Here is a 115,343-nt window from a genome sequence, read left to right on the forward strand (position 1 = left end):
TACTTCATTCCCGACGCCGGCATCCTCCACTCCCTCACCTCCGCCGCCAGGCGCGGGGTGGACGTGCGGGTGCTCGTCCCCGAGTACTCTAACCACATCGTTGCCGACTGGGTGGGCCGACCCTACTACAAGGATCTGCTGGCCTCCGGGGTGCGGATCTTCCTCTACCGCGAGGCGATGATCCACGCCAAGACCATGACGGTGGACGGCATCTGGTCCACGGTCGGCACCACGAACATTGACCGGATCTCCATGGACGGTAACTTCGAGATCAACGTGGAGGTGTTCAACAGCCCGTTCGCGACGATCATGGAGGAGATCTTCGAACTGGACCTGTCCAACTCCCGCGAGCTCACGGCCTCACAGTGGGAGCAACGCAGCACGCTGGCGCGGGTGGCCGAAAGGATTTTGCGCCCGCTGGCCCCGTTGCTCTAGCCTCCGGCCCGCGCCCTAGGCCCGCCCGAGCCGGTCTAGGAACTCCTGCGCCGTCCATGTTTCGATGCCGAGAGCCGCGGCCTTCGTGGTCTTGGAGGCGCCGGGGTTGTCCCCGATGACCACCACGTTCGTCTTCTTCGACACCGATCCGGTGGCCTTGCCACCCGCCTTCGTGATCGCCTCAGCCACCCCGTCGCGGGTATAGCCCTCCACCGAGCCGGTCACCACGATCGTCATGCCCTCGAACGGGCGTGGCCCGGCGGCCTCGTCAGCCGCGCTGTCGCCACCGGCCGGGCGCTGGTCTTCGAAGACCACCCCGGCCTTGCGCCACTCTTCCACGATCTCGGCGTGCCACGGCTCGTCAAACCACTCCAGTAGCGAGCGCCCGATGATCTCTCCCACCCCGTCGATTTCGGAGAAGGGAACCTCTCCCGCCTCTACCTGAGCGCGCCCGGCGGCCAGCATCGCGTCGAGCGATCCGAAGTGCGCGGCGAGTGCGCGCGAGGCCACCGGCCCCACGTGGCGGATGTTGAGCGCCACGAGCTTGCGCCACAGCTCTTTTGACTTGGCCCTATCGATCTCGGTGAGGACCTTCTCCAGCGTCTTCGACGGCGCCGACGCCGCCTTGACCTGGTAGCCCGCACGGATGGTTTCAGCCACAGCCCCGGACCGCGACCACGTCGGCTTCGTCCAGCCCGCTCGCGCGTAGCGCCAGTCCCCGGTGGCCTCGCCGGCCACCCGCACCGGCTGCCAGGTCCGCACGGCCTGCAGATCCCCGGCCGAGAGCGCAAACAGCTGCGCCTCGGTGTCGAGGAACGGGGTCTGTGCGGCGGGGATCCCAAGCGTGTCCTGCAGATCCTGCCCGATGATGTTCTCCGGATCGAGTAGTGCCCCGTCCTCGTTCGTGATTCCCAACTCCACTCGACGCTCGAGCGGCAGCACCATCCGCACCCGCGGATCCGCGGAATCCTCCAGCGGCCAGCCTGCCGCGTGTGCACTGAGCGCCTCCTCGTCCGTCAGTTCCAGCGCGTGCCCGGTGGCGAGCGCGATGAGTGCCTCGGCCCGGTGGCGGTCCGGATCGGCGAGCCACTGGGCGGACTCCTCCCCCAGCGATTCGATGTCGAGCGCCCCGCGCGAGCCGATGTGGATAACGCGCTGGTGAAGCTGTGCGGGGCAGGAACGCGTGTTGGTGCATCGCAGGTCCTTGTCCCCCTCCTTGGCGGGCGCGATCGGCCCCCCGCAGGCCGGGCAGTGCGCGGGCATGACGAAGACCCGTTCCGAGCCGTCCCGCTCCGCCAGCACCGGGCCCACTACCTCGGGGATGATGTCACCCGCCTTGCGCAAAATGACCATGTCCCCGATCATCACGCCCTTGCGTTCCACCTCGAACGGGTTGTGCAGCGTGGCCTGCGCCACCGTGGATCCATCCACCCACACCGGCTCCATCACGGCAAACGGGGTGACGCGACCGGTGCGTCCCACCTGCACCCGGATGTCGAGCAGCCGGGTCTGGACCTCGGTGGGCGGGAACTTGTAGGCAACGGCCCAGCGCGGCACGCGCGCGGTGTAGCCGAGCTTGGCCTGCATACGGCGATCCTCCAGCTTGATCACCACGCCGTCGAATTCGTGATCGAGTGACATGCGCGCACCCTGATACGCGTTAAGGTACGCCTCGATCTCCTCCATCGTGGAGACCATCCGTGTCTGCGCCGATACGGGCAGCCCCCATGACTTAAAGACCTCGTAGATGCCCTCCTGGGTGGCCATCTTCTCTACCAGCGCCTCCGAGGCTCCCTCCAGCGCGCCGATGCCGTGCGCGATGAAGCTCAGTGACTTGATCGCAAAGCCCGTGTTGTCCTCCTGACGCATCGTGCCGGCGGCTGCGTTGCGCGGGTTGACGAACGTCTTGAGCACCGCTTCGCGCTGCAGGCGCGGGAGCGGGGCCAGCCCCTCCTTGGCCCGGCTCGCGTTCTTCGCGCGCAGTGTCTTGTTGTAGGCATCGATCTCCTGGTTACGGCGGGTGATCTCCTCATTGCGCACCTCCACCGAATCGTTGAACTCGGTAAACTTCGCAATCGGGAAGTAGACCTCCCCGCGCACCTCCACCAGCTCCGGCCAGTCCTGCCCCGTGAGCTTCGCCGGAATCGCCTCGATCGCGAGCGCGTTGCGCGTCACGTCCTCGCCCGTCACCCCGTCACCGCGCGTGGCCGCCGTGTGAAGCGCGCCGCCCCGATACGTGAGGTTGAGCGCCAACCCGTCGATCTTGACCTCGGCCGTGAACCGGCTCCCTGCCGGCACTTCCCCGGTGATCCCGGTCAACCACGTGGCCAGCTCCTCACGGCTGAACACGTCCTGTAGCGAATACATGCGCTCGGCATGGCGCAACTCCGCGGCCGCCCCGCGCGCCACCTTGGCCCCCACCTTCATGGTGGGCGACTGCGGGCTCCACAGCTGCGGGAAGCGATCTTCGAGCGCGCGCATTTGCGCGATGAGCGCGTCATACGTGGCGTCGACCATGATCGGTTCGCCCGTCGAATGATAGGCCTCCTGCGCGCGGCGCAGCTTCGGGGCGAGTTCGTTCCAGCGTGTGGTTGCTTCTTCGATGTTCACCCTCTCATTGTCTCCCATCCATCCGACATTTTTCTTCCACTAGGCTGGGGGCATGTGTGGACGATACGCAACCATGGGCCGCAGGGACATTCAGCTCGAGTTCCGCCTCGACGTCGTCGCCGATTCCTACGCCCCCTCCCCCAGCTGGAACGTCGCCCCCACCCAGGACGTCCCGATCATTGTCGAGCGCAGGCCTCTTCCCGGCGATGAGTGGCTCGACGACGCCGTCGCCCAGCCCACGCCCACGCCTCCCGGCACGCCCGCCGGGCCCGCGCCCGACGTCGTGCGCGCCCTGACCCCGGCCTTCTGGGGTCTCATCCCGCCGTGGGCGAAGAACGCCTCCCGCCCGATGATCAACGCGCGCATGGAGACCCTGGCCGAGAAGCCCTCCTTCGCCCCGGCGCTGCGAAAGAGGCGCTGCATCTTCCCGGCCGCGGGCTACTTCGAGTGGCGCAAGCCGGACAGGACCCCGTTCTACATCTACCGCGATAACGCCCCTCTTGCCCTGGCCGGACTGTATGGCTGGTTCAAGGACGGCGAGGACTGGCTACTGACGGCCACGATCGTCACGCGCGCGGCGCGCGGCGAGTTGGCGCAGATTCACGATCGCACTCCCCTCATCCTGAACCCTGACGAGTATGACATGTGGCTCGACCCCACCCTCCAGGATCCGACGCTCCTCGAGGCCCTGAGTCGCCCCGGCCCGCGGCTGTCTTTCCACGAGGTCGGCCGGGCGGTGGGCAACGTGTCCAACAACTCCCCGGACAACATCGCAGCCGTCTCAGGCACGCCCCAAGTATGAAGGCCGGAACGCGATCACGCCGTACCCTAGTGCTATGAACGAATTTGCCACCGTCAGAGGATCCTTCCCCGGCGACTTACTGTTGGCGCTCCTGGTCGCCTTCATCACGCTGCTGGTTCCCGCTGACGTGCTCGGCATCGACCTCCTCCACGACGCGCTGCTCTACACCTCCGCGGTGGCCACCGTCTTGGGGACCTTCTTCCGCCGCACGCACCCGATCCCGGCGGCGATCACGGTCTACCTCGCAGCGCTGTTGCGCTACGTTGCCTTCCCCACCGAGTTCTTCCCGCAGGATGTGGCGGTTCTCCTGGCGCTGTACGCGGTGCTCGCCTTCGGCTCGTCCACGGTGAAGATACCGGCGATCCTGGGGGCCTGTTTCGGCGCCTTCCTCCTGGTGTTGCCGTACGTGGGCGGCGGGACCTCCCACCTCCTTGTCGTCTTCATCTTTTTCGCCGGCCAGGCCATCGTCATCGCGACGGCGGCGGTCGCTCTCCTGCGCCGCGCCCAGTATGACCAGCTCGAGCACGTCATCGCCGAATCCCAGATCGCCCAGGTCAACGCCGAGCGCGACGCCGAACTCGCCGTCGTCTCCGAGCGCACCCGCATCGCCCGCGAAATGCACGACATCGTCGCCCACACCCTTTCCGTCGTCATCGCCCAGGCCGACGGCGGGCGCTACGCCGCCAAGAACAACCCCGAGGCTGCCGTGCGAGCGCTGGACGTCATCGCGGACATGTCGCGCGCAGCCCTCGCCGATATCCGTTCGATCATCGGCGTCCTGCGCGACCCGGAGGAGATCGACGCGCCGCTCGCGCCCGAGCCCGTCGACGCCGACCTGCTCCAGCTCGTCGAACAGGTGCGCTCCGCCCGCCACGAGGTGGCCTACGTGACCACGGGCTCCCAACGCCCGCTGCCCGTCGGCGTGGGCAAGGCCCTGTACCGCATCTGCCAGGAGGCGTTGACGAACTCCCTCAAGCACGCCGGCCCGGACGCCGCGATCACGGTCTCTTTACACTGGCGCCCGTCCGAGGTGGTCCTAGACGTGAGCGACAACGGCCGCGGCGCGGCGACCTTCAACGATGGCAAGGGACACGGCATTATAGGAATGACCGAGCGTGCCGCCGTTTTCGGCGGTACTGTGGTCAGCGGACCACGCTCGAGCGGAGGATTTAGAGTGACAGCCACAATTCCGACTCCCGGCGAAAGGAAGAGTCATGTCTGACAAGATTCGGGTTGGCCTGATCGACGACCAGGACCTCGTGCGTAGCGGGTTTTCGATGGTCATCGATTCCCAGGACGACATGGTGACCGTCTTGGAGGCCTCGCACGGCAAGCAGGCCCTCGATCGGCTGGCGCTGGTGCCGGTCGACGTCGTCCTCATGGACGTGCGCATGCCCGGCATGGACGGCCTGGAGACCACCGAGCGCATCAACTCCACCGACTTCCCGCACGGAGTGCGCCCCAAGGTCATCATTCTCACCACCTTCGACCTGGACGAATACGTCATGCGCGCGATCCGCGGCGGCGCCTCCGGGTTCCTGCTCAAGGACGCCCCGCCGGACCAGATGCTCTCCTCCATCCGCACGGTCTACCGCGGCGACGCCGTCATCGCTCCGTCCTCGACCAAACGCCTGGTGTCCTACATCGCCCAGAAGGCGGTCGAGGACCGCGCGCTGCGCCCCGAGATCGTGGATGTGCTCACCGAGCGCGAGCGCCAGGTGCTCTATCACATGGCGCGCGGCCTGTCGAATACCGAGATCGGGGAGGAGCTCGACGTGGCGCAGGCGACCATCAAGACGCACGTGGGGCGCATCTTCGCCAAGCTCGGCGCGCGCGACCGCGTCCAGGCGGTCGTCCTCGCCTACGAGGCCGGGCTCGTGCGCCCGGGTGATCTCGGGTGATCGAGGTTGACTATGTTCGCCTCGTCAGCGGCGTAGGCCGCCGGCGGCGCACCCTCCTCGACGACGTCTCGCTCACCGTCCCCGACGCCTCGATTACCACCGTGCTCGGTGGGCTCGACTCCGACATGTCCGCCCTCATGGCCGCCATCGGCGGGCTGGAGCGCGTGACGTCGGGCAGCATCGTCGTCGGCGAGCTCGACCTCGCCACCGCCTCGGACGCCGAGCGCGAGCGCCTGCTCGCCCACACCTTCGGCCTTCTCTTCCCAAAGGACAACCTGCTTCCCGCGCTCACCCTCAAAGAGAACCTCGACCTTCCGGCGCGCCTCAACGGCACGAGGGTCGGATCCGAGGAGCGCACAAAACTCATCGACCTGTTCGGCCTAGCCCAGGTGTTGGACCAGTATCCCGACGCGGTGCCCCTGCTGGATCAGCTCAAGTGCGCGCTGGCCGGTCTCATCATGTCCGGGCGTACCGTCATCCTGTGCGAAGAGCCGACCGAGGGCCTCACGCGCGCCGACCGTAAGACCCTGTACGCCCTTCTTCGGCTGTGCGCCCGCGAGCGCGCCATGACCGTGATGACCTTCACCTCCAACCCGATGTCGGCCATCTCCGCTGACCGTGTCTACCTCATGACGGACTCGCGCATCGCGGCCGAGCTCGATTCGCCCTCGCTGGATTCCATCCTCGACACGCTGCGGGTCATCTTCAGCGAGGAGCCGTGATGCTACGCCAGCAGCTCGAGCATCACTGGCCCTCCCACGTGCTCGCCGGCGTGGCTCTCACCTACGCCGCGGCCATGGTCTTTTTCATGACGACGATGCTCGGTTTCGCCGACGACACGCTCTCCCTGTCGGTGAAGAAGTCGATCCCACATTCGGACGTGGTGGTCTATTCGGAGACCGTCACCGCGCTCGAGGTGGCCGATCAGATTAGGCAGCTGGACGAGGTCGGGTCCGTCTTCGTCGATTCCTCCCTTCCGGCTGAGGTCGTGACCGAGACCGATCACGCCCCCACCTCTATTCGTTCCCTCGCCCCGCCGGCGCTTCGAACGCAGAAGATCACCACGGGCGCCTTTCCATCCTCCCCACGCGAGATCGCGGTGGCCAAGAAGCTAGCCCACACGCTCGAGCTCGAGGTGGGAGACGAGCTGACCGTGGTCGGCGGCGACGTCGCCAAGCGCTACACCGTCTCCGGAATCTACGCCTGCTCCCCGCTACGGGATCTGAACGGCTTCGAGGCCATCACCACCGACCCCAACCCCAACTTCGTGGCTGCGCAGGGCAACGGGCAAGGCGGCATCGAGGTGCGCGCCACACCCACCGCCACCACCGAAGAGCTACAGGAGGCCATCCTCAAGATCCCTGGTACCGTCGTCGTCAACGCGCGGGACCGCTACGACGACGAATACGCCCGTCAAAAGGCCAGCCTCGACACGCTGACCGAGGCAACCCCCTGGCTTCTGGCCACCGCCTTCCTCACCAGCACCACTGTGGTCTACATGACGGCGGTGGGCGTTGCCCGCCGGCGCACCGCCGAAAGCCACACGCTTCGCGCCCTCGCGCTGTCGGCCGTGCGTCGCCAACGAATGCTCGCCGCCGAGATCGGCGCGGTTGCAGGACTGGCCTACCTTGTCGGGATCACGGTGGGCTACGCGGGCGCCATGGGCGCCTCATCCATCGCGCACTCCGAAAGCGGCGCCCCCTTCCTTCCCTCGGGCATCGGATTCCCCTTCGTCGCGGCGCTCTGGGCACTGATCGCGGTCGCCCTCGCCACCATCATCGGCACCTGCGCGGGGGTTCTTTCCGTTTACCTGCGCACCACCAACACGTGGAAGTCCGCGATCCGCATCGTCGGCCCGGCGGTCGTCATCTTCGCCGCCACCTTCCTCTACACCACCGTCGCGATGCCAGGCGAATTGAGGCCGCATGCGGGGGCGCGCGCCGTCGTCGGCTCGCTGCTTGCACTCGCCGGCGCCACGCTGGTCACCTACCTGGTGGTCGTCGTCGTGACAAAGCGCCTCGCCAAATCCTTCCAGGTCGGCTCGTACTTTTCGCTCCTGCCGCGCTCGCTGACGGCAACGATGACAACGGTGTCCCTGTTCATCGTCCTCATGTCCTCGGCCGCGCTCGGCGCCCTCCACACCACCTACTCCACCCTCGACAATAACGATGACCACCTGTCCAAGCTCTACGACCTGTCCATGACTGCGGGTGTCACCTCCTCCTTCCTCACGCAAGAGAACCTCGACGCCGTGCGCGCGTGGGGCGGCGCCGAAGCGACGCTCACCATGTACCTGCTCAACACGGAAACCTGGCAGCCGGAGGAATTCCAGCCCGGAGCGATCTACGCCGTCGACCCGAAGGAGGCCCAGGACTACTTCGGCCGCAGGCTCGACTTGGACAAACTGCTCGTGCCCCAATGGGCCACCGACGTTCCTTCGTCCGTGCGACTGAACTACGTCGACGCCGAGGGCTTTAACCGCACCGCCGAGGTGGAAGTGACCACGGCGGATGTGCCGTTCGCGCTCATCTCCATCGAAGGCCTGGGCGATCTGGAGCCCGCCGCCATGTGGATCCGTTTTGCCGACCACCACCACATCTCCCAGGACTACAGCCGACTCGAGGCCGCCCTCAACTCCGGAACTGACCGGCCCTTCCTCACCCTCGCGATCACGCCGTCGCGTGTCCACCACGTCAACGTCAGCAAGATTCAAGCCGTGATCCAGACCAGCGTCATCGCCATGCTCGCCTTCGCCGCCTATATGCGCGTCCCGCGATACCTCGACGAGCAGGGTCTCGAGACGCGCTATCTGCGCACGAAAGGCGTTCCGGGCAGGAGGATCCGGGGCCGCAGGCTCGCCCAGGCGCTGGCGTGCATGCTCGTCACGGTGTTGGCCGGCCTCGCACTCGGAGTGGGCGCCACCCTCATCCTCATGTATGCCCACGGTTGGGCCACGCCGCACGAGCCGAGCGTGCCGGTGATGATGCTCGCCCTGAACGCGGGCTCGATCATGCTCGGTTGCCTCGCGCTTGCCATCCTCGGGTATCGCTTCGACGTGTCTAAGCGCACAAAAGCGCGAGATTACGCGTAAATCGGGTGTTAATCACACTTTTTTTCCTTTACCAGATCCCCAAAACCTGCAAAGGTTGAATGCGTATCAGCCAGTGTTAAACGAAGCGTTATCAAAGGAGTCAAAGTCATGGATTGGCGCCACCGCGCAGAATGCCTCAATGAGGACCCGGAGCTCTTCTTCCCGATCGGTTCCTCGGGTCCCGCCATGGCTCAGGTCGAGCGTGCGAAGGCCGTGTGCCTGCGCTGTGACGTTCAGGAGATCTGCCTGAAGTGGGCTCTCGACAACAATCAGGACGCCGGCGTGTGGGGCGGCATGTCGGAAGACGAGCGCCGCACGCTCAAGCGCCGCACGGCACGGGTGCGCCGCTAGCCGTTCTTCGAGACTTTCGCGGGCCGCGTCATCGCGGCCCGCGCTCTTTTGTCGGGCGCGCGCCGGGCGCCTGCAGTCGGGCACCAGTGGCGCCGAGGCCAGCCCATTCCGCCCCTACGACGGCAGCTGAACCTGCCCGCGGATGTTGAGGTCGAGCACCACCACGGTCCCACCGCCCTCGCGGGGGCACCACTCGATCTTCCCCCTCAGCTCGGAGACAACCATGGTCCGCACGATCTGCGTACCTAGGCCGGAGGGGTGGTGATCGCCCATCCCCTCTCCGTCGTCGGCCACCTCGATGTGAAGGTGGTTGCCATCGCGGTTGGCGCGGATATCGAGCCGGCCGCCCTTGGGCAGCCCGTGTTCGATGGCGTTGGAGATGATCTCGTTCATGACCACGCCCAGCGCGGTGGCCTCCTCGGCCCGCACCCGCCCAAACGTGCCCTCGAAGGTGGTGACCACCGGCTCCTCGGTGACGCTAACGTCGCGCACCATCCGCATGACCGGCACGAAAACCTGGTCGAAGTCGACCACCTCGTCGATGGTCTGGGACAGCTTTTCGTGGACCACCGCAATCGTCGCCACCCGCCGCTGCGCCGTCTCGAGCGCAGCCCGCGTCATCCCCTCCCCCGCACGGCGCGACTGCATCCGCAGTAGCGCCGATACCGTCTGCAGGTTGTTCTTCACACGATGGTTGATTTCGCGGATCGTGGAGTCCTTACTCATCAGCACCCGCTCCTGGCGGCGCAGCTCTGTGATGTCGCGGCACAGCACGAGCGCACCGTGGCGCTCGCCGTGTTCGAGCAGCGGCACGGCGCGGAAGGAGATCACGACGTCGTTGCGCTCGATCTCCGTCATCCACGCGGCCCGCCCCATGAGGACGAGCGGGAGGGCCTCGTCCACCGGTGTCACGCCGTCGAGCTCGATCACTTCCTGGGCGAGCAACGCCCCCTGGAGGGGCTTTTCCACTCCAAGCCGGCGCAGGTTGGAGTTGGCGTTGGGCGAGGCGTAGATGACCACGCCCTCGGTGTCGACGTGAATAAGCCCGTCCGTCACGCGCGGGGTGCCGTGCCGGTAGCCCGAGGGCGACCCGTCGAAGGGGAACTCCCCGGTCATGACCATGTTGACCAGCGCCTCCGCGATCGTCTCGTAGTTGGCAAGGAGCACCATGGGCACCCGGTCGACGAACTTGGCGGTGATCACCCCGAGCACCGCGATGACATCGCCCTCGAAGCGCACGGGCACGAGGCGGACGTCGACGTCGTCGTCGTGAGCGTAAAGGAGCTGGCCGCTTCGAGCCGCCTGCCTGATGAGCGCGCCCTCCTCGGCGCTCATGAGCTCGCCCACGAAGTCGAACTGGTGGACGGTGGCGGCGGTGGCGGGTCGAGCCTGCGCGGCCGTCATGGCGCCGGATTCGGTGCGAATGTAGAGGGCGAGGTCGGAGAAGGTGACGTCAGCGATGATCTGCCACTCGCCGATGAGGTGGTGGAGCCATTCACGCTGACGGGCGTTCAGATGCGAATCACGGCTGAGGATGCGGGAGAGTGTTGACACACTCCCCACTGTAGTGATTAATCGTGTTGAATAGTAGCTATGAAGTTCGTTTCAGAAACAAGCTACGCCGGCCCCCTCGGCCTGGTGCTGGAGGCGCTGACGTCGCGCGAATTACTCCTCGCGCGGGAGAAAGCGGCGGGCACGGAACAGATGGTTGAGTTTGCTGAGGATGGCGCCACGCACTCCTTCCGCATCCAGCTAGCCCCGGAGCAGATCCCGGCGGCGGCGCGCTCCTTCTTCCCCCACGGCGCGAAGGTTTTCGCAACGGCGACGCCGGTGGTTCAGGCCGAGGCCGGGCGGGTTCATGGGGCGAAGATCCCCTACATCATCGACGTTTCGGGCGCCCCCGTTGCGGGCACCCTCACGTTCCTTCTCGCCGACACCGGGGCGACAACCGCGGCGAAGATCAGCGGCGAGGTCAAAGTCTCCGTGCCCTTTATCGGTGGTCTGATCGAGAAGAAGGTGGTAGACCATCTGGGTAAGGTGATCGCCGAGGACACGAAACTGGTCAACGCGGAGGTCCTGCGGCGGCGCACGGAGGAGAGTCAATGATCAACCGTCAATACGAGGACCTGCTGGCCGACGTCCTGGAGAACGGGGAGCGCAAGGGCGACCGCACCGGCACCGGTACGCTGTCCGTGTTCGGTCGCCAGCTTCGCTACAACCTGGCCGAAGGCTTCCCCCGCATCACCACGAAGTTCGTGGCGATGAAAGCCGTCAAGGGCGAGCTTTTGTGGTTCCTGCGCGGGGAGACGAACGTGCGCTGGCTCCAGGAACGCGGGATCACGATCTGGGACGAGTGGGCCGACGACGACGGCGAACTCGGGCCCGTCTACGGCTACCAGTGGCGCTCATGGCCGGCACCGTCCGGCGAGCATATCGACCAGATCGCGAACGTGATCGAGACGCTGAAGACGAACCCGGATTCGCGGCGGATAATCGTCTCGGCGTGGAACGTGGCCGACCTAGACGACATGGCCCTCCAGCCGTGCCACGCGCTCTTCCAGTTCTACGTGGCCGGCGGCAAGCTCTCCTGCCAGCTCTACCAGCGCTCGGCCGACCTTTTCCTCGGGGTGCCCTTCAACATCGCCTCCTATTCGCTGCTAACCCACATGGTGGCCCAACAGGTGGGGTTCGAGGTGGGCGATTTCGTGTGGACGGGCGGGGACTGCCACATTTACCTCAACCACGTCGATCAGGTACGCGAGCAGATCTCGCGCGAGCCCTACCCCTTCCCCACGCTCGAGCTACGCAAGGCCGACTCCATCTTCGACTACGACATGGATGACATCCTTGCCTCCAAGGGCTATCAGCATCATCCGGCGATCCATGCCCCGGTGGCCGTGTGATGCTCGGGATGATTTGGGCCCAGGGCCACGACAGGGCGATCGGCCGCGCCGGGGCGATGGCGTGGCACCTGCCTGAAGACATACGTTTTTTCAAGCGCATGACCACCGGCCACCCCGTCATTATGGGCCGTAAGACGTGGGATTCGCTCGAGGAGCGTTATCGGCCACTTCCCGGCCGCACGAATATCGTCCTCACCCGCGACACCGGTTTTTCCGCCGACGGCGCGCTTGTCGCCGCATCGCTCGACGAGGCGATCCGGGTGGGCGAGGAAGCCGCCGGGGAGTCGGGCCTGGTGTGGATCGTGGGCGGCGCGCAACTGTACGAGGCGGCGATGAAGAAGGCGGGCGGCGTCGTGGTCACGGACATCGACATCGACGTGCCGGGCGCCGACGCCTTCGCCCCGGCCGTCCCCTTCAACTGGGAGCCGGTGGGCACGGAGCCCATGCGCGGCTGGCATGTGGCCCAGAACGGCATGCGTTTCCGGATCACCGCCTACCGACGCCGCCGCTCCGGTTTCGACCCCGGCGATCTGGCCGCCATGCTCGGCGACCTACCGCGCTAGCCTCGCCCGGCGCCTCTAGTCGCTCAGGAGGTCGGACATGGGGGTGAAGTCGGCGAAGAGCGCTTTGGCCTCGTCGACGTCCGAGCGCGCGGCGTCACCTTCTGCACCCGAGCCGCGCCTGGCGCCCGTGCCCGCGGTGCCGGCCGTCCGGCCAGGCGTGGGTTGCCCGGTCTGGGCCCGGTAGATCATCGCCAGCTCCTCCATCTCGCGCATGATCCGTCGATTCAGACCCGCGCCCCCGGAGCCGTCAGAGTCGGCGGCATGCGCGCCGAAATCCTCGGTGGCAGCGTAGACCGCCGTCGGCGCCACGTGGGCGTGAAGGTAGGTCATCATCGGCCGGATGGCGTGCTCGGTGACGAGCGAGTGGCGCGGCGTACCGCCCGTCGCACCGATCGCCACCGGCTTACCGCGCAGATAGTCCTCGGGGAGCACGTCAAAAAAGGACTTGAACAGGCCCGAGTAGGATGCGTTGTAGGCCGGTGTAACCGCGATGAGGGCATCAGAGGCCTTGACCTGCTCGAAGGCATCCTCGAGCCGAGGCGAGGGAAAGCCGGTGAGCATGTTGTCGGTGATGTCGTGGGCGAGCTCGCGCAGAGAGATCATCTGGACCTCGCCGCCGAATGCTCCCACGTAGGCATCCGCCATCGCCCGCCCAAGCTGCTGGGTGGTCGAGCTCTCCGACAGGGAAGCCGAGACAACCGCGATCTTCATCGTCCTCCCTCCGCGTCCCGCAGGAGCTTGTCGGCAAGGTCAACCGACGCCGTTTGGCTCTCCTGCTGCTGGTAGAAGGAGGCGCCGGTGACGTCGTCGACCCGTGCTTTTCCAGCCTTCTCCGGCTCGACGCCGGACTCCCGGCGGGCGGCGAGAAGGGAGGCGTGGGTCGGGGCGTCGGGCACACCCGGCTTACGCATGGCATCGAACTCCTTGCGCATGACGGGCACGATCTGTCCGAGGTAGTCGAGCTGCTCGAGCACCGTCTTCAAGGGCAAGCCCGCGTGATCGATGAGGAAGAGCTGGCGCTGGTAGTCCCCCACCTGCTCGCGGAAACCGAGGGTTCGGTCAATGACCTCCTGCGGGGAGCCAACCGTGAGCGGGGTTTGGGTGGAGAAGTCCTCAAGCGAGGGACCGTGCCCGTATACAGGCGCATGATCGAAGTAGGGACGGAACTCTCGCTTGGCGGTCTGGGAGTCCTTGGCCATGTAGAACTGCCCACCCAGGCCAACGATCGCCTGCTCTGGGGTACCGTGGCCATAGTGCGCGAAGCGCTGGCGGTACAGGGCGATCATCTGGCGGGTGTGGCTCATGGGCCAGAAGATGTTGTTGTGGAAGAAGCCGTCGCCGTAATAGGCGGCCTGCTCGGCGATCTCAGGGGAGCGGATCGAGCCGTGCCAGACGAAGGGCGCCACGCCGTCGAGCGGGCGCGGGGTGGAGGTGAATCCGCGCAGGGGCGTGCGGAACTTGCCTTCCCAGTCGATCTCCTCTTCGCGCCACAGGCGGCGAAGCAGCGCGTAGTTTTCGATGGCGAGCGGGATGCCTTGGCGGATGTCCTGGCCGAACCACGGGTAGACCGGGCCGGTGTTGCCGCGCCCCATCATGAGGTCCATGCGCCCATCCGTCAGGTGTTGGAGCATCGCGTAATCCTCAGCGATCTTGACCGGATCGTTGGTGGTGATGAGCGTGGTCGACGTCGACAGGAGGATCTTCTTCGTCTCCGCTCCGATGTAACCGAGCAGGGTGGTGGGCGAGGAGGAGAAGAACGGCGGATTGTGGTGCTCGCCGATGGCGTAGACGTCGAGCCCGACGTCCTCGGCGTGCTTAGCGATCGTCACCGCAGCCTTGATGCGCTCGGCCTCGGTGGGCGTGCGGCCGGTGGTGGGATCGGTAGTGATATCCGAAACGGAAAAGATTCCGAATTGCATGGGGTGCTCCTTGTCGCTGAGGTTCTCAGTGGATCTTGCGCCAAGCATAGCACCACCTAATTGAATCTTCAACTACCGGTGGCCGCTCGCCCCTCCTCACCCTATTTGTCGAGCCGGCGCAGGAAGGAGGCCCGGAGGCGCTCCTTGTTGACAGCGGCGACGGCGGACAGCGGCACATTCGCCGGGCACACCGCCGCGCACTCCCCGTAGTTCGAGCACGGCCCAAAGTTCTTGTCCGCAACCGCGATCATCGACCTGGCGCGGCGCGCCCGTTCCTTCGAGGGCAACGGAAGCATGGCCAGGTGGGTCAGCTTGGCGCCAAGGAAAAGGTGGGCCGAGCCGTTGGGGCAGGCCGCCACGCACGCCCCGCACCCGATGCAGGCGGCATAGTCGAGGGCGTCCTCCACGGTCACGTGGTCGACAGGCACCGAGTCGGCGTCGGGAGCTGTACCAGCGTTGATAGCGACGTGGGCGCCGGCCTCGAGAACTTCGTCGAGCTTGTGGCGATTGACCATGAGGTCGCGCAACACGGGGTAGCTCGCCGAGCGCAACGGCTCGATCCGCACCAGCTGCCCGTCCCTAAAGGAGCGCAAGCGTTGGTGACAGGCCGGCGTGTTACGTTCGGGCCCGTGCGGCGTTCCGCTCACCTGGATGCCGCACGCCCCGCAAATCCCCTCGCGGCAGTCGGATTCAAAGGTGAAGGGCTCCTTGCCGGAGTTGACCAGCGTTTCATTGAGTCGGTCGAGCAGTTCGAGTATGCTCATCGAGCCGTCCAGGCCCTCCATCGTGTGGTACTCGAAGTGGCCGGCCGCCTGCGGCCCGGCCTGGCGCCAGATCTCCAGTGTCAATTTCATGAGTAGCTCCTCGTTGCCAGCGGGACGGCCGTGAACGTCAGCGGCTCCATGTGCCGCACGAAGCCGTCCGGCGTGCTCTCCCACGCCGAGGCGAACGCCCAGTGCGCATCGTCGCGCTTGGCCTCACCATTATCCTGATATTCGAAGCGGAAATGCGCGCCCGCCGATTCCTCGCGATCGAGCGCGTCCACACACATGAGCTCGGCGAGCTCGAGGAAGTCAGCCACGCGGCCGGCCTTCTCCAGCGTCTGGTTGACCTGCGCGTCGCCACCCGGGACCGACAAGTCCTCCCAAAACTCCCCGCGCAGCCGGCGCACCTCGCCAATTGCCTTCGTCAGGGAGGCTTTCGTGCGCCCCACGCCGCACCCCTCGTACATGATGGCACCCAGTTCGCGATGGAACTGGACGGGTCCGCGGCTACCGCCGATCGCGAGGAAAGAATCCGTGCGCGCCTGCACCCGCTCCAAAGCCTCCCGCACCGGCGCCGAGTCCGGCCCGGGCAACGCCTCCCCCAGGTGCTTCGACAGATAGTTCGGCACTGAGAACGGCAGGGTGAACCACCCATCCACGCACGCCGACAGCAGCGAGTTCGCCCCCAGCCGGTTCGCGCCATGGTACGACCAGCCGGCCTCGCCGCCCACGAACAGCCCGGGGATCGAGCTCATCTGATCGAAGTCGGTCCACAGCCCACCCATCGTAAAGTGGGCGCCGGGTGCGATCCGCATCGGGGTCTCGTATGGATTCTCGCCCGTGGCATGCTCGTACATGTGGAAGAGGTTGCCGTAGCGCTCGGCGATCACGTCCTTGCCCACCGCCCTGAGAGCGTCGGAGAAATCGAGGTAGACCGAGTTCCTCAGCGGCCCGACCCCGTGCCCCGAGTTGATCTGCTCGGTGGCCGCGCGCGAGGCGATGTCACGCGGGGTGAGGTTGCCGAAGGCGGGGTACTTGCGTTCGAGGTAGTAGTCTCGCTCGGCCTCGGGAATTTGCTCGGGCGGGCGGTCGTCGCCGGCGCGCTTGGGCACCCAGATCCGCCCGTCGTTGCGAAGCGACTCCGACATGAGGATCGTCTTCGACTGGAACGGCGAACTCACCGGCAACGCCGTGGGGTGGAACTGCACGAAGGAGGCGTGGGCGAGGTAGGCTCCGTGCTTGTGGGCCCGCCAGGCCGCCGACGCGTTCGAGTTCAGCGCCAGCGTGGATTGGAAGTACACCGATCCGTATCCGCCGGTAGCCAGCACCACGGCGTGTGCCGGGATCGCCTTGACCTCGCCGGTCACGAGGTCACGGATGACGACGCCGCGGGCCACGCCGTCGTCGACAATAAGGTCGAGCATCTCTGAGCGGATGTGCATCGTGACGGTACCGCGCCGGATCTGGCGCTGCAGCGCCTGGGACGAGGCGAGCTGCAGCTGCTGGCCCGTCTGGCCGCGCGTGTAGTACGTGCGCGAGACCTGCACGCCGCCGAAGGAGCGGGTGGCCAGCGTGCCGCCATACTCGCGGGCGAAGGGCGCGCCGATGGCGTTCATGTGATCGATCACCCGGATCGACTCTTCGCCTAGCCGGAAGGCCTCCGCCTCGCGGGAGCGAAAATCCCCGCCCTTGACCGTGTCCGTGACGAAGCGCTTGAGCGAATCGCCATCCACTTTGCGCGCGCGAGCCGCGTTAATGCCACCCTGCGCAGCCACCGAGTGGGCGCGACGCGGGGCGTCGTGGTAGGTGACCGAGTGGACGTTGTAGCCCAGCTCCCCCAACGCGGCCGCGCACCCGGAACCCGCCAGTCCCGTTCCCACGACGACGACCGTGAACTTTTTCGTGTTCAGCGGGCTGACGAGTTTGTAGGAGTCACGACGTCGCTGCCACGCGGTAGCAGGATCGCCGTCCGGGATGTTGCCATCCAGGATCGTGCCTAGCCGGGCGCCGGGAACCTTGACCGGGGGCGGCGTGAATCCCGCCGTACCGGACGCGGTTCGGGCATCGGCGTCGTTGGCGGAACCGACCGTGTTGCGGAGGAAGTGTAAGAAACTCATGATAGCCACCCCATCTGTACGGCGAGCGGAATTGAGGCATTGCCCAGGAGGATCGCGATCGCGGCGAGCGCGCCGATCCAGATGAAGATCGAGCGAAGGCGGGCCCCCATCGAGCCGAAATCGACCGCGACGTTGAAGGCGCCATGCGCCACGTGAATCGCGAGCAACACCATGATGAGCACGTAGAAGATGGCCATCGCCGGGCGCTCGAAGGAAGCAACCAGGTTGGAGTAGGCGGCCGAGGCCTGCGCCGTCTGCCCGCGGAAGGAGTCGGAGGCGACCGGCTTCAGACCCACCGTGAGGTCGAGGAGGTGAATGATGAGGAAGCCCAGAATCGCCACGCCCGTGACCGGCATGAGCCGCGCCGAGAGCGCCTGGATCCCGTGAAGCTTGCGCGCCCGGTACTTGCCGCGGAATTTGCGCCCGCGGATGTAGATCACCGACGCCGCCCACACGTGCAGGATGAGACACAACCCCAGCACCACACGCATGATCCACAGCACGGTCAGCTTGGGAAAGAGCGGGTAGAACGCCTCGCGCAACCAGTGGGCGTAGCCGTCGAAACTGGACGGGCCCATGTAGACCTTGAGGTTTCCGTACAGGTGGATGAGGACGAAGATCGCCCAGATAGCGCCCGTGACAGCCATGATGACCTTTAGCGCCCACGAGGGCGGAGCTTTCAGTTGCATCGTTGCCTCCTTCCTGTCATTGTCCCAGCTAGAACATGTGAGTCTTCACACCTTTGTCCCGAATCGGGTACACTTGAGCACGTTGCCGGGACGGCCCGGCGCAGCGCGGCACGACGTCCGGCGGGTACCTTCCCGCCAGCGCAACGGCTCGCACTGAGCACGCCTTGAATGTTCTGCGCGTGTTGTACGGACGAGGGACGGCCCTCACGAAAGGGCACATGTCTGGCGTTGTTGCATGGTTAGCTGTCGCGCTGACCTTTTTCCTTCCGCTCTCCGGGCCAGTGGCCATGGCGGGGATCCTCGCCATCATCATCTACGCCTCCTTTGGCGTCAAGCGCCGAGCCGACGCGCTCTCCCGCCGGCTTGGCGAACCGTTCGGCACGATCGTGCTCACGCTGTCGATCATGGTGATCGAGGTGGCGATGGTGGCCAGCGTCCTGCTCGGTCCTGGCGATCACGCCTCCATCGCGCGCGACGCCGCGTTCTCCGCCACAATGCTCGTCATTAACCTCATCCTAGCGGGCGCCATCCTCGCCCACGTCTCCCGCCATGGCCCTATGCCGGTGCGGCGGCGGGCGCTCTCTTGGTACCTGGGCGCGCTGGGGATACTCGGCGCCGTCGTGTTTGTGCTCTCGCGTGCGGTGGGCGAGTACCGCGGGCTCTGGGCGGTTCTCGCCGGGCTGGTGCTATTCACCGCCTACGCGGCGTTCATGTGGCGTCAGCTCGGGCCGGGCGCTGCCGACTTCGCGGAAGCAGCCCCTGCCCCGCCTAGCTCCGAGCCCGCAGCACAAAACTTCGTCTGGCTGGTGGCCACACTCGTGGCAATCGTCGTCCTTTCCCACTCGCTCGGCCCCCTCCTCAATGAGGCAGTGGGCAACACAGCGCTCGTCGGCCTCATCCTTGCCGCCGTTGTACTCCTGCCCGAGACTGTCACCACCCTGGCGGCCGGCCGGAACGGCCAGAGTCAGCGGGTGTCGAACTTGACCCACGGCGCGCTCGTCTCTGTGCTGGGCGGCTCGGTGCCGTCCATCCTGCTCATCAGCGCGGCCACGGGCCAGCAGATCGTGCTCGGGGTGAGCAACTGGGAGCTGGCACTACTCGCAGCGACGCTCGGGCTACAGGCCACCGCGCTCGTGCGGCAGCGGTTCTCCGCTGCACACGGGCTGGGGCACTTGGCGTTACTCGGGGTCTACGTGGCAACCCTCTTCTAGCTTTCGAACACCGCTTCGTCACTATTTCACGGAGCTGTCCCGACCTGGAGTTGACCGTCATGCGGCCCGAGGAATGCCTAGATGCTAGGAACATAACTCGGCAAAACGGCACTACGCGACCGCACTATTGCCGTTCCGGCCACCCTGATTTCCCAAAGCAACAGGGCGGTCTACTCCATGTTCAGATCAGCCACAAGAGGTCTCCGTACGTTAGAGTGTATGCAAACGGACAGTTTGCGGGCGAACAGTGCCATAGCATTCACTAGATACAGATCGGAATACAGCCATGGTGAAGCTAAAGAGGTTCCTTTTCTTTGTAGGCGTTGTTCTGGTCTTGATTAGTATTCTGTTGACTATCGCATCTATGAATAGCTCATACGTCCTCAATGTCTTTGTCAATGGTAGACATTCTGAAAGCATCGTAACCTTTTCAGATCTTGGTATCGTGGCGCTCGAAAAGACGGCATCGTTTACCAAGTATCTGTCGTACGGTGTCTTCTCTGGAATTATCGGGTCAATAGACAAAAAATGTGTTTTATGATCGAGTTTTTCGTTGGTGTAATAAGGGAAAGTCAGGGTTCTTAAGGTTGAGACGCTGAAAGTGGTTGCTTCGTTGACATCTGCACGGTTACGTGCATGGGGTGAGAAGACCAAACCCGCACGCCCGCCGCTGCCCGATTTGTCAGACCGCCACGAAGAAGAACGGCTCAACGAGTGCTGGCCGGCAGCGCTGGAGATGCCCGGCTTGTGGCCACAGCTTCACCAGCACTCATCGGCGCCAGCAACGCGAAAAACAGTTCCGCGAATTCGTTGAATTCATTACCGACACTGAACCCAAACGTCGCCTAACCGGCTCTACTCGGACGTGGGATCGCGATCACGCTTGGTGTTGGGATACCCGCCCGATCTGGGACATCACCGGAGAGGTTCATGACCAGATCTTCATCGACGGGACCTACATCGCTCACGGCTGGTGCGTCTTGGTGGCGGCTACCACTGACGGTGTTATCGCCTACCAGCTATGCGCCAAAGAATCCAAAGCCGCCTACACGGCCTTACTGTCGCGTATCCCTGCTCCGGCCGTGGTCACCACCGACGGGGACCGCGGGGCCCTGGCCGCGATCAAGGCCTGCTGGCCTACCAGCCGCCTGCAACGGTGCCTAGTCCACATCCAGCGCAACATCCGCACCCTGACCACCACCCGCCCCAAGACCGACCAGCACAAGGCCCTATACAAACTGGCCTTGGACCTGACCAAGATCACCACCGCCGACCAAGCCATCGCCTGGCAAAAAGGCCTCGCAGCCTTCCACACCCTCTACGACACCTAGCTGGCCGAACGCACCTACAAGGCCACTGTCGCCCCCTCACAGATCCCGCGCTTTGCCCAGAACAACAAGTCCTGGTGGTATACCCACCACGCCACCAGGCGCCTGGTCAGAGCCTTAGACGGCTACGTCAAGGCCGGGGTGCTCTTTACCTACCTCGACCCCACCACAGGCGCGACAAGCCCCCTGGCCTCAACCACGAACTCCTTAGAAGGCGGGACGAACGCCGTGCTGAAGACCTACCTACGAGCCCACCGCGGCCTATCCGAAGAGCACATGAAGACCGCCCTGGACTACTTCCTCTACACCCGCTCCATCGACCCCCAACCCCTGGCCACGTTCATCAACAACACCCCCGCCACCACCAAGCCCAAACCCGAACCTGAGCCCGACGGGCCAGCCTACATCGACAACGCCATCAACACCCAAGCCCCCTGGGACGACGGCCTGACCATCCACCAAGGCTGGGCAGGACACTAACGACACGCCCGGATAAGACACATTTTTTGTCTATTAACCCGAATTATCGGAACTCTTTCGATAATTGCCAGCAAGAGCCTCGAATCTCATAAAACAAAAAGAGATGATACAGAAGTGGGCACGGAGGAATAGGGGCTTATAGGCCAAAATGTGTTGGTTTCGGTTTAGTAGGTTTCGTGCCAGGTTCCGTTGTGGTGGAAGTCGGTCCAGTTAACTGCGGTTCCCCATCTGTCGATCTCGGCTTGTGCTTGGGCGCGGTGGCTGGCCTTGTCGAATTGGTCAATGATCTGCTGGTCGGTGATCGTGGTCTTGAGGATGTGTGCTGGGGTCGCAGGGAACTCGGTGTGCAGGTAGCACCACCACAACACGGTCTTGACCTGGTGATCAAGACTCATGCCCCGGTGGGCTCGTAGCACGCAGCGTAGTTGGGTATTAATCCCGCCCTCGATCAGGTTCGACGTCCTGGGAATGGGGTCACCTTCAAGGTCAAGGGCGGGATCAAGGAAGGTGAACAGCGTGCCTTGTTTGACCAGCGTGTTGAGGGAGTTCTTGGCCTGGATCAGCCGGGCATGGGTGGGAACGAGGCGTCCGTCTGGTAGCCGGGTGCGCTGGGCGAGGAACTGTTTGTAGGTGGTGTTCCAGGCGGCGAGTTTGCTCATCCATGCCACTGCCTGCTCATAGGTGGCGACCTCGAGCAGGGCTTGAGCAAGACCGTAGAGATCAACACCTGCCTGAGTGCGTGGCCGGGTGGTGGTCTTACGCTTGACCGCGCTATAGGCGTGAAAGACGCAGCGTTGGATCCGGGTTCCAGGCCAGGTAGTCTTCACCGCGCTGGCGATGCCTTGCCCACCATCACACACGACAACATCTGGGGGCGCGATCCTCGACATCAGCGCTTGCCAGGCGCGGGTGGTCTCGCCCTTGGCCACGTACCAGCCAAGCACGTGAGTCTTGGTACACGCGATCAGGACGACCAGCTTGTGGGACAGGTAGATCCCGTCAACAAAGACCACGTGGCTGACTTCGTCGACCAGTGGGGAAACTGGCCATAGATGCCAAAATGGTTCGTTACGCCGTCGTATGGTGCGTGCCTTGGGCCCGTAATCGGCCAGGGTGTGTTTGCCGGTGACGAAGTCTAAAAACGCACTGAAATGCCGGGCGCGGGTATCGTTACGCCGAGACTGGCTTGCCCCACATGTTGGACAGCGCAACCTTGGCCTACCTGCTCGAGTTGAGCCCCATTTTTGCGTCGTGCCACCACAGATTTTGCATCGAGGATTTCCCATCCCCACATTCAAGCCGATTCAAACCCCGACCTTGCCACGGAATATCAATCAAAAACCGGGATAAAACCAACACGACCTGGCCAACCAAGAACTCAAGTCACAACCAGTCCAACCCCCACCTTTCGGCTTTATAGCAACGAAAGACAGCCCAAAAACCAACACAACCTGACCTATAAGCCGGAATAGGGGGCTATAGGGCAAAACGAAGCCCGGTATCTCAGCGACTTTTCGCCTGGATACCGGGCTTTTCTCGTGGCGGGGGCAGGATTTGAACCTACGACCTCCGGGTTATGAGCCCGGCGAGCTACCGAACTGCTCCACCCCGCGTCGGCATCAACCACTCTATTCAGCACGCGCGCCAGATTCAAGGTGGGGCGTGGTGCCCTTTCTCACCATATCCCCAGATCGGCCGCCCCCGGGTCGCGCGCCGCAGATAGACGCGGCGGGCCCGCATGAACAGCTTTCCGGGACGCGAGAGCCGACGCAAGAGGGTCGGCCACAGACGCGGGGTGGGGCCCGCTGAATGCGAGCCCCACCCCGGTTAGCCGTCCGTCTTAGCCGATCAACGAGATGTTATGCCATCCGTGACCGCCCTCGATCGGGGTCATCCAGTAACTCTTACCCCTATTGAAGTAGGTAAAGAGCTTACCGTCGTTGCGAATACCAACCAGGTCGGATCGACCGTCACCGTTGACATCCCCCGGAATGACCGCTTGGGTGAATTCCGTCCAGCCGTGACCAATCTGGCCGACCGATGTGATCGTACCGTCACGGTTGCCCTCGTAGAGGAACATGGTGCCGTCGGCGCTGATGGCGACGATGTCGCCATACCGGTCGCCGGTCATGTCACCGGGGCCGAGGATGCGACTCATCGAGCTCCAGCCATGGCCGATCTTCGTGCCCGAGTACATCCCCGTATTCGTCAGGACGTAGCGGTACAGCTGCCCGGTCGGCACGTGACGAGCCACCACGTACTCAGTCTGAGAGGAGCCGAGCTTGCCGACATAGACGATGTTGTCCATGTCGTTCCAACCGTGGCCAACCTCCGGGCCCTGCTTCAGGAAGCCGTCGCCCTCCGAGTAGTAGTAGAACATCCGTCCATCCGGGTGTCCGACGAGCGCGTCCGCACGACCATCGCCGTTCATGTCCGGGATAGACACGATCGACGTGAAGTGCTTCGCGTTGCAGTCGACGATCTCGCCACCTGTGAAGGTGCCGTCAGCGTGACCCGCGTACCGGCGGAGGCTTCCCTCGCCGTCCACGGCCCACAGGTCAGCGAAGCGGTCGCCGGTGAACTCGCCCAGCTTGCCCGTGCCGCGAGCCGGGATCGACGGACGATCCACGGCCTGGCAGGTCGGCTGATCGGGATCGGGCTGATCGGGATCGGGCTGATCGGGATCCGGCTGATCCGGGGTGCCGCAGGTGCCGCCGAGGCGGATCTCGCCGGCGCCGCCGAAGGCCTGGCCGTTGATCGCGTCGAGGCCAATCAGCTTGACGAACTTGCCCTCGACGGCCGGGAACTCGACGACCTGAGGCGCGGTGTCGTCCGTGAAGTTGCCCGTCGCCACGGGCTCACCCCAGTCCTCACCATCCATCGAGACGTAAACCTCGTAGCCCTTGATGCGGCCGTTCGCCGCATTCTGGCGAGTGGTGTACTCCAAGCCGGTGAACGTACAGGTTTGGTCGTTACCCTTGACCGCCGCCGGTTCGAGGGTGATGTGGTGGGGGTAGCGCAGGGCGGTCGGGCTCCACTGGGTGTGCCAGTAGGTGTTGGCGTCTCCGTCAATTGCCGCCGCGGCGAAACCGTTCGGGGCCGGCTCACCGGAGGTCTGCTCGGAGCTGAAGTCCGCGATCGTCAGATCGGACCCGCCGATCGGGTTGGTCAGCTCGCTCTTGCTCGGGTCGAGGGTCGCGGTCTGCGTCCCCTCGCCGGCCTCCTCGCCGATCTTCCAGGTGCCCGTGAACACGAGGTCACCCGGCTCGGCAGTCTTCGGAGCCTCAACCTTCCAGGTCGCCACCGAGGCGGCATCCTTCGTGGCCTCGGTCGCGCCTGCCTTGACCGGCGTGACGGTCCAGCCCTCGGGTGCCACGAGCTTGTGGGCCACCTCGGTCAGATCGCCTCCGTAGGTGTCCACCCTGGTGGTCACGTCGTAGGTGCGCATGCCCTCGCTCGAGGAGGCGGACTGCGTGACCTTCATGTCGGTGCTCGGGATGAACAGTTCCTCGACGCGGAAGTTGTCGATCGTCAGATCGCCCTGGTAGAGGTTGCCCGCCTTGAGGATGCCGATGAAGGTCGGCTGCTCGCTTGCGCGGAACTGCAGCTCGAACTTCGCGGTGCCCGCGCCGGGGTTGCCGCTGGCGTCCTTCCACCCGGTGCCGCGGCTCTGCGCGATCGGGGTCCGGCTGTCGGTGACTTCCCTCCAGTTGCCTGAGGTCGCCTCGTCGTGGCCGATGACCACCTGGTAATCGCCGGTGTGTGCGGCCTGGTAGTCGAAGCTCACCTTGTAGGTGTGGTTCGGCTCAAGCGGCACCGACGCGGACGTGGTGCGCAGGATGAGCCCACCGTTTTCCTGGTGTGCCAGGAGCGACCAGTCGCCGTCGAGGACGTTGTCGATCAGCTTCTGACCTTTCTGGGTGCTCTTCCCGTTGAGGGTGCCCCACCAGCCGGCCTGCGAGTACGGCTCGTTGCGCAGCGCGAGCTGCGTGCGGGCGTCGCCGCCCTGCGTTGAGCCGGTCACGAACGGCCAGTAGCCGGTGTCCGTATCCTCGAAGTTGGTAAACGCGATGGTCGCGTCGGTCGGGTTCGGGTCCGTCTCCTTGAAGGCGACGACGCGCAGGTCGTCAACCGCCACGGTCGCCTCGCCCTCGCCCACGGTGATCGCGAAGGTCATCGCCTTGCCGTCGGTGTGGAAACGAACCGGTACGCGCTGGAAGTGCGTGCGGAACTTCTCGTCCGAGGCGGTGGCGTTGATGGCACCCGAGTCAGAGATCGTGGTCGTGGCGACCCCGTCTACCGCCTTCTGGTGCTGGGCCGGGGTCACGACGCCGTCCTTGGCCTTCGCTGACACGCTCACCTCGCGCGTCTTGCCAGGCTGGATCTCGATCCATGCCCAGGCGGAGTAATCACCTTCGGGCAGAGTGATCTCTTGGGAGATCGAGCCAGCGCCCTTGCCGAACTCGGCCTGGAAGTTTTGACGGTCGGTGGTGACGACCGAGGCGTTACCCGTCACGTCGTAAGCGTCGAGGGTGCCGGAGAAGAAGCCCGGATCCTTGATGCTGGAGCCTTCGCCCCAGTCGGGGGTGGCGGGGGCGGGCACGTCGGTGGCCGGGTAGAGCACGTAGGCCGTGCCGTTGCCGCCGTCCGTAGCCGGGATGGTGATCGAACCGTCGGCCACGGTGAGGTTTGCGACCTCGGTACGGCCGGTATCTGTCAGCTTGTACAGCTTCAGGCTCGGCTGGCTCGCCCAGGACTTGGTGAGCTTCCAGGTGGTGGACTGCCCGCTCGGGTTGTAGTAGTACAGGCGATCCTGCCCGCCGTTCTTCCACGGCAACAGGTAGGTGGCGCCCTTGAGGACCGTCGCGCCATCGTAGGTGACGACGCGGTCGGCTGCGACGTCGTAGCCGCCCACCGAGGCCTGCGCGGAGGTGACCTCCGTGCCGTTCTTGAAGACGATGCGGCCAGCTTGGCCGTTCGCCGGCTTCTTCCAGGAGACGATGTCGGACTGCTGGAGGAACTTCGCCGGGAGGTTCTTCTGCCAGACTGCCTGGATGAAGTTGGTGTAGTCGACGTTGCCCGTCCAGCCCTCAAACTCGCGGACGTTGGTGTTGCCGAGCATCGGATCCGGGTTGAAGGTATCACGGTAGGAGTTTTCCACGAAGCGGATGAGCGTCGAGCTCAGGCCCTTGTTTCCGGTGCCGCCGTAGGCCTCGTCATTAGCCCAGTGGGACCACGTGGACAGCGTGGGCAACGAGTACGCCCACTCCGAGGCAAGCCGGAAGCCGAGGCGGTTCTGCTGGTTCCACGCGAAGGACTCGGCCTGCCAGCCGCTGTTGTAGTACACGTCCCAGTAGAGCCAGTTGAGGTTGGAATCCGCCGGGAAGTCCTTGCGCAGCTGCTCTAGGCGCTTGAGCAGGTTTCCGGTGGCCAAATCCTTCTGGTCGTTCATCTTGTAGGACTGGTTCATCCAGCCCCACGCGAGCCGCGGCGGCATCTGGAGCTCGCACGGCGCGGCGACGCCGTTCGCATCCTGCGCAACATCGACGAAGCCGTTGGCCCCGTCCGAGAAGCACTTGGCTTCGGAGTAGCTTTCGGTGGCGTTGACGTGGACGCCGAAGGTGGCGTTCCAGTCCTTGCCGGCCTCGACCAGAGTCTTGAGGTCGGCAAGGCCGCCGGCGCGTTCGTTGTAGTTGTTACCGTAGTCGCCCTGGGCCGAGTCGTGGCCCTCAGCCTGGTAGCCCTTGAGGAGCACCTGCTGGCCGAGGTTGTCCGTGGCAAGCGAGATCCTCTTCGTGTCGTCGAGGGTACGCAGGAACGGGTGGGTGGCCTGAGAGACGATGTTGAACGGGATGCGGGTGATGACGATGTTCTTCGTCTCATCCATGCCGACGAACGGGCGCAGGACGTCGCGGGTAGCGATGGCGGCGTCTTGCCAGTCGACGGCGTTGTCTCCGTTCGCGTCGGCCGTGATCTTGACCTTGATGAAGGGATCTGGATCAGGGCCGATACCCTTGCCGCCGGCATGCTTCAGCACGGCGCCGCCGCGGTGAACCCACTCGTACGGGGAAACGGTGCCGATGCGGTTGCCACCCTGCTCGCGCACCTGGACCGTGTAGCGATCGTTGCCCGAGGTGCCCTGCTTGGCGGTTTGGTCATCGATCGCGTTGGTCTCGAAGCCGGCCGCGAGGCCGTTGCCTGCGGCCACGGCCATCCACACGTTCGTCGTCGTGTCGTTCGTGTCGGCGATTGTGTAGAAGCTATCGGGATTTGTGGCGCGATTGGTGCTGATCTTCGCGCCGCCGACCATGGCCGCGGCGTCAGCTGCCGAATCAAGCGAAACCAGGTCGAGGCCGGGAATCTCGATGCGGTTGATCTTCAGGTTCGGATCGACGATGTCCGTGATCTTGTACTCGAGCACCTGGTCCTTCACCGAGATGACGACGTTGAAGGACGCGCCGGCGATGGACGGGAAGGTCACCGGGTAGGTCACCGAGGTCTTGTCGGCGCTGACGGTTGGGGCAGCGACGGTGACCGGGGTGGACGTGCCGTCGATGTTGATCGCGTTCAGCGCGTCGCCGAACTTGCCAGGCAGGCGCTTGTCGCCCAGCTGGTAGTCAACCACCTGCGGGAAGCCGGGGTGTGTGTGGACGGTCAGCTGGCCGTCCGTGATCTCCGGGGCGCCCTCCGGGATGGTGATCTCAAGGGGCTTTGGCACGTCAGGCGTGGGATCGCTGCCCGCTTCGCCCGACTCGGCTGCCGTGAAGGCCTTGAATTCTGCCAGGCTCGCCGGAACCCTCGAGGTGTCGTCCCCACCCCAGGCGCTAGTAACCGCCACCATCACGCAACGCGCGGCGGTCGGGGTGAAGTCGACGGTGACGTCGGCGAGCTTGCCGGCCGGCGGCAACGCGGGGATAGAATCCTCGGCAACCTTGGCCAATTGGATGGGAACCTCCGCATCCCCATAGGCCTGCGGATCCGAGCAGTTCTTGTCGCTCGTCGTGAACACCTGGAAGTCACCGAAGCGGCCTGAGCCGTTGGAGGATTGACGCGGCGTCAGCACGATACGACCGAGGTCCTCGACCTGCTTGCCGAGGTCGACGATGAACGTGTGGGGTAGAGGGGCTTCCCCGTCATTCCACTTGGTGTGCCAATAGGTGTCGCGGTTGCCGTCCAGGATGAGCGCAAGCCGGCCGTTGGCGCCTTCGCCGCTGGTCTCTTCCGAGCTCGCGAAGACCGCGGACATCTCGCCCTGCGGTATCTCTGTGTAGTTATATGTTGTGCCGAAAGCGGGTGAGGCCAACCCGCTCAGGGCGAGCGCCGCGCCCGTGGCGAGCGCCGCGCCTCGTCTAGAAACTCGCATGTTTGATTCCTATCGCTGGATTCGTGGTGTGTGGAGCCCGCCCGAACGTCGATGTTCACGGGGTCACCCTTCCATACTAAAGGATTCGGCCAAATTATCCAGCGGTTTTGGAAGAATTGACTGCTCCAAAACAAAAACTTTGGCCATATTGGCCTAAGTGTGGTCGTGGGCGACGCGCAAGCACACGGGTGCTGGCGACGCCCACGCACAAGGGGAGGAAGCCCGGGCGGGCTTCCTCCCCTTCTTCGCCGAAGGCTAGTTACTTGCCGTCGATCTCGTTCTGCGCCGCGACCGCCTCATCAATCGCCTTCGACAGCGCATCCTGGGCCTTGCCATAGTCTGCCCAGTTGCCTGCGTCCAGCGCGGCACGGGAATCCTCGATGGCCTTCTTCGCCGACCCCAGCGCCGTGCTCAGCCGCTCCTGCGCGCTGCCCGCCGACGGCGTCGTACTCGGCTCGGCACTCGGCTCGGCACTCGGAGCCGTACTCGGCTCGGCATTCGGAGCCGGGCTCGACTCACCCGCCGGCTGGTCGGCAGCCCCGGCTTCGAGCGGAGCCTCCTTCTTCCCCACGACGCCGGCGTCGCCCGCGCTCACACCGGAATCTCCGCCGAAGACCTGGTCGAGGGACTCATCCAACGTGGGCGCAAATCCGACGTTGTCGCCGAACAGGGTCAGCACGTACTGCAAAGTCGGATACTGCGTACCCGAGGATGCCTGGACGTAGACGGGCTGGACATAGAGCAGGCCGTCACCCACCGGCAACGACAGGAGATTGCCGCGCATGATCTCCGTCCCGCCCTGCTGAAGCAGGTTCAGGTCTGTTGAGACCTTCGGGTTGGCCAGCATCGTGTTTTGTGCCTGGCCCGGGCCGGGCACCGTGAGGTCACGCGGTAGCTCGAGGAGGCTGAGCTTGCCGTAGTCCTCGCCCTTGACGCCGGTCTTGTTTCCGGCGTCGCCGGAGGCGGCGAGGAAGCCGGTCATGACGTTTCGGTTCGTCTGACCGCCCGGGATGTAGGAGGTGGTCAGCGAGAACGCCGTCTGGTCCTCGCCCGGCATCTTCAGCGTCAGGTAATACGGGGGCTGCTTCGGCGTGGTAGCGCTGGCGGCCTCAGTCGGCTCCAGCGGAACGTTCCAGAAGTCGCCGCCCGAGTAGAAGGACTTCGCGTCAGTGACGTGGTAGCGAGCCAGCAGGGTGCGCTGAATCTTGAACAGGTCCTCCGGGTAGCGCACGTGGGCGATGAGGTCGCCCGGCATCTCCGACAGCTCGGTGATCTGGCCGGGGAAGATGGACTTCCAAGCGTTGATGATCGGATCGTCGTTATCCCACTGGTAGAGCGTGACCGAGCCGTCGTAGGCGTTGACCACGGCCTTGACCGAGTTGCGGATGTAGTTGATCTCCTCCGGGCGCGGCTGGCCCAGGCCCCTCGTCGTCGCGTCCGCGGTGGCATCCGTCAGTGTCTCGCGCGCCGAGTAGGGGTAGTTGTTCGACGTCGTGTAGCCGTCAATGATCCACACCAGATCCTTGCGGGTGGACGGATCGTTGTCCATGTCCACCACGGCTGGCACGGCCTTCGTGTCCAGCGTCAGGTACGGGGCCACCTTGCGCACACGCTCGTGCGGGTCGCGGGTGAAAAGGATCTGCGAGTCGGGGGTAACACGGTCGGAGAAGAACAGCTCTGTCGAGCCCATCCGAATCGCGTACATAAGGCGCTCGAAGGCGTTACCCACGCTCGGCCCACCCTGGCCCGTGTAGGTATTCATCACCTGACCGTTGGGGGCCGTGTCATCCGGGTAATCGAGCTCCCACGGATCCGAGCCCTCCGGAGCGCCGACGATCGAGTACGACGGCGACTGCTGGCCGAAGTACACGCGCGGTTCATAGTCGCCAAGCTGGCCCGTGGAGGGGATGCCGGCCTCCCAGAAGGCCGGGTCGCCGCGCGAGGTGATCGTGTTACCGTAGGCGGCCGCGACCCCGAAGCCGTGGGTGTAGACGGTGTGGTCGTTGACCCAGGAGCGACGCTCGGCGTCCAGGCCCTCGAGGTTGAGCTCGCGTACGGCGATCACCGTGTCGCGGGTTTGCCCGTCGATCTCGTAACGGTCAACCGTGAGCGGGTCTTTGAACTGGTAGTACTGCCTGTTCTGCTGGAGCTGGTTGAACGAGGGATCGACGATGTTCGGGTCGAGGAGGCGGATCTGCGCGGCCGTCTCCGAATCCTTACGCAACTGCCCGGGCTCAACGTCGGTACGCGCGTCATACTGCTGTGTCTGAACGTGGGCCATGTCGTATGCCTTGCGCGTGGCGTCAATGTTGCGCTGGATGTAGGTCGACTCCAGCTCTGCCGCGTTCGGGCGCACCTTGAAGTTCTCCACGAGCGCCGGGTAGAGCATTGTCACCACCAGGGCAGTTGCCACGGTGGAGGCGATGCCGATCACGGCTGGCTTCCATCTGCGCTGCACGGCGGCGAGGACGAAGAGCGCCGCCACCAGCGCCACCACGACCGCCAGGATGGTCAGGCCCGGCTTGGAGGCGTTGATGTCGGTGTAGGTGGCGCCCGAGAAGCGCTGGTTGTTGCCCAGTAGCAGGTCGTAGCGGGCGAGCCAGTAGTTGATCGCGACGATGAGCGCGCCGATCGCGAGCAACGCGCCGGCGTGAGCCTGGGCCTTCTTGGAGACGGTGAAACCGCGCTGGCTGGCGCCGATGTCGCCCGTCATCCAATAGGCGAGCGCGCTCACCAAGAACGACAGGATCGCAAGGGTGACAAGGAAGCTGATGATCGCGTGGATCGCCGGCAGCGAGAAAACGTAGAAGGACACATCCAGCCCGTACTCCGGGTCCGTCTCCCCGAATGAGGAGCGGTTGAACCACAGCAGGAAGGTCTGCCAGCTGCCGCCCAGGCCAGCACCGAAGAGGAGGCCGACGACGCCGGGCACGACGCCGAACGTCAGCCACTTGCGCTTCAGCAGCGCCTCGCCGACGTGGTTGGAGTCGAGGTCGATGACGTTGCGCGAGGTCTTACTCTCCCTGAGCGCGATCCACAGGTTAAGGACGACAACGGCGAACACCACGAGGAAGCCGATCGCCCCCAGCGCAATCGACGCGCCGTATTGGGTCCAGAACACGCGCACGGCCTTAATCTGTTCAAACCACTTCAGCTCGGTCCAGAAACCGGCGAAGCCGATCAGCGCGAACACGAGCAGGCCGAGCACGATCAGCGTGGGGATAAAGGCACCTCCCCTGCCCGAGCGGTGCTGCTTTTTGGTCGATGTAGTCAAGATAAACCTCGTTTCATGTCCGCTCTGAGCGGGCACTGCGGCACGTTGGAACTAATAAAACCGTATAACATCTCGCGCGCCGGGTGCCACGTGGTTCACCTCTAAGCTTTGCGAGCGCGTGTGGTAAGAATAGGCCGTGACTGAAAACGCCAAGACCCCCATGACTCGATCCCTCGAGAAGTCCACCCTGGAGATCGAGCGACACGTGGCCAGCGGAGGCTGGGACGCCCCGATCCGGCTCTTCGCCCTCGCGCTCGCCAAGAACGCGCTCGCGCAGCATCCCGAGCTTGCCGGGGAGCTCCCGGCCGACGTCCAGGCCGACGCCATCGAGGACGAGACCACCCTGTTCTCCATCGAGCAGGAGGACCTGCCGCAGGTGGAGACCCTGGAGGACCTCCTGGGCCGCATCGTCTGGCCCGCCGACGTCGACGGCGCCGCCCTGTCCGTCGAGCGCATCATCCTTCCACCCAGCGCCGAAGTGTCGCTGCCCGAGGATCCCGCGGAGGCCGACAAGGTCTTGGCCTCCCACCCCGACCGGCAGGACGTGCGCATTGTCGCCGCCGTCCTGCGCACGGGCGAGAGCTGGTGCGCGATCCGGATGCGCAAGTTCGACGACGACGCCAAGGTCCTCTCCGGCGCCAACCTCATTCCCGGCCTCGTCGAGGGGCTGAAGATGGGCTTCGCCGAGCAAGCCTAGCTGTGGGCGCTACCCTTCTTGGCCGACCGCGGGCAGCGCTGAGCACGGCGTGAGCGAATCGGTCTTGCCCTCGCCGATCGCCTTCACGGCGCCGATGGCCTCGTCGATCGTGCGCACCGCCCAGATGTTCAGCCCGTCCGGCTCATAGCCGATGGTCTCGGGGCAGTTGTAGGCCGGGGCGAGGAAATCCGTGGCGCCGGCAGCGCTCGCGCCGGCGAGCTTGTGCCGGATCCCGCCGATCGCCTCGACCTCTCCGTCCCACGCGATCGCGCCCGTGCCGGCGATCACCGCATCCCCACCCAGCGAACCGGGGGTGACGTCGTCGTAGATGGCGAGCGTGAACATGGTTCCAGCCGACGGCCCGCCGATGCCCTCCACGGCATAGGTGGCCTGCGCCGGCAGCTGCACGTCGGTGACCGAGACGTAAACCCCCAGCGCCGAGCCGGGGTGTACCCAGCCGGTGACATCGGGTTCGAAACCGCGGGTGAGGGTGGTGAGGGTCTGCTCGGAGTCGTCGCGCTCGACCGTCAATCTCACCTCGGTGCCGGGCTCGGTGGCATCAAGGAAGTCGGAGAGCTGGCGGAAGGTCGCAACTGTGGCGCTCCGGTCCTCCGTGGCGATCGCGCGTAGCACGTCGCCTTCCTCGACGATCCCCTCGGCCGGGGAACCTTCGGGCACGCCCGCCACGGTGAGCGTCATCGACACCTCCAGGCCCGCCTCCTCGAAGGCGACGGCGGCGGCTGTGTCCTGGGAGTTCGTCATCAGCTCCGCGTTTTGCTCGCTGATCTGGCTCGAGGAGACCTCCACCGGGTACAGGGCGCGAACCGGGACCACCTCATCCGAGGTCAGCAGCGCGCCGGCCACCACCGCGCCCGAGATGCCGGCGTCCGCGTTGCCGAGGGCGCTGACGGTGGTCATGAGGAAGCTCGTCTCCGAGTCGTAAGTGTCCGTTCCGGTAAGCGTTACCAGGCTCTCGCCGTCGTTGGCTGAGGTCACGTCCAGGACCGGGCCTGGACGCTGCACGATGTACGACGACGGCAGCGCCGCCCCCACCACCATCAGCACGGCGAAGATGGTGCCCGAGACGGCGGCCCTCGATGGGCGGGCAATGGACATGTGCTCCTCTTTCTCGTTGCGGTTGCCGGATGTGACGCGGCGGTTTCGCGCGCGGCGCACCGCGGCACGTTGTCCGGCGTCGGCGCGGCTACTACTCTATAGTGAATCCAAGGAGGAAAAATGAGCAACAGCGGTGGCATCGGCCCAGACAACGACGACTGGCAGGAGCGCCTGCGCGCCATCCTCGGCTCCGAGGCCGCGGACCGGATTATCGAGCACATCAAGGCCCAGGGTCAAGATCCTGACACGCTCATGTCGCAGATGCTCAACCCCGCCAGTTTTGCGCTTGTGACGAATCAGATTCAGCAGATGCTCGGCTCGTCGGGCGAGGGCCCGGTCAACTGGCAGCTGGCCGAGCGCGTGGCACGCGATACGATTACCTCCCGCCACCTCGATCGGCTCACCGCCGAGGCCGCCGACAAGACGCGCGATTCCCTGCGCACGGCCTCCCTCTGGCTCGACGCCGCCACCTCCTTCAACCCGGCGACGGGCCCGAACATGGCCGTCTCCCGCCTCGACATGCTCGCCCATTCGCTGGCCACCTTCCGCAAGCTTCTCGAGCCGGTGGGTGCGAACGTCTCGCGGGCTTTTTCCGAGATTTTCCGCGAGCAGGCCGAGCATATGCCCCCGCAGATAGCCGACATGTTTGGCGACCCGGCGGGGTTTGTGACCAAGATGGTCGGCTCTGTGCTCGGCGTCCAGTACGGCGAGGCGCTGGCCGAGCTCGCGGCGGAGAGCTTCGGTTCCACCGACACGGGCGTGCCGCTCACGGAGGGGTCATCAGCCATGCTCGTGCCCACCAACATCGTCAACTTCGCCAAGGACCTCGACGTCCCGAACGAGGAGGTATTGCTCTTCGCGGCCGTCCGTGAGGCCGCCGCCGCCCGGCTCTACACGCGCGTGGCTTGGTTGCGTCCGCGTGTGATCGACACGATCGCCCAGATCGCCTCCGGCTTCGAGATCGACATGGAGTCCATCGAGGAGCAGGCACGTGGCCTGACCGAGGGACTGTCCTTCGACCCTTCCGCCATGCCCGAGCTGGATATGTCGAAGGTCTTCGTGCTCGACCTGTCCACCGAGCAGGAGGATTCGGTGGCGCGCCTCCAGCTTCTCCTGTCCCTCATCGAGGGCTGGATCAGCGAGGTCACGGCTCGCGCCGTAGCCCCGCATCTGCCCAACGCCGTGGCCCTGCGCGAGCTCTTCACGCGGCGCTACGCCACCGACAATCCCGCCAAGCACGTCTGGCAGGCCCAGCTCGGCATCGAGCTCGCCCCGCGCCTGCAACGCGAGGCAGCCGCTTTCTGGCAGCAGGCGGAACAACGCCTGGGGATCGATCAGCGCGACGCGCTGTGGGCTCACCCGGACCTGTTGCCCACGGTCGCCGCCCTCAACGACCCGACCTCTTTCTTCGGCCAGGACGTGCAGAGCGTCGAGGCTGAGCTCGATTCCTTCCTCGAGGATCTTTTCAACGATGAAAACCAGGGCCAGGCCCCGCACGAGCCTGGCTTCGGCGATCCCGACTAGCGCCGCCCCCCTGCCAAGGAGCCGCCGTTTTCCACAGCGGTGTATTCGTGCGGCTCGTCCGCGCCTGCTCGGCTAGCGTGTGCCTCATGCAGCTGACCACTGGATTGTTCTGGACCGGGCCGTGGAGCGCCCAGATCGGCATCGACCCGCGCATCGGCCTCAGCCTCGAGGGGTTGACGCGGGCCGAGTTGGCCTTCGTCGACACGCTCACCCTCCCCCAGGAGCAACCGGAGGTGGAGGTGCGTGCCGAGGCGGCCGGCATCTCCCCCACGCGCCTCGCCTCGCTGCTCGCCATGCTGACGGAGGCCGGCGTGCTAAGCGAGTGCCCCTCGCGCGGAATCGACCACGCGCCGTGGCGGCGCATCCACCACGATTCGCCACGCCGCCAGCACTGCCACGTCCACATCCACCGCGCCGACTATCTGGGCGCCGGCATCGCGATTGGGCTCGCCCGGTGCGGGGTGGGCAGGATCACCACCGACGACGCCGGGGTTGTCGGCCTGACCGACCACCCCGCGATGAGCGCACTTGGCCCCGGCAAGAGTCGGGCCGCGGCGCTGAAGACCCTGCTGCGCCGGGAGGCGCCCACGATCCAGACCTCGGGCGCGGATATGACGGTGCGCCCGCCGAATGTGGTGGTCGTCTCCGGCGCGTACGCCACCGACCCGGTGAGTGTGGGGATGTACCTGGGCCAGTGCGCGCCCGTCTACCAGGCTTGGATCGAGGAGGTGGACATCTTCGCCGGACCGCTGTCCATCCCGCACGAGTCTGCCTGCGGCACGTGCCTGATGCTTCACCGCGCGGACGCGGACCCGCACTGGATCGACCTCATCCAGCAGGCGTGCTCGGCCACGCCGCTCCTGCCCGAAACCTCCTCCGCGATGACCGCGATCTCGCTGGCCGTGCGCGACATCGTGGCCTACCTCGACGGCGGTCCCGTGCCGGAGATGTGGCGGGTTGGCCCGGCCCCGTACCCGCCCGAACGCCTGACACTACGTCCGCACCCCAAGTGCGGCTGCACGCTCAGCGCCGCCTGACCGCCCCGACGCAGAAGGCATGCCTGCTCCGACACTTCACTTGAACATTCCGGCTACCGATCGCTATACGGGCCTGGCAGGCTCCAGATTCCTGACTTGTGTCGGGACGGCGAAAGCCGGGTTAGTGCCCAAAGCCGATCGGCTTGTCGCCGACGATGGCGAGCAAATCGAAGCCATAGTCGGTGAGCTTGCGGGTCCCGATCCCCCGCACCCGCCCGAGCTCGGCTAGGTCGCGTGGTTTCTTGACGGCGATTTCACGCAGCGTCACGTCATGCAAAATCAGGTGAGCAGGCTTGCCCGTCTCCTGCGCCCTGGCCAACCGCCACAGGCGCAGCTCCTCAAAGAGCGCCACGTCATCCGGATTCTCCCGCGCCCACTGCTCCTTGGCCACCTTCGAGTTAGCCCGCCGCGAGCGCGTCGAACGTGACTCGGGCTGCGGCCAGTGCCCTTCGAGGAAGCGGCTGACCTTGCGCTTGGAACGGCCCCGGTTGCCTTGGGCGTAGGAGATGTGTAGTTCCTCCCGAGCGCGTGTGATGCCCACGTAGAGCAGGCGGCGTTCCTCGGCCACCGCCTCCGGCCTGGAGGCGTGGGAGATGGGCATGAGCCCTTCGCTCATCCCCGCGAGGAAAACGGCAGCCCACTCCAAGCCTTTGGCGGCGTGGAGGGACGAGAGGGTGACGGCGTTGGTGGTGGGCTCGTTGCCCATCTGCGCGCGTTCCTCAAGCTCGGCCACGAACTCTGCCACGCTCGCGTGGCGCTTGTCCCAGATCTCCTGAGCGAGGGTCAGCAGGGCGTTATGGGATTCCCAGCGCTCCTTGGCGGCTCCGGCCTCGGGCGCCTCCGGGCGCCACCCCATGCCGTAGAGGGTGTCCTCGACGATCTGGGGAAGCTCGCCCGCCACGCCGCCGCGCGCGGCGGCGCGCAGGGCAACCATCGCGTCCTTGACCTCACGGCGCATGAAGAAGCGCTCCGAGCCCTTCATCTCGTACGGAATTCCCGCCTGGGACAGCGCAGTCTCAAACTCCTGGGACTGGGCGTTCGTGCGGTAGAGGATCGCCACGTCGGAAAAGTCCATGCCGGACTCGCGTAGCGAGAGAATCTTGCCGGCGATGTTGGCCGCCTCGTCGGCGTCGTCGGCGTACTCGGCGTAGGAAACGGGCCGGCCGGACTTGAGTGCGGAGACGAGCTGAACGCTAGCGGCGTTGCGATCCGGCTCGATGACGGCATTTGCCAGTTCCACGATCTGCGGAGTGGAGCGGTAGTCCCGGTTGAGCTTGACCGTGCGGGCACCGCGGAATTCCCGCGTGAAGCCCTCCAGGTAGCGGGCCGAGGCGCCGGTGAAGCTGTAGATCGTCTGCGAGACGTCGCCCACCACGCACAGGTCGCGCCGATCCCCCAACCACAGCTGAAGCAGGCGGTGCTGCATCGGGGACACGTCCTGATATTCGTCGACCACGAAGTGCTTGTACTGCTTGCGGATGGTGGCGGTGATGTCGGGCCGGTCGCGCATGATGCCGATGAGGATGACGATCACGTCCTCGAAGTCGATAACGGCGCGCTCGGCCTTGACCTCCTCGTAGGCTCGGATGAGCGCGGCGATCTCGGCGTGAGAGTAGCCGGCCACCTCCGGGCGCCCCTGCGAGGTGGCAGCCCGCTCGTAGTCCGCCGGCGCGATGAGCGAAACCTTCGACCACTCGATCTCCGCCGCCATGTCGCGCACCGACACCTTGTCCACGCTCATGCCCAGCCGCGCCGCCGCGCTCGCCACCAGGTTGACCTTCGACTCTTTGATCTCCGGTACCCGACCGCCGATCGCGTTGGGCCAGAAGTAACGTAGCTGGCTCAGCGCCGCGGAGTGGAAGGTGCGTGCCTGGACGGTGGGCACCCCGAGGTCGCGTAGCCGCGAGCGCATCTCGCTGGCGGCGCGGTGGGTGAAGGTCACGGCCAGGATGTTGGTTGGTTTGTGCTGGCCGGTGTGCACGGCGTAGGCGATCCGGTAGGTGATCGCGCGGGTCTTGCCCGTGCCGGCGCCCGCGAGCACCGCCATCGGCCCGGTGACGTTTTCGGCGACCTCGCGCTGGCGCGGGTCAAGGTGGCTGAGCAGTTCTTCGGCGTTAGTCACGCGCGCCCCCTTCCAGCGGCCCGCCCAGCCAGTCCTCGATGAGGGCGCGCGCCACCGACGTCCGCCCCGGCATCGAGGCCGGATTGTCCGCGTACATCTGGCGCAGCTGGTCGCGGCTGACGAACATCGCCTCGACCACCTCCACGGCGTCGGGCATCAGCTCCGGGTCCGCCTCGCAAGTCCAGCCGTGGAAGCCCACCATGAGCGAGCGCGGGTAGGGCCAGGGCTGGGAGCCGAAGTATTCTAGGCGGCCCACCCTGACGCCGACTTCCTCTGCCACCTCGCGGCGCACCGCGTCCTCCAGCGTCTCGCCGGCCTCCACGAAGCCGGCCAGGGTCGAGAAGCGCCCAGCGGGCCAGCTACGGTTGCGGCCAAGGAGTAGCCGGTCCGCGGCGTCGTGAATCGCCATGATGACCGCCGGGTCCGTGCGCGGGAAGATCACGTGCCCGTTCTCGCAGCGCATCTGCCACCCGGACTCGGTCAGTGCAGCTCGCTGCCCGCACGTGGGACAGTAGCGGAAGTGGTGCCAGTTGATGAGCGCCATCGCCTCCATCGCGAGCGCCGCCTCGGCCTCGCTCAGCAGGTGGCCCACCTCCCGCAGCGGCGCGAAATGCAGACCCACAAGAGTGCCCTGCCACGCGGCGTCGACGGCCAGCGCCGCGGCGTCGACGGCGAAGTATGCTCGCCCCTCGAAGCGGCCCAGGTAGGAGGGGTCGCCCGCGCCCAACTCCGCGAACTGATCGCGGGTGAGGAAGACGAGGGCGCCGTCGAACGGCACGGCGCCTCCTTGGATGAGTAGGTAGCGCCCGCGCGGATCAGCCAACGCCGCCCGCGGATTGAGCCTGGTGGCCGCGTCCCGCTCGGCGATCGCCCGCCGCTCGTTCAGTTTTCCGTACATCGTCCCTCCTTGCCTTCCACTCTACTGCTCCCCTCCGACATCGCCGCAGGTCGATCCGCTACCGCTTCACACCATAAACTGCCACAATAGGAGTCGTGACTTCCCAGCAATCCACAAAGCCCGTATCGCGCTATACCGCGCGCGAGCCCGAGCCCTCGTTGCCCGTCTCCGGACCTATCCGCCTCGGCGCGCATCTGTCCGGCCAGGGCGTCGACGTCGCCGTCATGGCCTCGCACGCGACGGCGGTAGACGTCTGTTTCGTCGACGTGAGCGCCCAACAGACCTCCGAACGGCGCTTCCGCCTGCGCCGCGGCGACCACGGCGTGTGGTCCGGGCACGTGCCCGGCATCAGGGCCGGCCAGGCCTATGGCTTCCGCGTGCACGGGCGCTGGGACCCGACGCAGGGGCTCCTCCACAACCCCGCCAAGCTCCTCCTCGATCCCTACGCGCGCGCCATCACCCGCACCCCCGAGTTGCACCCGGCGCTCTATTCCCACGTCGTCAACGCCGACCTCAAGCCGGACCCATCCCGCCAGGCTGACCAGCGCGACTCGGCGGAGGTGACGGCGCTCGGCGTCATCATCGAGGATCAGTCCTTCGAGATCCACCGCCCGAACATCCCCTGGGATCAGACCGTCATCTACGAGGCCCACGTGGTGGGGCTGACGAAGACGCTGCCCGGCATCCCCGAGGAGCTGCGCGGCACCTATGCCGGCGCGGCTCACCCCGTCACGATCAACCATCTGAAGACCTTGGGTGTCACCGCGATCGAATTCCTGCCCATTCACGCGAAGATGAGCGAGCCTTTCCTCACCGCCCAGGGCAAGGAGAACTACTGGGGATACAACACCCTCAACTTCTTCACCCCCGAGCCGTCCTACGCGATGGCCTCATCGCGGGCCGCCGGCCCGCAGGCGGTGCTCGACGAGGTCAAGGGCATGGTCAAGCTGCTGCACGACGCCGGGCTCGAGGTCATCCTCGACGTCGTCTACAACCATACGTGCGAGGCGGGCCCTGACGGCCCCACCGTGTCCTGGCGCGGGTTGGACAATTCGATGTACTACCGCCACGATCCCCAGCGTCCCGGCCAGCTCATCGACACCACCGGGTGCGGCAACTCCCTCGACTTCCGCCGCATGCCCGTCATTCAACTGACCCTGGACTCGCTGCGCTACTGGGCGGAGCACGTCGGGGTGGACGGTTTCCGCTTCGACCTTGCCGTCACGCTCGGGCGCGAGGGGGACACTTTCAACCACATGCATCCCCTTTACGTGGCGATGGCGACAGACCCGATCCTGTCCCAGGTCAAGCTCACCAACGAACCCTGGGACCTGGGGCACGGCGGCTGGCGCACCGGCCAGTTCCCCGCCCCCACCGCGGATTGGAACGACCGCTTCCGTGACACTCTGCGCTCGTTTTGGGTGACGGAGCCGGCGGCGATCATCCACGGCGGGCAAGGCGGCGACCAGCGCGACCTCGCCACCCGGATCGCCGGATCGGCGGATCTGTTCGGCCACGGGCGCATGCCGGGCGGGCGCGGGGTGTACGCCTCGGTCAACTTCATCACCGCCCACGACGGCTTTTCCATGTACGACCTGGTCAGTTACAACCACAAGCACAACGAGGCCAACGGGGAGGACAACCGCGACGGCACGGACAACAACCGCTCGTGGAACCACGGCGCCGAGGGCGAGACCGCTAACCCGAAGATCCTCGCCGCGCGCCGGCGCACGATGCGTAACCTCTTTGCCTCCCTCCTATTCTCCGTGGGCACCCCCATGATTGCGGCGGGCGACGAGCTGATGAAGACGCAGGGTGGCAACAACAACGCCTACAGCCTCAATGGCGAGGCCTCGTGGATCGACTGGGCGCTCACCGAGGACCAGCGCAACATGTACGAGACCGTCTCCTACCTTGTGCGCCTGCGCCGCGAGCACCGCACCTTCCGCCCCACCAGTTTCTACTCCGGCAACACCGCCGATTCGGACGCGATCCCGGACATCACGTGGCTCGACTACACGGGTCAGATCATGCCCGACTACAAGTGGTTCGACCCGCACGTCCGCCTGCTGCAGGCGCTGCGGTCGGGCTTCGGGCAGGACGCCGACGCGCTCCTCGTCGCGAACGGGAACGTCGATTCGCGCGTGGTGCAGCTACCGCAGGGGCGCGGCACTCCGTTCCGTCTCGAGTGGTGCTCGACCTGGGAGAAGCCCCGGCGCACGACGACGACCTACGCGCCTCGCGCCCTCACGCGCGTTCCGCCGCTGTCTCTGACCCTGTTTTTCGCCAACCCCCTCTAGCGCGGAGTTTCGAAACGCGCGGGCGGCCACCTATCATGGTGGCATGACTCATGGCGCAAACTTTGACATGTCCGATGCCTCCCTCGACCACGCACGCTCGGTGAGCGCGAAGATCGATCGGGCCATTGCCGAGGATCCTTCGCAGTTCCGCGTGCTCACCGGTGCCCGGCCGACCGGAAACCTCCACATCGGCCACTATTTTGGGGCGCTTCGCAACTGGGTGGACATTCAGCGCCGCGGGGTCGAGACCTGGCTGTTGATCGCGGACTATCAGGTCATCACGGATCGCGATGAGACGGGCTCGATCCGCGACTCGGTTTACTCCCTGCTCACCGACTACCTCGCGATCGGCATGGACCCGCAGGAGACGACGATCTTCGCCCACTCCCAGGTCCCCGAGCTCAACGAGCTTCTCCTTCCTTTCCTCTCCCTCGTCACCGACGCCGAACTACGGCGAAACCCCACGGTTAAGGCCGAGCTTGAGGCCACGGGCGGGCGGCCCATGTCGGGCTTGCTGCTGACCTACCCGGTCCACCAGGCGGCCGACATCCTCTTTTGCAAAGCTAACCTTGTCCCGGTGGGCAAGGACCAGCTCCCCCACCTTGAGCAGGCGCGCGTGATCGCCGACCGCTTTGAGGCTCGCTACGGGCACAAGGGTGAAGGCCGGGTCTTCCCCCGGCCTCAGGGCCTGCTCTCCGAGGCGGAGTCGGTGCTCGGCCTGGACGGGACGAAGATGAGCAAGTCGCGCCATAACACGATCGAGTTGGGCATGAGCGCGGACGAGACGGCCAAGCTGATTAAGAAGGCCGTCACCGACTCGGAGCGTTTCATCACCTACGATCCGGAGAATCGCCCCGAGGTATCCAACCTGCTGTTGCTCGCGGGCCTGGCCACCGGGCGAGACCCGCGCGAGATCGCCGAGGAGATCGGCAACGGCGGCGGCGGGACGCTGAAGAAGGTGGTGACCGAGGCGCTCAACGAGCACCTCGCGCCGTTGCGCGCGCGCCGCGCGGAGCTTGCAGCCGACCCGGCCTACCTCTCCGCCGTCCTCCAGCGCGGGGTGGAGCGGGCACGCGAGCAGGCTGTGCAAACGCTGGACGACGTCCACGCCGCCCTCGGCATGAGCTACTGATTTTCTTGCAACCGGCCTGACCCGATTTGGCCACAATTTTGCCGCGGGTATCCTTGGGTTAGATACCGTGGACGTCCATGCTTAACTGAAGGGGTTTCATGACTCACGCACAATTGACCGCCGCTATCGCGGGCCAGGTTCGTTCCGTTTCTGGCAAGAACGTCTTCTCCGCGACGCCGCAGGAATACTGGCAAGGCACTGCGGCGGCCGTCGTCGATTATCTGGCCGACAACTGGCAAAAGACCGAAGAGCGTTACAACACCGCGCGAATGCAGCACTATTTCTCGGCCGAGTTCCTCATGGGCCGGGCGTTGCTGAACAATCTGGGCAACCTCGGGCTGGTCGAGGAGGCCCGCGAAGCGCTGAGCGGGTTCGGCCAGAATCTGAGCGACATCTTGGAAGAAGAGCACGACGCCGCGCTCGGCAACGGTGGCCTTGGCCGCCTGGCCGCGTGCTTCCTTGACTCCTCGGCCACCCAGAACTTGCCCGTGCGCGGCTACGGCATCCTGTACCGCTATGGCCTATTCAAGCAGTTCTTCGATAATGGCGCCCAGGGTGAGGAGCCCGATCCGTGGATGGAAGAGGGTTACCCGTTCGTCATTCGCCGCGAAGAGAAGGTCAAGTTCGTCAACTACGCCGATCTTAAGGTCCGCGCGATCCCCTACGACATGCCGATCACCGGCTACGGTACGGACAACGTGGGCACGCTTCGCCTATGGAAGGCCGAGCCGATGGCCGAGTTCGACTACAACGCCTTCAACTCCCAGGATTTCACGGGAGCAATCGTGGAGCGCGAACGGGTCAACGACATCTCTCGCGTGCTCTACCCCAACGATTCCTCTTTTGAGGGCAAGGTGCTTCGCGTGCGCCAGCAGTATTTCTTCTGCTCGGCTTCCCTTCAGCAGATCGTGGACAATGAGATCGCCCAGCGCGGTTCGCTCAAGGACTTCGCGGCGTTCAACTCGATCCAGCTCAACGACACCCACCCGGTGCTCGCCATCCCGGAGCTCATGCGCATCCTCATGGATGAGCACGATTTCGGCTGGGACGAGGCGTGGGAGATCGTGCGCGGCACGTTTGCGTACACGAACCACACGGTGCTCGCCGAGGCGCTCGAGACCTGGGAGGTCGCCATCTTCGACCGCCTCTTCCCGCGCATCCGGGAGATCATCTTCGAGATCGACCGCCGCTTCCGTGAGGAGATGGCGGAGGCTGGCTACGACCAGGGCAAGATTGACTACATGGCACCGGTGAGCGGTAACCGCATCCGGATGGCGTGGATCGCCTGCTATGCGGCGTTCTCGATCAATGGCGTTGCCGCTCTTCACACGGAGATCATCAAGGCGGAGACGCTCAAGGATTGGTACGAGGTGTGGCCGGAGAAGTTCAACAACAAGACGAACGGCGTCACGCCGCGCCGTTGGCTTGATCAGTGCAACCCGCGCCTGTCGGCCCTGCTGACCGAGTTGCTCGGCAATGACGAATGGGTGCGCGACCTGGACCTTCTGAAGAACCTGGAGGGCTATCTCAACGACGCCGACGTGCTCGACCGGCTCAATCAGATCAAGCACGCGAACAAGGTGGACTTCGCCGACTGGATCAAGCATCGCCAGGGCATCGAGGTGGATCCGGAGGCCATCTTCGACACCCAGATCAAGCGTTTGCACGAGTACAAGCGTCAGCTGCTCAACGCCTTCTACATCCTCGACCTGTATTTCCAGATCAAGGATGACCCGTCGATGGAGGTGCCTGCGCGCGTGTTCATCTTCGGCGCGAAGGCCGCCCCCGGTTACGTGCGTGCGAAGGCGATTATCAAGCTGATCAACACCATTGGTGAGCTCGTCAACAACGACGCCGATGTGGCGGGCCGTCTCAAGGTTGTCTTCGTGGAGAACTACAACGTGTCTCCCGCCGAGCACATCATTCCTGCCACGGACGTTTCCGAGCAGATTTCCACTGCCGGTAAGGAGGCTTCGGGCACGGGCAACATGAAGTTCATGATGAACGGCGCGCTGACTTTGGGCACGATGGATGGCGCGAACGTGGAGATCGTGGACGCGGTTGGTAACGAGAACGCCTACATTTTTGGCGCCACCGAGGACGAGCTGCCCGAGCTTCGCAAGACCTACGATCCGCGCCGTACGGCGGCCGAGGTCCCCGGCTTGGCGCGCGTCATGGATGCGCTTGTTGACGGCACGCTGGACGACGGCGGCACGGGGCTTTTCCACGACCTGCACAATTCGTTGCTTGACGGCTGGGGCGGCGCTGACGAGTATTACGTGCTCGGTGACTTCGCTTCCTACCGTGAGACGCGCGATCGGGCGGCAGCTGACTACTTCGCCGATCGTCGCCACTGGGCCGCGATGTGCCTGAAGAACATCATCGAATCTGGCCGCTTCTCCTCCGACCGCACGATCCGCGATTATGCGCGTGAGGTGTGGAAGATCGAGCCGCAGAAGATCTGACGCGTAAGAGCGAATCTGGTCCGGGTGGAATCCACTGGACGATTGTGGGGCGATCTCCGTCAATGAGGAGATCGCCCCACAATCGTCCAATGCCTTTTAAATCGTCGGCGTGGCTTCCTGGCCTTTGCCGCTACTTCAGCGGGACCCCGTAGAGAGTATCGCTCGGGGGAAGCGCCGGGCAGGCCTCGAGGACGTCCTCGTGTCCACCCTCATTTTCGAGGTAGGGCTGAAGGTCGATCGGGAACCACTCTCGCCCCGCGCCGTCCTCAGCGAAGAAGTTCTGCACGAAGGATTCGCGCGAGGGACGCTTCGAGACGTCCGCCATCGTCCTCGACGCTCTCGGCGACATGGCCGCCTCGGGGCGAGCCGTCGTCATCGCCACGCACGATCCGGTCGTCCTGGAACGTGCCGACAGGGTGCTTGCCCTATGAACATCGTCGAGCTCCTCGCCGAATCCTGGCGCGCCTTCCGGTCCTCCCCCGTGGCGGCCCTCCTCATCGCGCTCCTGACGGCCGGCATGGGTGCCATCACGATGGCAAGCGCGGGCTCAAGCGCCGCCACCTACGATTCCATTAGCAACTCGCTGACCGCCCCCGAGGCCCGCACGTTCAAGCTCACTGACGGTGAGCAGCAGGTGCTGGGCACGACAGTCGTGGAAACGGTGCGCTCGCTGTCCTCCGTTGAGCGCGCGCTCGCCATGACCACCCCGCAGGACGTCGTGGCTGGCAACCTCGGCCAGGATTCGACGCCCGTGCCGTTGACCCATATCTCGGGCGACGTCGAGGGCGCGCTCGCCTTGACCGCGGGCAGAATGCCCGGTCCCAACGAAGTCATCATCGGCCCCGGCGCGCTCGAGGCGCTGCGGCTTGTCGACGGGGTCGGATACGTGGAATCCCCCGCCGGCCAGCAGTGGTCCGTGGTCGGCACGTTCAGGGCCCGTCCGCCGTTCACCGACCTCAACTCCTATGCCATCTCCACCGACAGGGCCGATGCCTACGCCCGCCTGCACGTGGTCGCGCGTAACCTCGAGACGCTGGCGGGCATGGAGCGGAACGTCTCCGACGTCGTGGGTGACTACCCTGGGATCGAAATCGCCAAGGTCTCCGCGGCCGCCTCCGCGGCCGAATCGCTCAAGCTCATGGGGATCCTGCGTAGCTCGGGAGCCGCGAACGTCGCGCGGACAATGGGTGCCGGCTTGCTTATCGTCTTCGGCGTGGTATTCGCCGACGTCCTCCTTCACGCCCGAGACCTGGGACGACGCCGGACGCTCGGCATCACCCGATCCCAGCTCGTGGCCTTCATCCAGTTGCGGGTGGCCTATTCTGCCCTGCTCGGTGCGGCGGTCGGTGTGCTCGGCGCCCACATTGTCCTGGCAACCCGCGACGTGGCTGTGCCCTGGACGTTTGCCCTGGCCACCTTCATCCTCACCGTTGCCGCGGCGGTGCTCGCCGCCTTCACGCCCGGCGTCGTGGCCGCCTACCGTGACCCGGTCACCGTGATGCGCACGCACATCTAGCATTTCGATACCGGCTAATAACGGCAGTAAAACTGCGACCTTTAGCATAGGATGAAGGCGTGACTAGCAACGATTTTTCCCAGCCCGCTGTTCCTGCTCCTGCCTCCGGCAAGCCCGCCGCCAAGGCAACGGCGACCAAGGCCGCCGCGGCCAAGGCCCCTGCCAAGAAGACCACCGCCGCTAAAGCTCCTGCCAAGAAGGCTCCCGCCAAGAAGAGCTCGGCCACGGCTAAGGCTGCCACCACGGCGGCTGCAACGCCGGCCACCGATGCCGCGACGACGCCGGCCACCAAGGCCACCGCGAAGGCCCCGGCGAAGAAGCCCGCCGCGAGGAAGACGCGCACCACCGCGCGTCGTGCCAGCGCCAAGGCCGCATCCACGCCGGTGCCGACGCTGGGGCGCATTCCGATCGTCGACGTCCAGCCGAGCCTACAGAACGGCGCCTGGCCGGCGAAGGGCACCGTGGGCGAGGCCTTCCCCGTCACGGCCACCGTGTTCCGCGAGGGCCACGACCAGTTCGGCGCCTCCGCGGTGCTCGTGGACCCGGAGGGGCACGAGGTGCAGGAATCGATCATGTACGACTCCCACCCAGGCCTTAACATCTACAAGGGTTGGCTCACCCCCACCCGCCCCGGAAAGTGGGAGTTCTTCGTGCGGGCCTGGTCGGATCCGGCTGCCACGTGGTACCACGACGCCAACATCAAACTCAACGCGGGCCAAGACACCGAGCTGGTCTTCCTTGAGGGTGAGCGCGTGCTGACCCGCGCGATGGAGAAGATGCCCGCGCGCAGCGAGGAACGAAAGATCCTCCGCGACGCGATCGAGGTCATGAAGCGCGATCGCGTGCCGATCAACCTGCGCTTCGCCGCGGCGACGTCGGAGGACGTCCGCCGGGCACTCACCGCCTACCCGCTACGCGACCTGGTCACGGAGTCAGCGCGACTGAAGGTGAACGTGGATCGCGAGCGCGCGCTCGTGGGCTCGTGGTACGAGATCTTCCCGCGTTCGGTGGGCTGCTACTACGACGAGGCGGCACAGAAGTGGGTCTCGGGAACGCTAAAGACCGCCACCGAAGGCCTGGATCGGATCGCCGAGATGGGCTTCGACGTCATCTACCTCACCCCGATCCACCCGATTGGCCAGACGAACAAGAAGGGACGCAACAATACGCTTGACTCCACGCCGGAGGATCCGGGATCGCCCTACGCGATCGGGTCGGCCGACGGCGGCCACGACGCGATCAACCCCGAGCTGGGCACCTTCGAGGACTTTGACGCCTTCGTGGCGCGGGCCAAGGAGCTGGGCATGGAGGTCGCGCTCGATATTGCCCTGCAGTGCTCCCCGGATCACCCGTGGCTGAAGGAACACCCGGAATGGTTCACCACCCGAGTGGATGGAACGATCGCCTACGCGGAGAACCCGCCGAAGAAGTACCAGGACATCTACCCGCTCAACTTCGACAATGACCCGGAGGGGATCTACCAGGAGATCACACGGATCCTCGAGCTGTGGGTCTCCCACGGCGTCACCATCTTCCGCGTGGACAACCCGCACACGAAGCCCGTCACGTTCTGGAAGCGCCTGCTGGAGGAATTCCGCGAGAAGCACCCGGAGGTCATCTTCTTGGCCGAAGCCTTCACGAAGCCGCCGATGCTGCAGACCCTGGGCGCGATTGGCTTCCACCAGTCCTACAACTACTTCGCTTGGCGCAACGAGAAGAAGGAGATCGAGGACTACCTGTGGGAGCTGGCGGCGCAGTCCGATTCGCGGGTGCGCCCGGCGTTCTGGCCCACCACCCACGACATCCTCACCCCGTACATGCAGCGCGGCGGCGTGCCTGCTTTCAAGATCCGCGCCATCCTCGCGGCCACTGGCTCACCCACGTGGGGCATCTACAGCGGCTACGAGCTGGCGGAAAACGTGGCCCGCCCCGGCGCGGAGGAGCAGATCGACAACGAAAAGTACGAGTTTAAGAACCGAAACTGGGCCTCGGCTAAGGCCTTCGGCATTTCGGATCTGCTCACGAAGCTCAACGACATCCGACGCCGTCACCTCGCCCTGCGCCGGCTGCGCAACGTGCGGATCAACCCCACGAATAATGACAACATCTTGTGCTTCAGTAAGGTCACTCACCCGGAGGAGTCGCCGGACGGCTCGGTCGACATGGTGATCGTGGTGCTCAACCTCAACCCGTTTGAGACCCACTCGGCTACCATCGATCTGGACCTGTCCGCGTTCGGCACCTCTGCCCACTGGGACGGGTCGCCCGCGATCGAGGTTTACGACGAGCTGACCGGCGCCACCTTCCGGTGGGACGATCACCCCTACGTGAGCTTGGATCCGCACGGCGCGGTCGCGCACATCCTCTCTGTCAAGGTTCTCTAACCGAAAGGCGGCTTAGTGGCCCAAACGAACTTCGACTCTGATCATTTCCCTGGACTGTCCGAGGATCCGGACTGGTTCAAGACCGCGGTCTTCTACGAGGTCTTGCTGCGGGCGTTCGGGGATTCGACGGGGACGGGGTCCGGGGACCTGCGCGGGCTGATCAATCACCTGGGCTACCTGCAGTGGCTGGGCGTGGACTGCCTGTGGATTCCCCCCTTCTACCCCTCCCCCATGCGCGACGGCGGCTACGACGTCTCAAACTTCACCGCGATCGCACCCGAATATGGCACGATCGAGGAGTTCGGGGAGCTCATCGAGGAGGCCCACCGGCGCGGAATCCGCATCATCACAGACCTGGTGGTCAACCACACCTCCGACCAGCATCCGTGGTTCCAGTCCTCGCGTTCCAACCCGGAGGGCCCTTTCGGGGACTTCTATGTGTGGCGAGACGACGACACGGGCTACCCGGACGCCCGCATCATTTTCATCGACACGGAGGCAAGCAACTGGACGTTTGACCCGGTGCGCCGCCAGTACTTCTGGCACCGCTTCTTCTCCCATCAGCCGGATTTGAACTATGACAATCGTGAGGTGCGGGAGGCGATCAAGGACGTGGTGCGCTTCTGGGCACGGCTCGGGGTCGACGGGTTCCGGCTCGACGCCGTTCCTTACCTTTTCGAGGAGGAAGGCACCAACGGGGAGAACCTGCCGCGCACGCACGCCTACCTGGCCGAGCTTCGCGCAATGCTGGATGCGGAGTTTCCGGGGAAGATCATGCTCGCCGAGGCCAACCAGTGGCCGGAGGATGTGGTGGCCTACTTCGGAGATGAGCTTACGCCCGAGTGCCACATGTGCTTCCACTTCCCCGTCATGCCGCGCATCTTCTATGCCCTGCGTGACCAGCGCGCCACCGCGATCCGTGACATCCTTGCGTCTAGCCCCGCGATCCCGGCGGGCACCCAGTGGGGCACGTTCTTGCGCAACCACGACGAGCTCACCCTCGAGATGGTCTCCACCGAGGAGCGCGCCAAGATGTACGGCTGGTATGCCGAAGATCCGCGGATGCGGGCGAACGTGGGCATCCGGCGTCGTCTGGCACCCCTGCTCGGCAATTCGCGCGCCGAGATCGAACTGGCCAACGCGCTGCTGCTCTCGCTGCCGGGTTCGCCGTGCCTATACTACGGGGACGAGATCGGGATGGGCGACAACATCTGGTTGCCCGACCGCGATTCCGTGCGCACGCCCATGCAGTGGACCCCGGACCGCAACGCCGGTTTTTCCACCGCTGACCCCGGCAAGCTCTACCTGCCGACAATCCAGTCGCTGGTCTACCACTATCAGGCGATCAACGTCGAGGCGCAGCTGGCCCAGCCGGCGTCGTTGTTGCACTGGATGCGCGGGGCCTTGCAGGTTCGCAGGCGCTACCCGGTGCTCGGCAACGGCGACTTCACGCTGCGCGAGTCAGGCAACGAGGCGGTGCTCTCCTTCACCCGCGCCAACGCCGAGCAGGCGATGCTATGCGTGATGAACATGGCCAACACGGCACGCGCCGCCGTCGTGGAGGTGCCACAGTACGCGGGGTGGAACGTGCGTGACGTGTTCGGTGGAGCCGGCTTCCCCGCGATCGGCGCGGATGGGAGGTACCCGATGACGCTCGGCTCGCGCGACTTCTTCTGGCTCGAGCTGACCCCGCCCGGCGCGGGCGATCCCGCACCGATGGAAGGTGAGAGCGCATGATCGGGGTGATCGAGGATCTTACGCCCGAGGCCCTCGCCGGCGCGACGCGGGCCTGGATGACGGCTGCGCGCTGGTTCACCGGCGACCCGGACGCGCCCGTCGAGTTCGGACCGAGCGCGTTGCTCGCGAAGGGGCAGGCTCGTACGGAGATCTTCCTGGTGCGCTGCGGGGAGCTGACGTTCTCGGTGCCGCTGACGTTTCGGGCGCAGGGCGGAGCGATCGGCGTCTTTGACGCCACCGACGACGCCGACGGTCAGGCCGCCCTGCTCGGCGCGGTCTACGCCGGCCAGTTTGCCGCGCAGGCTGACGACGGCGCACCCGCCGCGGCCTCAAACACGGCGGGTCTGAGGCTGGAGGCTCGCCCGATCCGGCCCGCCGCACGCGTGGCGAACGCCGCCAAACTCACCTCCGAGCAGTCGAACACGTCCATCGTCTACCGTTTCGCCGAACCGGAGGAGGCGGGCTCGGCCGGGATCATCCTCAAGGTCTTCCGCGTCCTGTCGGACGGGGCAAACCCTGACGTGGAGCTGCTCAGCGCGCTCGACGCCTCCGGTTCGCGAGCCGTCCCGCGCCAATACGGGTCCGTGCGCGGAACGTGGGGCACGCCGTCGGGGCCGGCAGGCACCGACATGCTCGTTGCCCAGGAGTTCCTCGTTGGCGCTACCGACGCGTGGCAGGTCATTCAGGGCCAGCTGGCGAGGACGACGTCGTTCACGCAGAAGGCCGAGATTGAGGCGCTCGGCGCCCTCACGCGAGACATTCACCGCCAGCTCGCGGCTGCCTTCCCCACGGTGGAGGCGACGGCCGCGATGCGGGCCCAGATCGTGAGCCAGTGGCGCGAGCGGGCAGCGGCGGCCCTCACCCACGCCCCCGCCCTTCTCCCCTACCATGACCAGATTGAGGCCGTGTTCTCCGGGGCGCTCAAGGTGGGCTGGCCGGCGCTGCAGCGTATCCACGGCGACTACCACCTCGGCCAGGTTCTGCGCGCCCCGGGGCGCGGCTGGGTGGCGCTTGACTTCGAGGGCGAGCCGTTGCGCCCACTCGCCGAGCGGGTCCAGCCGGACCTCGCGCTACGCGACGTCGCCGGCATCCTGCGCTCTTTCGACTACGCCGGGGGTTCGGCTGAGCTCGCCGGCGGCGACCGCCACGAGCTGGGGCGCTGGACCCGACGTGCGCAGGAGGCGTTCATGTCCGGCTACGGGCACATCGACGGCTCCGAGCGGCGCCTGCTCGACGCCCTGATCTTGGACAAGGCCCTGTACGAGGTCAGCTATGAGGCCGCGAGCCGGCCCGCGTGGCTGGAGATTCCGGTGCGGGGAGTACTTCGCTTGATAGCCGGCCAGAACGGGTAATCCGACGTAGAATGGTGCCATTAGCCAGCACAATGAAGGAAGCCTGACATGACTGAACCAGTACCGATGTCTGTCTCCCATGACGTTCTTGACGCCGTTTCTAATGGGGTCCACCATTCGCCGCATGACGTCCTTGGGCCGCACACCAACGGTGAAGCCGTCACGATCAGAGTGAGCCGCCAGCTGGCGGACTCGGTCACGATCGTCACTCCTGACGCCGAATATCCCGCCGTTCACGAATGGAACGGGGTGTGGGTGGCCGTCATACCGGGCGGGGAGGTGCCCACCTACCAGGTGCGCGCCACCTACGGCGACTTCGAAGCCACCACCGACGACGGCTACCGGTTCCTGCCCACCATCGGCGAGGTGGACCGCTACCTTTTCTCTGAGGGGCGCCACGAGCAGTTATGGAAGGTGCTCGGCGCTCACGTTCACACCTACGACACCCCGATGGGCCCGGTCCACGGCACCAGCTTCTCCGTGTGGGCGCCCAATGCGCGCGCGGTGCGCGTGATCGGCGATTTTAATTCGTGGAGCGGCATCGCCTCCGCCATGCGCACCATGGGCACCTCCGGCATCTGGGAGCTCTTCATCCCCGGCGCCGAGGAAGGCCAGCGCTACAAGTTTGAGATCCAGTACGCCGACGGCAGCTGGCACCAGAAGGCCGATCCGATGGCTCGGCGTACGGAGGCCCCGCCGTCGACAGCCTCGATCATCACCGAGTCCCACTTCGAGTGGGACGACGAGGAATGGATGGAGAAGCGGACGCAGACCGATCCGCACTCCGGCCCGGTCTCGATCTACGAACTACACCTGGGCTCCTGGCGCCAGGGCCTGTCCTACCGCGAAGCCGCCGAGCAGCTCATCGGGCACCTGAAGTACACCGGGTTCACCCACGTTGAGTTCATGCCGCTCGCCGAGCACCCGTTCGGCCCATCGTGGGGATACCAGGTCACCTCCTACTACGCGCCCACCGCACGCTACGGGGAGCCTGACGACCTGCGCTACCTCATCTCCGAGCTGCACAAGGCCGGCATCGGCGTCCTCATGGACTGGGTGCCCGCCCACTTCCCGAAGGACGAGTGGGCCCTCGCCCGCTTCGACGGCACCCCGCTCTACGAGGATCCGAACCCGCTGCGTGGCGAGCAGCCCGACTGGGGTACCTACGTGTTCAACTTCGGCCGACGCGAGGTGCGCAACTTCCTCGTGGCTAACGCGCTTTTCTGGCTGGAGGAATTCCACGTGGACGGCCTGCGGGTGGACGCCGTGGCCTCCATGCTCTACCTCGACTACTCGCGCCAAGACGGCCAGTGGCAACCCAACGTCTACGGTGGGCGGGAGAACCTGGAGGCAATTTCCTTCATCCAGGAATCTAACGCCACCGCCTACCGTACCCACCCGGGGATCATGATGATCGCCGAGGAATCGACGTCGTGGGGTGGCGTGACCGGCATGACGGACCAGGGCGGCCTCGGCTACGGGCTGAAGTGGAACATGGGGTGGATGAACGACACCCTGCGCTACATGGAAGAAAAGCCGATCAACCGCAAGTGGCACCACGGCGAACTGACCTTCTCCCTCGTCTACGCCTTCTCCGAGCAGTTCCTCCTGCCGCTCTCGCACGACGAGGTGGTCCACGGCAAGGGTTCGCTGTATTCGAAGATGCCGGGCGATCACTGGCAGAAGCTCGCGGGCGTTCGCCTGCTACTCGGCTACCAGTGGTCCCATCCGGGCAAGAAGCTACTTTTCATGGGCCAGGAGTTCGCCCAAATCGATGAGTGGAACTCGGGCAAGAGCCTGGACTGGTGGCTGACCGACAATCCGGGTCACGACGGGGTGATGTCCTGCGTCAAGCGCCTCAACGACATCTACCGCGAGCACCCGGCCCTGTGGAGCGACGACTTCACCAACCACGGCTTCGAGTGGCTCGAAGTCAACGACTCTGACCACAACGTGCTCGCCTACCTGCGCAAGTCCAAAGACGAGGAGGACTTCGTGGCGGTGGTGTGCAACTTCTCCGGGGTCCCGCACAACGACTACCGCATCGGCCTTCCCTTCGAGGGCGTGTGGGAGGAGATCCTCAACACCGACGCCGTCGAGTACGGCGGCTCGGGCGTGGGCAACCTCGGTCAGGTGGAAACCGAGCCAGTGGAGTACGCGGGCCGCGCGAACTCCGCGGTGGTCCAGCTACCACCCTACGGAGTCGTCTACCTGACCCCCAAGAAGTAGACAGGCCGCGCCGGCGATGTGGCTAGGCTGAACGGGTGTGGGGCTATCTCCGGTGAGGAAATAGCCCCACACCCGTCTGCCCTTACCCAGCTCTGCCGGCCCGTCCGCGCCGCGGCCGGTGGTTTAATCGGCCGCTTTTCTGTGCCGACCGCGGGCGGTGCTTTGCCCGATGGGCCGAGGCGGACCGCATGTGACGCTGAGGACGTGAGCTGGCATTATGGGTTTCGCAGCTGGGATAATCGTGGGCATGTGGACAAAGACTGACGTCACTCGACGTAACTACAAAGTGGCCGCGCTTGTCGGCCTCATCGGTGGAATTGTTTCTGCCATCATCAAGTTCGGCTGGGAGGTTCCGCTCCCACCACGCACCCCCGAACGCAACGCGACCAACCCGCCGCAAGCCTTCTTGGAGCTCCTCGGCCTGTCCGATCAGACCACTCACGCGTCCTACACCTTCAACGGCAACGACGGCCTGCCGTGGGTATCCTTCCTCATTCACTTCGGTTTTGCCATCTTCTTCGCGGTGCTCTACTGCCTGATCGCGGAGGTTTACCCGGGCGTGAAGCTGTGGCAGGGCGTCGCATTCGGCGTCCTCATCTGGTTTGTCTTCCACGCGGTTCTCATGCCACTGATGGGTGTCGTCCCGGCGCCGTGGAATCAGCCGTGGCAAGAACACTTATCGGAGATCCCCGGCCACGCCATCTGGATGTGGGTCATCGAGGTCTTCAGGCGCGACCTACGCAATCGCATCACCGGCCAGCCCGACCCGGAAGTGGCCGCCGTGGCACGTTAGTAGTGCCGGCGAGCCGGCCTCCCCACCGCTCAGTGAGTCGCTCACCCTGGTGAGCGACTCACTGTTTATACGCCCAGAGAATTCCTGCGTCGCCGGAGGCTGACCATGAAAGGCACGGACCAAGATTTTCCGGGAGCGCCGATCTGCGCGACTCCAATATATGAGACAACCCGCGCACCCTTTGGACAGCCGGAGAGATCCGCGCTATATTGACGCCATGAACATTTACGCGCACACCAACGCCCAGTCCGTCATGACTGCCCGTTTCGTTGCGCGAATGCACGTGTGCTAGGTTCCTGCGCACGTTGGGCGCGCAGGCGCTCGTAGCACTTACCTCGAAGCAAGCAGCCTCGCAGATCGAGACTGTTTGAGCCCACATCCTACGTTTTTCAGGATGATCATGGCTACCCATACCGCTACCCCTCAACCCGTTACCCCTGCACCTTCCAACGCTGCGACCGCCTCCCCCGACACGGGGCCGGCCGCGAGCGATCCAGGGCCCTCTCCGGCGTCGTTCGGCTGGCTACCCGCCCAAACCAGCCACCAGCTCCCCTCCCACATCACCACCTCCTTTGAGGTGATGCCGCCGCGCAACCCGCAGGCGGCCCCGAAGTTCTGGACCACGGTCAAGCAGCTGGTGGACGCCCGGCCAAACTTCATCTCCGTCACCTACGGTGCGGCTGGCCAGGATCGGCGCGGAGCCCGGGCCGTCACAGAGATCCTCGCCCGCCACGTGCCCACTCCCCCGATCGCGCACCTGACCTGCGTGGGCACATCAATCGAGGAGATCACGCAGATCGTCACGGACTACCTCGACTCGGGCGTGCGCACCTTCCTCGCCCTGCGCGGCGATCCCCCGGTCAACAAGCCGGGCTGGTCGCCGGCCGACGACGCGCTCGTGCGGGCCACCGACCTCATCCGCCTCATCCGCGAGGTCGACTACAAGCGAAGCGCCCGCTCGGCGTCCCTCGCCCTGCAGAGCGCGCTCCAACCGATCCGCGTCGCGGTGGCCACCTTCCCCGGAGGCAACCCGGCCGCGGGCACGACGCCGGAGGCCGAGGTCGAGCGTCTCGTCCACAAGCAGGTGGCCGGCGCCGACTTCGCGATCAGCCAGTTCTCCTGGCACGCCGCCGAGTTCACCCGCTTCGTGGAGCTGGCCCGCGCGGCCGGGGTCACCATCCCGATCGTTCCGGGCATCCTCCCGCCCACCCAGATCCGTCGCGTGCTACGCACCCAGGAACTGACCGGCGTGGAGGCCTCCCCCGAGGTTCTTGACGCCCTCGCCCGGGCCGACTCGCCCGCGCAGGAGGAACGGATCGGCGTGCGCATCGCCGCCGACCTCGCCCTCGAACTACTCGACGGTGGAGCCCCCGGCGTTCACCTCTACACGTTCAACAAGGCCGTCCCAGCCCTGGCCGTCATGGACATTGTCGCAAACGAGCACGATGCCTAAACGACTCACCCCATGTCCGCACCCAAGAAACACCAACCACACCTCAACACAGTGAAGGATCTTTCCATGACTCTGCCCTCGACCATTCTCGGCTATCCCCGCATCGGCGCTCACCGCGAGCTTAAGCGCGCCCTCGAATCCTACTGGGCTTCTCGGACCACCCAGGAGGAGTTCCTTGAGGCAACCCGCCAGCTGCGTCTTGCCAACTACGCCCGGCTCACCGAGCTGGGCCTGACCGATCCGGGTGCGATCCCCGACTCGCACACCTACTACGACCAGGTGTTGGATGCCGCCTTCCTCACCGGAATCATCCCCGGTCGCTTCGCCGACCTCGACGGCCTCGACGCCTACTTCGCCGCCGCCCGCGGGGACGCCACCCACCCGGCCAACGAAATGACGAAGTGGTTCGACACGAACTACCACTACATCGTCCCCGAGATCGACTCGACCACCGACGTCGCCTACACCGACCGCCAGATCGTCGAGCGCTTCACCGAGGCAGCCGAGGCGGGCTACACGGTGCGCCCCGTCGTCGTCGGCCCGGTCACGCTACTTGCTCTCGCGAAGGGCACCGAGAGCGAACCGGGATTCGACCCGCTCACCCGCATCGACGACGTCGCACTCGCGTACGCCGCGCTCCTAGCCGATCTTCACGACGCCGGGGCGCCGTGGGTTCAGCTCGACGAGCCGGCGCTTGCCACCGATAACCTGCCCGCCGACCGGACCCGCCTCACGAAGCTCGCCGCCACCGTCTACGGCCAGCTTGCCAAGCTCGAGGCCCGCCCACGCATCCTCCTTGCCGTCCCCTACGGCGACTCCTCGGCCGCGTTCCAGACCCTGGTGGGCACGGGTGTGGAGGCGATCGGCGTGGACCTCGACCGCGGCACCCTGCCCGATGGCGCGAAGGCTGAGGGCGTGACGATCGCGGCCGGCGTCGTGGACGGGCGCAATATCTGGCGCACGAACCTTCGCCAGGCCGGGGACAAGCTCGAGCGGGCGCGGGCCACGGGCGCGACGGTGGTTGCCAGCACGACGACATCGCTCCAGCACGTCCCGCACACCCTCGAAGGTGAGGCGTGGGAGGAGCCACTCAACACGAATCTGCACAACTGGCTCGCGTTTGCCGACGAGAAGGTCACGGAGATCGTCACCCTCGGCCGTGGCCTTCGCGAGGGCTGGGACGCCATCGCGGATGAGATCGCCGCCTCCACCGCCGCGCTCGATCAGCGCGCCGGCGCCGAGGGCGTGACGGTCTCCAGCGTCCGTGAGCGGACGTCCGCCTTGCGTCCAGAGGATCGACGCCGAGGGGATGCCGCCCTGCGCCGCGCCCTCCAGCGTGCTCGCCTCGACCTGCCCCTCCTGCCAACGACGACGATCGGCTCCTTCCCCCAGCGCAGCGAGCTACGCGTGGCACGAGCCAAGCGGCGTTCGGGAGAGCTGGACGAAGCCGGCTACCGGGAGGTGCTAAGGAACGAGATCAAGCATGTCGTCGAGTTGCAAGAAGAGATCGGGCTGGACGTCCTCGTCCACGGCGAAGCCGAGCGCAACGACATGGTTCAGTACTTCGCCGAGCTGCTGGAGGGATTCGCCGTCACCCACAACGGCTGGGTGCAGTCCTACGGCTCGCGTTGCACGCGCCCGTCGATCCTGTGGGGAGATGTCTACCGTACCCAGTCGCTGGGCGGAGAATGGATCGAATACGCCCAGTCGCTCACCAGCAAACCTGTCAAGGGCATGCTCACCGGACCGGTGACCATCATCGCATGGTCCTTCCCGCGCCGCGACATCCCGCTGCGCGAGGTAGCCGACCAGATCGCCCTCGCGCTACGCGACGAGGTGGCCGACCTGGAAGCCAAGGGCATCACGATCATCCAAGTCGATGAGCCGGCGTTGCGCGAGCTCCTGCCGCTTGACGCGGACGAGCACGAGGATTACCTCGCCTGGTCGGTCGGCGCCTTCCGACTCGCCACCTCGGGCGTGCGGGAGGACACCCAGATCCACACGCACCTGTGCTACTCCGAGTTCAACCAGATCATCGGCGCGATCGCCGGTCTCGACGCCGACGTCACCTCCGTGGAAGCCGCGCGCTCGCGCATGGAGCTACTCGAGTCGGTCGAGGGCGCCTTCACCAATGACATCGGGCCGGGAGTGTGGGACATTCACTCCCCGCGGGTGCCGCAGACCGCCGAGCTGGTCGACCTCATCCGCGCCGCGCTGGAGAACGTCGCCCCCGACCACCTGTGGGTCAACCCAGACTGCGGGCTCAAGACCCGCGCCTACGCCGAGACCGAGCAGACGCTGCGCAACCTGGTGGCGGCCGCTACGCAGGTGCGCGAGCAGCTCTAGCGCCCGGCGCCCGGCCACCAACCTCATGAGCTCACCTCACTATCAATAGATTGGCAGGAACCCCCATGTCTTTATGGAACCTCAAGCTGACCCGCGTGGATCTCACGCACGAACTCGACGAGAACTCCCCCTACTGGGGTGGCATGCCCGACGGCGCGATCGAACTCAACACCACCATCCTTGACTTCGATTCGCCCTACAATCTGCGCATCCAGCGCCAGACCTTCCCCGGCCAGTTCGGCACTCACATCGACTTTCCCGGTCACTTCCACCAAGGCGGCGCACTTGCCCGCGACTTCGGGGTGGACCAGGCGGTGCTGCCGCTCGTCGTCGTCGACAAGCACGAGGAAGTGGCGAAGAACCCGGACTTTGCGCTGACGGCGGCGGACATCGAGGCTCACGAGGCCGAGTACGGGCCCATCCCGGCCGGTAGTTTCGTGGCCTTCCGCTCCGACTGGCACAAGCGCTGGCCCAACGGCGCTGCGCTTTGCAATGCCGACGACGACGGCGCGCTTCACTCGCCAGGATGGTCAAAGGAGGCGGTCAGCGCACTCGCCGAGCGAAAGGTGATCGGCATCGGGCACGAGACTCTCGACACTGATCCGGCCCTCGCCTGTGCGGCGGCCGGGGATCTGGCCGTGGAGCGGCACGTGCTCGGGCTCGGACTGTTCCAGCTCGAGCTGCTGGCCAACCTCGACCAGGTTCCGGTGCGCGGGGCGCTCATTTCCATCGGCTGGCCGAAGATTGCAGAGGCGAACGGTCTGCCGGTGCGCGCCTGGGCCACGTTTGAGTCCCAGTAGCGCCGGGCCGCCCCTGACCCCGTCCCACCGCACATAACAAGCTCGGCCCCGCGCGAGAGCGCGGGGCCGAGCCGGGATAAGGCGAGGAAAGAATCCTTAGCCCTTGACAGCGCCTCCGGTCAGGCCGGAAACGATGTACTTCTGCAGGAAGAGGAACAGCAGCAGGATCGGCAGGGCCGAGATGATCGAACCTGCGGTGAACCACTCCCAGTGCTTGTCGTTGCCGCCAACCCACAGGTTCATGCCCACGGCCAACGTCCAGTTCTCCTGGCTGGTGAGGATGGTCCTCGACAGGATGAAATCGTTGAACGCGGAGATGAAGGACAGCAGGCCGACCACCGCGAGGATCGGGATGACAAGCGGCATGATGATCGTCCAGTAGACCTGGGAGTGAGACGCGCCGTCGATCTTCGCCGCCTCATCGAGCTCCATCGGGATCGAATTGAAGAAGCCGTACATGAGGAAGGTGTTCGCTCCCAGCGCCCCACCCCAGTAGACGGCGATCAGCGCGATCTTCGAGTCGATTCCCAGCCACGGGATGATGTCACCCAGGGTGGTCAACAGCAGGAAGATGGCCACGAAGGTCAGCAACTGCGGGAACATCTGGATGATCATGAGCGACATGAGCGTGACCTTGCGGCCCTTGAAGCGGTAACGCGAGAACGCGTAGGCCGCCGCAGCGCCCATGAGCACGGTACCCACCGACGTCGCCACGCCGATGATCAACGTGTTCTTCAGCCAGGTCCAGAACATGGTGTCGGACAGCTCGGTGATGTTCTCAAACGAGACATCGGAGAAGAGCGAGTTCGCTCCCGTGAGGGTGGTGGAGATATTCGGGTTCAGCGCCGCTGAGACGATGTAGACGATCGGGAAAGCCGCATAGATCACCGCGATCATGCCCACCACGTGCCGGAACCCGAGCTCACGGAACCACCGGCCGAAGCTCATCTTATTTTGTGCCACCTCAAGCTGACCCGCCTGAGGCTGTGCCAAAGTGTCAGTCATCTACTTCAGTCCTTCCAGCGAGTTCGACTTCTTGAACGAGTACAGCGACACGCTTCCAACGATCAGGAAGATCACCAGCGACATGGCCGCGGCCAGGCCGTAGTTCGGCAGCGCCTCGCCCGTCAGGCCCGCAATCTTGTAGACCATGGAGATGAGGATATCCGTGTGTCCAACCGGCACCGACGCGTCCGACATCGACGGACCTCCCCCATTCAACATGTAGATCAGGTTGAAGTTGTTGAAGTTGAACGCGAAGGATGAGATGAGCAGCGGCGTCAAGGCAATCATCAGCTGTGGGAAGGTCACGTTGCGCCACACCTGGTAGGTGTTCGCGCCGTCAATCTTCGCCGCCTCCACGAGGTCACCGGGGATAGACTGCAGCGCGCCCGTGACGATGAGGAACATGTAGGGGAAGCCCATCCACAGGTTCACGAGGATCACGGAGACCTTCGCCATCGTCGGGTCGGTCAGCCACGGGATCGCCGTGCCCAGCATCTCGTTGAAGAAGCCGTACTTGGCGTTCATGAGGCCCGCGAAGAGGAACGCCGTCATGAAGGACGGGAAAGCGTAGGGAAGTAGCATGATCGTGCGGTAGATCTTGCGTCCCTTCATCCGCTCGTCATTCATCACGATCGCCAGGATCATGCCGAGCACAAAGGTGGTCAGCACGGAGAAAAACGCGAACAGGACGTTCCAGATGAGGACCTTGACGAAGGGCTGGGCGTAACGCCCGTCCGAGAAGCCCTTGACGAAATTGTCAAAGCCAACCCCGACGCGCCAGCCCACGTTCAGCGTGGAGCCGTCCTCCGCCTCGAAGAAGCCCGTCTCCCCGTTGGCCTTGTAGGTCTGCCCCGTCTCGGTGTTCGTCATCGTGTCGCTCGCCTCGTCGTAGCGCAGCGTGGAGGTGAACTGGAAGGCGGTCGAGCCGGTCTGGGTGCCGATCGTGCCGTCCTCCGGGTTGTCCGTCAACGGCACGCGCAACTCGATGACCTCCTGCTGGCGCTCGGCCAGGCTCGAGACCGGGATGATATCCCAGCCGTCGACGGCGGTGATGGTGTTGCCCTCCGTCTTGCCCGAGGCCTTCTTCAGCGGGGTGTCGGCGGTGCCGACCAACAGATCGCCGTCGTCGATGACGGCGAATCCAAGCTCGCCGCCCTTTTCGACGATAGCGAGCGGGTACTGTGGCGAACCCTCCACCCGCTTGAAGGCGTTCTGCAAAATGAGGGCGTCGATGGCCTGGTCCTTGGAAAGGGTGTGCTGGTGGCCATAGTTGGTGAATGCGATGTAGCCGGTGTAGACGATCGTGAACGCCTGGAAGATCAACAGGAACACCAGGCCGGGCGCGAGGTACTTCAGGGCAAGTGTGCGCTTGGAGAAGTACACCCAGTCAACGGCCAGGAGCACCATGAGCATGAGGGTGGCAACCACCCACGAACCCAGCGTGTACGCGGTGAAAACAATATAGATGCCGAGGGCATTAACCAATGCCATGAGAACAAGCTTGGTGATGAAGCCAACCGACCAGTTGGTCGCGTGCGAGTCCCGCTTTCGGAGCTCCTCGCGGCGCTGCTTCCTACCCTTGTTCGCCTCGGACTGAACTGTCATCGAAGACAAAGTTACTCCTTCGGTCCTAGGACAAGTGCCGGCCCGTCAGCGACGACTGGCCGGCACTTCTCCATCGATGGCTACTTATTCATCTCTGCCTTGATGTCAGTAATCATCTTGTCCCACACACCCGCGGGATCGGCGTCGCCGGCGATGATCTGCGACTCGGTCTTGCCCCAGAAGCCCCACACGGCGCCCATCTCGGGCAGCGACGGCATCGGGAGAGCCTCCTTGCCCGCGGCGGCGAAGCCAGCCATGAGCGGATCGGTGGTCGCGTCGTTAGCGGAGGCGGTCAGAGCGGGCAGGCGCTGGCCGATCTCGTAGAGCTTGTCCTGGACTTGCTTCGAACCGACGTAGTTGACGAGGAAGTCGGTGGCGAGCAGCTGGTTGGCCGAGCCGGCGTTGATGAAACCACCCTGGACGCCCAGGAACGGGGAGGCCGGGTTGTCGCCGGTGGCCGGGATCGGATCGACGGCGATGTTCATGCCCTTGAAGTCCGCGATCATCCACGGGCCACCGAGGATGTAGGGGGACTTTCCGGACTTGAAGGCGTCAACCGCGATGTCATAGGTGATGTTGGTGTCGAGCACGCCGGTGCCCTTCTCGCCGTTGTCGGAGAGCCACTGGGCGAAGGCCTTGCCCTTGTCGCCGCCGAGGTTGAGCTCGGAGGTGTAGTTGTTCTGGCCGTCGAGCGCGAAGACCGGGCCGGAGAAGGATGCCTCGAAGGGGTACATCGTGTACGGGTCGCCGTCGGCACCCACCTGCATGATGAACGGGTACTCGGTGCCGGCTCCCTTACCCTTGGCGATCATTTCGTCGAAGGTGGCCGGGGTGGAATCCACAAGGTCGGCGTTGCGGAAGATGGCGAGGTTCTCCACGGCGTAGGGCACGCCGTAGGTGGCGCCCTGGTAGGTGAAGGCGTCGACGGCCAGCTTGTTGAAGTCGCCAGCCTTGTCGCCGAGTTCGACCGGGGCCACGAGGCCGTTGGTGACAAACTCGCCGAGCCAGTCATGGGCACCGAAGACGATGTCCGGGCCCTTGCCTGCCGCTGCCTGCGAGGCGAACTCCGAACGCATCTGGTCGTTCTCCTTGACGACGAGCTCGACCTCGTTGCCGGTGTCTGCCTTGTAGTTATCGGCTGCGATCTTGAAGGCCGGCTCGCGGTTGGCGTCGGTCCAAATCGTCAGCTTGCCGCCGCCGGCGGGTGCCTTGGTGGTGGTCTGGGTTCCAGCGGAGGTGGTCTCCGAGCCGGACGAGTTGTTATCTGAACAGGCGGCCAGTGTCAGCGCTAGGCCGGCGCTCGCGATAAGCGCAATGCTCCTTCGCATTTTCTCTCCTCTTTAAGTGTTGCGATGCGGTGAAACGAACCAGAACGGTGAGCTTCATTGCTCGCTTCCTTCCGCGTGTCTTTGATCATACGTCCCGGAAAGATCTTTGCAAGGGTTTACAGTCATCATGCAAGAATCGCGGGGGCGTGAAGACGCAAAAACCGCGCATTTCCGCAGTTTACCCACTTCCGGGGGCAGCGATTTATGCAAGTATCAAGCAAGATTTTTGAAAAGACGCTAGGCTCTCTATGAGATCAACGACGACTTGGAGATACCGTGGCACGTAAGATTCGTCTTTCCGACATCGCTGCACAGGCAGGGGTGTCCACCGCAACAGTCTCCCGCGTCCTCAACGGCAAGGATTCCGTGGCCAGCGAGACGCGGCAGGCCGTCATCGCCGCCCTCGATCTGCTCGGCTACGAACGCCCCGAGATGCTACGCAAACGCAACGGCGGCCAGATCGGCATTATCGTCCCCGAGTTGACCAACCCCGTCTTCCCACTGTTCACCCAGCAGATCGCCAACCTCATGACGCTCCAGGGTTACACTCCCCTGCTCGGGACTCAGATGGCCGGCGGGGCCACCGAGGATTCCTACGTCGATGCCATGATTAGCCAGCAGGTCTCCGGCTTCGCCTTCATCTCCGGCCTGCACGCCGATTCCACCGCGAACACCGCCCGCTACGAACGCATTAGCGACCTGGGCATTCCCTTCATCACGATCAACGGCGCCAACCCGGCCCTGACCAACCCGGACTTCTCCGCCGACGACACCTCGGCCGTCCGCCAGTCGATCCGCCACCTCATCACGCTCGGTCACACGAAGATCGGCTTGGCCTCCGGACCGATCCGCTTTTTCCCCTCACGGGACAAGACCGAGTCCTACCTCGAGACGATGCGCGAGCTACTACCCTACGAAAAGCCGCGCGTCATCCACACCCTGTACACCGTCTCGGGCGGCCAGTTCGCCGCCTCCCAGCTGATCGGCACGGGATGCACCGCGATCATCTGTGGCTCGGACCTCATGGCGCTCGGCGTGGTCCGCTACTGCCGCTCGATCGGGCTTCAGGTGCCGCAAGACGTATCGGTGGTCGGCTACGACGACACGCCGTTCGCCAGCTTCACCGACCCACCGCTGACCACGCTGCGCCAGCCGATCAAGACGATGACGGAGGCCGCCGTCTCCACGCTCTTGTCGATGATCGGGGGCACCCCGGCCAACGTGGGCAAGATGAAGTTCGAACCCGAGCTCATCGTCCGAGAATCCACGAGCCGACACTAAGACAACCCGCCAACACACCTTTAAGGACACCCATGCCCCTTCACGCTCAAAGCGCCCCCGGCCAGTGGTGGCGCGAGGCCGTCATCTACCAGATCTACCCTCGCTCCTTCGCCTCCTCGGACGGGGCGATCGGCGACCTGCGCGCAATCATCTCGAAGCTGGACTATCTCAAGGACCTCGGCGCCGACGCCGTCTGGATCAGCCCCTTCTACGTCTCCCCGCAAAAGGACGCCGGCTATGACGTCGCCGACTACCGCAGGGTCGATCCTATGTTCGGCACGAACGACGACGCCGAGGCGCTCATCGACGCCGCCCACGAGCGCGGGTTGAGAATCATCGTGGACATGGTCCCCAACCACACCTCCGACCAGCACGCCTGGTTCCAGGCGGCGCTCGCTAACCCCTCCGGCCCCGAGCGGGAGCTGTACTGGTTCCGCGACGGCGATGAGATCCCCAACGACTGGGGCTCGGTGTTCGGCAAGGCGGCATGGACGCGGGTGTGCGAGCGGGCCGACGCGCCCGGCTCCCCCTGGGCCAATGACCGGCAGTGGTACCTGCACCTGTTCGATTCCAGCCAGCCCGACCTCAACTGGGACAACCCGGCCGTGCGCGCCGAATTCCGCGACATCCTGCGCTTCTGGCTCGACCGCGGTGTTGACGGCTTCCGCATCGATGTCGCCCACGGGCTCGTCAAAGACCGCGAGCTACCCAACTGGGACTACGAGGTGGCGATGGTCTCCGGGATCGGCGACGCCCCGCGGCCCCCACACTGGAACCGCCCCGGCGTCCATGACATCTACCGCGAGTGGCGAAGCGTGCTCGACGAGTACGGTCCGGACCGCGCGCTCGTCGCTGAGGCATGGGTCGATGAGCTAACCGACCTGGCCAACTACGTCCGCCCCGACGAGATGAGCCAGGCTTTCAACTTCGACTTCCTGTGCGCGCCCTACGACGTCGACTCCTACCGTTGCGTCATCGCCGACTCCCTGTCCGCCATGGACTCGGTCGGAGCGCCCACCACCTGGGTGCTCTCCAATCACGACGTCGTGCGCGCGGCCTCTCGCATGGGCCTGCCCGTCACGGGCAAGGGCCCGAACGGGATCCGCCCCACCGACACCCAACCGGACGCCGAGCTAGGCTTCAACCGCGCGCTCGCGGCGCACGTGCTCCAGGCCGCGTTGCCCGGCTCGTGCTACATCTACCAGGGCGAGGAGCTCGGGCTTCCCGAACACATGGCGCTCGACGACGCCGTGCGTGAGGACCCCGCCTTCTTCCGCACGGAGGGAGCGGAGGCCGGACGCGACGGCTGTCGCATACCCATGCCGTGGCAGGCCGACGCCCCCGGCTTTGGCTTCTCGCCCAGCGGCCAGACGTGGTTACCCCAACCCGAACAGTACGGCCGGCTCGCCGCCGACGTCCAGGCGGCCGACCCGGCCTCCACCCTGTCGCTCTTCCGCACGCTACTGGCCGAGCGCAAGCGCCTCGGCATGGCCCGCGCCGAGCTGAGCGAACCCGAGGAGGGCCGCCACCTGCACTACGTCTCCCGCCTCGACGGGCGGGAGGATGTCCACGTGATCTGTACCTTCGACGAGTCGGCCCCGCTGCCGGCCGGCGCGAAGATCCTCGTCCAGTCCCGTCCGTTCGCCGGCGCCGTGCCACCAAACGCGGCGGTGTGGTACACGCTGTAGGCGGGCGCGGGCGCTCACGCCTAGAACAGCGCGTTGGTGAGCGCCTTGCGCGCCTGCGTCACCACCTGGGACGGGCCAAGGATGTCGAAGTAGGCCAGCAAGCGCTCGCGGGCGGCGTCGCGGTCCTGCCCGCTCGTTGCCCGCACCACCTCGATGAGTCGGGTGAAGGCGGCGTCGGGGCGATGGAGGGAGAACTCGACGTCGGCGGCTTTCAAATGCGCCGCGACGTCGGTGGCTGGCGCCGCGCCTGCCTCGCGCAGCACGGCCTCAACCTTCGACACGTCGCCGGAAAGATTCAGCTTCTCGATGCGCTGGAGTAGCTCGACCTGGTGCAGAGCTGTCTGCGCTTCGTCGTCGCCGGGGTTTTCCGCAAGCGCTTTGGTGTAGGCGGCGTGCGCGGCGGCGAGGTCACCCTTTTCGAGTGCCTCGCGACCCTCGCGGTGAAGCGGGGGAACCTCGGGCTCGGCGGGAGCCTGCGAGTTGTCGAGCACGCCGTTGATTCCGTACTGGGCGGCGGCTTCGACCAGTTTGTCGAGGGTCTGCTCCAGCTGGGCCTCCTCCGGCATCCCCTGGAACAGTGGGACAGGCTGGCCCTGGAGCAGAGCAGCGGCGGCCGGGACGGCCGACACGCCAAAGGACTGGGCCACCTCGGCGTGCTCGTCGACACTGACCTTCGCCAGCTGGATCCGGCCGGACTTTGCGGTGACGAGCCGCTCGAGAATCGACACGAGCGTCTCCGAGTTCTCCGAGTGCGTCGAATGAAAGACGACGACCACCGGCACCTGCGACGACGTCGTCACCGCGCCCTGCAAACCCTGCGCCGTCAGGTCGAAAACCCACGGGCCCCTGACGGGCTCTCCCGGTGCCTGCGGCTGCTCGGGTTTGTTGAACACGGACAGGTCAACGGCGCCGCCCAAAGACATCGACATAGTTACTCCTTACTCCTGATCCGGCTTCTCGTTCTGTGCCACGTTCTCCACGCTGATCAGCGTGGGTTCGGCGGATCCGATCACTCGCACGGTCCCATCGGCGCCGGCCGGCGGCACGTAGAAGGCCACCGTCGTCGAGTAGTTCGCCACGCCCTGGTAGTCGATTTCGAGTGTGGCGTTGTCCCCGGAGCCGCTGTGGAGCGCGCCGATCTGCCCACCGATGCGCAGCTTCGCGCCGTCGGCCGTTTTCGTGATGCGGATCGAATAGCGCATCTCCCCCACGATCACCAGGCCGCCGTTATCGGTGGAAACGCCGCGCAGGCCCGCCTCCCCCACGGAGAAGTCCGTGGCGGCAGTGCCCAGGTCGCCCAAGGATTGAACGAACGTGTCCTGCTGGTTGGCGATCTGCCGGAAGAGTGGATCCTCAGCCTCGAATGCGATCGACTGCTGGGTGCGAGTGCCGTTATAGGCCACATAGGCGGCCAGCACCTCGTTCGGGTCCACCGCATAGTCCGCGGCGTCGACGTTCGGGAAGCCCACGACGTCGTTCAGTTGCGAGACGATCGTGGGCGCATCCACACCGGGGAACAACGACACGTCGCCCCACAGGTAGTAGTTGCTGCGCGACGAGTCCTGGCTCCACACCGACAGCGACGTCAGATTCTTTCCGTCGCGCGGGGGAACCACCGTCATCATCGTGCGCGGGAAAGCCGTGCCCGAGGACACCGGTGTCGCGTTCGCGTCAACCAGCAACGGGTCGAGGCTATAGGAATCGCCCAGCAGCGACTCAAGCTTAAGCTGCGCCGTGCGGTAGGTCTTGGCCGGCCCGCCCACGCGCGAGCCGAGGTCGTCCGCGTTCAGGCTCGCATCCGCCGCGGCGACCCCTTCTTCGGCTGCCGCCGCAATCTGTGCATACCTCGCATCCGGCACCAGAACCTGCGCGGCATTCCCGCTCGTCGGGCTCGGGATCGCCGCCTCACTCGTACAGCCGCCCAGCAGCGTCAACACGGCCACCGCCGCCACCGCCTTACGCATCCTCGTCTCCCTTCTGGAACGGGGTACCCCAGCTGAAATTCCATAGCGAACGCCAGTCGCGCTCATCGGCAGAGGCGCCCTTAGTCTGGTCGGCACCGCCCTGCCCTTGTTCCTCGCTCCCAACGGGCGCCTGCTCGTCTTCGGCCGGCGCATCTGCAGGCTCGACGACGTCGTCGGTGCTCTCCTCAGGCTCCTCATCCGCCAACGGGAGCACGACGCGGTCGGCCTCGCTCAACTCTCGCTCGCGTAGCTCCTGGTTCGCCGCGGGAAGGATGCCGGCCCCGTACGCACCGCCGCTCGCCTCACTCGCGCACTGACGCGCGTCGGACCCAGCCGAACAGCCGCGCGTGCCGATCCTCGGCATGATGCTCGTCTCAGCCTCCGAACGTTCGCGGCGCTCGCGATAGGTGTTTTCCACGCTCCGGCGCGCCTGGCGAGCCTGGTGGTAGCTGAGCAGAAGCAGCACCCCGATGAGGAACGCCAGCACACCGATCGCGATGATCGGCACCGGGTTCGTGGTGGTCAAGGAGCGCTTCCACGTGAGCGTCAGGTCCGGAGCCTGTCCGGTCGACGTCGTCGCGATGAGGGACTGCTGGAAGCGCGTATCCGGGCTCAGATCGACCTCCGCACTGCCCTCCCCCGAACCGGATTCGAGCCACAGGTCAGAGCCGGTGATCGTGAAGCCACCCTCCCCGGCCGCAGCCTCATCAATCGCGGCGCGGGCTTCCTCAGTGCCGGCAACGGTCTCCGACGTCGCGGCCTGCCACGTCTGTAGGCCCGTCACCTCCGTAGCCGGCGCATCGCCGATGTAGGCCTGGGCGTCGAGCGTCGTCGCCAACGCCCACTGGACGGTGCCCTTGCCCTCAAGGGTCACGCTCACCGCGTCGTCAACCAGCGACAGAACGCCAGGCGCGGTGTAAATGAACTGCGACTCGCCACCCGGAACCGTCACCGACACGACGGCCGAATCCTCAGCCGTGGCCGCCCGGAAGACGCCGAAGCCAGCCACCGCCAAGCCCAGGATGACCAGAAGCAGGCCCCCAATCCGTTTCATACCAGTTCCTCAGCATCCAGTAGTCATTGATAACAATTGTGTAACACTATCCTGACATAGGTAATAAAATCATCGTAGTGTGAGTGACTCGACGGCGCGGTGGCACTACGCTGTAGGGAGAGAAAACCGATCAAGGAGCCAATGTGACCGACCAATTTCCAGTCGTCATGCGCGGATACGACCGCGCGCAGGTCGACGAACGAGTGTCCCAGCTGGAAACGAGCCTGGAGCAGACGCGGGATCACGTCTCCCGCCTCGACGCGCAGATCCTCCAGCTCTCGGCCGAGCTGACCGAGGCTCAGGACGCGCTGCGGGAAAACGAGCGCCCGTCCTATTCGGGCCTCGGCTCGCGGGTCGAACGCCTCCTGCGTTCCACCGAGGAGCAGGCACTCGACCTCATGATGCGCGCCCGTCAGGACGCCGCCACGCTGGTCTCCGACGCCAAGGCTCGCGCCGCCCAGCTGCGTAACAGCGCCGAATCCGACAGCCAGAAGACCCTCGAGCGCGCTCAGCAGGAGGCCACCACCATGCGCACCAAGGCCGAGGCCGAAGCGGCCACCCTGTCCGAGACCACGCGCCGCACCGCCAACGAGATGGTCTCCTCCGCCGAACGTGAGGCCACCCGACTGCGCACCCTCGCCGACAAGGACACCTCCGCCCTGCGCTCCGAGGTCGAGCACGAGGCCGCCACGCTGCGGGCCCAGACGGAAGAAGAAATGACGAAGCTACGCTCCAAAGTCGCCCAGGAGGTGGCGAAGATGCGGGCTGATGCGGAGAACGACATCGCGGCCAAGGCCGCCGAGTCCGCCCGCGAGCTCAACGAGAAGGCCGCCGAGTTGCGCGCCCGTGCCGAGGCAATGGTCCAGGCCGCCGAGCACGAGGCGCAGGACGCCGAGGCCCGCGTGGTCGAGGCCACCCACCGCGCCGACGAGCTCACGAGCAGCTCGAACACCGAAGCCGCCGACATCCTCACCAAGGCGCGCCAGGAGGCCGCCGCCATCGTGGAGGCCGCCCGGGAGGAGGCCGACCGCATCCGCGCCGCCGCGCAGAGCGCGGCCGACGGCGAGCGTAAGTCAGCCGAGGAGCACGTGGCCTCCCTGCGCGAACAGCGCAACTCCCTCCAGTCCTACCTCGAGGATGTGCGGGCGATCCTCACCTCATCCTCGCGCTCCATCGCGCTCGAGGAGATCATCGGCTCGGCCGAAGACAAGGCCGAGGCGGGCGCGGGCACCGCGGAGGGCGGCCCCTCCACGGAAGGGTGAGTATGCCAAATTCTCCACGGTTACAGCCGCCAATGTCCTCACTTCTGGCGCCGAGGAAGGGATAATGGATCGGGGCGCCACCATCAGATCTCAGCCCACCTGGAAGAACCTCTGTGCCAGCGTCATCGTGGCAGCGGCGTTAGGCCTGGTAGGTTTTGTCGCTTCCTCTGACCCTGTGCCCGCGGCGCTACTGTCGATCGGCGGCCTGAGCGCAGGCTTGGTCTTATTCGCCCTACCCCGCCTCCGGATAACGACGTCCGGCATCGTCGTTGACAACTACGCCACGGTCGTCTCGATTCCGTGGTCGCAGTTAAAGGGAGCAACCGTTCAATCGAGCTTGGTTCTTATCGATCAGGCTGGCGAGCGCGTGCACGTCAGAGGTGTTGTTCCCCGAGCTGGAGGGGCCCATCGGGCGGACTTCGCCCAGGCCTACCATCACGCCCAGCTCGGCCTGGGCTATGAGCATGCGGACTACGCTTTACAGAGTGTGCCCTGGCAACATGGCGGGACCCTCGTGCGCAGGGCATCCGAGGTCGCCAAAGCGATCAATGATGAGCTTGATCGGCCTACATTTTCACGACCGACCGGACTGGGTGACCCCATAAGCCGGCACAGCAACGTATGGGCAATCGGCGTTTCCGTAGCCGCCGCCGTGTCGATATCCCTCGGAATCGGAATGATCTTCTTTTGACACGACGACGGCTCACCGGCCCTTAACCGCCGGCTGCTAACGGGTCACGTGCGTGTAGAAGTCGCGCAGGATGGCGGCTAACTCGGCCGGGCGTTCGTCCGCGGAGAAGTGGCCCGCGCCGGGGATCTCCTTGATACGCGGCTGATCAGCGCGCAGGGCGAGCTTCATGTAGCCCTCCATCGACGCCGTCGGATCTTCCATGCCGCGCACGAAGTAGACCGGCCCCTCGACCAAGGCGACCGCGTCGGTGCGATCCTCCCGGTTGGCCATCGCCCGCTGGATCCAGGCCAGGCCCTCGTTGGGCAGGGCGCGGAAGCGGGCGTCCAGCGAGGCGCGCACCTCGTCCGAGGCATCCGCGGCGACCATCGTGGTGGTCCAGTCCTTGACCGTCTCATAGCCCTGACCCGAGGCGGCCTTGTCCGCGGCCTCGCGCCGGAACGCCTTACGCTCGTCGTTGTCCGAGTTGATGTTGGTGTCCATGAGGGCCAGGCCGGCCACGAGCTCCGGGTGGGTCACGGTGAACTCGGCCGCGACCGAACCTCCCATCGACAGCCCTCCCAGGGCGATACGCTTAATCCCCAGTTCGTCCAGGCGCGCCTTCATCGCGGCCACGAAGGTCTTGAGGCTCGGCTCGCCCGCCGTGAACTCCTCCGTCAAGGCGGAGTCGCCAAAGCCGGGGGCGTCAAACGTCAGGATATCGATGTCTGCAAGTTCGCCGCGCACGGCGTCCCACATCGTCGAATCAAGCGGCAACGCATGAAGAAGGACGAGCGGAAGATCTGAAATGGGTCCAGTTCTACGATATGCAATCATGTTTCCAAACTACCACTACAGACCCGTGGCGCGGTGCCCTTTCGCCTTCCAACACGATTCATGCCAGTGCCGACGCGCCTCCTGACCCGCTCGAGCGCCGAACCAGCTGTCCTCCGTCCAGGCCACCACGTGTGCCTCGCCGACCATGATGATGCCGTTACACCCGGGGCACACATACTCCTTCACCCCCGCCCGGATCTTGTGGACCTTGAATTGCATCCCGTTGTCCGCCGTCTCGTAATGGGTGTAGTTCATGAGGCGATCCGGGTCGAGCGGCTGAACCTCGCGCTGATACTTGTTACGACGCCGGGCCATCAGAAGAGCCGATCCTCGGGCCGGTCCACCCCACGCATCGCGTCATAGTCGAGCACCACGCACTCAATGCCGCGGTCCTCGGCCAGCACGCGCGCCTGCGGTTTGATTTCCTGTGCGGCGAAGATGCCACGGATCGGACGCAAGGTCGAATCCCGCTCCAGAAGCGTGAGGTAGCGGGTCAGCTGCTCCACGCCGTCCACCCCGCCGCGGCGCTTGACCTCCACCGCAATGTGACGCCCCTCGGCGTCCGTGACCAGCAGGTCTACCGGACCGATGGCGGTGGGATACTCGCGCCGGACCAGCTGTGTGCCGGCGCCCAGAATCTCAGTCTGCTCGGCGAGCAGGCGCTGGAGGTGCTCCTCCACCCCGTCCTTAAGCAGTCCAGGTTCGATCCCCAGATCCTCGATCATCTCGTTGTGGATCTCGTGGATGTGAATGACCAGCGCGTCGTCCATTTTCGCGTGCTCCACGCGCCAATTCTCGGTGATCCCACGCGCGGCCTCCGCCTCGTCTGGCTCCTCCACGCGCATCACGCAGGGCGGGGACATCCAGTTCAACGGCTTGTAGGACCCGCCGTCGGAATGGATGAGCACGGACCCGTCGGCCTTCAATATGAGCACCCGCTTGGCGGGCTCAAGGTGGGCGTCGAGGCGTCCAGAATAGTCAACAGAGCATGTCGCAATGACGATTCGCACGAGCTTCCTTTCGCTGGAAGCACCAGCCTAGCAGAGCGACTATCCCAGCGTCGGCTCCGCCGACGGCCGCGAGGAGTCCATCCAGGACAGCAATGCCGCCATCTCCTCGGGGCTGGAAGCCACGCGCCGGCTGTCGCCCGGGCCGCCGGGAATGCCCGGCATGAGGATGGTCACCACGCTGATACCCCCACGCGGGCGGTGTACCTCGAAACTCATCGTCTTGCGCGCCCAACGCACCTTCGGCACAAGCACGACCGAGCGGGTGGAGTACAGGTCAAGGGAGTCGGGGCCGAGGATCGCGATCGCGTTGTGCCACCGACCATCCTCGCCACGCACCGAGACCTGGATGGAGGCCTCGTGGTTGAGCAGGTAACGGATCCGAAAGAGGTAGGCGAGAAGAAGGGCGAGCGCGAGCACCACAAGAATCGTCACGATCCACCAGATGCCGCCCTCGCCCATGTCAACCCGCTCCTATTCCGCGCCGAGTTCCTGAAACATCTTGGCGTTGGCCTCGGCGTCGTCGTAATCCTCGACGACCACCGTGATGTCATCCTGGTCGACCGTCATGAAGCCGTTGCCCACCTTGAAGGACCTGGGCTGGCCGTTTTCGACGACGCGGACCGTGCCCTTATAGATGACCGCCATGACCGGCGCGTGACCGGGCAAAATCCCCATCTCGCCGTTGTACGCGGGCACGACGAGCTCGGAGACCTCCCCCTCGTAGAGGGCCCCGGTTCGCGTGACGATCTCTAGCCTCATGACTCGGCCTGAATCTTCGCCCAGGCGCGCTCGATGTCCTCGATGCCGCCGATGTTGAAGAACGCCTGCTCCGGGATGTGGTCGTACTCGCCCTCGGTGATGCGGCGGAAAGCCTCGACCGTTTCGTCGATCGGAACCGTGGAGCCCTCCACGCCCGTGAACTTCACGGCGGTGTAGGTGTTCTGCGAGAGGTACTGCTCGATGCGGCGTGCGCGCGCAACGGTGATCTTGTCCTCTTCGGAGAGCTCGTCCACGCCGAGAATCGAAATGATGTCCTGCAGCTCCTTGTTCTTCTGCAGGATCGACTTCACGCGCGTCGCGACGTCGTAGTGCGCCTGGCCCACGTACTGCGGGTCGAGGATGCGCGACGTCGATGCGAGCGGATCGACAGCAGGGTACAGGCCGCGCGAGGCGATCTCGCGGGAAAGCTCCGTGGTCGCGTCCAGGTGGGCGAAGGTCGTGGCCGGGGCCGGGTCGGTGTAGTCGTCGGCGGGCACGTAGATCGCCTGCAGAGAGGTGATCGAATGACCGCGCGTGGAGGTGATGCGCTCCTGAAGTGCGCCCATCTCGTCAGCCAGGGTGGGCTGGTAGCCCACCGCGGAGGGCATGCGGCCCAGCAGCGTCGAGACCTCGGAACCCGCCTGCGTGAAGCGGAAGATGTTGTCGATGAACAGCAAAACGTCCTGGTTCTGCACGTCGCGGAAGTACTCCGCCATCGTCAGGCCCGACAGCGCGATGCGCAGACGCACCCCCGGCGGCTCGTCCATCTGGCCGAAGACCAGAGCAGTCTTGTCCAGGACGCCGGCCTCCTCCATCTCCATGATGAGGTCGTTACCCTCGCGGGTACGCTCGCCGACGCCGGCGAAGACGGACACGCCTCCGTGATCCTGGGCCACGCGTTGGATCATCTCCTGGATCAAGACGGTCTTGCCCACGCCGGCGCCACCGAACAGGCCGATCTTTCCGCCCTGGACGTACGGGGTGAGCAGGTCGATGACCTTGATGCCCGTCTGGAACATCTTGGTCTGGCCCTCGAGCTGGTCGAAGCTCGGGGCGGTGCGGTGGATCGGCCAACGTTCCTTGACCTCGAGAGTCTCGCCGTCTTCGAGGTTGAGGCACTCGCCCACCACGTTGAATACGTGACCCTTGGTCACGTCACCCACCGGCACCGAGATCGGGGCGCCGGTGTTGCGCACCTTCGCGCCGCGCACCAGGCCGTCGGTGGGCTTCATCGCGATGGTGCGCACGATGTTGTCGCCCAGGTGCTGGGCGACCTCGAGCACCATCGTCTTCGTGGCTTCGGCCCCGTCCACCTCATCCTCGGGCAGGGCGACCTCGACTTCGAGGGCGTAGTTGATTTCGGGAAGTCCATCCGGCGGGAACTCGACGTCCACGACCGCGCCGACCACCTGGATGATGCGGCCATCTGCCAGCTTCTGAGACGTATCTGTCATAGTCATTTCCTTCTTGGCGCTTACTTTCCGAGGCTGTCCGCGCCGGAGATAATTTCGGTGATTTCAGTGGTGATCTCTGCCTGGCGAGCGTTGTTCGCAAGGCGCGTGTAGTCCTCGATGAGACTCTGCGCGTTCTCGGTGGCCGAGTGCATCGCCTGCTGCCGGGAGGCCAGCTCCGATGCCGCCGCCATGAGCAGGACCGCATAGATGCGCTGGTCGACGTACATCGGCAGCAGCGCGTCGAAGAGCAGGCGCGGCGAGGGCTCGAACTCGTACAGCGGAGCCTCCTCGGCCTGCCCGCCGTCGTCGTCGACGACGACGAGCGGAAGCATCCTGCGCACCTCCACGTGCTGCTTGATCATCGACTCGAAGCGGGTGTAGACGGCGTGAAGCTCGCCCACCCCGCCCTCCTCGGGTGAGGCGAGGAAACGCGCGAGGAACTCGCGGGCGATCTCGTGCGCGGTGTCCGCGCTCGGATTGTCCGACTCCCCCGTCCACGAACCGGCGAGCTCGACGCCGCGGAACTTGAAGTGCGACACTCCGCGCCGACCAAAGACGTACAGGACGGGCTCCTTGCCCTGATCCTCGAGCTCTTCGCGCAGGCGGTCGGCCTCGCGTAGCACCGACGCCGAGTAGGCCCCGGCCATGCCGCGGTCGGAGGTGACCACGAACATGAGCACCCGATTGGTGTCGGTGCGCTCGTTGAGCAGCGGGTGGTGCTCGTCTGCGTGGGCGGCAACCGCGGCAATTGACTTGGTCAGGGCCTGCGTATAGGGATCTTGACCGAGCGCGCGGTTGCGCGCCCTGCCCACGCGTGAAGCCGCAATGAGCTCCATCGCGGAGAAGACCTTTTCGAGCGTCTCTGTCGCCCGGATCTTCTGCTTATAGATACGCTGTTCGCCGGCCACTACTAACCCCTCTTGGACCGAACGATCTGCTCCTGCGACTTGTGGGCAGGATCGACCTTGTCAGTGGGCAAGTCGTGGGTCTCGTAGGCTGAGGTGAAGGACTCGAGGAACTTGGCCGTAGCCGCCTTCAGCTCCTCCTCCGTCTCCGGCTCCAGCTTGCCGGTCTGCGCGATCGTCTGCAGCACGTTGGTGTTGTGGCGCAGGTAGTCGAGGTAGCCGGACTCGAACTTGTGAACGTCGCCCAGCTCGATCGTGTCCAGGTAGCCGTGGGTGCCGGCCCACACGGACGCCACCTGATCCTCCACCGCGTAGGGCGTGTACTGCGGCTGCTTGAGAAGCTCCATGAGGCGCTCGCCGCGGGTGAGCTGACGGCGGGTGGTCGCGTCAAGGTCCGATGCGAACATGGCGAACGCCGCCTGGGCCCGGTACTGTGCCAGCGTGATCTTCAGCGTTCCGGCAACCTTCTTCATCGCCTTGATCTGGGCGTCGCCACCCACGCGGGAGACGGAGATGCCGACGTCGACGGCGGGGCGCTGGTTGGCGTTGAACAGATCGGACTGGAGGAAAATCTGCCCGTCGGTGATCGAGATGACGTTGGTAGGAATGTAGGCCGAGACGTCGTTGGCCTTCGTCTCGATGATCGGCAGGCCCGTCATCGAGCCGGCGCCGAGCTCGTCGGAGAGCTTCGCGCAACGCTCGAGGAGGCGGGAGTGGAGGTAGAAGACGTCTCCCGGGTAGGCCTCGCGCCCCGGCGGGCGGCGCAGCAGGAGGGAAAGCGAGCGGTAGGCTTCTGCCTGCTTGGACAGATCGTCGAAGATGATCAGCACGTGCTTGCCCTGGTACATCCAGTGCTGGCCAATGGCCGACCCGGTGTAGGGGGCGAGGTACTTAAATCCGGCCGAATCGGAGGCGGGGGCGGCGACGATGGTGGTGTACTCGAGCGCGCCGTGGGCCTCGAGCGTGGCACGCACCGACGCGATCGTGGAGCCCTTCTGGCCTACCGCGACGTAGATGCAGCGCACCTGCTTATTCGGGTCGCCAGACTCCCAGTTCTCCTTCTGGTTGAGCACCGCGTCGATCGCCAGGGCGGTCTTGCCCGTCTTGCGGTCGCCGATGATGAGCTGGCGTTGACCGCGCCCGATCGGGATCATCGCGTCGATGGCCTTCAGACCGGTCTGCAGCGGTTCGTGGACAGACTTACGCATCATGACGCCGGGGGCCTGCAGCTCGAGCGCGCGCCGGCCGGCGAGGCCGGTGATCTCGCCAAGACCGTCGATCGGCTTGCCGAGCGGATCCACGACGCGACCGAGGTAGCCGTCGCCCACGGGGACAGAGAGAACCTCGCCGGTGCGGCGCACCTCCATGCCCTCACGGATGCCTTCGAACTCGCCGAGGACGACGACGCCGATCTCTTCCTCTTCCAGGTTCATCGCCAAGCCGAGGGTGTCGTCCTCGAACTGCAAAAGCTCGTTCGCCATGGCGCCCGGCAGCCCGTCGACGCGGGCGATACCATCGGCCGTCAGGGTGACGTGGCCGACTTCCTCGCTGGCCGCTTTCGGTGGCTCATACGAACTCACAAAGCTGTCCAACGCAGCCCGGATCTCCTCCGGCTTGATCAGTTCAGCCATTTATCTTCCTTCGCTCGCTTGCGGCCCATGCCGCATTTTAAAAATCAGTTGGTAAATGCCCCTCGAACGGATTCGAGTCGGCTGGCGATAGTGCCATCGATGACGTCGTCACCCACGTAGATCCGCAGGCCTCCGATGACGGCCGTGTCAATGGAGACGTGAATCTTGACTGCGGTGGCGTACTTGGCGGACAGGATCCGCGCCAGGCGATCCTCCTGCTCGCGCGTGAGCGGCACGGCGCTGGTCACCGCGGCGACCATGTGCTCCGCCAGGCGCGCAGCCGCGTACGTGTAGCGACGCAGCAGGCCCGGGATCGTGTGGTGCTCACGCGCAATGGAGCGCCGGATCAGCGCCACCGTCCACGGCTGGAGGTTGTGGAACAGCTGCTCGGCGAACCGGTGGCGGGCTTCCGCCGGCAGGTTCGGCGTGGTGAAGGCAAGGCGCAGATCGCGGTTATCGGAGTACAGACGCATCGTCTGGTAGAGCTCCTCTTCCACCGTGGACAACACGCCCTCGCGGCGCGCTCCCAGCAGAATCGTGTCCACCCCGAGCGCCTCAATGGCCCGCTGCAGGTCGTCCCGCTGAGACCAGTCCTCGCGAACCAGTCCCTCCACGAGGTCGACCACGGCGTCGCTCACGCGCCCGCCGAACACGCTACGCGCAAGCTGCGCGCGCGACTCGCCGTCTCGCGAGCCGCCCTCGAGCGCGTTGGTGAGCGCCGAGGAGACCTTGATGACATCCACGATAGAGAACATCTGGAGGGCCAGATCGATCTCCTTGCCCGGCTGGGTGGCGACGAACGGTTCCCACCGCTCGCGCGCCCGGTCGAGCGCGCCTTGACTTGCTGCACGCATCCTAGGACTCCGCCTCCGTCAGCTCGGGGGTCATCGTCTCGAGGTCGTCAAGAAAGCGATCGATGACGCGGCGAGCCAGCGCCTCGTCAGTAATCGCCTCGCCCACGATACGACCGGCCAGCTCCGTGGCCAGCACGCCCACCTCCGCCTGAAGTGAGCGCAGGGCTGCCTCGGAGTCGGCGTCGATTCGGCGCTGGGCGCTGCTAACGAGCCCGTCCGCCTCACTACGAGCCTTCGCCTGGGCTTCGGCGATGATCGCCTTCGCGTTGTCCTGGGCGTTCTCGCGGATTCCCGTGGCCTCGCGCTGGGCGTCGCGAATCTCCTGCGCGAGCTGAGCCTGCTGGTCGGCAACCTCGGCCCGAGCGATCTCCGCCGCCTTCAGGCCCTCCTCGATCTTCTCCGCGCGTTCGTCAAGCATCTGGACGAACGATGGCCAGGCGAACTTGTAGACCGCCACGGCCACGAGCACGAAGGCCAGGGTTCCAAAGATGAGGTCTGGCGGCGCAGGAAAGAGCAGGTTGAAGAGGCTGCCCTCAGCAAGAATCGTCTCAGGCATGCTTACGCACCGAAGACGAGACCGGCACCGAAGCCAATCAGGCCCAGCGCCTCAGCAAACGCGATCGAGAGGAACATGTTGACGCGGAGGATGCTCGCGATCTCCGGCTGACGCGCCGTTGCTTCCTGGTTCTTCGCGCCGATCATGCCGATGCCGATGCCAGGGCCGAGGGTAGCAAGACCGTAGCCGATGGTGGCGATGTTTCCGATCATTGTTTTCTTTCCTTTTGTTGTGGGTATCAGTGTTCTGAAATGGACAGGGAAATGTAGGAGGCCGTCAGCATCGCGAAGATGTAGGCCTGCAGTAACGCGACGAAGATCTCGAAGCACATGAAGGCAAGCCCACCGATGAAGGTGACCGTGCCGGTCAGCCCTCCGAGCACGCCCGATAGCGTGAAGTAGAGGAAGTGTGTTCCAACGAAGCACAGGACGAGGATGAGGTGACCCGCCACGAGGTTCATGAGGAGTCGCAGGGTGAGGGTGGCGGGGCGCAACACGAAGGTCGAGAGGAACTCGATCGGCGTCATGATGAAGTAGATCGGCCACGGCACGCCCGGCGGGAAGAGCTGCTCCCTGAAGAAACGCCCGCCTCCGCGCGCCTTGATACCGGCAACGATGAAGCCGAGGTAGGCGAAGATAGCGTAGATCAGCGGCATCCCGATGAGCGAGGTGCCCGCGATCTGGAGGCCGGGGATGACGCCGGTGAGGTTCATGAACAGGACGCCGAGGAAGACCGTCATGATCAACGGCTGGTACTGGTGTGCGCGCTCCCTGCCGATGATCTCCTCGCCGATCTGCACCTTGGAGAAATCGAGCAGGGATTCGATGGCGGCAAGACGGCGGTTGGGCACGAGCCTGCGGTTGCGCGCGTACCAGATGAGGATGAAAGCAAGCACAAATGCGGCGATGAGGCGCACCAGCAGGATGCGGTTCATCGCGAAGATCGTGCCGTCGAAAAGAATCGCGGGCGGGTTGAATTCGTGCTCGAGGGTGGGCGGCACGAAGCCCTCGCCATCTCCCGCCAGGAAGATGGGTAACGTTGCAAGCGCGTAAAGATTCACAGTGCGTTCATACCCCAACTATGCGATGCCCACGATCACGTGCGTCCATTCTGATACGAGTTGACCCCAAGACACTATACCTGAGTGTTTTCCTCGCTTCCACGGTAACCCATGTTCGTCGGCTCGCGCTCGGAGATTGCTGTGACTTTTGTCCGTCTCTTCCACAGCCTGGCCAGCAAGATCAGTGCTCAAGGCCCTCCCACCTGCGGTCCTGCCCGGTGAAGGGCGGCCAGCGAGTAGACGACGAGCGAGATGACGAGCGCGATGACGAAGACGCCGACGACGACGCGCAGATCAAGCCCCGTGCCCCTTAGCATGAGGAGCGCCGCCCCGAAAGCCATCAGCTTCGCCACGTAAGCCCCAACCATCGCCGCACCCAGGGCGCCGGCGAAGTAGCGGGAGGCGAGCCAGCTGCACGCAAACGTGACGAGGTTGATGAGGACCGCGATGGCGCCACCCGCCAGGATTGCCAGCCGGTGGGAGGGCAAGGCGAGCGCGCCAAGACCCGCCAGCCCGGCGACGACCCCCGCCGCTCCCAAGGTTGCCCGCGCGATCACCCCGGCCGACGTCTCAGGCTGGCCCGGCCTACGCCGCACGCCGCCTCCTTCGTCCGAACTTCTTCCACGTGACCGCGCTACCGACGAGGACCGCGAGCCCGGCGAGCGCGACCACCAGCGGGCGAGGGTAGATCGTGTAGGCAACGGCGGAGAAGGAGGCGATCGCCGTCCACATGTACAAAATGAGCACGGCCACCGTGTGGGAGTGGCCCCGGCGCAGGAGCCGGTGGTGGAGGTGCCCGGCGTCGGCGGAGAAGGGTGAGCGCCCCTGGCGCACGCGCCGGAAAACGGCCCACGTGAGGTCAATGAGCGGGATGAGAAGCACGAGCAGCGGGATGAACAGCGGCATGAAGGCGGGCAGGGCCTGGCGGGCACCGACGGTTGCAGGGTCGATCTGGCCCGTGACCAGGATGGTTGCGCCCGCGAGCACCGTGCCGAGCATGAGTGCGCCGGAGTCCCCCATGAAAATCTTGGCCGGGTGGAAGTTATGCGGCAGGAAGCCCACGCAGCTGCCGACGAGGGCCGCGAGCACAGTCGTCGCCACCGAGGTGTAGTCCCCCGGCGAAACCTCGCGGGTGAGGTAGTAGGCGTAGACAAAGAACGCGAACGCCGCGATCGCGACGACGCCGGCGGCCAGCCCGTCCAGGCCGTCGACGAAGTTGACGGCGTTGGCCACCACCACCACGGCGATGATCGTGACGAAAAGGGTCAGGCGGGTCGAGCCCACCGTCAGGCCAAGCAGCGGCACCGTCACCAGCTGCACCCCTTGCCAGGCCATGACGCCGGCGGCAAGGATCTCGCCGGCGAACTTCGAATACCAGGTCAGTTCCCAGATGTCGTCGATGACGCCGAGAAGGCACATGATCGCCCCGCCCCACAGGATCGCCCACACCCCCGTCGCCGGCGCGAAAACATCGTGAAGGTAGGGGATCTGGCTCGCCAGCGCGAGCGCGCCCACGAGCCCGGCGAACATCGCCATCCCGCCCAGGCGGGCAATGGGGGTGGTGTGGACGTCGCGCGCGCGGATCTGCGTCATCGCGCCGGTTGCCAGCGCGATGCGCAACACCAACGGCACGAGGAGGTAGGTCAGCGCCGCCGCGAGGACGAGGACGAGGAGATAGGTTCTCACGGCGCCAGGGCCTGCCACACGGCGTCGGCGCCGATGGCGCCCTGGCGCAGGATGGTGGGCTGGCCGACCACCGAAACGATCGTGGATGCCACTCCCCCGCCGCCGGACCCGCCGTCGAGGTAGAGGGAGACGGCGTCGCCGAGCTGGCTCATCGCCTCGCCAACGCTGGTGGCGGGCGGCTGACCGTGCTGGTTGGCACTGGTGACCGCGAGCGGGCCGACAGCGCGCAACAGCGCGAGCGTGGTGGCGGAGTCGGGCATGCGTAATGCGACGGTGCCGTTCGTCTCGCCCAGGTCCCAGCCGATGGAGGCACGGGCGGGAACGACGATCGTCATTGCCCCCGGCCAGAAGGCCTTCATGAGGGCTCGGGCGGCGCTCGAGATATCCTCGCTGAGGTCCTCGGCCTGGCCTTCGGCGACGAGAACAGGCGGGGGGTTGGCGCGGGTGCGCGACTTCGCTGTGAGAAGCCTGGTGACGGCGTCGGCGTTGAAGGGATCGGCGCCAATCCCGTAGACCGTGTCGGTGGGCAGGCAGATGACCTCCCCGCGCGCGATGGCCGCGCTAGCCAGAGCGATGGCGCGAGGGTCGTTAGCCGTTACTTTCATCAACGTTCCTTTCGTGCCCGCAGCCACCGGTCCCGGCCTGCGAGGTCGCGCCCGGTGGTGACGTCCACAAAGCCGCACGCGGTTGCGGCCGCTCGAAGGGCCCGCCCCTGCTCGTCTCCGTGTTCCATGATGAGGATACCCCCGTCTCGCAGTAGCGTGTGGGCGCGCGCCACGAGCTGGCGTGGCAGATCAAGCCCGTCACTCCCGCCGCCGAACAGCGCCAGCTCCGGATCCTGGCGCACTTCCGGGGACAGCACGTGCCACGGGGCCACGTAGGGCGGGTTGGTGACAACGACGTCGATCTGACCCGCGTAGCCCTCGAGCTCTTCGCGCGCGTCCCCCTGCACGAGCGTGACGAGGTTCCCGTAGCGGGCATTGTTGGCCACGGCGGAGGCGAAAGCCTCGGCGGAACGCTCCACCGCGAGCACCCGCGCGTCCGACTCCGTGGCTATCGCTATCGCGATCGCTCCCGAGCCCGTACACAGGTCGGCCACCAGCGCGTCGGGAATCCGGCGAATCTCGGCGAGCGCCGCCTCCACCACCGACTCGGTCTCGGGCCGGACGATGAAGACCCCCGGCCGCGCCTCCAGCTCGAGGTAGCGAAAATACATCCTCCCCTCCACGTGCTGGAGCGGGACCCGGCGGGCGCGCGCCGCCACAAGCTGCTCGTAGCGCAGGAGGTGCGCCGGCGAGATCTCACCGTGCGGGTGAGAGCCCGCCACGAACTCGGCGAGCGAGCGGGCGTCGGCCTCCGGGGAGGCGACGCCCGCGGCGGCCAGTTCAGCGCGCGCCCGAGCGATGGCCTGCGCCCACATTTACTTCGCCTCGGCTTCGTCCGCTGCGGCCTGGAGGCGCTCCTCCTCGTCCTTCTCACGCAGGGAGGTGATGACGTCATCGAGGTGACCGGCTAGCACCTGATCAAGGTTGTGGGCCTTGAATCCCGTGCGGTGGTCGGCGATGCGGTTCTCCGGGAAGTTGTAGGTGCGCACGCGCTCCGAACGGTCCACGGTGCGCACCTGCGAACGGCGCTGGTCGGCCTCCTTCGCCGCCAGCTCCTCCATCTGGGCCTGGCGCAGGCGGGCCAGCAGCACACGCATGGCCGCCTCGCGGTTCTTGATCTGAGACTTCTCGTCCTGCATGGAGACCGTGATGCCGGTGGGCAGGTGGGTGATGCGCACCGCCGAATCGGTGGTGTTCACCGACTGGCCGCCCGGACCCGAGGAACGGTAGACGTCGATGCGCAGATCGTTTTCGTTGACCTGGACTTCCTCCGGCTCGTCCACCTCGGCAAACACGAGGACGCCCGCGGCCGACGTATGCACGCGCCCCTGCGACTCCGTGACCGGCACGCGCTGGACGCGGTGGACGCCCGCCTCGTACTTCAGGTGCGCCCACACGCCGTCAGCCGGATCCTCCGGCACGTGCTTGGCCTTGATCGCCATCTGCACGTCCTTGTAACCGCCCATATCCGTGTCGGTGTGCGACAGGATCTGGGTGGCCCAACCCTTCGACTCGGCGTAACGCTGATACATGCGCAGCAGGTCGGAGGCGAACAGCGCGGATTCCTCCCCGCCCTCGCCCGCCTTGACCTCGAGGATGACGTCTCGGCCGTCGTCGGGATCGCGCGGAAGCAACGCGTCGCGCAGTGCCTCGGCGGCGTCGTCGACCTCGGACTGCAGGCGCGGCAGTTCGGCGGCAAACAGCTCCCCGTCATCCCCGCCAAGCTCGACGATCTCCTTCGCCTCGCTCAGGTCCGTGGACGCGGAAAGCCAGTGCTCGTAGCGGGAGACGACGCGGCGCAGTTCGGCATAGCGACGCCCCAGCTTGCGCAACTTCTCAGGCTTGGCCAGCACCTCCGCAGAGGCCATCTGCTTTTCGATGTCGTGGTACTCTTCGGCCGCGGCCTGCGCGGCAGGGAACTCACTCATTATTCTTCACTCTCAACGCATTCGAAGCCGATAAAAGCCAACGCCGGTACAGATAACACTGTACCGGCGCTGTAAAGCTCAGTTACTTGGTGCGCTTGCCGTAGCGAGCCTCGAAGCGGGCCACGCGGCCGCCGGTGTCGAGGATCTTCTGCTTGCCCGTGTAGAACGGGTGGCATGCGCTGCACACCTCAACGCGTAGCGAGCCGCCCGGGATAGTCGAACGGGTCTCGAACTCGTTGCCGCAGGTGCAGGTGACGTGAATGTCGTGGTAGTCGGGGTGGATACCCTGCTTCATTTCTTTCTCCTTGGATCGTTTGGTGCCCTGGGTCCGGCGAGCCGGTGAACCAGAAGCCGACGGTCAATTTAACCACAGAGTGCTAGGGTGCGGGTAGTGGCCGGCGGTGCCCCGTTGGTCACACCGCCGGCCGTGCCCCTACTCCGCGTTTTGCATGCCGCGCACGATCGACATGAGGAACTCTCCGTTCGACTCCGTCTTGCGCATGCGGCCCAGCACGTAGTCCGAGGCCTCCTGCAGGTCGAGCGTGCCCAGCGCGCGGCGCAGGTGCCACACGATCTTGAGCTCCTCCGGGCTGAACAGCAGCTCCTCGCGGCGCGTGCCGGAGGCATTGAGGTCCACCGCGGGGAAGATGCGCCGGTCGGCGAGCTGGCGCGAGAGGCGCAGCTCCATGTTGCCCGTGCCCTTGAACTCCTCGAAGATGACCTCGTCCATCTTCGAGCCCGTCTCCACCAGCGCGGAGGCGATGATGGTCAGCGAGCCGCCGTTTTCGATGTTGCGCGCCGCGCCGAAGAACTTCTTGGGCGGGTAGAGCGCGCCGGCGTCCACGCCGCCGGAGAGGATGCGACCCGAGGCGGGGGCGGCCAGGTTGTAGGCACGCCCGAGGCGGGTGAGCGAGTCAAGGAGAATGACGACGTCCTGGCCGAGCTCGACCAGGCGCTTGGCCCGCTCAACCGCCAGCTCGGCCACGATCGTGTGGTCGGAGGCCGGACGATCGAAGGTGGAGGCGATAACCTCGCCCTTGACCAGGCGCTGCATGTCCGTCACTTCCTCGGGGCGCTCATCCACGAGCACCACCATGAGGTGGACGTCCGGGTTGTTGTTCGCGATCGCCATCGCGATCTGCTGCATGACCACCGTCTTGCCCGCCTTGGGCGGGGAGACGATAAGGCCGCGCTGGCCCTTGCCGATCGGGGCCACGAGGTCGATGACGCGGGTGGTCAGCGCCTTCTGCGTGGTTTCCATGCGCAGCATCTCGTTCGGGTAGAGCGGGGTGAGCTTGTTGAACTCGGGCCGCTCGCGCGCCTCCTCGGGGTCCATGCCGTTGATGGCCGTGACCTCCACAAGGGGGTTGAACTTGTGCTGGCGGCCGCGGCGGTTGCCCGCCGCCGACGCGTCGCGCACCGCGCCCTGAATCGCGTCGCCCCGGCGCAGGCCGTAGCGGCGGATCATCTGGGAGGAGACGTAGGCGTCATTCTTGCCGGGCAGGTAGCCGCCGGTGCGCAGGTAGTTGTTGTTCCCGTCGACGTCGAGGATGCCGGCGACCGGGATGAACACCTCACCCGACTCGAAGTCCTCCTCGCGGTCGTTGCGATCGCGGTCGTTGCGGTCATGGCGCTCGCTACGCTCGTTACGATCCTGCTCGTGCTCGCCGCGGTTGCGGTTGCGCTCACCGCGGTTGCGGTTACGCTGACGGCGGCCGCGACGGTTGCGCGAGTCATCATCGGCGTGCTCCTCGGCACGACGCTCGGCTGCCTCGCCCAGCGCCTCAAGCGCCGCCTTCTTCTCGTCTTGGCTCAATTCTTTGGCCGGGCGGCCCTTGACCGGCGGAAGGTCGAGGCGTGCGCTCGGATCGCCGTGCTGGTTGACGGTAGCGTCCTTCTCGGGGGTGTTCTTCGCCGTCTTAGCGCGGCGCGCCGGCGTACGGGTGGCTGCCTCGGCAGCCGGCGTGTCAGCACTGCCCGTGGCGGTGGCCGTCTTCGCGGAGGCCGGGGCGCTCTTCGCCTGCGCGCGAGCGGCGGTGCGCGCCTCGCGGATGGCGGTGATGTAGTCGTTGCGGCGGGACTTGGGCGGCAACTGTAGGCCCATGAAGGCCGCCAACTCTTTCAGGTCGGCAAGGCGCATCGTCGATATCGGGCCTGTGGGTGGCGTTGGGTTTTCGCTCACGAGGTTCCTTCCTCGGATCCGGGACAAAGCCGGAGATCACTGGGTTAATGTTCCGCACGACGGCGCAAAGCGCTCGAATCATGTGCGTGCGGTGCGGGCCTCGGGGGCCTCGCTGACGCGGCTAACAGCCAATCACGTCAGCTGACAGTTTACACGCGCCGAACCACTTTGGGAAATCTAGCGCCCCAAAATGTGAGCACCGGCAACCTGCTTCGAATCCACCGTGCGGAATCCCCGCTGTGCGAGAATGCTCGCCATCGCTGGCGCCACCTGCGCAAACACCAGAATGGTGGGGCCGGCTCCGCTAATGACGGCGGGCCAGCCCGCCTCGCGTAGCGCGGAAAGCATCGCGGCCGTGTGGGGCATCGAGTCGGCGCGGTAGCCCTGGTGGATCCGGTCCTCCGTGGCGGCAAACAGCAGAGCCGGTTCGCTGGCGAGCGCGTGGGTCAGTAACGCGGCGCGCCCGGCGTTGAAGGCGGCGTCGGCATGCGGGACGGTGGGCGGCAGGACGGCGCGCGCCGTCGTCGTCGGCAACACCTCGTGCGGCACCAACAGCGTGGTCTTGACCTGGGGAGAAACCTCAAGCCGGGTCGTGCGGTAGTGCTCACCCTCGGCCCAGGACAGGGTGGCACCGCCATAGATCGCAGGCGCGGCGTTGTCCGGGTGACCCTCGTACGTGGCCGCGATGTCGAGGACGCGCTCGAGCGTGAAGTCCGCCGGCGTTCCCAACATCTCCCGCACAAGCATGACGCCCGCCACGATCGCCGCGGCCGAGGAACCCATCCCCTTGCCATGCGGGATAGAGTTTCGGCACACGAGCTCGATGCCCGCCGCGGGCGCACCCACCCACTCAAAGGTCTCGCGCATGACACGGATGATGAGGTGGGAGTCGTCCTTCGGGAGCGTATCGTGCCCCTCGCCCACCACGAGCACCTTCGACGGGCCCGTCGTCAGCGTGGCCGAGACCTCGTCCCACACGTCGTGAGCCATGCCCATCGAGTCAAAGCCCGGACCGAGGTTTCCCGAGGACGCCGGCACCCGCACCCGCGCCGTATCCTTGACAATCCTCATGACAGCCCCAGGACCCGGGCGGCGGCCTGCGTGGTCGGCTCAATCGGCGTCAAGTCGAGTTCCATATCGCCCAGCGCCGTGGCGGTGTCCTTCAGGCCGTTGCCCGTCACCGTGCACACGATCTTCGCACCGTGAGGCACCTTGCCCTGCTCACCGGCCTGAAGGAGCCCGGCCACCGACGCCGCCGAGGCCGGCTCCACGAACACGCCCACCTCGGCGGCGAGGATCTTCTGCGCCGCCAGAATCTGTTCGTCATGCACGCGGTCGATCCAGCCACGCGAGTCGTCGCGGGCGGCCTCGGCGTACTTCCACGACGCCGGATTGCCGATCCGGATGGCGGTGGCGATCGTCTCGGGCTGGTCAACCACGTGCCCGAGCACCAGCGGCGCAGCCCCCCACGCCTGCACTCCCCACATCTGCGGCACCTTCGTGGCCACCGCCTCCATGTGGAGGGCGGAATCGTCGAGCGAGGCAAGGGTGGTGCGGCCCGCGTATTCGTTGTAGCCCATCCAGTAGGCCGTGATGTTGCCGGCGTTGCCCACGGGCAGCACGTGGATGTCTGGGGCGTCGCCGAGCTCATCCACGATCTCGAAGGCAGCTGTCTTCTGCCCCTGAAGGCGGTAAGGGTTAACCGAGTTGACGAGCGCCACCGGGTGGGCGTCCGTCAGCTCGCGGACAATGGTCAGGCAGTCGTCGAAGTTGCCGTCCACCGCCACGAGGCGGGCGCCATGGACGATCGCCTGGGCGAGCTTTCCCGCGGCGATCTTGCCCGCCGGCAGGATGACGGCGCACTGCAAGCCGGCCGCCACCGCGTAGGCGGCGGCGGAGGCCGAGGTGTTGCCGGTGGAGGCACAGGCCACCACTTCCACGCCCGTCTGCAACACCTGCGAGATCGCGGTGGTCATGCCGCGGTCCTTAAACGATCCGGTAGGGTTGGCGCCCTCAACCTTGACGTATACCTCGGCGTCCAGCCTCTCCGACAGCGCCCTCGCGTAGACGAGCGGCGTGCCGCCCTCCTTGAGCGTGACCACCGGATCCGACTCCGCAAAGGGTAGCCGCTCACGGTATTCGCCAATGAGGCCTTGCCACTGATGAGCCATTATTCGTCCTCCACCCGAAACACGCGCACCACCTCGTGCACGTCGTCGATCTTTCCTACAGCCTCGATGGTAGCCGCCATGTGAGCAGCCGTGGCCGAATGGGTGGTGATCGCGAGCGCCGCCACCCCCGGCTCCTCGTCTTCCTCTTGGTTGACCGCGCGGATCGACACTCCCGCCGTCGCAAACGCCTCCGTCACCTCGGCCAAGACGCCCACGATATCGGCCACCCGCAGCCGCACGAAATACCGTGAGACAGATTCGTCCGCATCCATGAACTCGGAGTGGCCAAGCACGATCTCCTGCGGGGCACGCCCGCCGAGCACCTTCTTCGCCGCGGCGGCGACGACGTCGGAGAGCACCGCCGACGCCGTCGGGGCGCCGCCCGCTCCCCTACCGTAGAACATGAGCCGGCCCGCCGCCTCGGCCTCGATCACCACCGCATTGAAGGAGCCGCCGATGGAGGCCAGCGGGTGGGACAGCGGCACGAGCGAGGGCGCCACGCGCGTCTCGATTTTGCCACCCGCCTGCGCGGCGGTGGCCACCAGCTTGATAACGTAGCCGTTCTTGCTCGCCGCGGCGATGTCCTCGGCCGTGATCGAGCGGATGCCCTCCACGTCGACGTCGGCGAGCGAGACCCGCTTGTGGAAGGCGAGGGAGGCGAGGATCGCGATCTTCGCAGCGGCGTCGAAGCCGTCGACGTCGGCGCTCGGGTCAGACTCGGCGTACCCAAGGTCCTGGGCGGTGGCGAGGACCTCGTCGAACGAGAGGCCCTTGGTGGTCATTTCGTCGAGGATGTAGTTCGTGGTGCCGTTGAGGATGGCCTTGATCGCCTTGACCGTATCTCCGGCGAGCGACTCACGCACCGCGTAGACCACCGGCACGGCACCAGCCACGGCCGCCTCGTAATAGAGGTCGACCCGCTTGTCCTTCGCCAGGTCATACAACTCGGGGCCGTGCTCGGCAAGTAGCGCCTTGTTGCCCGTGACCACCGACGCGCCCGACTCAAGGGCGTGGCGGATGAGCGTGCGCGGGGGCTCGATGCCGCCAATGAGTTCGATGACGACGTCGGCCCGCTCGATGAGGCCAATCGAATCGGTGGTGAGCAGGCCACGGTCGATCGCCGGGTCTCGCTGGGCGCCAAGGTTGGACACCGCGATTCCGATCAGTTCGAGGTCGGCCCCCGCACGCGCCGAAAGCAGCGCGTTGTTTTCCTGGAGCAGGCGTGCCACCTGGGTTCCGACGGTTCCGCAACCCAGGAGCGCAATCTTGATACTCATCTCGTCCTTTCGCACTAGCCCACGTCGAGGGCAAGCTGATCCTCGATTGTCTCACGGCGAAGAATGAGCCTGCAGTGCCCGTCTCGTACTGAGACGACGCCGGGGCGCGCCAGCATGTTGTAGTTCGATCCCATCGAACGCCCGTAGGCCCCGGTCACGGGAACGGCCAGCAGGTCCCCGGCATAAAGCGGGGCCAGGGCGACGTCGTGCACCACGATGTCCCCCGACTCGCAGTGCTTGCCGACGACGCGGCAACGCGCCTCCTCGCCCTCGGCCAGCCTGCCCGCCACGGTTGCCGTGTACTGCGCTCCGTAGAGTGCGGGGCGCAGGTTATCGGACATGCCGCCGTCCACGGAGACGTAACGGCGCGGGCCGGAATCGGTGGCCACGTCCTTGATCGTGCCGACCGTGTAGAGCGTCATCATCGCGGGGGCCACGATCGAACGGCCGGGCTCGATCGACACGCGCGGCGGGCGCAACCCGGTTTCGGCGACGTGGGCGCTCACGGCCTCAGCCAGCACCCAGGCGAAGGCTTCGGGGGCGGGCGGTGCGGCGTCGGCGGCGGTGTAGCGCACGCCGTATCCCCCGCCGAGGTCCACCTCGGGAATGTCGATGCCCTCCGAGTTCGCCCACGCCCGCACGTCAAGCACGGCCTTCGCGGCCTGGGCGAAGCCGTCAGTGGAAAGGATCTGGGAACCGATGTGGGAGTGTAAGCCGAGCAGCTCCAGGCCGTCGGTGGCGGCGATGCGGGCGATGGCCTCCTGTGCGGCGCCCGTCGTGACCGACAGCCCAAACTTCTGATCCTCGTGCGCGGTCTGGATGAAATCGTGGCCGCCGGCGTGGATGCCCGTGGTCAGGCGCACGTACACCGGCGCGAGAACGCCGGCCGCCCGCGCAATTCGAGCCACCTGCTCGATCTCGGGCAGGGAATCGACAACCACGTGGGCTGCCCCGCACTCGAGTGCGAGCGCTATCTCCGCGTCCGACTTGTTGTTCCCGTGCAGGCCGATCCGGTCTCCCGGCACCCCGGCCGCGAGCGCCGTGCGCATCTCACCCTCGGAGGCCGAGTCGATGTTAAGCCCCTCCTCCGTCATCCAGCGGGCGACCGCCTTGGAGAGGAAGGCTTTGCCGGCGTAGTAGACGTCGGCGCCGGCAAGCGGAGCGAAGGCAGCCTCCATCGCCGTCTTCCAGGCTCGCGCCCGCCCGCGCATGTCGTCCTCATCCAAAATGTAGGTGGGGGTACCGAACTCTTGGGCGATCCGCGTGACGGGCACGCCAGCCACGGCCAGCTCGCCGGAGTCGGTGCGTGCGGTGTTGACGGACCACACCCCATCCGGGCGACCGGTCGGCTCTGGTGCGCGGGTTGCCACGGTTACATCCTCTCCGGAGCGCTCACGCCGAGCAGGCCCAAGCCGTTGCGGAGCACCTGGCCGGCGGCGTCGTTGAGCCACAGGCGAGCCTCGTGGACGGGGCTGACCGGATCGTCCCCGCGCGGGGTGACGCGCGAGGCGCCGTACCACGAATGGTACTTGCCCGCGAGCTCCTCCAGGTAGCGGGCCACACGGTGCGGCTCGCGCAGCTCGGCCGCCTGCGCCACGATCACCGGGTACTGGGCGAGGGTGGCCAGCAGCTCCTCGTCGGCCTGCCCGTCCAGGAGAGCCGGGTCGAATGCGTCGCGTCGCACGCCGTGCTCGGCCGCGTTGCGGTCAACGTTGCAGGTGCGCGCGTGCGCGTACTGGACGTAGTAAACGGGGTTCTCGTTCGTGTTGGAGGTGATCAGGCCCAGGTCGATCTCGAGCGGGGAATCCATCGCGGCGCGCACCAGGGAGTAGCGTGCAGCGTCGACGCCGGCGGCCTCCACCAGGTCGCTGAGCACCACGATCGTGCCGGCGCGCTTAGACATCTTCACCGGCTGCCCATCCCGCACCAGGCTGACCAGCTGGCCGATGAGGATCTCAAGGTTCTCTCCCTGCCCGGCGGTGTCACCGAAGGCGCGGGCCATCGCGTACATGCGCCCGATGTAGCCGTGGTGGTCGGCGCCCAGCATGATGACCACGTGGTCCGCCCCGCGCTTGCGCTTGTCGAGGTAGTAGGCGATGTCACCCGCGAAGTAGGCCGCATCGCCGTCGGACTTAATAATCACGCGATCCTTGTCGTCCCCGAAGTCCGTGGTGCGGATCCAGGTGGCGCCGTCTGCCTCGAAGATCACGCCCTGCTCGCGCAGGCGCGCGATGGCCGCGTCCACCGCACCAGACTCGTGCAGGGAATCCTCGTGGAAGTACACGTCGAATTCCACACGGAAGTCACCCATCTCTGCCTTGATCGCGGCAAACATGAGGTTGACGCCGCGTTCGCGGAAGATTTCACGCGCCTCGGCGTCGGGAAGGCCCGTCGGATCCGGGCGACCCGCCGCGAGCTCGCCGGCGATGACCTGTTGGGCGATGTCGGCGATGTACTGGCCCCCGTACCCGTCCTGCGGCGCCTCTTCGCCGCGGGCGCGGGCGAGCAATGACGCCGAGAAGCGGTCGATCTGGGCGCCGTGATCGTTGAAATAGTATTCGCGCACCACATCGGCGCCGTTCGCCTTCAGGATGCGCGAGAGCGAATCACCCACGGCCGCCCAGCGCGCGCCGCCCACGTGGATCGGGCCGGTGGGGTTGGCGGAGACGTATTCGAGATTGACGGTCGACCCTGCTAGCGCCTTCCCTGTCCCGTAGGAATCCCCCGCCTCCACGATCGTGCGAGCAAGCTCACCCGCGGCCGCCGCGTTGAGCGTGATGTTCATAAAACCCGGGCCCGCGATGTCCACGCCCGCGATCGCCTGCGCGCCCACTATCCTGGCCTTGAGGAGCTCCGCGAGCGCACGCGGGTTCGTGCCCGCCTTCTTGGCCAGCTGCAAAGCGACGTTCGTGGCCCAATCGCCATGTTCGCGGCTGCGCGGGCGCTCCACCTTCACGTCCGGTAGCTCGGCCGGATCTAGGTTGACTTCGCCGGCAGCAATCGCCTGCTCGAGAGAGGCGCGGATAAGGGCAGCAAGTTCTTCAGGAGTCATGCACCAAGCATACCGGCGCCCGGCGGAGCGCCCAATTTGGTATCACCGCACGATTCGATTCTGCGCGCTTGGCGGTGTTAGACTGACGAATCGCCGGGCCCCGATAGCTCAGGGGATAGAGCGTCTGCCTCCGGAGCAGAAGGCCGCAGGTTCGAATCCTGTTCGGGGCACCACGTGAAAACGCGGACTAGCAACGAAACCCGACAATCACCACGTAGGTGTGCGTACGCTAGGTGTAGCCATTAGTGTAGCCATTCCCTTTTCCCGCGGCGCTATCCAGTGGCCTATACACGATCAGCGTGCCGCCGAAGCGGCTTTCCGGGAAGTCTACGGAAACTAGCCCACACAAGAAAAGCGCCCCACCCGCTACCCAGAAAAGGTAGTAGGTGGGGCGCAAATCATATCAGGATGACAGCTGCCTAAAACTCCAGCCCGGAATAGCCTACCGGCTCGTCCGGCGCGTCCTGCGGCACCTTCGTCGGCCGGTACACGGACGCTAGTGCGGCCGAGTTGAGTCCGAGCACGGCGGCGATGAGGTTGAGGATCTGCGTGTCGAGTCCGTCGACGATCACGCCAAGTGCGACCAGTAGTGCGATGAGTGCGACTGAGACGCCGTAAATCCACGAGCGTACTTTCGGTGTGAGAATAGTACTCATTTAATTGCTCCTTTTCGTTGTTGTAAGCACCCGTTGGAGTGCTTTGATTGTTTCCTTGCCTGCCTGGCCGTCGATCACGAAACCCTGATACTCACCAAGCGACTGGAGGTATCTTTGGGTCTCATAGACCGTCCAGTAGCCGAGCTCGCCGTCCAAGACGAACCGGGAGGCGGGGTAGAAGCCACGCGAGCGCAGCCAATGCTGCCAGCCAAGCCACGTATAGTAGCCAGCCTGGCCATCGATCACACGCGAGTAGCAGCCCCGGTCGTGCAAAAACCGCTGTAAACCTTTGATCGTCTCTTCACCCGCGACCCCGTCGATCTCATACTCGTAATACGAAACCTTCCCGTCGCGGTTAAGATCGCCGGGCGCGACCTGTGACGGGGCAGGCGCTTTTGCTGGGATCACCGGCTCTGCTCCTGGCCTGACCCCATGCGCGCGGAAATCCTCACGCGGATTACGCGTCTTGCCCCGCCGATCCCAACACTCAAAATGCAAGTGCGGACCCGTGACGCGTCCGGTAGCACCCATCAGCCCGATCTGCTGACCAAGGGCTACTCTCTGACCGACACGTACTTGGATAGCGCTCAGGTGCCCGTAGTACTGGCGTTCGCCGTCGGGGTTGCGGATGAGGATGCCCTGGCCGGTGCGACCAGCCACGATATTCCAGCCGGCCTTTTCGACCGTGCCAGCATAGGCGGCGTGAATGGGGGTGCCTGTCTGGTTGGCGATGTCGATGCCGGCGTGCAGCATCGCTCCGATCCGTGCTGACAGGCGCGGCCGCCACCCGTACTCGCTCGACACCCGTCCCACGGCGGGGCTAGACATTGTAGCCATGATGTTTTCTCCTTGAGTTGTGTTCTCTTTGACGTATGGGCCAAGCACGCGCTCAGGGTCGTCGTAGACGCCTGGGCAGGCGGTTGGCCGGTTGGATACTTCCTTGTGGCCTTTGAGCGGTAGCTGGCCGTATTTCGCATACAGGCGGCGGATCAGGTTGCCTGCCTCGGCCTTGTCGGCTTCGGTCGCATAAGGCGCGATTTCAATCCCGATCGAAGTTAGGTTGGTGTCCCAGTTGCCGGCATGCCAAGCCGTATCCTCATCAGCCACCATCTGCGTCACACGGCCAGCCGACACCACGTAATGAGCGGAGTTGTTTCCGCCGCCGGAACGGAACCAGCCTACGACGCCGTCATGGGTGGGGTTGGTGGCCGGGTCACCCCACCAATGAATAACAATCTGGCTGATTTTCTTGCCTTGTCGGCCTTTCGTATAGCATTTCGCTTGTATGAACTCCACGCTCTCCCTTTCCTATGTTGGTACGAGAAAACCCCGCCAGGGCGGGGTTAGTCTTTGTCATCACTGCTCGCCGGGCACCTGCCCACCCGAGATTTCAAATGCTGCAGCTCGCGGTCAAACCGGGCGTAATCTAAGCGGGCTTGCTCACCCAACGCGTAACGGTTGCGTTCCTCGTTTGCTAGCCGGTCGGACGTGTCCTGCGTGATCGCCACCAACTGATCTAGCGTTTTTTCGATCCGGCCAAGCCCCTCCGAATTAGCCGCCACCGTCCGCTCTACAATCCCTAACCGGTTGGCAAGATCATCCACATCATCCCGTAATTTCGTTGAGTGCGCGTTCACGGTGGATTCTTCGATCCGCTGCACACTCTTAGCGATCGACACCCGCCGCTTACGCCACGCTAAGAATTTTTCTTTGGCCTGCGCCCAAAAGAATTGGGCTAAAAGGAGCAGGCCGAGCCCGATTCCGGCGACGATCTGGCCGATAGTTTCCGCTTGGTTGCCGTCCAAAAGGGGGGCTCCTTTCCTCGGTGTGCGGTGGTTAGGCGGGTTCGGATTCGGCGTCGAGTTTGGCGACTCGGCGTACTGCCCGGCGGATGAGCTGGTCGGAGATGACTTGTTCGTCCCAGCCGCGCCGGGAATGATACGGCTGCTCGGTCAGGCTTGCCTCCCACGCGTCGGCGATGGGTTTGTATGCGGCGATGGCGAGGGCGTGTTGGGTTGCGAATGCTTCAACATGACGCCCTCTTTCATGCGACCTTGACCAGCTGCCACACCACCGTACTCACGTGCGGATTCTCGTTTGCATAATTCAGCATGCGGCACACGGTGTACCCGCCGCGAGTGCCCCGGTTCACGCTCATGATCAGCGTGTACCCCGTCGTAGCATCCGCCTGGTAGGAGAACCCGTACCCCGGAGGTGGGGTGTATGGCCACGGAATATTCAACGTCGTCGCATACCAACTATTGCCCTGATGGTTCCACGACGCCGACGGCATTTGCTGGGTGCCTGAGAGGGCATACCAGAGCCCGTCGATATACACGCTGTTATCTGGGACTGTAGCCGCCTCGTCAATCACACTCGAGGTTGACGAGAGCTTGACCATGGGCCGGTTCGTTGCTGTGTTCCAAAAATGGAGCGGCCACACAGTCCCGGCCGGGGCCTTGCTGGCAATAGCATTCGCCTCAGTTACCGACGCCACCGGAATATATGCCCCTAGCGTCTTCGAAAACCTCGTGAGCGTGTCGACGATGTTTGCCGCCTGACTCAGGCTAGACACATCCCGCTTGAACACATCTTGAGCCATGACTCGTACCTCTTTTCTAGATTCGGGTGAATAGGGCAGGCACCATGGGCGGTTCCCACCCGGCCTGCGTGGTGTGCGCCTGGACGGCCCGATACAGGGTCCTGTCATGAGCGACAATGTCACCGGCACGAACCTGGATGCCCGGCTCCCACGCCGGATGATCATCGGCCGGCGGGGCGTCCACGCTGGCGGGAGCTTTACCCAGGTCGGTCCACAGGTTAGGGGTTCCGGGCGGCCACGCATTAAACGGGTGCTCGGACCGCCACAGATGGCCCTCATGGGTGACAGTCACCCCCAACGGGTAGACGTTGTGCGACCCGGTAGGTTGCACCCACGGGCGGCCCTCCACCACATCGATGCCTCCAGTGATCTCAGCTAGTACACCCATGAGGCGCTCCTCACGGTCCAGTGCATCCAAGTAGAACTTGCCCAGGTTGATGATCTGCTCGAGCTCAGTCCGGTCGAGCTTTTCCCACCCAATATCTACTACCATCTGACCTACCCCTCTTTTATTTGGTGTATGTTGCCCGAATCTTGACCCCTTGAGGGCGGAACAGCGCATAGTTCGACTGGGAACCGCCGTACACGCCGAGGCCGCGAATACTGCCCGTGGCGAACCCGGTTGCTACGCTGCCTGGAAGCGGCACCCATTTGCCTTGGCCTCGCCCGAAATGGGTGGACGTGGCGGCCGATAGGCTTGGGCTAGATGCCGGGGCAGACGCATAACTGTGTGACCCAATAAGCACCGTTGACCCCGCCGAAGAATACGTGTGCGCATTCGGTAAGTAGATATCGATCGAGGCCACGTGCGACCCAGTGAGTGCACTACGGATCGTGCCGTAGTTGAAAAACATGATCCCGCGCCACTCACCGCCGTAGTACCCGCCAGCTATGTTCCCGGACGTGTGGGCATACTTCCGTCCCGCATTGTAGTTTTGGAACCCAGTCATCACCCATTCAGTGGTGTACTGGCGCTCCGTGGTGGTAGAAACGCTATCCCCCAGTTGGGAGCGCATGGTTTGCATCTGTAACGGTGCCGCCACGCCGATGTCCTCGACCAGCATGTAGCAGGCACGGCGCGTAGTGATGGCATCCCCCCAGCCGCGGAACGCGATCTGGGACGGGGCCTCTGAGGACTGCCCATACACTGACAGCGTGACTTCCTGCTGCGCACTAGCACCCGTATCATAGGCATTAAACGAGAACTCGTGCGTATAGGAAACTTCGGTTCCGCCCTCAAAATACGGCGCTATCCAGGTACGCGAGAAGGTAGAGTTAGCGGAGAATTTCGCACCAACAGCATGACTGATAGACGCTGAGGATTTGGCGCTAACTGAGAGCACTGCACGGTATTGGCGCCCCACTTCGGGGACAAATGACACTGAGCAGATCTCTGTCCACGGCCCCCCAGAAATAATGGTATTGTTCAGCATTGACTGGCCGATTACCCCACGAGGTAACGGGTCGAGCAGGGTAGCGAGCTCCACCCCACGGTACGTTAATGTATCATTCGCGGTGATGTTCTGTGCGGTCAAATCCCCCTGGGCGGAGACGAAAAAGGTGGCGGCACCGTCTTGATAAAAGCTGATGTAGTTCTCGGTGTTGACACGCAGATCCACCGCCCCAACCCCATCAGCATCCACAATCATCAGCCCGTCAGGCTTCAGCTGCAAGCCGCCCTTGCCATTCTCCGGCACCACATTCAGCATGCGCGAGGTCACTGACCCGTTGGCCATCATGTGCTCAGCGATTACACGCTGGGCCACGAAAAGCTTCGCCACGATCAGCTCCGAATAAAGTTTATTGACGACCGCCGTGGCGATACGTGCCGACCCAGTCACCTGAAGCTTGTGCACATCCAACGACGCGACCAGCTCGTTGCGGATCAGCGACGCTTTCCACTGGGACCCGTCCCAGGTCCACTGACCGTACAGGTTATGGCTCATGTCAGTCTGCCACCACACGTCACCTTTGACCTTGCCCGGAGTGCGCGTGGACGGCCTGCTGGTGGAGATCGTAATCGCCGTTTTGCCATCCAACGCAAGGACAACCTTGCCAAGGTCAACCTCGGTTTTCTCAACCTTTGACTGTAATGCGGCCGCGTCCTTCTTCACTTGATCAGCCGTGGCCTGCGCGGCCCGGGCAGTCTGCTTCGCGACATCCGCTGCCGACTGGGCGGTCCTCGTCCGCTCATCCAGTGCACCATACTTTGCCGCCGCCTCATCAGCCGTCTGCTGCGCGGTCCTCGCATTCTCTCGTGCCGTGTCTGCCACCACCTGCGCTGACTCCGCCGCCTGTTGGGCTTGCTGTGCCGCACCCTGTGCGGCCTGGGCCTGCGCATCCACGGCCGCATACTGTGTGAGCGCTTCCCGCGCCGACTCACTAGCTGCCTGAGCCCCACGCTTAGCCTGGTCAGCAGCCTGCTGCGCCTTCCTTGTGCGCTCGTCGAGTGGCCCGTACTTCTGTGCGGCCTCATCTGCGGCTTCCTGCGCGGATACTGCCGCGTTATGCGCGCCCCGTGCCGAGATCACAGCCGCATCAATCCGGCCAGCCTCCGTCGCCAGCTTCTCCTCCAGGGTTGCCAGGTGCTCGCTGAGTGCCGAATCTGCGGCCGCCAGCTCCTGCTTCGCGTCCGCCAGCTCTTGCGTGGCCTCTTCAAGCCGCGCTTTTTCTTCCTCGGTCATGCCGCGCTCAGTGATCGGCTCCAGCACGGTACCAGCCCACGAGGGCGCCCGCCGCACCACCAGCTCACCCGAGGCCGCATCTTCGCCAGGCTGAGCGAGGGGACGATCCGACACCGCCGCGAGAACACGCACCGGGCGCCCCCGCTCTTCGAGCACCGACACCAGGCCGCCGATGACGAACATGCCTGGCATCAGCGGTAGCCACAGGTCGACCCCCATGTAGGAGACCAAACCCCGCTTGGAATCCGCACTCAGCTCTTTGAGCACGCCCGTGCGCTCCACCCGGCCAGCCTCCGGCCCCTCCGGCTGCCCATCATATGCTGAAAGAATCGTCACGAATCCACACCTACCTCGATCGTCATCTCGCCCAGCCCATCAGCCGGCCACTCCACACCGACAACGCGACCAGCCCACCTCGACTGCTCAAACTCCACAATCACCGCATCGTCGATATTGATTTCCCAGTCGGAGGCGGCCCTCACTTGGAGGATGTGTGCGCCTCGGCCTAGCTCGTAGAGCCGGTTCACCGCCATATGCCGCGCGGCGGCCGGCGTTGTCACCGCGTCCGCTTCCACCTCCACTGTGACCCACCCGTACTCGCCGGGAGAATACGGGCCGTACTCTAGGAAAGCTTCCTCCGCAAAATCCGGCTCCCCATCGACACCTTTCCCACGCACGACCACATGATTCGGCCGCTCAAACCTGTCAAACACACAGGGCGCGGAGACGACGGTGCCACCGTCCCCGTCACGTAGCACCCGCGTGAACTCTTCAGCTGGCTTTAGCGGGTCTGACAGCACGACACCGGCATCCACGTGCCGCAGCCTCGCGGGGATCGCTTGGACCATGTCGGTGAGAGCTTGCCACCGGTCAGTGCCCGACACCCACCCCGCCGGGATCGACGGAGTCACCGCGCTCATCGCCACACTTAGCGCGATGTTGTCCTCGGCGAGGATATCGCGGATGACGTCGACCGCGCGTTTAGCCTCCGGGTATTGGGTGGCGTTCCGGCGTGCATGATGCCGCACCCGTGACAGCAGGCCATGCCCTGACAGGGTGATGCCAGCCGCCTCCACGGAGGCGGTCTCGATCTGGCAGATCACCGACGCGGCCTGCCAGGTGCGCCCACCCTCACGGAAATCCCACTCGAGGCGCATGGTTTCCCCCACCCCAGTCAGTAGCTCCCCACGGGCAAATGGCCGAATGTCGACACCGTCTACCATGTAGGGGATCTGCACTTCGAGCACGTGGTCGTCTGTCCCATCCGGTAGGGCTTTGACCGCGTAGGAGCCGGACACGACCGGCGCCACGAGCGCGACCTGGTCGTGCTGATAAACAGTGAGACTGGGGGTGATCTCCATGCGTGTTACACCTGTGCCTCTCGGTCAGCGAGAACCTTCCATGACGCATTTGCCGCTTGCATGCCACCCCATGTGTCCCACTGGGTGGCCACGTCGGCCCACTGGAAGCCACCCACGTCGCCGATCGCGTCCACGTCTGCCGGCACAAGCTCCAGCTTCCACGCCCGCCGGGCCAACCGGTCAATATCCGACCGCTGGGACGGGTACGCCGCCACCCACACCGTTTGGAATGCCGGGATCTGACAGCCCACGGCGTGACACGCTGCCTGCGCGTGATAAACTCCCACCGGCGCGCCTGTCTCGAGTAGGCCAGCCAACCGCGTGGAGTCCGCACCCACCGTGACGGCTTCGAGCGTCCACGACTGTGCGCGCGATTCACGGCGTCGCACCACCGGAAACTTAGCACCATGCGGGTAGATGAACGCCAACCCCGCGTCACCGGTCACAGGGTAGTCGCCTAGCCATTTGAACGGAACCCTCACACGCCCGTCGAGCGAGCGAATCTCATGCCGATCCGACTCAATCTTCTCTGCAGGAAACACGGGTTACCTCCTCACCAGTGCCCGATGCCGCTCACGACGCACAATCCGCCCATCAATCAACGGCACCAGGGCATCCCCCACACGCAGGGCGCCCTCAATCGCCACACCCTCCAGCGAGGGCGCGGCAACGTTCACCACCGGCCGGGGAGCCTGCGCCGACGGCCCTTGCACCACGCCGCCCGCTTGGTAGCCACGCAACCCGCGGCGCATTGCCTCGACCACGGCCACGCCACCAGCGCGCGCAACATCCCGCTGCGACCACACAACCTCGCCCTTGTGCACGATGCCCGCAGGCTCGGTCACCCTGCCCGGACCCGTGTACCCACCCTGCGAATAGCCAGGTGTCGACATGCCCACCCCAGCACCAACCAACGCGCCTTGCTGCACAATTTTCTGAACTAGTGTGACCTCTTTACGCGCCGGAATTGACTCCAACCACAACTTCCAGCCGTTCGCGTCGTTACGCGCCTGCCAATCGTCAAACTCAGCCCGCGTGCGAATATCCGCCGGGATCAGGCCGTAATCCGCAGCCAACTCCACAGCCCGATCACTGTTGACGCCCATCTGCTCAGCCGTCGCAAGAAAGTCGTTTGTCATCTGCTGAGTGCGTGCGGCAAGGTCATCAGTCACGCCGCCTTGCTTGATCATGGCCTGCATCCATCGGCCAGAATCTCGTGCGAGGTCGATCAGCGAGGACTGGTTGTCCCGTTGAGCATTGGTGCCCACGGCAGACGCACCCGCGCCCTCATGCAAATTCGCGATCACCTCCGCCAACGTCTCCGCATACCGGATCGCAGCCTCATCCACGGACATGTTGATACCCGCCGCCTCAAACAACGAAGCAATGTAGTCGTCGAGCGCTTGTTGTGCCCCGGCCGCTTCCTCACCAACCTGGCTAATCCCGCCAGCCGCTACCTCCGACGACCCCGCAAGATCGTCACTCGCCCCGGCCGTGCCGGCCATCGCAGCCTCGGCACCTTCGAGCATTTGCGCAGCGTAGTTTGCGTCGCCGCCTGCCAGGTCGAAACCGGCGGCGACGTCATGGAGCCGGTTGCGCAGGTCGTTCATGCCCTCGCTCACCGGTTCTACAGCCATGTCTCCTAATGTGTTACCTAGCCCATAGGCGGCCTGGTCGGCGGCCGCCATGTTCAAGGCCCACAGTTCAGCCCCGTTGTAGGCGTCCTCGATCTGGTCCGAGTTCACACCCAGAATTTCGTTGACGCGGGCGATCGCGTCGGCGTTGCCTTCTATCGCGGGGATCAGGTCGGCCACGTTCCCGCCGAGCGCCGCATAGTCCTCGGCCACCCCATTCGCGACTAATTCTGCAGCGAGGAGTTCGCGCGTGTTGCCCGTAGCCGCTCCCGTGACCTGGTCGAATGACCGGGCGAGCCGCCTGCTGACTTCTTCAGCCGCGCGGCCTTCGTTCACATAAGACGCGACGACACCGGCGAGCACACCCACCGACCCTACGGCCAGGGTTATCGGCCCAGACAAGCCAGCAATTGCCCCGACTAGGCCGCGCGCCATGCCGCCAGCCTTCCCCATCGCTGTTCCGATACCGAGGATATTGGCGCTTTTGAGGGCTTGGAAGGCGTGGTAGGCATCCATGACGCGGGGTGCGAGGAGCATGAAGCCACCTGCGGCGAGTGATATGACACCGCCGAGCCCTGTGAATACTCCGATCACCACCTGGAGCGGAGCGGGCAGATCACCGATCCAATGCACAACCCCGGTCAGGCCTTCAACAACAAAGTTTAACGCGGGGAGTAGCAGGTCTCCGAGCGAGATCGCCAGATCAACGACGTTGTTCTTGAAGACGACGAGTTTCGAGGCCATTGTTTTCATCCGGGCCGCATACTCATCCGACAACGCCGTGTTTTCCTGGTAGGCGCTATTGCCCATTTCGATCGCGCCCGTGAACATGTCCGCAGCGTTGGCCGAGGAGCGCAACGCATTACCCACACGCACATCAGTCATACCAAGCTCTTGCAACACCGGATAGGTAGACTGGCCGGTCGCTTCCATCTGGGCAAGGCCTTGAATGAACATGGTCAGAGCGCCTGCGGCATCGTCCCGGAATGCTCGCGCGAACTGCTCACCCGTCATCCCCGCGACCTTGGCGAAAACCTCTAGCTTTCCGCTGCCGGTGTCGACCGCGTTACGCATCTCGATAATCACCTTCGACACGGCGGTACCACCGGCTTCTGCCTCGATACCCACCGACGACAAGGCGGTCGCGATACCGAAAATGTCACCCTCGGTCATGCCCGCCTGCTTACCAGCAGAGGCCAAACGCATCGACATGTTCACAATTTCTGACTCGGACGTCGCAAAATTGTTACCTAGTGCGACGATCGCGGAGCCCATGTTCGTGAATTCAGTTTGGGCTGTTCCCATAATATTCGCGAAGCGTGCCAGCTGGGTTGCCGCCTCATCAGCGCTCAAGTTGGTCGCCTCACCCATTTGGATCATCGCCTCAGTAAACGAATCCAAATTCCTGGTCTCGATACCGAGCTGGCCAGCCGCCTCCGCCACCTGCGCAATCTCCGCATGAGTGGCCGGCATGCTCCTGGCCATATCACGCAGCCTGGTATCCAGCAGCGCGAACTCGGCTTCGGACGCATCAACAGTTTTACGCACGCCCGCGAACGAGGACTCCCAGTCAATGGCCGCTTTCGCTGACCCAGCAAACGCCGCCGTCAACCCGGCACCAAACGCCACCAGGACCCCGCCGATACGGTCCCACTCGGCACGCTGGGCTTGCATCGACTGCACCAACCGGCCACCATTCGTGGACGCCACCTGTGCGGACTTATCCATGTCCCTCACGGCCTGCTCAAACGACGTGCTTGCGGCGGCCATGTTCTTCCGGAAATCCTCCACGTTCGCCCGCAAGACCACCTTCACGGAACGCTCACGCATAGGTTTCACCTCACTTCTGCCGGTAGCGTGTTCACCACCGGGAATTTCTGGCCCGGCTCTGCCCGGAGATGCTCATCCATCACCACCCGGTCACGCGCCGCACACGCATAACACACCGTGGCCTCGTCCGGTACCTCGAACCAGCCATCCATTGCCGGGTCGTATGCGATCTGGCGCGGGATACCACAATCAGGGCACTTACCGCGCTCATACAGTTCAAGAGCCACCGATAGGGACCGGTCGGTTTCCGTCCACGCGCCCCGACCCTCCACACCGAAGAACTCCAAGGGCCGCACCTGCCATGCTTTCGCTGTCTCAAGCCCCGTCAAGATTTCGAGATTGTGGGGTTCGGTCAGGACGCGCGCTAAAAAACCGGTAAACCCGCCTGCTCGTCGGCGCCGTTGAGCTGATTCCAGGCTCCGACGACGCGCTTGTACTGGGCCGGTATCTTGTCGGCCATGAGGAGGAAAAAGTCCGCATCCCCGGTCAGCACAGCCGGTTCGACGACCTGGGCAGCAATCAAGTGCGCACCCACCTCTGCCTGCGTCGTGATACCGGCGTCGCGAAGCTCCTTAACTTTGCGTTTCTGCCAATCCCTCGAGCGCTCTTCAAGGGTGATTTCCAGCCCGGAGGCAAGGAACTCTTCACGAATCTTGTCAGCCCGCTCGGATAGCTCGCGGACTTTAATGCGGTCTCCGCGTAGCGTAGCTTCGGCGATCCTGCCGGTGATCTTTGAGTGTTTGTTGGCTAGGTCTCCACGCGAGTAGATGATGACGGTGACCCTCGCGGTGCGGATGCCTTCGATGAAGGCGTGCAAGTCGAACTCTTGGGCGGCCTCGCGGATGCGCTGTTCGACGTCGGAGCTACTTAATGTCTCCTCGAGGGGTTCGTCTTCGCCCACATCGGGCGGGGTGAGGTCGGATAGTGATTCTTCCATGATGCTCCCTTAAGGTGTGGTGTGCGGGCCGGCCAGCAGCATGCTCGGAGTAGACACACGCCGCTTTCCTGCCCGCACACGTCTGGTATCAGGCTTCGGCGACTGTCTGGTCAAGGTGCATCGCACCCACAGCCAAAGGCACCGGCCGCTTGATATACCCAGAACCGTCAGCAGGGAACTGCGGGTCATCATTGGTGACCTCGAAAGCCGAGTATTCATCCCCGGACTTCCACGCCTGCCCTGCCGGCGCCCCATCACGGCGCACCAGCGTCAGCTCGGTGCCCTTAGTCTTGAACAGGGAGAACACGACGTCGGCTTCCGGATCAGGCTTACCGTCCTGGTCAAGGTAGCGGAAAATCGTCACGTGCCCAGATCCTGCGGACAACCCAAAGGCCTGGCCTTCTCCGGGTGCGCCGAGCTCGATCTCCGAAATCGTGGATGACCCGGACGGGCCAAGCTGGAAATCAGACTTCAAAATGAAGTCTTGGATGTCGTAGCCGGCCGTCAGTTCGGCGACCGTGATCGCCTTCATGTTCTTAGGGCGCACCGTGAGGACGGTGAGCTTCGTGCGTGCATCAGCGAGCGTCTTCGGCCCGCGCTTAATCTCCTTGGCCATTACTTAGCCGCCTTCCGCCCCGCTGCAGGGGTCTTGGTCTCATCCTTGTTCGTCTTGTTAGGTAGCGAAAAATCCGCACCCAGCACGGGGTGGGAAAGCCAATGCTCGGGCACCCTGCACGGGCGTCCAAGCCGGTCGATCACATCAATCATGGTTCTTCTCCTATCGATCCTCGATCGGTATAAATCTGGTAAATGTCGTCAAGATAAAACGGGTAGGTGCCATCATCAGGGATTGCGACCGTGGTATCCACAAACGGACCATCACAGGCCGCGAGCACAAAACTCGTGTGGCCGATAGGCAGGCGCATCGTGTGCTGGTCGAGGGCCTTCCTGACGCGGGCGGCCATTGTGTACAACGCTTGACGGGACTGGCCCACAAACCTGACGGTCAGTTCACCACTGGTCGAGTCGCGCCCGTACATAGATTCTTCCTCGTCGCGGGCCCCCAGCCCGCCGATGAAAACGACGTAAGGCAGATCGGCCAGCGAATGCTTGGACGCATCCGTGTCATAGACCTTGACCTTCCCGTCAAGTGCGCCAGCGATCAGGTCTTTCACAGCACCTCCTCAACTAGGTCTTGGATTGCTTTTTCAAACCTTGGCAATTCCCGGTCCAAAGCCCCACCCGGGTCAGGCAGAGTGCCGCCACCGCCGTGCACACCACCAAAGTAGGCGATGTTCGCGAGGTTGCCTTGGCCGCGTTTAACAGGCCCAATCTCAGCACCGAAGCCCTGGTCGAGCTTGTCAAAGCTGATCGTGCCCTTGATGCGTTTGAACCACTTCGTGTCGGAGGCGTCTTTGACCAGATCGTTTTTGATGTTGAGTGCGCCTTTGCGTACCACCGCGGGTACTTTGCGCACCACATTCAGTGGCGCTTCATGCAAGTCAACTGAAAACGCGCGCAGTTCGGAGGTGTCTACATGGATGTTAGCCATGGGTCACCTCGTCAACGAAGATCCGGTACGCGGTCGCCGTCGACTTGTACGGGCCGACTACACCCACCCGATAAACCCGCCCAACCAGAAGCGGGTCATCAAGATTTTCGAGCACCTCAACTCGGTCCCCGGGCTGGACGCGTGCCACACCCACCGGGATATCCACACGCACCCGAATCGAGGTTGCCCGCGCCCCGGCTGTCACAGGGTTAGCCTCATACGCCTCATAGGACTGGACCTTGCCCACGCCTTCATACACGGTCTCCACCTGGGAGACCTGCTTGAACGTGGCCTCGTCGAACTCGGTCTCGCCCGTAGGCCGGCTAATCAACACCCGAGCGCGCATCAACTTTTCTGCAAGCTGCCTGCCCCGGCGAATCCCACGAGCGCTTACGGCCATAACGCATCACCGCCCTAGTACCACAAGATGGGGGCACCGTCCGGGGTAGGCACAAACCCACGCCCAACCAGTTCCGGATCGCGCGTCGTCGACACGGTACCGAAAGGGCGGCGCGGCCTGAACCGAGCCAGAGACGCCCTCTCCGACGCCGTCAAATACAGGCCGGCCTCTTCGACCTTGCGGCCAGAGCCCCGCCAGTCATCGACCGCCTCGGACGTCCACCCATCCGGATTCGTGTATGCGCGAGCCGCGCACGCTAGAACCGCGAACTTCGCCACCTGGGGCACATCCTGCTCAGTCCAGCCCGGCTCACCGGCATGCGACAGCACGAGGGAGGAGGCGGCATCAAGGAATGACTCTGCCTGCTTGACATCCGTGCTATCGCTAATGGCTTCGCCGATGTAGTTAGCAAGTTCGGCCACCTGTGCTAAACGCTTAAGCTCCATTGGTGCCGCCTCCTTCCTTGCCTGTTAGCTGGACGGTGCGGACGCGGTCGAGATCGTTGCCGCCACCGCACGGTTCGCATCCAGGGTCGCCGCACCGTAGAACGTGTCCACGATCGACTGGTCCTCGAGCTGGACTGGGTTGTACTGCATGATGTGCCGTAGGGCGAAGCCGGCCTCCGAGATCGTGGCCCCATACGCGGCGCCTTCAGGGCGACGAGAGGGGCGGGTGACGAACGCGAAGGCATCCTTGTGGTAGGCCACCGCCTTGTTCGCCGGCAGGTCCGGGGCGACCACAACCTGGAACCCCTTCAGGTTCCCAATCGTCGCCGCACGCAGCATAGAGCCGCCGTCGCCGGCCTCGTTGACCTTGTTCAGCATCGGAGTGTTCAGAATCGCTTCCTCCCAATCCGTGCCAATCGCAAGCGTGCGCCCCTGCTGGGGGACCTTGCGGTCGTTAAGAACGCGGCGCAGGTGAGTGATCGACCGCAGCACGTCAGATTCACCCGTCGCGGCGTCGATCGTGGCCGCTGCCTTCGCCTCAGCCTTAACCTTCTTCATCTCCTCCACAAGCGGGGTGGCCAGCGCGTCGACCACGGACTCGGCCTGCGGGCGCAGCACCTGACGCTGAAGATCTGCAAGGGTGAACGTGGCCCAGTTATCGGGCAGGCGAACCGCGTTGTAGATCTGGTTCTCGAGCTTGATCGGCACCCATTCCTGGGTCAGCTCGTTGAACTCGATCGCGTCACGTGCGGTCCGGTTCGCCGCGGTGTAAACCTTGGCCTCACCGGCCTTGACCGGGCCGAGCACGTTAATCGTCTGGCCGCGCCCGGCCACGAACTCATTGGAGAAGTCCTGGCGGACCGTGCGCGGAAGGACAGACAGGTAGCGCAGCGCGGCCAGCGTGGAGCGAGCCGCCTGCTCAGGGGTAAACAACAGGTGAGCCATAAGTGGGCTCCTTTCTGGTTAGTTCATGAATCCACCGGCAAGCTCGTCAAGATCGATGGGCTTGCCAGAAACTGGAGTGTTGGTGTGGGTTTCACCGAACCCATTCGTGGGCTTAGTCGTCGGCGGGGTTTTCGTCCCGAGTAGCTTCATGAATTCCTCAGCGTCCGTGAGGAGTTCTTCGCGCGTCCCACCTTGGAGACGGCTAGCGATCTGGGCTGGTAGGCCAAGCTCGAGAGCTACTTGTAGGCGCAGGTTCTCAGCCTCAAGCTGAGTATTCTTTGCCTTCAGATCCGGTGTGGCCTTGGCGGCTTCTTCCGCTGCCTTGGCCCGCTCACGCAGGGCCTTTGCTTCGGCGTTCGCCTTACGGATCTTGCGTAGGGCCCGTTCCTTATCCCACGGCTCGCCATCGTTCTCATCGACGTCGTCGACGTCGTCGGCATCGGCGTCGTCAGTGGTATCGGTTGCTTTCTCGGCGTCGGCGTTGGTGGTCTGCTCCGGCTCGTCCTGAGGGCTTCCAGAACCCCCAGCCTCATCACCTGTGAGCATGAGCAGGAATGGGTGGCGTCGTCCATACATTGTGTTTTGCCTCCTTACGGGCATCAAAAGAGCCCACCACCAAGGGGGCAGGCCAAATGGGTAAAACAAAACCCCACCAGAGATTGGCGGGGTCAAGAACTACGTGAGAGTCCGGCTAAGACCGCGTGAACGCACGCACGCTCTCTAGATCGGGCAAGGTTTCAAATTGCTCATCAGCCGGCGGCCGATAATTTAGCCGATCCTTGACAAACTGCTGAAGCACCTCGGGAGGAGTATCTGTCGAATAGCATGCCAGAATTGGGAAAGGGCCTGGGCCATCATCAAAATAATCGGTTGGCGTTGTTCCAGGGTAGCTTTCCAGGATTTCCTGCACTTTTTCTAGTGAAAAACCTTCAAAAGAAAGCCCAAAATTACGGCTTCTTTTAACGTCTGTCATTTACCCAATACACCACCTTCCCTGACTGGCTCATTCCGATCACAACCCGATGTCCATGACCGTACCGACTAACATATTCACGAAGCAACGTTTCCAGTCTATCATCACTGACTTCTGCATTCGTGAGAAAGGCGAGGTTTTCTGACTGCGATCTCGAGCGACCAAGTGAAGTTTTGAAATTATCCAGCTTGGCAGACTTCTGCAATTTGAACTCGATAGTTTCTGCAAACGTTTCAAAAATGGCGTCTGGGCTCTTGATTTTGTCTGCTCCCGGGCCACTTGCTTCCTGAATGGAATACAGACCTATATCTACATGCCGGGCAAAATGTTCTGCAACAGTCCGTGTATCTTTTTCAAAATACCGCCACGGGTCTGTGGCTGGCGCGATTCTCTTAGCCGGTATCGATGCAGCAGTGGGCGCTCTAAACGAGTTGGTGCCCTCCCTCATCGGCTCATGGATGAGCTTCGCATCAGGAGCCAAGTCAAGCGCACGGGCAAGATTGCTGTAACCATCGGACGATTCGCTGTTCCCGTTTGGCAGCTTCGGCGGCTTGGCCCCGCCACCACCGAGGCCCGTGGCTAGCTTGATCTTCTCCCGGCGGCACCGGGTTGACTCCTTCGCTTTGACCCACGCCGGTGAACGAAACTGTGAGTCCTTGGCGAACACGCCGTCGTTAAACAAGCCCGGGTTGTTGCGCCGCATCCGAGCCAAAATCTGGTTTTCACCGGCAGCCGTACGCGCCCACGAACGCCCGAACTCTTCTTCAGCATCCAAGGCCGCCTGCATGTATGAGGCCCGATAGAGGGCTTCTTCCTCCGTCGGCTCCCACTCATGCAGCACTAACTCAGCCGTACACCCACAATGGTTATGGGCCCTGAACTGGACGGACTGTTCTTGGTATACCGGGCCGCGGCCCACCAGCATCGCACAAAACGCACACGGGGCACCATCCGATACCCGCCGCCACCGGCCACGCCTACCCGAATACTTAAACGAGGAGGTGGTGATTGTCTGCCTGCCCGCATCGAGCACCAACTGGCCAAGCTTGCCATAAGTGATCGCGGACTGGATTCGCCAGGCTTCCTCCGGGCTCATACCCGCCGCAATCCGGGCCTTGGTCATCACCACCGTGTCCGTGTATGCTTCACGGGCGATACGCTGCTGGTCAAACTCCGGGGCGCCAGCCACGAGTTCCACCCCGGCCTCTGCGAGCCCGTACTCGGCCACATACGCTCCGGCTAGCCTGGCCGAGGTGTCCACTCCCGCGTTTGCTAGCACGCTCCTACCCACAAACCACCGTGGGAATGAGCCCGTCAGGTTGTCAAGATCCATCAGCCCATCAAGCGCGGTTGCTGCCTGCTCGATCGTGGCCCGCAAGATCACCTGGTCCCTGCGATGGGTGTCAGTAAGCTCCCTGCCCGCCTGCGTTTTGGCCATAGATTTGCCTTTCCAGAACGTCTACCAGCCGCCCAGCCTCCGAGCCCGACCCTAGATGCGCCTTCCAGTCCGCCACCCGCTCCGACGAAAGCCCCGGGATCATCTCCACCAGCAACTCTGGCGGGATACCGAGCTGGCCAAGCTTGAACAGGCCATCGGCGGTGGCAGATAGGGCCCGTGATTCGGTGTCTTCCCAGCCCACTGTGATATCAAACCTGCCGGCGTCGTCTTCACGGCCTTCAGCATGCGCGGCAAGACGCAGCACGCGTGCCACGCCAACACCATTGGAGCGCTGTTTTTGTGCCACCTTCTGGCGCTGCATCGACCTCGCTTCGAGCAGGGCCTCGGCAGACAGGTTCACTAGTTGGCCGCCGTTGAGCGCCCATACCGGCGTCTGGGAGACCGCCGCCAAAGTATCCCGGTCCGCCTCAGCTGCCTTGAGCAGACCATCGAGCGAGGTCTCCGGCAGGGTGCCGAACTGGACACCCGCCCCACCCACGAGAATGTCATTATGTGCGAGCTTCTGGCGCTGCTCGGCCGCATCCTGCGAATCGAGTGGTTCTTCCATACCGGTCGCATAACGCACCTTCCACGAGTTGTAGTGCTGGGCCATGAGCCGATCTAGCGTGGTCTTCTCAAGCCGGCCTGCCACGCCCCGGTATTTCTCCACCTCGCCACGTGAACGGGCTTCTAAGTCCAGGTCGTTGGAGAACGTGACTACGGGGCACACGCCCATGCCGTGCTCACGATATTCCACATAGGTCAACCCACCCGTGGTCGTGTCGCGGGTCAGATAGTGCACGGCCTGCTCGTCGTACACGCGTAGCCCCGTCCATGCGTTGACATCTCCGATCAGCCGGATCGCCCACAGCGGGTACTCGTCCTCCAGCGGGTCACCCCATTTGACGAATAGCTGGCGGGGTGAGAACGGGAGCAGCGAAGCGACACCGCGCTGGCCGTGAGGCCGCAGCGCCCGATCCGGTAGCACGAGCATGTGTGACTGCCCGTATGCCAGCCCGGCATGCCACAGGGCGTACTGCTTGGACGGCATGCCGTTCGCGTCCCATGGGCGGCGCAGCCGCGAGGCCGCAGTATCATCGCCGGGCACGCTAATCCGCCCGACGATCATCTGCTGAGCCACCTCAGCCACGATCAGTTCAAGAATCGGGGTCACCGAGAGTTCCCCGAGTCGGCCTTTTTCCGTATTCGGCGCGGTATGCGCACGCCGATACGTGTCCATCGGGTTATCTGCTGTCAGCCATTGATCTACCTGGTCTAACTCGACCTGCCGGGCGCCAATCCCGGCAAGTTCATCATTGACCAGATCGACGACGGCGGCAGGTGTCATTACCATATTCGGCCAGCTCCCCTCCTGCGCGTCTTGCGCGAATTCAACACCAGGCGACGCACGAGCCGGGCGCCTACCATGCACACTGCTAAATCGATCTTTCTGCGTGATTCGGGATGTTCTTTCGCGATCGACATCCCATACCTGGTTGGGTAGCGTTTAGCGGCAAGCACGTGCCTGCGTAGCCGGGCGTCCGCGTCATGCGTGAACGCCCCGTCGATCATTTCCTGCTCGGTCACTGACACATGCTGCACGAACGGCTTGAGCGCCGCCGAGGTGGCCATGTCGAACATGACCGAATGCCGGTCACGTCCTGGACGCGCGTCAACGGCGTATTGGGCGCCCCACCGCCGGTGCCAGCCATCAACGACGCCATCCCAATACGGCAACTGGGATTCATCTTCGAACACGTGCGCGGGGTCAGCGAAGAACGCCACCACCCGGTACCGGTCGTGAGCCTCCTCCACCACACGGTCAACATCCTCGCGTGGAACCCTCCAGCCCTGACCGAGCTTGCCTGCCGGGCGCTGCCACATGCCAAGCACGAACACGTGCCCGTCCACCACCCGGCAGCCCACAAGCCCGGTCGCATCATCAGACTTTGAGGCGTCAAAGAAAAGCACGATCTCTTCACCGGCCTCCACCACCACCTCAGCATCAGCCAACGAATCGAAAATCTGTGCCGTCGTCCACGCATCCGCCTCAGCCTGGATCTGGTTCAACCACTTGCGCCGAGACTCAGACGGGGCGTTCGTGGGGTTGAACACCGATTTTTTCACCCGCTCCGGATCGATCCACACCGAATCCCCACGAATGATCGGAATCCACTCATCAACGCCTTCCCCGTTGAGCTCTGCCGACGGGGCGGCCTCAAGCGAATCATAAAGCAGACCAAAATCTTCACGCCGGGCCTCCACCAGCTCCCCGCCCTGCCACTGATCCTGAGTCTCTTCCCAGCCCTCACGCACCCGCTGCCCGACCGAGTCCTCACCCTCACGGTAAGCATTGCAAATATCGAGCACGCGAGCTGGCCGATCCCCACGGGCCTTAGTCACGTTGCCATCGATCACTCCGGCCAACTCGTGGCCCTGATTCGACGAATTCCAATTCTGAGTCTCATTCCTGACCGCGAACGTTACACGGTTACCCTCCGCCGCCAAATGTGAAGCGGTGACGGCCTCAATGCGCACCGAATCACCAAGTGCCCACACATTATTCCGACCAACCTGAATCCCGAAGTGCTTTCGGGCCTGCGGGCCGAACAGGCCAGGAAACAACGACATCGTGTTCTTCGTCTGCTCTTGCGAGACCGCGAAATTCTGCACCCAGGCGGCAGGGTTAGCCACCATGATCGGCTGCCCGTCATCACCGACCCCGTCCGAGACCGACGGGCCAAGAAAATGAGCGGCCTCCAACGCCGCCGCATACGGATCCTTACCCCACCCCTTCAACCGCTGCAGCACCGCCGACGGGTGCACGAACGTGCCAAGACCAGGCTCAGTGGCAAAGAACCACAGCGTGAACCTAGCTTGCTCCATCGTGAACCGCCACGGCTCACCATCGGGGTTATTCAACCACAACCCGCACCAGGCCAGCACATCCCAGCCGCCAGTGAACTCAGGTAACACCCACCCGTTCTCGTCAAACTTCCATGTTGGGCCAACAATCACTGGCTCATGGAGCCATTCCGGGCGCGGCGCACCAGGAACATGCTCCCGGTACCAGTCCTTAATCTCGCGCAACTCCATGTCACGGTTACGGATTAGCCCACCATGGCCGCCCCTTAAGACAGCCACACCTATCAGCTCCCGTACGACTTGGCCCACCGCGACTGCGCAGCCGCCCGATGCTGATTGACATCAGACACAGCCCGCAACCCAGCCTCACCCTCCACCGGCGAAGCCGCCGGCTCAACATCGGGTAGGTCAAGGCCGCGCATCAGCGTGGAAAACAGGGCCCGCTGCTGACGAACCTCGGACGCTAGAGGGTGCGCCACCGGCTGACCCATCGAGCCTTTGACCATCACACCATCACGCTTGATCCGCCGGCGCATCTGCTGAATCAGATCCAGGGTATGGCACGCTTCGCCCAACACGCGCAGCTCATGCTCACCCATATCGTAGACCGCGAGCGTCTCATCCCACAGCCGGGACCCGAGCTCACCGAGCGCCTCGGGCCGCTTCACATTCTTTCCCATTCCACTGCACCTCCACAGGGTACGCGCACCGTGCACGCACCCAAGGCGAGCACAGTGGCTTAGTACTTCAACGGGAGCCCCGTCACGCAAATAAACCGGCCAGAATCAGGCGGATAGATCTCAATCTTTCGCTCCCCATCCCGAATCACACGCCCCGAACCGGGGCCCATCGGCGTGAAAATGTGGACGCCGGTCCCAGAGGGGGAAACCTCAATCCACACCGCGCTAGCCACATGCTCATCAATGACCTCTTGCGCCCAGGGGGCTATCACCCCATCGGTGATGCACTCGTCAAGGTCGATACAGCCGATCCCGCCACCGAGGACGAAGCCTTTACGAAGCTCACCACGCACCTGAGCAAACGCCACCCACGTGCCCGGATCGGTTGAGGACGCCGGCGTGCCATCCGGTTGGATCGGGAGTTTCGACCAGCCACCACGACGCTTGAACGGCTTCCACAACACCCACCTATCCTGGCGGGTCATCGCTCGTGGTGGTGGTGGGCGCCGGTTGCCCATGACGCGACACGAGGTGGAGCAGTAGCGGGCGTTGGCGCGCTTGCCCTCGATGTTGATGCCGCAGTGGCCGCAGGTCCTCATACCCAAACCCTACCATAGTTTACGGTTAACTCGCACTATGTAGCCACTTTCATGCATTCGAGACGAAAGGGGCCCAGAAACCGCAATATCGGCATGATACAACACGACAACCACGCCAAACACACGCCCCACAATCGGCTAAAACACGCGGAAAAGTTGAATAGATCAGAATCCCCCGAAGAAAAAACGTGGTACGATCGCACGCAGGATCTCGACTG

The 115,343-nt window shown here is 64.7% G+C and carries 101 protein-coding genes and 2 tRNA genes (1 of these 103 cut by a window edge); 33 read left to right on the top strand and 70 right to left on the bottom strand.

Annotation, left to right across the window (positions count from 1 at the left end; translation table 11 throughout):
- A protein-coding gene (locus J2S45_RS08000) for a phospholipase D-like domain-containing protein (RefSeq protein ID WP_307635052.1) crosses the window boundary here: on the top strand, nucleotides 1-435 show its 3' end. It extends 825 nt beyond the left edge of the window; 435 of the gene's 1,260 nt are visible here — the last part of the coding sequence; its start codon lies off the left edge, out of view; it ends in the stop codon at nucleotides 433-435.
- 15 nt (nucleotides 436-450) lie between these two features.
- On the opposite strand, the gene ligA is transcribed toward J2S45_RS08000, so the two are convergent.
- Nucleotides 451-3,045, bottom strand: coding sequence for an NAD-dependent DNA ligase LigA (ligA, locus tag J2S45_RS08005; RefSeq protein ID WP_307635053.1), 2,595 nt, complete (start codon nucleotides 3,043-3,045; stop codon nucleotides 451-453).
- Between the two features lie 52 nt (nucleotides 3,046-3,097).
- On the opposite strand from ligA, the gene J2S45_RS08010 reads away from it, so the two are divergent.
- The 6 genes from J2S45_RS08010 to J2S45_RS08035 all read left to right on the top strand — a co-directional run bounded on the left by J2S45_RS08010 (nucleotide 3,098) and on the right by J2S45_RS08035 (nucleotide 9,190).
- Nucleotides 3,098-3,847, top strand: a complete 750-nt coding sequence (locus J2S45_RS08010) for an SOS response-associated peptidase (protein WP_307635054.1) — start codon at nucleotides 3,098-3,100, stop codon at nucleotides 3,845-3,847.
- Nucleotides 3,848-3,881: 34 nt separating this feature from the next.
- Nucleotides 3,882-5,069 (top strand): sensor histidine kinase, encoded by a 1,188-nt coding sequence (locus J2S45_RS08015; protein ID WP_296930907.1) that lies wholly within the window; start codon nucleotides 3,882-3,884, stop codon nucleotides 5,067-5,069.
- Complete coding sequence (locus tag J2S45_RS08020) at nucleotides 5,062-5,748, top strand: response regulator (RefSeq protein WP_307635055.1); 687 nt, start codon at nucleotides 5,062-5,064, stop codon at nucleotides 5,746-5,748. The genes J2S45_RS08015 and J2S45_RS08020 overlap by 8 nt, the downstream gene beginning before the upstream one ends.
- Nucleotides 5,745-6,470, top strand: coding sequence for an ATP-binding cassette domain-containing protein (locus tag J2S45_RS08025; protein WP_307635056.1), 726 nt, complete (start codon nucleotides 5,745-5,747; stop codon nucleotides 6,468-6,470). The genes J2S45_RS08020 and J2S45_RS08025 overlap by 4 nt, the downstream gene beginning before the upstream one ends.
- A complete protein-coding gene (locus J2S45_RS08030) occupies nucleotides 6,470-8,839 on the top strand; it encodes an ABC transporter permease (RefSeq protein ID WP_307635057.1) in 2,370 nt (789 codons plus the stop codon). The genes J2S45_RS08025 and J2S45_RS08030 overlap by 1 nt, the downstream gene beginning before the upstream one ends.
- Nucleotides 8,840-8,947: 108 nt before the next feature.
- Complete coding sequence (locus J2S45_RS08035; protein WP_296930898.1) at nucleotides 8,948-9,190, top strand: WhiB family transcriptional regulator; 243 nt, start codon at nucleotides 8,948-8,950, stop codon at nucleotides 9,188-9,190.
- A 114-nt stretch (nucleotides 9,191-9,304) separates the two neighbouring features.
- Here the strand turns inward: J2S45_RS08035 and J2S45_RS08040 are convergent, their stop codons facing one another.
- The gene (locus tag J2S45_RS08040; protein WP_296930895.1) at nucleotides 9,305-10,744 is read right to left on the bottom strand and encodes a sensor histidine kinase; all 1,440 of its coding nucleotides are present in this window, start codon (nucleotides 10,742-10,744) and stop codon (nucleotides 9,305-9,307) included.
- 39 nt (nucleotides 10,745-10,783) lie between these two features.
- On the opposite strand from J2S45_RS08040, the gene J2S45_RS08045 reads away from it, so the two are divergent.
- Genes J2S45_RS08045 through J2S45_RS08055 form a run of 3 tightly spaced genes read left to right on the top strand, consistent with a single transcriptional unit; the run spans nucleotide 10,784 to nucleotide 12,656 of the window.
- A complete protein-coding gene (locus tag J2S45_RS08045; RefSeq protein ID WP_270975792.1) occupies nucleotides 10,784-11,296 on the top strand; it encodes a DUF2505 domain-containing protein in 513 nt (170 codons plus the stop codon).
- Nucleotides 11,293-12,093 (top strand): thymidylate synthase, encoded by an 801-nt coding sequence (locus tag J2S45_RS08050; RefSeq protein ID WP_307635058.1) that lies wholly within the window; start codon nucleotides 11,293-11,295, stop codon nucleotides 12,091-12,093. Before J2S45_RS08045 ends, J2S45_RS08050 begins: the two co-directional genes overlap by 4 nt.
- 8 nt (nucleotides 12,094-12,101) lie before the next feature.
- Entirely contained in the window at nucleotides 12,102-12,656 is a 555-nt protein-coding gene (locus J2S45_RS08055; protein ID WP_307635059.1) for a dihydrofolate reductase, read from the top strand.
- Between the two features lie 15 nt (nucleotides 12,657-12,671).
- Here the strand turns inward: J2S45_RS08055 and J2S45_RS08060 are convergent, their stop codons facing one another.
- The 5 genes from J2S45_RS08060 to J2S45_RS08080 all read right to left on the bottom strand — a co-directional run bounded on the left by J2S45_RS08060 (nucleotide 12,672) and on the right by J2S45_RS08080 (nucleotide 18,145).
- Complete coding sequence (locus J2S45_RS08060) at nucleotides 12,672-13,367, bottom strand: CE1759 family FMN reductase (protein ID WP_307635060.1); 696 nt, start codon at nucleotides 13,365-13,367, stop codon at nucleotides 12,672-12,674.
- Nucleotides 13,364-14,575, bottom strand: a complete 1,212-nt coding sequence (locus J2S45_RS08065; protein WP_296930883.1) for an LLM class flavin-dependent oxidoreductase — start codon at nucleotides 14,573-14,575, stop codon at nucleotides 13,364-13,366. The genes J2S45_RS08060 and J2S45_RS08065 overlap by 4 nt, the downstream gene beginning before the upstream one ends.
- A 101-nt stretch (nucleotides 14,576-14,676) precedes the next feature.
- Nucleotides 14,677-15,429, bottom strand: a complete 753-nt coding sequence (locus J2S45_RS08070; RefSeq protein ID WP_296930879.1) for a succinate dehydrogenase/fumarate reductase iron-sulfur subunit — start codon at nucleotides 15,427-15,429, stop codon at nucleotides 14,677-14,679.
- The gene (locus J2S45_RS08075; RefSeq protein ID WP_270975798.1) at nucleotides 15,426-17,456 is read right to left on the bottom strand and encodes a fumarate reductase/succinate dehydrogenase flavoprotein subunit; all 2,031 of its coding nucleotides are present in this window, start codon (nucleotides 17,454-17,456) and stop codon (nucleotides 15,426-15,428) included. Before J2S45_RS08075 ends, J2S45_RS08070 begins: the two co-directional genes overlap by 4 nt.
- On the bottom strand, nucleotides 17,453-18,145 hold the full coding sequence (locus J2S45_RS08080; RefSeq protein ID WP_307635061.1) for a succinate dehydrogenase cytochrome b subunit: 693 nt from the start codon (nucleotides 18,143-18,145) through the stop codon (nucleotides 17,453-17,455). Before J2S45_RS08080 ends, J2S45_RS08075 begins: the two co-directional genes overlap by 4 nt.
- Nucleotides 18,146-18,363: 218 nt before the next feature.
- Between J2S45_RS08080 and J2S45_RS08085 the strand changes: the two genes are divergently transcribed.
- From J2S45_RS08085 to J2S45_RS08095, 3 genes are all read left to right on the top strand, one after another.
- Nucleotides 18,364-19,356: a hypothetical protein gene (locus J2S45_RS08085; RefSeq protein ID WP_307635062.1), complete on the top strand. Its 993-nt coding sequence runs from the start codon at nucleotides 18,364-18,366 to the stop codon at nucleotides 19,354-19,356.
- A 641-nt stretch (nucleotides 19,357-19,997) separates the two neighbouring features.
- Nucleotides 19,998-20,687 carry an IS1/IS1595 family N-terminal zinc-binding domain-containing protein gene (locus J2S45_RS08090; protein WP_307634304.1) on the top strand — a complete coding sequence of 230 codons (690 nt, stop codon included), beginning with the start codon at nucleotides 19,998-20,000 and terminating at the stop codon, nucleotides 20,685-20,687.
- 138 nt (nucleotides 20,688-20,825) lie between these two features.
- Nucleotides 20,826-21,164, top strand: a complete 339-nt coding sequence (locus tag J2S45_RS08095; protein WP_307634303.1) for a hypothetical protein — start codon at nucleotides 20,826-20,828, stop codon at nucleotides 21,162-21,164.
- 164 nt (nucleotides 21,165-21,328) lie between these two features.
- Here the strand turns inward: J2S45_RS08095 and J2S45_RS08100 are convergent, their stop codons facing one another.
- The 4 genes from J2S45_RS08100 to J2S45_RS08115 form a co-directional block, all read right to left on the bottom strand.
- A complete protein-coding gene (locus J2S45_RS08100; RefSeq protein ID WP_307635063.1) occupies nucleotides 21,329-22,450 on the bottom strand; it encodes an IS1249 family transposase in 1,122 nt (373 codons plus the stop codon).
- 253 nt (nucleotides 22,451-22,703) lie between these two features.
- Nucleotides 22,704-22,777, bottom strand: a tRNA-Met gene (locus J2S45_RS08105).
- Between the two features lie 227 nt (nucleotides 22,778-23,004).
- On the bottom strand, nucleotides 23,005-28,527 hold the full coding sequence (locus J2S45_RS08110; RefSeq protein WP_307635064.1) for an endo-alpha-N-acetylgalactosaminidase family protein: 5,523 nt from the start codon (nucleotides 28,525-28,527) through the stop codon (nucleotides 23,005-23,007).
- A gap of 259 nt (nucleotides 28,528-28,786) precedes the next feature.
- Nucleotides 28,787-31,801, bottom strand: coding sequence for a UPF0182 family membrane protein (locus tag J2S45_RS08115; protein ID WP_307635065.1), 3,015 nt, complete (start codon nucleotides 31,799-31,801; stop codon nucleotides 28,787-28,789).
- 136 nt (nucleotides 31,802-31,937) lie between these two features.
- Here J2S45_RS08115 and J2S45_RS08120 point away from each other — a divergent pair, with 136 nt between their 5' ends.
- A complete protein-coding gene (locus J2S45_RS08120) occupies nucleotides 31,938-32,498 on the top strand; it encodes a PPA1309 family protein (RefSeq protein ID WP_307635066.1) in 561 nt (186 codons plus the stop codon).
- Between the two features lie 9 nt (nucleotides 32,499-32,507).
- Here J2S45_RS08120 and J2S45_RS08125 read toward each other — a convergent pair whose 3' ends face one another.
- Entirely contained in the window at nucleotides 32,508-33,614 is a 1,107-nt protein-coding gene (locus J2S45_RS08125; RefSeq protein ID WP_307635067.1) for a YlbL family protein, read from the bottom strand.
- Nucleotides 33,615-33,734: 120 nt separating this feature from the next.
- Between J2S45_RS08125 and J2S45_RS08130 the strand changes: the two genes are divergently transcribed.
- A complete protein-coding gene (locus J2S45_RS08130) occupies nucleotides 33,735-35,138 on the top strand; it encodes a zinc-dependent metalloprotease (protein WP_307635068.1) in 1,404 nt (467 codons plus the stop codon).
- Nucleotides 35,139-35,224: 86 nt separating this feature from the next.
- Complete coding sequence (locus tag J2S45_RS08135; protein WP_307635069.1) at nucleotides 35,225-36,175, top strand: hypothetical protein; 951 nt, start codon at nucleotides 35,225-35,227, stop codon at nucleotides 36,173-36,175.
- Nucleotides 36,176-36,296: 121 nt separating this feature from the next.
- On the opposite strand, the gene J2S45_RS08140 is transcribed toward J2S45_RS08135, so the two are convergent.
- Both J2S45_RS08140 and nudC read right to left on the bottom strand, forming a co-directional pair.
- The gene (locus J2S45_RS08140; protein WP_307635070.1) at nucleotides 36,297-38,297 is read right to left on the bottom strand and encodes an ATP-dependent helicase; all 2,001 of its coding nucleotides are present in this window, start codon (nucleotides 38,295-38,297) and stop codon (nucleotides 36,297-36,299) included.
- The gene (gene nudC / locus J2S45_RS08145) at nucleotides 38,290-39,195 is read right to left on the bottom strand and encodes an NAD(+) diphosphatase (RefSeq protein ID WP_307635071.1); all 906 of its coding nucleotides are present in this window, start codon (nucleotides 39,193-39,195) and stop codon (nucleotides 38,290-38,292) included. Before nudC ends, J2S45_RS08140 begins: the two co-directional genes overlap by 8 nt.
- Before the next feature lie 95 nt (nucleotides 39,196-39,290).
- Here nudC and glgX point away from each other — a divergent pair, with 95 nt between their 5' ends.
- From glgX to J2S45_RS08160, 3 genes are all read left to right on the top strand, one after another.
- Nucleotides 39,291-41,495: a glycogen debranching protein GlgX gene (gene glgX, locus J2S45_RS08150; protein WP_307635072.1), complete on the top strand. Its 2,205-nt coding sequence runs from the start codon at nucleotides 39,291-39,293 to the stop codon at nucleotides 41,493-41,495.
- Nucleotides 41,496-41,538: 43 nt separating this feature from the next.
- Complete coding sequence (gene trpS / locus J2S45_RS08155; protein WP_307635073.1) at nucleotides 41,539-42,627, top strand: tryptophan--tRNA ligase; 1,089 nt, start codon at nucleotides 41,539-41,541, stop codon at nucleotides 42,625-42,627.
- Between the two features lie 98 nt (nucleotides 42,628-42,725).
- Nucleotides 42,726-45,092, top strand: coding sequence for a glycogen/starch/alpha-glucan phosphorylase (locus J2S45_RS08160; RefSeq protein ID WP_307635074.1), 2,367 nt, complete (start codon nucleotides 42,726-42,728; stop codon nucleotides 45,090-45,092).
- A gap of 130 nt (nucleotides 45,093-45,222) precedes the next feature.
- Here the strand turns inward: J2S45_RS08160 and J2S45_RS08165 are convergent, their stop codons facing one another.
- The gene (locus J2S45_RS08165; protein ID WP_307635075.1) at nucleotides 45,223-45,441 is read right to left on the bottom strand and encodes a hypothetical protein; all 219 of its coding nucleotides are present in this window, start codon (nucleotides 45,439-45,441) and stop codon (nucleotides 45,223-45,225) included.
- A gap of 78 nt (nucleotides 45,442-45,519) precedes the next feature.
- On the opposite strand from J2S45_RS08165, the gene J2S45_RS08170 reads away from it, so the two are divergent.
- From J2S45_RS08170 to J2S45_RS08210, 9 genes are all read left to right on the top strand, one after another.
- On the top strand, nucleotides 45,520-46,608 hold the full coding sequence (locus J2S45_RS08170) for an ABC transporter permease family protein (protein ID WP_307635076.1): 1,089 nt from the start codon (nucleotides 45,520-45,522) through the stop codon (nucleotides 46,606-46,608).
- Between the two features lie 59 nt (nucleotides 46,609-46,667).
- Nucleotides 46,668-48,992: an alpha-1,4-glucan--maltose-1-phosphate maltosyltransferase gene (locus J2S45_RS08175; protein ID WP_307635077.1), complete on the top strand. Its 2,325-nt coding sequence runs from the start codon at nucleotides 46,668-46,670 to the stop codon at nucleotides 48,990-48,992.
- A 15-nt stretch (nucleotides 48,993-49,007) separates the two neighbouring features.
- Nucleotides 49,008-50,729, top strand: coding sequence for a maltose alpha-D-glucosyltransferase (gene treS / locus J2S45_RS08180; protein ID WP_307635078.1), 1,722 nt, complete (start codon nucleotides 49,008-49,010; stop codon nucleotides 50,727-50,729).
- On the top strand, nucleotides 50,726-52,081 hold the full coding sequence (locus tag J2S45_RS08185) for a phosphotransferase (RefSeq protein WP_307635079.1): 1,356 nt from the start codon (nucleotides 50,726-50,728) through the stop codon (nucleotides 52,079-52,081). Before treS ends, J2S45_RS08185 begins: the two co-directional genes overlap by 4 nt.
- Nucleotides 52,082-52,129: 48 nt before the next feature.
- A complete protein-coding gene (glgB, locus tag J2S45_RS08190; RefSeq protein ID WP_376707126.1) occupies nucleotides 52,130-54,310 on the top strand; it encodes a 1,4-alpha-glucan branching protein GlgB in 2,181 nt (726 codons plus the stop codon).
- 247 nt (nucleotides 54,311-54,557) lie between these two features.
- A complete protein-coding gene (locus J2S45_RS08195; protein WP_270975824.1) occupies nucleotides 54,558-55,103 on the top strand; it encodes a YagU family protein in 546 nt (181 codons plus the stop codon).
- 400 nt (nucleotides 55,104-55,503) lie between these two features.
- Nucleotides 55,504-56,556: a methylenetetrahydrofolate reductase gene (locus J2S45_RS08200; protein ID WP_307635080.1), complete on the top strand. Its 1,053-nt coding sequence runs from the start codon at nucleotides 55,504-55,506 to the stop codon at nucleotides 56,554-56,556.
- A gap of 66 nt (nucleotides 56,557-56,622) precedes the next feature.
- Nucleotides 56,623-58,902 (top strand): 5-methyltetrahydropteroyltriglutamate--homocysteine S-methyltransferase, encoded by a 2,280-nt coding sequence (gene metE, locus J2S45_RS08205; protein WP_307635081.1) that lies wholly within the window; start codon nucleotides 56,623-56,625, stop codon nucleotides 58,900-58,902.
- Between the two features lie 65 nt (nucleotides 58,903-58,967).
- On the top strand, nucleotides 58,968-59,702 hold the full coding sequence (locus J2S45_RS08210; RefSeq protein ID WP_307635082.1) for a cyclase family protein: 735 nt from the start codon (nucleotides 58,968-58,970) through the stop codon (nucleotides 59,700-59,702).
- A gap of 96 nt (nucleotides 59,703-59,798) precedes the next feature.
- On the opposite strand, the gene J2S45_RS08215 is transcribed toward J2S45_RS08210, so the two are convergent.
- The 3 genes from J2S45_RS08215 to J2S45_RS08225 all read right to left on the bottom strand — a co-directional run bounded on the left by J2S45_RS08215 (nucleotide 59,799) and on the right by J2S45_RS08225 (nucleotide 63,640).
- Entirely contained in the window at nucleotides 59,799-60,707 is a 909-nt protein-coding gene (locus J2S45_RS08215; protein WP_270975831.1) for a sugar ABC transporter permease, read from the bottom strand.
- Nucleotides 60,708-62,312, bottom strand: coding sequence for an ABC transporter permease subunit (locus J2S45_RS08220; protein WP_270975832.1), 1,605 nt, complete (start codon nucleotides 62,310-62,312; stop codon nucleotides 60,708-60,710). It lies immediately after the preceding gene.
- An 80-nt stretch (nucleotides 62,313-62,392) separates the two neighbouring features.
- Complete coding sequence (locus tag J2S45_RS08225; RefSeq protein WP_307635083.1) at nucleotides 62,393-63,640, bottom strand: sugar ABC transporter substrate-binding protein; 1,248 nt, start codon at nucleotides 63,638-63,640, stop codon at nucleotides 62,393-62,395.
- A gap of 276 nt (nucleotides 63,641-63,916) precedes the next feature.
- Here J2S45_RS08225 and J2S45_RS08230 point away from each other — a divergent pair, with 276 nt between their 5' ends.
- Nucleotides 63,917-64,921: a LacI family DNA-binding transcriptional regulator gene (locus tag J2S45_RS08230; protein WP_307635084.1), complete on the top strand. Its 1,005-nt coding sequence runs from the start codon at nucleotides 63,917-63,919 to the stop codon at nucleotides 64,919-64,921.
- Between the two features lie 32 nt (nucleotides 64,922-64,953).
- Complete coding sequence (locus J2S45_RS08235) at nucleotides 64,954-66,609, top strand: glycoside hydrolase family 13 protein (RefSeq protein ID WP_307635085.1); 1,656 nt, start codon at nucleotides 64,954-64,956, stop codon at nucleotides 66,607-66,609.
- 20 nt (nucleotides 66,610-66,629) lie between these two features.
- Here the strand turns inward: J2S45_RS08235 and J2S45_RS08240 are convergent, their stop codons facing one another.
- From J2S45_RS08240 to J2S45_RS08250, 3 genes are read right to left on the bottom strand one after another with little or no spacing between them, the layout of a single operon-like run.
- The gene (locus tag J2S45_RS08240; protein WP_296929527.1) at nucleotides 66,630-67,538 is read right to left on the bottom strand and encodes a tetratricopeptide repeat protein; all 909 of its coding nucleotides are present in this window, start codon (nucleotides 67,536-67,538) and stop codon (nucleotides 66,630-66,632) included.
- Between the two features lie 9 nt (nucleotides 67,539-67,547).
- Entirely contained in the window at nucleotides 67,548-68,573 is a 1,026-nt protein-coding gene (locus J2S45_RS08245) for a hypothetical protein (RefSeq protein ID WP_307635086.1), read from the bottom strand.
- Complete coding sequence (locus J2S45_RS08250) at nucleotides 68,566-69,627, bottom strand: hypothetical protein (RefSeq protein WP_307635087.1); 1,062 nt, start codon at nucleotides 69,625-69,627, stop codon at nucleotides 68,566-68,568. The genes J2S45_RS08245 and J2S45_RS08250 overlap by 8 nt, the downstream gene beginning before the upstream one ends.
- 143 nt (nucleotides 69,628-69,770) lie before the next feature.
- Between J2S45_RS08250 and J2S45_RS08255 the strand changes: the two genes are divergently transcribed.
- Entirely contained in the window at nucleotides 69,771-70,889 is a 1,119-nt protein-coding gene (locus tag J2S45_RS08255; protein ID WP_296929521.1) for a coiled-coil domain-containing protein, read from the top strand.
- Nucleotides 70,890-70,953: 64 nt separating this feature from the next.
- Complete coding sequence (locus tag J2S45_RS08260; RefSeq protein ID WP_307635088.1) at nucleotides 70,954-71,580, top strand: hypothetical protein; 627 nt, start codon at nucleotides 70,954-70,956, stop codon at nucleotides 71,578-71,580.
- Between the two features lie 36 nt (nucleotides 71,581-71,616).
- On the opposite strand, the gene J2S45_RS08265 is transcribed toward J2S45_RS08260, so the two are convergent.
- The 24 genes from J2S45_RS08265 to argS all read right to left on the bottom strand — a co-directional run bounded on the left by J2S45_RS08265 (nucleotide 71,617) and on the right by argS (nucleotide 93,523).
- Nucleotides 71,617-72,393: an alpha/beta fold hydrolase gene (locus J2S45_RS08265; protein WP_296929518.1), complete on the bottom strand. Its 777-nt coding sequence runs from the start codon at nucleotides 72,391-72,393 to the stop codon at nucleotides 71,617-71,619.
- 15 nt (nucleotides 72,394-72,408) lie between these two features.
- The gene (locus J2S45_RS08270) at nucleotides 72,409-72,708 is read right to left on the bottom strand and encodes a hypothetical protein (RefSeq protein ID WP_270975844.1); all 300 of its coding nucleotides are present in this window, start codon (nucleotides 72,706-72,708) and stop codon (nucleotides 72,409-72,411) included.
- A complete protein-coding gene (gene nucS, locus J2S45_RS08275; RefSeq protein ID WP_270975845.1) occupies nucleotides 72,708-73,403 on the bottom strand; it encodes an endonuclease NucS in 696 nt (231 codons plus the stop codon). Before nucS ends, J2S45_RS08270 begins: the two co-directional genes overlap by 1 nt.
- 39 nt (nucleotides 73,404-73,442) lie before the next feature.
- Nucleotides 73,443-73,862: a DUF2550 family protein gene (locus J2S45_RS08280; protein ID WP_270975846.1), complete on the bottom strand. Its 420-nt coding sequence runs from the start codon at nucleotides 73,860-73,862 to the stop codon at nucleotides 73,443-73,445.
- A 12-nt stretch (nucleotides 73,863-73,874) separates the two neighbouring features.
- Nucleotides 73,875-74,162, bottom strand: coding sequence for an ATP synthase F1 subunit epsilon (gene atpC, locus J2S45_RS08285; RefSeq protein WP_270975847.1), 288 nt, complete (start codon nucleotides 74,160-74,162; stop codon nucleotides 73,875-73,877).
- Nucleotides 74,159-75,616 carry a F0F1 ATP synthase subunit beta gene (atpD, locus tag J2S45_RS08290; protein WP_296929515.1) on the bottom strand — a complete coding sequence of 486 codons (1,458 nt, stop codon included), beginning with the start codon at nucleotides 75,614-75,616 and terminating at the stop codon, nucleotides 74,159-74,161. The genes atpC and atpD overlap by 4 nt, the downstream gene beginning before the upstream one ends.
- Before the next feature lie 20 nt (nucleotides 75,617-75,636).
- Entirely contained in the window at nucleotides 75,637-76,524 is an 888-nt protein-coding gene (locus J2S45_RS08295) for a F0F1 ATP synthase subunit gamma (protein WP_307635089.1), read from the bottom strand.
- A 2-nt stretch (nucleotides 76,525-76,526) separates the two neighbouring features.
- A complete protein-coding gene (gene atpA / locus J2S45_RS08300) occupies nucleotides 76,527-78,152 on the bottom strand; it encodes a F0F1 ATP synthase subunit alpha (RefSeq protein ID WP_296929511.1) in 1,626 nt (541 codons plus the stop codon).
- Between the two features lie 44 nt (nucleotides 78,153-78,196).
- Complete coding sequence (locus J2S45_RS08305; protein WP_270975850.1) at nucleotides 78,197-79,006, bottom strand: F0F1 ATP synthase subunit delta; 810 nt, start codon at nucleotides 79,004-79,006, stop codon at nucleotides 78,197-78,199.
- A gap of 1 nt (nucleotide 79,007) precedes the next feature.
- Nucleotides 79,008-79,562, bottom strand: a complete 555-nt coding sequence (gene atpF / locus J2S45_RS08310; RefSeq protein ID WP_270975851.1) for a F0F1 ATP synthase subunit B — start codon at nucleotides 79,560-79,562, stop codon at nucleotides 79,008-79,010.
- A 2-nt stretch (nucleotides 79,563-79,564) separates the two neighbouring features.
- Complete coding sequence (atpE, locus tag J2S45_RS08315) at nucleotides 79,565-79,774, bottom strand: ATP synthase F0 subunit C (protein WP_270975852.1); 210 nt, start codon at nucleotides 79,772-79,774, stop codon at nucleotides 79,565-79,567.
- A 26-nt stretch (nucleotides 79,775-79,800) separates the two neighbouring features.
- Nucleotides 79,801-80,622, bottom strand: coding sequence for a F0F1 ATP synthase subunit A (gene atpB / locus J2S45_RS08320; RefSeq protein ID WP_270975853.1), 822 nt, complete (start codon nucleotides 80,620-80,622; stop codon nucleotides 79,801-79,803).
- 188 nt (nucleotides 80,623-80,810) lie between these two features.
- Nucleotides 80,811-81,218: a hypothetical protein gene (locus tag J2S45_RS08325; protein WP_270975854.1), complete on the bottom strand. Its 408-nt coding sequence runs from the start codon at nucleotides 81,216-81,218 to the stop codon at nucleotides 80,811-80,813.
- Nucleotides 81,208-82,308, bottom strand: coding sequence for an MraY family glycosyltransferase (locus J2S45_RS08330; protein WP_270975855.1), 1,101 nt, complete (start codon nucleotides 82,306-82,308; stop codon nucleotides 81,208-81,210). Before J2S45_RS08330 ends, J2S45_RS08325 begins: the two co-directional genes overlap by 11 nt.
- Complete coding sequence (locus J2S45_RS08335; RefSeq protein WP_307635090.1) at nucleotides 82,305-82,913, bottom strand: L-threonylcarbamoyladenylate synthase; 609 nt, start codon at nucleotides 82,911-82,913, stop codon at nucleotides 82,305-82,307. Before J2S45_RS08335 ends, J2S45_RS08330 begins: the two co-directional genes overlap by 4 nt.
- Nucleotides 82,913-83,728 carry a peptide chain release factor N(5)-glutamine methyltransferase gene (prmC, locus tag J2S45_RS08340; RefSeq protein WP_296929503.1) on the bottom strand — a complete coding sequence of 272 codons (816 nt, stop codon included), beginning with the start codon at nucleotides 83,726-83,728 and terminating at the stop codon, nucleotides 82,913-82,915. The genes J2S45_RS08335 and prmC overlap by 1 nt, the downstream gene beginning before the upstream one ends.
- Complete coding sequence (gene prfA / locus J2S45_RS08345) at nucleotides 83,729-84,841, bottom strand: peptide chain release factor 1 (RefSeq protein ID WP_296929501.1); 1,113 nt, start codon at nucleotides 84,839-84,841, stop codon at nucleotides 83,729-83,731.
- 82 nt (nucleotides 84,842-84,923) lie between these two features.
- Nucleotides 84,924-85,136, bottom strand: a complete 213-nt coding sequence (gene rpmE / locus J2S45_RS08350) for a 50S ribosomal protein L31 (protein WP_270975863.1) — start codon at nucleotides 85,134-85,136, stop codon at nucleotides 84,924-84,926.
- Nucleotides 85,137-85,274: 138 nt separating this feature from the next.
- On the bottom strand, nucleotides 85,275-86,981 hold the full coding sequence (gene rho, locus J2S45_RS08355; RefSeq protein WP_296929542.1) for a transcription termination factor Rho: 1,707 nt from the start codon (nucleotides 86,979-86,981) through the stop codon (nucleotides 85,275-85,277).
- A gap of 219 nt (nucleotides 86,982-87,200) precedes the next feature.
- The gene (gene thrB / locus J2S45_RS08360; protein ID WP_296929498.1) at nucleotides 87,201-88,094 is read right to left on the bottom strand and encodes a homoserine kinase; all 894 of its coding nucleotides are present in this window, start codon (nucleotides 88,092-88,094) and stop codon (nucleotides 87,201-87,203) included.
- Nucleotides 88,091-89,194 (bottom strand): threonine synthase, encoded by a 1,104-nt coding sequence (gene thrC, locus J2S45_RS08365; protein WP_296929495.1) that lies wholly within the window; start codon nucleotides 89,192-89,194, stop codon nucleotides 88,091-88,093. The genes thrB and thrC overlap by 4 nt, the downstream gene beginning before the upstream one ends.
- Entirely contained in the window at nucleotides 89,194-90,471 is a 1,278-nt protein-coding gene (locus J2S45_RS08370) for a homoserine dehydrogenase (protein ID WP_307635091.1), read from the bottom strand. The genes thrC and J2S45_RS08370 overlap by 1 nt, the downstream gene beginning before the upstream one ends.
- 14 nt (nucleotides 90,472-90,485) lie before the next feature.
- On the bottom strand, nucleotides 90,486-91,841 hold the full coding sequence (gene lysA, locus J2S45_RS08375) for a diaminopimelate decarboxylase (RefSeq protein ID WP_307635092.1): 1,356 nt from the start codon (nucleotides 91,839-91,841) through the stop codon (nucleotides 90,486-90,488).
- A 2-nt stretch (nucleotides 91,842-91,843) separates the two neighbouring features.
- The gene (argS, locus tag J2S45_RS08380; RefSeq protein WP_270975873.1) at nucleotides 91,844-93,523 is read right to left on the bottom strand and encodes an arginine--tRNA ligase; all 1,680 of its coding nucleotides are present in this window, start codon (nucleotides 93,521-93,523) and stop codon (nucleotides 91,844-91,846) included.
- A gap of 97 nt (nucleotides 93,524-93,620) precedes the next feature.
- Between argS and J2S45_RS08385 the strand changes: the two genes are divergently transcribed.
- A tRNA-Arg gene (locus J2S45_RS08385) sits at nucleotides 93,621-93,696 on the top strand.
- 246 nt (nucleotides 93,697-93,942) lie between these two features.
- Here J2S45_RS08385 and J2S45_RS08390 read toward each other — a convergent pair.
- From J2S45_RS08390 to J2S45_RS08510, 25 genes are all read right to left on the bottom strand, one after another.
- Nucleotides 93,943-94,179 carry a phage holin gene (locus J2S45_RS08390; RefSeq protein WP_307635093.1) on the bottom strand — a complete coding sequence of 79 codons (237 nt, stop codon included), beginning with the start codon at nucleotides 94,177-94,179 and terminating at the stop codon, nucleotides 93,943-93,945.
- Nucleotides 94,180-95,475 carry a peptidoglycan DD-metalloendopeptidase family protein gene (locus J2S45_RS08395; RefSeq protein WP_307635094.1) on the bottom strand — a complete coding sequence of 432 codons (1,296 nt, stop codon included), beginning with the start codon at nucleotides 95,473-95,475 and terminating at the stop codon, nucleotides 94,180-94,182. It lies immediately after the preceding gene.
- 47 nt (nucleotides 95,476-95,522) lie between these two features.
- Entirely contained in the window at nucleotides 95,523-95,984 is a 462-nt protein-coding gene (locus J2S45_RS08400) for a hypothetical protein (protein WP_296931888.1), read from the bottom strand.
- Nucleotides 95,985-96,223: 239 nt separating this feature from the next.
- On the bottom strand, nucleotides 96,224-96,781 hold the full coding sequence (locus tag J2S45_RS08405; protein ID WP_307635095.1) for a hypothetical protein: 558 nt from the start codon (nucleotides 96,779-96,781) through the stop codon (nucleotides 96,224-96,226).
- A gap of 16 nt (nucleotides 96,782-96,797) precedes the next feature.
- Nucleotides 96,798-97,274, bottom strand: coding sequence for a carbohydrate-binding protein (locus J2S45_RS08410; RefSeq protein WP_307635096.1), 477 nt, complete (start codon nucleotides 97,272-97,274; stop codon nucleotides 96,798-96,800).
- Between the two features lie 16 nt (nucleotides 97,275-97,290).
- Entirely contained in the window at nucleotides 97,291-99,801 is a 2,511-nt protein-coding gene (locus J2S45_RS08415; protein WP_307635097.1) for a hypothetical protein, read from the bottom strand.
- A complete protein-coding gene (locus J2S45_RS08420; RefSeq protein ID WP_296931896.1) occupies nucleotides 99,798-100,826 on the bottom strand; it encodes a hypothetical protein in 1,029 nt (342 codons plus the stop codon). Before J2S45_RS08420 ends, J2S45_RS08415 begins: the two co-directional genes overlap by 4 nt.
- Nucleotides 100,827-100,831: 5 nt before the next feature.
- On the bottom strand, nucleotides 100,832-101,368 hold the full coding sequence (locus J2S45_RS08425; protein WP_296931898.1) for a hypothetical protein: 537 nt from the start codon (nucleotides 101,366-101,368) through the stop codon (nucleotides 100,832-100,834).
- A gap of 3 nt (nucleotides 101,369-101,371) precedes the next feature.
- Complete coding sequence (locus J2S45_RS08430; protein ID WP_307635098.1) at nucleotides 101,372-104,275, bottom strand: phage tail tape measure protein; 2,904 nt, start codon at nucleotides 104,273-104,275, stop codon at nucleotides 101,372-101,374.
- 20 nt (nucleotides 104,276-104,295) lie between these two features.
- Entirely contained in the window at nucleotides 104,296-104,619 is a 324-nt protein-coding gene (locus tag J2S45_RS08435) for a hypothetical protein (protein WP_307635099.1), read from the bottom strand.
- A gap of 35 nt (nucleotides 104,620-104,654) precedes the next feature.
- The gene (locus J2S45_RS08440) at nucleotides 104,655-105,227 is read right to left on the bottom strand and encodes a hypothetical protein (protein WP_296931902.1); all 573 of its coding nucleotides are present in this window, start codon (nucleotides 105,225-105,227) and stop codon (nucleotides 104,655-104,657) included.
- 88 nt (nucleotides 105,228-105,315) lie between these two features.
- Nucleotides 105,316-105,843 (bottom strand): phage tail tube protein, encoded by a 528-nt coding sequence (locus J2S45_RS08445; RefSeq protein ID WP_296931903.1) that lies wholly within the window; start codon nucleotides 105,841-105,843, stop codon nucleotides 105,316-105,318.
- Nucleotides 105,843-105,995, bottom strand: coding sequence for a hypothetical protein (locus J2S45_RS08450; RefSeq protein ID WP_307635100.1), 153 nt, complete (start codon nucleotides 105,993-105,995; stop codon nucleotides 105,843-105,845). Before J2S45_RS08450 ends, J2S45_RS08445 begins: the two co-directional genes overlap by 1 nt.
- Nucleotides 105,992-106,402, bottom strand: coding sequence for a hypothetical protein (locus J2S45_RS08455; protein ID WP_296931907.1), 411 nt, complete (start codon nucleotides 106,400-106,402; stop codon nucleotides 105,992-105,994). Before J2S45_RS08455 ends, J2S45_RS08450 begins: the two co-directional genes overlap by 4 nt.
- A complete protein-coding gene (locus J2S45_RS08460; RefSeq protein ID WP_296931908.1) occupies nucleotides 106,399-106,779 on the bottom strand; it encodes a hypothetical protein in 381 nt (126 codons plus the stop codon). The genes J2S45_RS08455 and J2S45_RS08460 overlap by 4 nt, the downstream gene beginning before the upstream one ends.
- Entirely contained in the window at nucleotides 106,772-107,179 is a 408-nt protein-coding gene (locus J2S45_RS08465; RefSeq protein WP_296931910.1) for a DUF6093 family protein, read from the bottom strand. The genes J2S45_RS08460 and J2S45_RS08465 overlap by 8 nt, the downstream gene beginning before the upstream one ends.
- Nucleotides 107,180-107,193: 14 nt before the next feature.
- A complete protein-coding gene (locus J2S45_RS08470; RefSeq protein WP_296931911.1) occupies nucleotides 107,194-107,625 on the bottom strand; it encodes a hypothetical protein in 432 nt (143 codons plus the stop codon).
- Nucleotides 107,626-107,649: 24 nt separating this feature from the next.
- A complete protein-coding gene (locus tag J2S45_RS08475; RefSeq protein WP_307635101.1) occupies nucleotides 107,650-108,570 on the bottom strand; it encodes a P22 phage major capsid protein family protein in 921 nt (306 codons plus the stop codon).
- 18 nt (nucleotides 108,571-108,588) lie between these two features.
- Nucleotides 108,589-109,146, bottom strand: coding sequence for a hypothetical protein (locus tag J2S45_RS08480; RefSeq protein ID WP_307635102.1), 558 nt, complete (start codon nucleotides 109,144-109,146; stop codon nucleotides 108,589-108,591).
- Nucleotides 109,147-109,261: 115 nt separating this feature from the next.
- Complete coding sequence (locus J2S45_RS08485; protein WP_296931917.1) at nucleotides 109,262-109,543, bottom strand: hypothetical protein; 282 nt, start codon at nucleotides 109,541-109,543, stop codon at nucleotides 109,262-109,264.
- Nucleotides 109,530-110,981, bottom strand: coding sequence for a VG15 protein (locus tag J2S45_RS08490; protein ID WP_307635103.1), 1,452 nt, complete (start codon nucleotides 110,979-110,981; stop codon nucleotides 109,530-109,532). Before J2S45_RS08490 ends, J2S45_RS08485 begins: the two co-directional genes overlap by 14 nt.
- Entirely contained in the window at nucleotides 110,947-112,329 is a 1,383-nt protein-coding gene (locus J2S45_RS08495; protein ID WP_307635104.1) for a phage portal protein, read from the bottom strand. The genes J2S45_RS08490 and J2S45_RS08495 overlap by 35 nt, the downstream gene beginning before the upstream one ends.
- Nucleotides 112,329-114,125 carry a hypothetical protein gene (locus J2S45_RS08500; protein WP_296931923.1) on the bottom strand — a complete coding sequence of 599 codons (1,797 nt, stop codon included), beginning with the start codon at nucleotides 114,123-114,125 and terminating at the stop codon, nucleotides 112,329-112,331. Before J2S45_RS08500 ends, J2S45_RS08495 begins: the two co-directional genes overlap by 1 nt.
- 5 nt (nucleotides 114,126-114,130) lie before the next feature.
- A complete protein-coding gene (locus J2S45_RS08505) occupies nucleotides 114,131-114,526 on the bottom strand; it encodes a hypothetical protein (protein WP_307635105.1) in 396 nt (131 codons plus the stop codon).
- 59 nt (nucleotides 114,527-114,585) lie between these two features.
- Nucleotides 114,586-115,125: a DNA primase gene (locus J2S45_RS08510; protein ID WP_307635106.1), complete on the bottom strand. Its 540-nt coding sequence runs from the start codon at nucleotides 115,123-115,125 to the stop codon at nucleotides 114,586-114,588.
- Nucleotides 115,126-115,343: the final 218 nt, after the last annotated feature.

It is taken from the genome of Trueperella abortisuis (assembly GCF_030811095.1).
GTDB classification, from domain to species: domain Bacteria; phylum Actinomycetota; class Actinomycetes; order Actinomycetales; family Actinomycetaceae; genus Trueperella; species Trueperella abortisuis.

What these genes read in the sequence shown, in the direction of transcription:
- J2S45_RS08055 (WP_307635059.1), top strand. Translation starts at nt 12,102, where the DNA reads ATGATTTGGGCCCAGGGCCACGACAGGGCGATCGGCCGCGCCGGGGCG.
- J2S45_RS08035 (WP_296930898.1), top strand. Translation starts at nt 8,948, where the DNA reads ATGGATTGGCGCCACCGCGCAGAATGCCTCAATGAGGACCCGGAGCTC.
- J2S45_RS08080 (WP_307635061.1), bottom strand. Translation starts at nt 18,145, where the DNA reads ATGCAACTGAAAGCTCCGCCCTCGTGGGCGCTAAAGGTCATCATGGCT.
- J2S45_RS08480 (WP_307635102.1), bottom strand. Translation starts at nt 109,146, where the DNA reads ATGTATGGACGACGCCACCCATTCCTGCTCATGCTCACAGGTGATGAG.
- prfA (WP_296929501.1), bottom strand. Translation starts at nt 84,841, where the DNA reads ATGAGTGAGTTCCCTGCCGCGCAGGCCGCGGCCGAAGAGTACCACGAC.
- J2S45_RS08125 (WP_307635067.1), bottom strand. Translation starts at nt 33,614, where the DNA reads ATGTCCATTGCCCGCCCATCGAGGGCCGCCGTCTCGGGCACCATCTTC.
- atpD (WP_296929515.1), bottom strand. Translation starts at nt 75,616, where the DNA reads ATGACAGATACGTCTCAGAAGCTGGCAGATGGCCGCATCATCCAGGTG.
- J2S45_RS08165 (WP_307635075.1), bottom strand. Translation starts at nt 45,441, where the DNA reads ATGTCGCCGAGAGCGTCGAGGACGATGGCGGACGTCTCGAAGCGTCCC.
- J2S45_RS08445 (WP_296931903.1), bottom strand. Translation starts at nt 105,843, where the DNA reads ATGGCCAAGGAGATTAAGCGCGGGCCGAAGACGCTCGCTGATGCACGC.
- thrB (WP_296929498.1), bottom strand. Translation starts at nt 88,094, where the DNA reads ATGAGGATTGTCAAGGATACGGCGCGGGTGCGGGTGCCGGCGTCCTCG.
- J2S45_RS08280 (WP_270975846.1), bottom strand. Translation starts at nt 73,862, where the DNA reads ATGGGCGAGGGCGGCATCTGGTGGATCGTGACGATTCTTGTGGTGCTC.
- J2S45_RS08465 (WP_296931910.1), bottom strand. Translation starts at nt 107,179, where the DNA reads ATGGCCGTAAGCGCTCGTGGGATTCGCCGGGGCAGGCAGCTTGCAGAA.
- nudC (WP_307635071.1), bottom strand. Translation starts at nt 39,195, where the DNA reads ATGTACGGAAAACTGAACGAGCGGCGGGCGATCGCCGAGCGGGACGCG.
- J2S45_RS08265 (WP_296929518.1), bottom strand. Translation starts at nt 72,393, where the DNA reads ATGATTGCATATCGTAGAACTGGACCCATTTCAGATCTTCCGCTCGTC.
- J2S45_RS08475 (WP_307635101.1), bottom strand. Translation starts at nt 108,570, where the DNA reads ATGGCTCACCTGTTGTTTACCCCTGAGCAGGCGGCTCGCTCCACGCTG.
- J2S45_RS08160 (WP_307635074.1), top strand. Translation starts at nt 42,726, where the DNA reads ATGACTCACGCACAATTGACCGCCGCTATCGCGGGCCAGGTTCGTTCC.
- J2S45_RS08020 (WP_307635055.1), top strand. Translation starts at nt 5,062, where the DNA reads ATGTCTGACAAGATTCGGGTTGGCCTGATCGACGACCAGGACCTCGTG.
- J2S45_RS08100 (WP_307635063.1), bottom strand. Translation starts at nt 22,450, where the DNA reads ATGGGAAATCCTCGATGCAAAATCTGTGGTGGCACGACGCAAAAATGG.
- J2S45_RS08250 (WP_307635087.1), bottom strand. Translation starts at nt 69,627, where the DNA reads ATGAAACGGATTGGGGGCCTGCTTCTGGTCATCCTGGGCTTGGCGGTG.
- J2S45_RS08240 (WP_296929527.1), bottom strand. Translation starts at nt 67,538, where the DNA reads ATGTCGATGTCTTTGGGCGGCGCCGTTGACCTGTCCGTGTTCAACAAA.
- J2S45_RS08260 (WP_307635088.1), top strand. Translation starts at nt 70,954, where the DNA reads ATGGATCGGGGCGCCACCATCAGATCTCAGCCCACCTGGAAGAACCTC.
- J2S45_RS08030 (WP_307635057.1), top strand. Translation starts at nt 6,470, where the DNA reads ATGCTACGCCAGCAGCTCGAGCATCACTGGCCCTCCCACGTGCTCGCC.
- J2S45_RS08015 (WP_296930907.1), top strand. Translation starts at nt 3,882, where the DNA reads ATGAACGAATTTGCCACCGTCAGAGGATCCTTCCCCGGCGACTTACTG.
- J2S45_RS08185 (WP_307635079.1), top strand. Translation starts at nt 50,726, where the DNA reads ATGATCGGGGTGATCGAGGATCTTACGCCCGAGGCCCTCGCCGGCGCG.
- J2S45_RS08460 (WP_296931908.1), bottom strand. Translation starts at nt 106,779, where the DNA reads ATGGCTAACATCCATGTAGACACCTCCGAACTGCGCGCGTTTTCAGTT.
- J2S45_RS08070 (WP_296930879.1), bottom strand. Translation starts at nt 15,429, where the DNA reads ATGAAATTGACACTGGAGATCTGGCGCCAGGCCGGGCCGCAGGCGGCC.
- J2S45_RS08335 (WP_307635090.1), bottom strand. Translation starts at nt 82,913, where the DNA reads ATGAAAGTAACGGCTAACGACCCTCGCGCCATCGCTCTGGCTAGCGCG.
- atpA (WP_296929511.1), bottom strand. Translation starts at nt 78,152, where the DNA reads ATGGCTGAACTGATCAAGCCGGAGGAGATCCGGGCTGCGTTGGACAGC.
- metE (WP_307635081.1), top strand. Translation starts at nt 56,623, where the DNA reads ATGACTCTGCCCTCGACCATTCTCGGCTATCCCCGCATCGGCGCTCAC.
- J2S45_RS08510 (WP_307635106.1), bottom strand. Translation starts at nt 115,125, where the DNA reads ATGAGGACCTGCGGCCACTGCGGCATCAACATCGAGGGCAAGCGCGCC.
- J2S45_RS08195 (WP_270975824.1), top strand. Translation starts at nt 54,558, where the DNA reads ATGTGGACAAAGACTGACGTCACTCGACGTAACTACAAAGTGGCCGCG.
- J2S45_RS08110 (WP_307635064.1), bottom strand. Translation starts at nt 28,527, where the DNA reads ATGCGAGTTTCTAGACGAGGCGCGGCGCTCGCCACGGGCGCGGCGCTC.
- J2S45_RS08450 (WP_307635100.1), bottom strand. Translation starts at nt 105,995, where the DNA reads ATGATTGATGTGATCGACCGGCTTGGACGCCCGTGCAGGGTGCCCGAG.
- J2S45_RS08050 (WP_307635058.1), top strand. Translation starts at nt 11,293, where the DNA reads ATGATCAACCGTCAATACGAGGACCTGCTGGCCGACGTCCTGGAGAAC.
- J2S45_RS08390 (WP_307635093.1), bottom strand. Translation starts at nt 94,179, where the DNA reads ATGAGTACTATTCTCACACCGAAAGTACGCTCGTGGATTTACGGCGTC.
- J2S45_RS08215 (WP_270975831.1), bottom strand. Translation starts at nt 60,707, where the DNA reads ATGACTGACACTTTGGCACAGCCTCAGGCGGGTCAGCTTGAGGTGGCA.
- J2S45_RS08075 (WP_270975798.1), bottom strand. Translation starts at nt 17,456, where the DNA reads ATGAGTTTCTTACACTTCCTCCGCAACACGGTCGGTTCCGCCAACGAC.
- atpE (WP_270975852.1), bottom strand. Translation starts at nt 79,774, where the DNA reads ATGATCGGAAACATCGCCACCATCGGCTACGGTCTTGCTACCCTCGGC.
- J2S45_RS08440 (WP_296931902.1), bottom strand. Translation starts at nt 105,227, where the DNA reads ATGGAAGAATCACTATCCGACCTCACCCCGCCCGATGTGGGCGAAGAC.
- J2S45_RS08130 (WP_307635068.1), top strand. Translation starts at nt 33,735, where the DNA reads ATGAGCAACAGCGGTGGCATCGGCCCAGACAACGACGACTGGCAGGAG.
- J2S45_RS08405 (WP_307635095.1), bottom strand. Translation starts at nt 96,781, where the DNA reads ATGGCTCAAGATGTGTTCAAGCGGGATGTGTCTAGCCTGAGTCAGGCG.
- J2S45_RS08470 (WP_296931911.1), bottom strand. Translation starts at nt 107,625, where the DNA reads ATGGAGCTTAAGCGTTTAGCACAGGTGGCCGAACTTGCTAACTACATC.
- J2S45_RS08045 (WP_270975792.1), top strand. Translation starts at nt 10,784, where the DNA reads ATGAAGTTCGTTTCAGAAACAAGCTACGCCGGCCCCCTCGGCCTGGTG.
- J2S45_RS08010 (WP_307635054.1), top strand. Translation starts at nt 3,098, where the DNA reads ATGTGTGGACGATACGCAACCATGGGCCGCAGGGACATTCAGCTCGAG.
- atpC (WP_270975847.1), bottom strand. Translation starts at nt 74,162, where the DNA reads ATGAGGCTAGAGATCGTCACGCGAACCGGGGCCCTCTACGAGGGGGAG.
- rpmE (WP_270975863.1), bottom strand. Translation starts at nt 85,136, where the DNA reads ATGAAGCAGGGTATCCACCCCGACTACCACGACATTCACGTCACCTGC.
- J2S45_RS08270 (WP_270975844.1), bottom strand. Translation starts at nt 72,708, where the DNA reads ATGGCCCGGCGTCGTAACAAGTATCAGCGCGAGGTTCAGCCGCTCGAC.
- J2S45_RS08410 (WP_307635096.1), bottom strand. Translation starts at nt 97,274, where the DNA reads ATGGTAGTAGATATTGGGTGGGAAAAGCTCGACCGGACTGAGCTCGAG.
- J2S45_RS08370 (WP_307635091.1), bottom strand. Translation starts at nt 90,471, where the DNA reads ATGAGTATCAAGATTGCGCTCCTGGGTTGCGGAACCGTCGGAACCCAG.
- J2S45_RS08505 (WP_307635105.1), bottom strand. Translation starts at nt 114,526, where the DNA reads ATGGGAAAGAATGTGAAGCGGCCCGAGGCGCTCGGTGAGCTCGGGTCC.
- argS (WP_270975873.1), bottom strand. Translation starts at nt 93,523, where the DNA reads ATGACTCCTGAAGAACTTGCTGCCCTTATCCGCGCCTCTCTCGAGCAG.
- J2S45_RS08490 (WP_307635103.1), bottom strand. Translation starts at nt 110,981, where the DNA reads ATGGCCAAAACGCAGGCGGGCAGGGAGCTTACTGACACCCATCGCAGG.
- rho (WP_296929542.1), bottom strand. Translation starts at nt 86,981, where the DNA reads ATGCGCCTTGCCGACCTGAAAGAGTTGGCGGCCTTCATGGGCCTACAG.
- J2S45_RS08495 (WP_307635104.1), bottom strand. Translation starts at nt 112,329, where the DNA reads ATGACACCTGCCGCCGTCGTCGATCTGGTCAATGATGAACTTGCCGGG.
- J2S45_RS08220 (WP_270975832.1), bottom strand. Translation starts at nt 62,312, where the DNA reads ATGACAGTTCAGTCCGAGGCGAACAAGGGTAGGAAGCAGCGCCGCGAG.
- J2S45_RS08305 (WP_270975850.1), bottom strand. Translation starts at nt 79,006, where the DNA reads ATGCGTGCAGCAAGTCAAGGCGCGCTCGACCGGGCGCGCGAGCGGTGG.
- glgB (WP_376707126.1), top strand. Translation starts at nt 52,130, where the DNA reads ATGACTGAACCAGTACCGATGTCTGTCTCCCATGACGTTCTTGACGCC.
- prmC (WP_296929503.1), bottom strand. Translation starts at nt 83,728, where the DNA reads ATGTGGGCGCAGGCCATCGCTCGGGCGCGCGCTGAACTGGCCGCCGCG.
- trpS (WP_307635073.1), top strand. Translation starts at nt 41,539, where the DNA reads ATGACTCATGGCGCAAACTTTGACATGTCCGATGCCTCCCTCGACCAC.
- atpF (WP_270975851.1), bottom strand. Translation starts at nt 79,562, where the DNA reads ATGCCTGAGACGATTCTTGCTGAGGGCAGCCTCTTCAACCTGCTCTTT.
- J2S45_RS08200 (WP_307635080.1), top strand. Translation starts at nt 55,504, where the DNA reads ATGGCTACCCATACCGCTACCCCTCAACCCGTTACCCCTGCACCTTCC.
- J2S45_RS08210 (WP_307635082.1), top strand. Translation starts at nt 58,968, where the DNA reads ATGTCTTTATGGAACCTCAAGCTGACCCGCGTGGATCTCACGCACGAA.
- J2S45_RS08225 (WP_307635083.1), bottom strand. Translation starts at nt 63,640, where the DNA reads ATGCGAAGGAGCATTGCGCTTATCGCGAGCGCCGGCCTAGCGCTGACA.
- J2S45_RS08170 (WP_307635076.1), top strand. Translation starts at nt 45,520, where the DNA reads ATGAACATCGTCGAGCTCCTCGCCGAATCCTGGCGCGCCTTCCGGTCC.
- J2S45_RS08060 (WP_307635060.1), bottom strand. Translation starts at nt 13,367, where the DNA reads ATGAAGATCGCGGTTGTCTCGGCTTCCCTGTCGGAGAGCTCGACCACC.
- J2S45_RS08485 (WP_296931917.1), bottom strand. Translation starts at nt 109,543, where the DNA reads ATGACAGACGTTAAAAGAAGCCGTAATTTTGGGCTTTCTTTTGAAGGT.
- J2S45_RS08245 (WP_307635086.1), bottom strand. Translation starts at nt 68,573, where the DNA reads ATGCGTAAGGCGGTGGCGGCGGTGGCCGTGTTGACGCTGCTGGGCGGC.
- J2S45_RS08420 (WP_296931896.1), bottom strand. Translation starts at nt 100,826, where the DNA reads ATGGAGATCACCCCCAGTCTCACTGTTTATCAGCACGACCAGGTCGCG.
- J2S45_RS08065 (WP_296930883.1), bottom strand. Translation starts at nt 14,575, where the DNA reads ATGCAATTCGGAATCTTTTCCGTTTCGGATATCACTACCGATCCCACC.
- thrC (WP_296929495.1), bottom strand. Translation starts at nt 89,194, where the DNA reads ATGGCTCATCAGTGGCAAGGCCTCATTGGCGAATACCGTGAGCGGCTA.
- J2S45_RS08085 (WP_307635062.1), top strand. Translation starts at nt 18,364, where the DNA reads ATGTCTGGCGTTGTTGCATGGTTAGCTGTCGCGCTGACCTTTTTCCTT.
- J2S45_RS08235 (WP_307635085.1), top strand. Translation starts at nt 64,954, where the DNA reads ATGCCCCTTCACGCTCAAAGCGCCCCCGGCCAGTGGTGGCGCGAGGCC.
- J2S45_RS08135 (WP_307635069.1), top strand. Translation starts at nt 35,225, where the DNA reads ATGCAGCTGACCACTGGATTGTTCTGGACCGGGCCGTGGAGCGCCCAG.